The sequence below is a fragment of the uncultured Marinococcus sp. genome, from assembly GCF_947493875.1.
Taxonomy (GTDB): Bacteria; Bacillota; Bacilli; order Bacillales; family Marinococcaceae; genus Marinococcus.
On sequence record NZ_CANLSU010000004.1, the window covers coordinates 344,801 to 427,459 of the forward strand.

80 protein-coding genes and 1 tRNA gene (1 of these 81 running past the window's edge) are annotated in these 82,659 nt (G+C 47.9%); 70 read left to right on the forward strand and 11 right to left on the reverse strand.

The window, feature by feature from the left end:
- The 10 genes from recR to Q0757_RS10070 all read left to right on the forward strand — a co-directional run.
- Positions 1-562, forward strand: the 3' portion of a protein-coding gene (gene recR / locus Q0757_RS10025; RefSeq protein WP_091615138.1) for a recombination mediator RecR. 35 nt of this gene lie to the left of the window's left edge; only the last 562 of its 597 coding nucleotides appear in the window; the start codon falls outside the window, past its left edge; its stop codon occupies positions 560-562.
- A gap of 10 nt (positions 563-572) precedes the next feature.
- Positions 573-803, forward strand: coding sequence for a YaaL family protein (locus Q0757_RS10030; protein WP_298786850.1), 231 nt, complete (start codon positions 573-575; stop codon positions 801-803).
- 177 nt (positions 804-980) lie between these two features.
- Positions 981-2,261 (forward strand): ABC transporter substrate-binding protein, encoded by a 1,281-nt coding sequence (locus Q0757_RS10035; RefSeq protein WP_298786852.1) that lies wholly within the window; start codon positions 981-983, stop codon positions 2,259-2,261.
- Positions 2,262-2,370: 109 nt separating this feature from the next.
- Complete coding sequence (locus Q0757_RS10040) at positions 2,371-4,194, forward strand: sensor histidine kinase (protein ID WP_298786854.1); 1,824 nt, start codon at positions 2,371-2,373, stop codon at positions 4,192-4,194.
- Entirely contained in the window at positions 4,163-5,710 is a 1,548-nt protein-coding gene (locus Q0757_RS10045; RefSeq protein WP_298786856.1) for a response regulator, read from the forward strand. Before Q0757_RS10040 ends, Q0757_RS10045 begins: the two co-directional genes overlap by 32 nt.
- A 93-nt stretch (positions 5,711-5,803) precedes the next feature.
- Positions 5,804-6,676: a carbohydrate ABC transporter permease gene (locus tag Q0757_RS10050; RefSeq protein ID WP_298786858.1), complete on the forward strand. Its 873-nt coding sequence runs from the start codon at positions 5,804-5,806 to the stop codon at positions 6,674-6,676.
- Between the two features lie 18 nt (positions 6,677-6,694).
- Positions 6,695-7,582, forward strand: coding sequence for a carbohydrate ABC transporter permease (locus tag Q0757_RS10055; protein ID WP_022792916.1), 888 nt, complete (start codon positions 6,695-6,697; stop codon positions 7,580-7,582).
- Between the two features lie 26 nt (positions 7,583-7,608).
- Positions 7,609-9,045: a glycoside hydrolase family 1 protein gene (locus tag Q0757_RS10060; protein WP_298786859.1), complete on the forward strand. Its 1,437-nt coding sequence runs from the start codon at positions 7,609-7,611 to the stop codon at positions 9,043-9,045.
- A 16-nt stretch (positions 9,046-9,061) separates the two neighbouring features.
- Positions 9,062-9,952 carry an ROK family protein gene (locus Q0757_RS10065; protein WP_298786860.1) on the forward strand — a complete coding sequence of 297 codons (891 nt, stop codon included), beginning with the start codon at positions 9,062-9,064 and terminating at the stop codon, positions 9,950-9,952.
- Between the two features lie 191 nt (positions 9,953-10,143).
- Positions 10,144-10,986, forward strand: coding sequence for an aldo/keto reductase (locus tag Q0757_RS10070; RefSeq protein WP_298786861.1), 843 nt, complete (start codon positions 10,144-10,146; stop codon positions 10,984-10,986).
- A gap of 71 nt (positions 10,987-11,057) precedes the next feature.
- Here the strand turns inward: Q0757_RS10070 and Q0757_RS10075 are convergent, their stop codons facing one another.
- The 3 genes from Q0757_RS10075 to betB all read right to left on the reverse strand — a co-directional run bounded on the left by Q0757_RS10075 (position 11,058) and on the right by betB (position 15,689).
- Positions 11,058-12,266, reverse strand: a complete 1,209-nt coding sequence (locus tag Q0757_RS10075; protein ID WP_298786863.1) for an iron-containing alcohol dehydrogenase — start codon at positions 12,264-12,266, stop codon at positions 11,058-11,060.
- 102 nt (positions 12,267-12,368) lie between these two features.
- Positions 12,369-14,054: a choline dehydrogenase gene (betA, locus tag Q0757_RS10080; protein ID WP_298786865.1), complete on the reverse strand. Its 1,686-nt coding sequence runs from the start codon at positions 14,052-14,054 to the stop codon at positions 12,369-12,371.
- 168 nt (positions 14,055-14,222) lie between these two features.
- Positions 14,223-15,689, reverse strand: a complete 1,467-nt coding sequence (betB, locus tag Q0757_RS10085; RefSeq protein WP_298786867.1) for a betaine-aldehyde dehydrogenase — start codon at positions 15,687-15,689, stop codon at positions 14,223-14,225.
- Positions 15,690-16,035: 346 nt separating this feature from the next.
- Here betB and Q0757_RS10090 point away from each other — a divergent pair, with 346 nt between their 5' ends.
- The 4 genes from Q0757_RS10090 to Q0757_RS10105 all read left to right on the forward strand — a co-directional run bounded on the left by Q0757_RS10090 (position 16,036) and on the right by Q0757_RS10105 (position 21,441).
- Entirely contained in the window at positions 16,036-16,605 is a 570-nt protein-coding gene (locus Q0757_RS10090; protein ID WP_022792908.1) for a choline uptake/conversion transcriptional regulator CudC, read from the forward strand.
- Between the two features lie 168 nt (positions 16,606-16,773).
- Positions 16,774-18,315, forward strand: a complete 1,542-nt coding sequence (locus Q0757_RS10095) for a sodium:solute symporter family protein (protein ID WP_084687282.1) — start codon at positions 16,774-16,776, stop codon at positions 18,313-18,315.
- Between the two features lie 384 nt (positions 18,316-18,699).
- A complete protein-coding gene (locus tag Q0757_RS10100; RefSeq protein WP_298786871.1) occupies positions 18,700-20,418 on the forward strand; it encodes an ABC transporter ATP-binding protein in 1,719 nt (572 codons plus the stop codon).
- A 222-nt stretch (positions 20,419-20,640) separates the two neighbouring features.
- On the forward strand, positions 20,641-21,441 hold the full coding sequence (locus tag Q0757_RS10105) for a carotenoid biosynthesis protein (protein WP_298786873.1): 801 nt from the start codon (positions 20,641-20,643) through the stop codon (positions 21,439-21,441).
- A gap of 133 nt (positions 21,442-21,574) precedes the next feature.
- On the opposite strand, the gene Q0757_RS10110 is transcribed toward Q0757_RS10105, so the two are convergent.
- Both Q0757_RS10110 and Q0757_RS10115 read right to left on the reverse strand, forming a co-directional pair.
- On the reverse strand, positions 21,575-21,844 hold the full coding sequence (locus Q0757_RS10110) for a hypothetical protein (RefSeq protein WP_298786875.1): 270 nt from the start codon (positions 21,842-21,844) through the stop codon (positions 21,575-21,577).
- 121 nt (positions 21,845-21,965) lie between these two features.
- Positions 21,966-22,610: a DsbA family protein gene (locus tag Q0757_RS10115; RefSeq protein ID WP_298786877.1), complete on the reverse strand. Its 645-nt coding sequence runs from the start codon at positions 22,608-22,610 to the stop codon at positions 21,966-21,968.
- Between the two features lie 186 nt (positions 22,611-22,796).
- On the opposite strand from Q0757_RS10115, the gene Q0757_RS10120 reads away from it, so the two are divergent.
- The 3 genes from Q0757_RS10120 to Q0757_RS10130 all read left to right on the forward strand — a co-directional run bounded on the left by Q0757_RS10120 (position 22,797) and on the right by Q0757_RS10130 (position 24,285).
- The gene (locus tag Q0757_RS10120) at positions 22,797-23,081 is read left to right on the forward strand and encodes a YolD-like family protein (protein ID WP_298786879.1); all 285 of its coding nucleotides are present in this window, start codon (positions 22,797-22,799) and stop codon (positions 23,079-23,081) included.
- Positions 23,078-23,260, forward strand: coding sequence for a hypothetical protein (locus Q0757_RS10125; RefSeq protein ID WP_298786881.1), 183 nt, complete (start codon positions 23,078-23,080; stop codon positions 23,258-23,260). Before Q0757_RS10120 ends, Q0757_RS10125 begins: the two co-directional genes overlap by 4 nt.
- 119 nt (positions 23,261-23,379) lie before the next feature.
- Positions 23,380-24,285: a Gfo/Idh/MocA family protein gene (locus Q0757_RS10130; protein WP_298786883.1), complete on the forward strand. Its 906-nt coding sequence runs from the start codon at positions 23,380-23,382 to the stop codon at positions 24,283-24,285.
- Between the two features lie 45 nt (positions 24,286-24,330).
- On the opposite strand, the gene Q0757_RS10135 is transcribed toward Q0757_RS10130, so the two are convergent.
- On the reverse strand, positions 24,331-25,095 hold the full coding sequence (locus Q0757_RS10135; protein WP_298786885.1) for a DeoR/GlpR family DNA-binding transcription regulator: 765 nt from the start codon (positions 25,093-25,095) through the stop codon (positions 24,331-24,333).
- A gap of 334 nt (positions 25,096-25,429) precedes the next feature.
- Between Q0757_RS10135 and Q0757_RS10140 the strand changes: the two genes are divergently transcribed.
- Positions 25,430-26,488: an endo-1,4-beta-xylanase gene (locus Q0757_RS10140; protein ID WP_298786887.1), complete on the forward strand. Its 1,059-nt coding sequence runs from the start codon at positions 25,430-25,432 to the stop codon at positions 26,486-26,488.
- Positions 26,489-26,502: 14 nt separating this feature from the next.
- Positions 26,503-28,770, forward strand: a complete 2,268-nt coding sequence (locus Q0757_RS10145) for a glycosyltransferase (RefSeq protein ID WP_298786888.1) — start codon at positions 26,503-26,505, stop codon at positions 28,768-28,770.
- Between the two features lie 118 nt (positions 28,771-28,888).
- Here the strand turns inward: Q0757_RS10145 and Q0757_RS10150 are convergent, their stop codons facing one another.
- The gene (locus Q0757_RS10150) at positions 28,889-29,740 is read right to left on the reverse strand and encodes a YihY/virulence factor BrkB family protein (RefSeq protein WP_298786890.1); all 852 of its coding nucleotides are present in this window, start codon (positions 29,738-29,740) and stop codon (positions 28,889-28,891) included.
- Between the two features lie 171 nt (positions 29,741-29,911).
- Here Q0757_RS10150 and Q0757_RS10155 point away from each other — a divergent pair, with 171 nt between their 5' ends.
- Positions 29,912-30,184, forward strand: coding sequence for a DUF3219 family protein (locus Q0757_RS10155; RefSeq protein ID WP_298786892.1), 273 nt, complete (start codon positions 29,912-29,914; stop codon positions 30,182-30,184).
- A gap of 22 nt (positions 30,185-30,206) precedes the next feature.
- Here the strand turns inward: Q0757_RS10155 and Q0757_RS10160 are convergent, their stop codons facing one another.
- Together Q0757_RS10160 and Q0757_RS10165 are read right to left on the reverse strand one after the other, a co-directional pair.
- Complete coding sequence (locus tag Q0757_RS10160) at positions 30,207-31,115, reverse strand: sulfotransferase (RefSeq protein WP_298786894.1); 909 nt, start codon at positions 31,113-31,115, stop codon at positions 30,207-30,209.
- Positions 31,116-31,241: 126 nt separating this feature from the next.
- Positions 31,242-31,808 carry a TIGR00730 family Rossman fold protein gene (locus Q0757_RS10165; RefSeq protein ID WP_298786896.1) on the reverse strand — a complete coding sequence of 189 codons (567 nt, stop codon included), beginning with the start codon at positions 31,806-31,808 and terminating at the stop codon, positions 31,242-31,244.
- Between the two features lie 122 nt (positions 31,809-31,930).
- Here Q0757_RS10165 and Q0757_RS10170 point away from each other — a divergent pair, with 122 nt between their 5' ends.
- From Q0757_RS10170 to Q0757_RS10180, 3 genes are all read left to right on the forward strand, one after another.
- Positions 31,931-33,364 carry an aminotransferase class I/II-fold pyridoxal phosphate-dependent enzyme gene (locus Q0757_RS10170; RefSeq protein ID WP_298786898.1) on the forward strand — a complete coding sequence of 478 codons (1,434 nt, stop codon included), beginning with the start codon at positions 31,931-31,933 and terminating at the stop codon, positions 33,362-33,364.
- Positions 33,365-33,370: 6 nt separating this feature from the next.
- On the forward strand, positions 33,371-34,018 hold the full coding sequence (gene tmk / locus Q0757_RS10175; RefSeq protein ID WP_298786900.1) for a dTMP kinase: 648 nt from the start codon (positions 33,371-33,373) through the stop codon (positions 34,016-34,018).
- An 88-nt stretch (positions 34,019-34,106) separates the two neighbouring features.
- Positions 34,107-34,532: a DUF948 domain-containing protein gene (locus tag Q0757_RS10180; protein WP_091615078.1), complete on the forward strand. Its 426-nt coding sequence runs from the start codon at positions 34,107-34,109 to the stop codon at positions 34,530-34,532.
- Positions 34,533-34,570: 38 nt separating this feature from the next.
- Here the strand turns inward: Q0757_RS10180 and Q0757_RS10185 are convergent, their stop codons facing one another.
- Positions 34,571-35,905: a hypothetical protein gene (locus Q0757_RS10185; RefSeq protein WP_298786903.1), complete on the reverse strand. Its 1,335-nt coding sequence runs from the start codon at positions 35,903-35,905 to the stop codon at positions 34,571-34,573.
- Between the two features lie 265 nt (positions 35,906-36,170).
- On the opposite strand from Q0757_RS10185, the gene Q0757_RS10190 reads away from it, so the two are divergent.
- The 11 genes from Q0757_RS10190 to rsmI all read left to right on the forward strand — a co-directional run bounded on the left by Q0757_RS10190 (position 36,171) and on the right by rsmI (position 45,818).
- On the forward strand, positions 36,171-36,500 hold the full coding sequence (locus Q0757_RS10190; protein WP_091615072.1) for a cyclic-di-AMP receptor: 330 nt from the start codon (positions 36,171-36,173) through the stop codon (positions 36,498-36,500).
- 16 nt (positions 36,501-36,516) lie between these two features.
- Entirely contained in the window at positions 36,517-37,506 is a 990-nt protein-coding gene (gene holB / locus Q0757_RS10195; protein WP_298786908.1) for a DNA polymerase III subunit delta', read from the forward strand.
- Positions 37,507-37,508: 2 nt separating this feature from the next.
- The gene (locus Q0757_RS10200) at positions 37,509-38,324 is read left to right on the forward strand and encodes a stage 0 sporulation family protein (RefSeq protein WP_298786910.1); all 816 of its coding nucleotides are present in this window, start codon (positions 37,509-37,511) and stop codon (positions 38,322-38,324) included.
- A gap of 32 nt (positions 38,325-38,356) precedes the next feature.
- Positions 38,357-38,725 (forward strand): DNA replication initiation control protein YabA, encoded by a 369-nt coding sequence (yabA, locus tag Q0757_RS10205; RefSeq protein ID WP_298786911.1) that lies wholly within the window; start codon positions 38,357-38,359, stop codon positions 38,723-38,725.
- A gap of 96 nt (positions 38,726-38,821) precedes the next feature.
- On the forward strand, positions 38,822-39,298 hold the full coding sequence (locus Q0757_RS10210) for an N-acetyltransferase (RefSeq protein WP_298786913.1): 477 nt from the start codon (positions 38,822-38,824) through the stop codon (positions 39,296-39,298).
- A gap of 74 nt (positions 39,299-39,372) precedes the next feature.
- Entirely contained in the window at positions 39,373-40,254 is an 882-nt protein-coding gene (locus Q0757_RS10215; protein WP_298786914.1) for an aldo/keto reductase, read from the forward strand.
- 126 nt (positions 40,255-40,380) lie between these two features.
- A complete protein-coding gene (locus tag Q0757_RS10220) occupies positions 40,381-42,099 on the forward strand; it encodes an ABC transporter ATP-binding protein (RefSeq protein ID WP_298786916.1) in 1,719 nt (572 codons plus the stop codon).
- Positions 42,096-43,928, forward strand: coding sequence for an ABC transporter ATP-binding protein (locus tag Q0757_RS10225; RefSeq protein ID WP_298786918.1), 1,833 nt, complete (start codon positions 42,096-42,098; stop codon positions 43,926-43,928). The genes Q0757_RS10220 and Q0757_RS10225 overlap by 4 nt, the downstream gene beginning before the upstream one ends.
- A gap of 40 nt (positions 43,929-43,968) precedes the next feature.
- Entirely contained in the window at positions 43,969-44,709 is a 741-nt protein-coding gene (locus Q0757_RS10230) for a tRNA1(Val) (adenine(37)-N6)-methyltransferase (RefSeq protein ID WP_298786920.1), read from the forward strand.
- A complete protein-coding gene (locus tag Q0757_RS10235) occupies positions 44,696-44,983 on the forward strand; it encodes a GIY-YIG nuclease family protein (RefSeq protein ID WP_298786922.1) in 288 nt (95 codons plus the stop codon). The genes Q0757_RS10230 and Q0757_RS10235 overlap by 14 nt, the downstream gene beginning before the upstream one ends.
- Positions 44,952-45,818, forward strand: a complete 867-nt coding sequence (gene rsmI / locus Q0757_RS10240) for a 16S rRNA (cytidine(1402)-2'-O)-methyltransferase (protein WP_298786924.1) — start codon at positions 44,952-44,954, stop codon at positions 45,816-45,818. The genes Q0757_RS10235 and rsmI overlap by 32 nt, the downstream gene beginning before the upstream one ends.
- A 40-nt stretch (positions 45,819-45,858) precedes the next feature.
- Here rsmI and Q0757_RS10245 read toward each other — a convergent pair whose 3' ends face one another.
- Positions 45,859-46,152 carry an AbrB/MazE/SpoVT family DNA-binding domain-containing protein gene (locus Q0757_RS10245; RefSeq protein ID WP_022792877.1) on the reverse strand — a complete coding sequence of 98 codons (294 nt, stop codon included), beginning with the start codon at positions 46,150-46,152 and terminating at the stop codon, positions 45,859-45,861.
- Positions 46,153-46,807: 655 nt separating this feature from the next.
- Between Q0757_RS10245 and metG the strand changes: the two genes are divergently transcribed.
- The 36 genes from metG (at position 46,808) to lysS (ending at position 82,302) form a co-directional block, all read left to right on the forward strand.
- Positions 46,808-48,793: a methionine--tRNA ligase gene (gene metG / locus Q0757_RS10250; protein WP_298786926.1), complete on the forward strand. Its 1,986-nt coding sequence runs from the start codon at positions 46,808-46,810 to the stop codon at positions 48,791-48,793.
- An 18-nt stretch (positions 48,794-48,811) separates the two neighbouring features.
- Entirely contained in the window at positions 48,812-49,576 is a 765-nt protein-coding gene (locus Q0757_RS10255; RefSeq protein WP_298786928.1) for a TatD family hydrolase, read from the forward strand.
- Between the two features lie 89 nt (positions 49,577-49,665).
- Entirely contained in the window at positions 49,666-50,232 is a 567-nt protein-coding gene (gene rnmV / locus Q0757_RS10260) for a ribonuclease M5 (protein WP_298786930.1), read from the forward strand.
- Positions 50,229-51,107, forward strand: a complete 879-nt coding sequence (rsmA, locus tag Q0757_RS10265; protein WP_298786931.1) for a 16S rRNA (adenine(1518)-N(6)/adenine(1519)-N(6))-dimethyltransferase RsmA — start codon at positions 50,229-50,231, stop codon at positions 51,105-51,107. The genes rnmV and rsmA overlap by 4 nt, the downstream gene beginning before the upstream one ends.
- Before the next feature lie 120 nt (positions 51,108-51,227).
- Positions 51,228-51,482, forward strand: a complete 255-nt coding sequence (locus Q0757_RS10270) for a Veg family protein (protein ID WP_022792872.1) — start codon at positions 51,228-51,230, stop codon at positions 51,480-51,482.
- Between the two features lie 13 nt (positions 51,483-51,495).
- On the forward strand, positions 51,496-51,675 hold the full coding sequence (locus tag Q0757_RS10275) for a hypothetical protein (protein ID WP_298786935.1): 180 nt from the start codon (positions 51,496-51,498) through the stop codon (positions 51,673-51,675).
- Between the two features lie 59 nt (positions 51,676-51,734).
- Positions 51,735-52,598, forward strand: a complete 864-nt coding sequence (gene ispE / locus Q0757_RS10280) for a 4-(cytidine 5'-diphospho)-2-C-methyl-D-erythritol kinase (protein WP_298786937.1) — start codon at positions 51,735-51,737, stop codon at positions 52,596-52,598.
- A gap of 59 nt (positions 52,599-52,657) precedes the next feature.
- Entirely contained in the window at positions 52,658-53,500 is an 843-nt protein-coding gene (purR, locus tag Q0757_RS10285; protein ID WP_298786939.1) for a pur operon repressor, read from the forward strand.
- Entirely contained in the window at positions 53,497-53,874 is a 378-nt protein-coding gene (locus Q0757_RS10290) for a RidA family protein (protein WP_298786941.1), read from the forward strand. Before purR ends, Q0757_RS10290 begins: the two co-directional genes overlap by 4 nt.
- A gap of 342 nt (positions 53,875-54,216) precedes the next feature.
- On the forward strand, positions 54,217-54,513 hold the full coding sequence (gene spoVG / locus Q0757_RS10295) for a septation regulator SpoVG (RefSeq protein WP_298786943.1): 297 nt from the start codon (positions 54,217-54,219) through the stop codon (positions 54,511-54,513).
- 185 nt (positions 54,514-54,698) lie between these two features.
- A complete protein-coding gene (glmU, locus tag Q0757_RS10300) occupies positions 54,699-56,087 on the forward strand; it encodes a bifunctional UDP-N-acetylglucosamine diphosphorylase/glucosamine-1-phosphate N-acetyltransferase GlmU (RefSeq protein WP_298786944.1) in 1,389 nt (462 codons plus the stop codon).
- Positions 56,088-56,103: 16 nt separating this feature from the next.
- Entirely contained in the window at positions 56,104-57,054 is a 951-nt protein-coding gene (locus tag Q0757_RS10305; protein ID WP_298786946.1) for a ribose-phosphate diphosphokinase, read from the forward strand.
- A gap of 126 nt (positions 57,055-57,180) precedes the next feature.
- Positions 57,181-57,846 carry a 50S ribosomal protein L25/general stress protein Ctc gene (locus Q0757_RS10310; protein WP_298786948.1) on the forward strand — a complete coding sequence of 222 codons (666 nt, stop codon included), beginning with the start codon at positions 57,181-57,183 and terminating at the stop codon, positions 57,844-57,846.
- A 230-nt stretch (positions 57,847-58,076) separates the two neighbouring features.
- A complete protein-coding gene (pth, locus tag Q0757_RS10315; RefSeq protein WP_298786950.1) occupies positions 58,077-58,631 on the forward strand; it encodes an aminoacyl-tRNA hydrolase in 555 nt (184 codons plus the stop codon).
- 84 nt (positions 58,632-58,715) lie between these two features.
- Positions 58,716-62,255: a transcription-repair coupling factor gene (mfd, locus tag Q0757_RS10320; protein ID WP_298786952.1), complete on the forward strand. Its 3,540-nt coding sequence runs from the start codon at positions 58,716-58,718 to the stop codon at positions 62,253-62,255.
- A gap of 25 nt (positions 62,256-62,280) precedes the next feature.
- Positions 62,281-63,843 carry a polysaccharide biosynthesis protein gene (locus Q0757_RS10325; protein ID WP_298786954.1) on the forward strand — a complete coding sequence of 521 codons (1,563 nt, stop codon included), beginning with the start codon at positions 62,281-62,283 and terminating at the stop codon, positions 63,841-63,843.
- Positions 63,843-65,327: a nucleoside triphosphate pyrophosphohydrolase gene (mazG, locus tag Q0757_RS10330; RefSeq protein ID WP_298786956.1), complete on the forward strand. Its 1,485-nt coding sequence runs from the start codon at positions 63,843-63,845 to the stop codon at positions 65,325-65,327. The genes Q0757_RS10325 and mazG overlap by 1 nt, the downstream gene beginning before the upstream one ends.
- A gap of 2 nt (positions 65,328-65,329) precedes the next feature.
- A complete protein-coding gene (locus Q0757_RS10335) occupies positions 65,330-65,584 on the forward strand; it encodes an RNA-binding S4 domain-containing protein (RefSeq protein ID WP_091615012.1) in 255 nt (84 codons plus the stop codon).
- 221 nt (positions 65,585-65,805) lie between these two features.
- A complete protein-coding gene (locus Q0757_RS10340) occupies positions 65,806-66,198 on the forward strand; it encodes a septum formation initiator family protein (protein ID WP_298786959.1) in 393 nt (130 codons plus the stop codon).
- Positions 66,199-66,327: 129 nt separating this feature from the next.
- Positions 66,328-66,765, forward strand: a complete 438-nt coding sequence (locus tag Q0757_RS10345; RefSeq protein WP_298786961.1) for a S1 domain-containing RNA-binding protein — start codon at positions 66,328-66,330, stop codon at positions 66,763-66,765.
- A gap of 147 nt (positions 66,766-66,912) precedes the next feature.
- Positions 66,913-66,989 (forward strand) — tRNA-Met (locus Q0757_RS10350).
- A gap of 167 nt (positions 66,990-67,156) precedes the next feature.
- Complete coding sequence (locus tag Q0757_RS10355; protein ID WP_298786963.1) at positions 67,157-67,918, forward strand: threonine/serine exporter family protein; 762 nt, start codon at positions 67,157-67,159, stop codon at positions 67,916-67,918.
- Positions 67,919-67,942: 24 nt separating this feature from the next.
- A complete protein-coding gene (locus Q0757_RS10360; protein ID WP_298786964.1) occupies positions 67,943-68,395 on the forward strand; it encodes a threonine/serine exporter family protein in 453 nt (150 codons plus the stop codon).
- Positions 68,379-69,737 (forward strand): tRNA lysidine(34) synthetase TilS, encoded by a 1,359-nt coding sequence (gene tilS / locus Q0757_RS10365; protein WP_298786966.1) that lies wholly within the window; start codon positions 68,379-68,381, stop codon positions 69,735-69,737. The genes Q0757_RS10360 and tilS overlap by 17 nt, the downstream gene beginning before the upstream one ends.
- 229 nt (positions 69,738-69,966) lie before the next feature.
- Positions 69,967-70,509 (forward strand): hypoxanthine phosphoribosyltransferase, encoded by a 543-nt coding sequence (gene hpt / locus Q0757_RS10370; protein WP_298787035.1) that lies wholly within the window; start codon positions 69,967-69,969, stop codon positions 70,507-70,509.
- Between the two features lie 67 nt (positions 70,510-70,576).
- Positions 70,577-72,613 (forward strand): ATP-dependent zinc metalloprotease FtsH, encoded by a 2,037-nt coding sequence (ftsH, locus tag Q0757_RS10375; protein ID WP_298786968.1) that lies wholly within the window; start codon positions 70,577-70,579, stop codon positions 72,611-72,613.
- Between the two features lie 214 nt (positions 72,614-72,827).
- Complete coding sequence (gene hslO / locus Q0757_RS10380) at positions 72,828-73,721, forward strand: Hsp33 family molecular chaperone HslO (protein WP_298786971.1); 894 nt, start codon at positions 72,828-72,830, stop codon at positions 73,719-73,721.
- Positions 73,722-73,830: 109 nt separating this feature from the next.
- Positions 73,831-74,763: a cysteine synthase A gene (gene cysK / locus Q0757_RS10385; RefSeq protein ID WP_298786973.1), complete on the forward strand. Its 933-nt coding sequence runs from the start codon at positions 73,831-73,833 to the stop codon at positions 74,761-74,763.
- Positions 74,764-74,994: 231 nt separating this feature from the next.
- Complete coding sequence (locus Q0757_RS10390; protein WP_298786975.1) at positions 74,995-76,458, forward strand: anthranilate synthase component I family protein; 1,464 nt, start codon at positions 74,995-74,997, stop codon at positions 76,456-76,458.
- Positions 76,459-76,485: 27 nt separating this feature from the next.
- The gene (pabA, locus tag Q0757_RS10395; RefSeq protein WP_298786977.1) at positions 76,486-77,073 is read left to right on the forward strand and encodes an aminodeoxychorismate/anthranilate synthase component II; all 588 of its coding nucleotides are present in this window, start codon (positions 76,486-76,488) and stop codon (positions 77,071-77,073) included.
- Between the two features lie 8 nt (positions 77,074-77,081).
- Positions 77,082-77,912, forward strand: coding sequence for an aminodeoxychorismate lyase (gene pabC, locus Q0757_RS10400; protein ID WP_298786979.1), 831 nt, complete (start codon positions 77,082-77,084; stop codon positions 77,910-77,912).
- Between the two features lie 27 nt (positions 77,913-77,939).
- The gene (folP, locus tag Q0757_RS10405) at positions 77,940-78,782 is read left to right on the forward strand and encodes a dihydropteroate synthase (protein WP_298786981.1); all 843 of its coding nucleotides are present in this window, start codon (positions 77,940-77,942) and stop codon (positions 78,780-78,782) included.
- On the forward strand, positions 78,775-79,137 hold the full coding sequence (gene folB / locus Q0757_RS10410) for a dihydroneopterin aldolase (RefSeq protein WP_298786983.1): 363 nt from the start codon (positions 78,775-78,777) through the stop codon (positions 79,135-79,137). The genes folP and folB overlap by 8 nt, the downstream gene beginning before the upstream one ends.
- A complete protein-coding gene (gene folK, locus Q0757_RS10415) occupies positions 79,137-79,652 on the forward strand; it encodes a 2-amino-4-hydroxy-6-hydroxymethyldihydropteridine diphosphokinase (protein WP_298786985.1) in 516 nt (171 codons plus the stop codon). The genes folB and folK overlap by 1 nt, the downstream gene beginning before the upstream one ends.
- Before the next feature lie 33 nt (positions 79,653-79,685).
- Positions 79,686-80,675, forward strand: coding sequence for a tRNA dihydrouridine synthase DusB (gene dusB / locus Q0757_RS10420; RefSeq protein ID WP_298786987.1), 990 nt, complete (start codon positions 79,686-79,688; stop codon positions 80,673-80,675).
- Positions 80,676-80,799: 124 nt separating this feature from the next.
- Positions 80,800-82,302 carry a lysine--tRNA ligase gene (gene lysS / locus Q0757_RS10425; RefSeq protein ID WP_298786990.1) on the forward strand — a complete coding sequence of 501 codons (1,503 nt, stop codon included), beginning with the start codon at positions 80,800-80,802 and terminating at the stop codon, positions 82,300-82,302.
- Positions 82,303-82,659 lie beyond the last annotated feature (357 nt).

The window sequence follows — 82,659 nt, forward strand, 5'->3', positions numbered from 1 at the left end:
CAGCTTTATGAAGCTGCCCGGCATCGGCCCGAAAACGGCCGGCCGGCTCGCTTTTTATGTATTAGATATGAAAGAAGACGATGTGCTCGAGTTTGCTAAAGCGCTTGTTAACGCAAAGCGGGAGCTTACGTATTGTTCGGTCTGCCACCATATTACTGATACGGATCCGTGTTATATCTGTCAGGATAAGCAGCGCGACCGCTCTATTGTGTGCGTCGTGCAGGACGTGAAGGACGTTATAGCGATGGAAAAAATGCGGGAGTTTTCAGGGCTGTACCACGTGCTGCACGGGGCGATTTCCCCGATGGACGGCGTCGGGCCTGAGGACATTAACGTGCCAGATCTGTTAACCCGGCTGCAGGATGAGCAGATTCAGGAAGTGATCATCGCGACGAACCCTACGATCGAGGGAGAAGCTACAGCCATGTATATTTCGAAGCTGCTGAAGCCGACCGGCATGAAGGTGACAAGAATTGCTCATGGCCTGCCGATCGGCGGAGACCTGGAATACGCTGATGAAGTAACATTATCAAAAGCGATTGAAGGACGTCGCGAGCTGTAGGGGGATCTGTATGCCACTGAAAAAAAAGCTGAAAAAACAGGAGCTCGAACGGCTGAAGGACCATATTTACGCTGCGAAGGAAAAAATGGAGCAGTACCAGCAGCTGTTGAACAAAAGCGTGGAGCCATCGGAAGAGCTTACGATTCAGTTCAAAATTCATCAGGCCAAATACGTTTTTTTGCTCAAAGAAGCAAGACATCAGAGATATGAAGTAAAAACGAGTCCGTTTACCGGACATTAATACAAACAAGCCGTTTTAGGCTTCTGGTATGCCCAGAACCTGGAGCGGCTTTTTACATAATAGTAAACACTCAGATTAAGAAAGTAGATATTATTCAAATTTTGTTGTATTACTTCATGGAAAGGCAGATGATACGATTGTTTTTGAAAGCGATTACATTAATGAGGGGGATAAATCATGGGGAGTACATGGAAAAAGCCGGTGGCGGCTTCATTGGCTGGCGTACTGGCACTTGGGGGGCTGGCTGCCTGCGGAAATGACAGCGGCAGTGGCGGAGATGACGATGTGGTCACGCTCAGCTACTGGAAATCGGCTGATACAGGCCGCCCTGACTTTGAAGCATTCATGGAAGTAGTAAATAAATTCAATGATGAGCATGAGGATATTCAACTGGATGTAAATACAACACCGAACGACGATTATCGTACAAGGTTAAACACACGGGCCGCTGGCGGGGATCTGCCGGATGTGTTCCAGGTGTGGCCGGGAGCAGAGCTGCGACCGCTTGTAGAAGCCGGAGCGGTGGAGCCAATCGATGATATTGAAGATTACTGGCTTGACAGCGGTTTGCTGGAGGAAGGCTCCTTTGATGAATTTACTATAGAAGACAACACATACGCAGTACCGGTGAATAGTAACCCGACCCATTTTATATACTATAACAAGGATATGCTGAGTAAAGCAGGGTATGACAGCTTTCCTGAAGATTACGACGGATTTCTGCAGCTTATTGAAGATTTAAAGGATGAAGAGGTAACTCCAATCTCCCTTGGGAATTCAGGAGGATGGGTGTTGCAGTCAGTCTACATTTCAACTATAGCGGATCGATTTACAGGTCCTGACTTCCTGGAGGACGTGGAAAATGGGGATAGAAAATTTACTGATCCCGAGTTTATTCAGGGTCTTGAAGTCATCGAAGAATTAAATAACATGGAAGCGTTTAATAATGATTTGAATACGATTGACAGCATGCAGATGATAGACCAGTTTCTGCAGGAGGAGTCCGCCATGGTAATGGACGGCAACTGGGCGGCTACTGAAATTATCGAAAATAAACAGGAAGATCAGGATATCGGTATTACTACTATTCCTTTAGGGGATCGTAACAGTATCTCAAATACTATGGGAAGTGCGAGCGCGATTAACAGTGATATCTCTGACGAGAAAAAAGAAGCAGCCAAGGAATTCTTAAAATGGCTCTACAACGAAGAGTTGTTTAAAGAGCTTCAATCTGTAGGCCGGATTGTGCCAACGAATGTAGAAAACCCAAATGATGAACTGGATCCGCTAATAAATGAAATGATGGAAATTACGCAGGAAGCCGAAAATGCGCCGGTGTATGACGCCACTCTTACACCGAGTTTAAATGATGAATTGGAAAATCAACTCCAGGCTTTAACACTTGGGGAAGCAACGCCGGAAGAAATCGGTGAAGCTCTGCAAAAAGAAGTAGAGTAGTTCAGCCTATCTGCCCGTTAAAGATAATTTCATATATACTAGGTAAAAGGAGGATGACCGAATTTCAGGTTTATCCTTCTTTTTGTTCAGAGAAAGGAGGGCGGATGCAGTGCGTAAAAAGCTTCAAGTAAAGGACTGGAGTCTCAAAACAAAATCAACCATCATATTTCTCTGTCTGGCTACACTTCCTATTTTAGCAGTAAGCGTTATCTTTTTTTATCAGTCCAATAACATTCTGCGCCAGCAGGCACTGGAAACCTCCAATCAAAATCTTTCCTCCATTGAAGCTGATTTAAATAATACAATGAGAGAGATTGAAGATATCTCGGAATACATTATATATAATAATGAATTTTATCAATATTTGACCCTGGAAGACGGGGAGGCCACAGTGGAAGAATTCAGCAACATGAATGAAAATCTGCGTGCATTCTTCACCTTCCATTTAACAAATAAAAGCTACTTCCAGTCTGTTTTTATTGAAGGGGAAAATGGTCGCTCCATTATGATGGGGGACTATGTTGAAAATGAAAATAAAAAGTGGATCAAGGCTTCGAGAGAACTGGAGGGCCGCGTGCTGTGGACAGATCCATATGAAGTGCAGACAGGTTTTCCGGCAGAAGAGAAAAAAGTGATCAGCCTGTTTCGCCAGATTAACAGCCGGTATGATTTCACGAATTCAATAGGGGAGGTGCGAATCCACCTAAATGAGCAGCAATTGTATGATTATTTAATGAGTGATATGGAAAATGACTCCAGCGACTTATTTGTACTGAGAGAAGATGGTACATTGATGCTTCATGCAGACAAAGAAACCGCCGGACGCTCTTTTTCCGACCAAACCCTTATGCGGCGGATAAAAAACGAACAGGAGGAGCCCTTTAAATATAGCTACAACGGTGAAGATTATTACGTTTCTTCCAAGCAGCTCGAAGATTTATATCTTGTCTCCATGGTGAAGGAATCGTATATAGCAACGGAGCTTTCTAACGTTCGCCACATTACTGCCGGTATTATTATTGGCACCATTCTTTTGAGTATCCTTGTCATCATAGGCTTTTTCATGTTTGTTTTGAAGCCTATCGGAGCCTTAACACGAGAAATTAAAAGGGTGGAAAAGGGTGATTTTACTGCCCGTGTGGAAGTGGCTTCCAAAGATGAAATCGGTACATTAAGCAGACGCTTCAACCGAATGGTGCAGGAAATTCAATCACTGATTAATACAAAATATAAATTGGAGCTTAAGACAAAGGAATCAGAGCTGAAGGCGATGCAGAGTCAGATCAATCCGCATTTTCTATACAACACCCTGGACATGATCCGATGGTCAGCGAGGCTGGAAAAAGCCCCTGACACTGGTAAAAGCATTGAAGATCTTTCCCGGATTTTCCGGCATACGTTAAGCAAGGGCAACACCTGGGTGGACCTTGAGGATGAATTAATGAGTACGAAGAGTTATTTGGAGCTTCAAAAACGAAGAATGGGGGCAAAACTTCATTATTCCTTATTTGTAGAAACGGGACTGGAGAAGGTGCCGGTAATGAAAATGATTGTGCAGCCCTTAATTGAAAACAGCATTGAGCATGGGATGGGGGCAAATAAGCAGACCATCCATATCGATGTCCGGGCTTACCGGATGAAGGAGAAGCTTATTATAGACGTTATAGACAACGGTCTTGGCATTGAAGCCTTAAATATTAAAGAGTTAAAAAGCAGCTCTCCTAAATCGCGTCAGGGATTTGCGCTGCAAAATATTGAGAAGCGTATTACCAACACGTACGGAGAGGCATTTGGTTTGAACATAGTGCCGGTAAAGACAGGCACGCATATTCAAATACGTTTTCCTGTTTTAAAAGAAAAAAATAATGAATTGCACCTCAACCAGGAGGAGGGGGAGGAAAATGACAACGAAAATACTGATCGTGGACGATGAACCTATGATCTGTGAAGGACTTTCTCAAACGATTGATTGGGAAAGCATCGGTGTGAAGGTGGAAGGTGTAGCTTATGATGGTATGGAGGCGCTGGATATATTAAATGAACAAACAATAGACATCGTTCTTACGGATATTACGATGCCTAATATGGATGGGCTTGCTTTAACAGAAGAATTGACAGCTCTTCATCCGGGAGTAGAAGTGATTATGTTCAGTGGATATGACGAATTTGAATACGCCAGGCAGGCTCTCCGCCTGGGGGTGAATGATTTTTTACTGAAGCCGATTAACATTGAAGAGCTGTTAACAATCGTAAAACGACTTCAGCACAAAAAACATTATGCTGGTAACGACCATAATGACCCGGGGGAGAAGCTGAAGATCGCAGTGCAAAAACAGCTTTTCCGCCACCATGTTACAGCTGAAGAAATGATTCAGTGGGAAGAACAGTACAAAAGCTGTTACGTAGTGGTTGCAGAAATAAAAGGGTATGCCCAGGGGAAAGAAAAGATGGAAAAAGAAGGGCAGAAAGAGCAGTTAATGCAGATGATTGAAGAAAATCTGGCACGGTGGACCAAGCAATTCGCCCGTGTATGGAGGCATGAAAATGAATGGATATATATATGCTGCGGGGATGACTCAGACTCTTCAATAAAGAAGGAACGGATAACGAAATTGCAAAAGCAAATCGAAGAGAAAGGGATAAACGTTCATGCAGCGGTCTCTGCTTCGGGCCCTTTTCAGGATATACGAGTGCTCTATAAACAAGCCGATACATTTATAACCAGCATCAGAGGTACCTCTAAAAGCGCTATATCCGGACCGGATGAAAAAATACAGGAGCCATCCCTGCCTGCTGCAAAAGCATTTCAGGATCAGCTGGCTGTTTTTATTATGGAAGGGCGGACTGGAGAGGCAAAAGAACTGGTACAGGAAGTATTTGACGAATTAATTGAAAAAGATACAGGTGTTGAACCAGCATTCCGTATGATGAGGGAGCTTGAAGTAATAATAAAAAACAAGGTGTTTTCCCACATTCGGGAGCGGACGTTTGATATAAACGAGTTTAAGCTTCAGCAGGACGTCGATACGCGTATTTATAATACAGCCGAGGATATTCAAAGCTTCTTCATGGAGGATATGCTTCGCATGGCCGGAGCTTTATCAAACAGAAAAGAAACCAATTGGATCATTGATCAGGTGCTCAGCTACATGAAGCATAATTATCAGCACGATCTGCAGGCAAAAACGATCGCTGAAGATCACTTTATTACTCCAAATTATTTCAGTATATTATTCAAGCAGGAAACAGGATTGAGCTTTTCAGATTATTTAAATACGCTCCGCATCGAAAAAGCCTCAGAGCTGCTGGTCACTACTTCTAACCGGGTATTTGAGATTGCCGAATATGTCGGCTACAGCGAGTATAAATATTTTGTGAAGGTGTTCAAGAAATATAAGGGAACGACCCCTACGCAGTACCGGGCTATGCATACAACAAATATTCAATAAATGTGGATATTATGTTAAAAAAGTCGATTTTTTGTATCCACCACTCCTTTTATAATCATAATGTAAGCGTTTTCTAAAAAGGAGTGGGACAAAATGCACTTACTCAGAAGTCCATGGAAAATTGGTTTAGGTTTGGTGCTGCCATTAATCATTTATATGGTATTTGGCATTATTCCGATTTTTATTTCTTTCTACTATTCTTTTATGGCCTGGGACGGGTTTTCTGCCATGAGCTTTGTCGGAATAGAAAATTACATTACTGCTTTTCAGGATTCTACGTTCTGGCTGTCACTGCGCAATAATATTTTAGTCGTGCTTGCCTCTGTACTCGGACAAATTCCGATTGGACTGGGTCTGGCTCTTTTATTAAACCGGAAAATTAAAGGAGCGAAGTTCTTTCGTACGATCGGTTTTCTGCCAGTAGTTATTTCGACTGTTGTCATCTCCATTACGTGGAGAATGATCTACAACTCAGAGCAGGGTCTTCTTAATAATTTACTGGAGACTACAGGACTTGGCTTTCTCCAGCAGAACTGGCTTGGCAACCCTGATTCCGCTATATTTGCTATTTTAATTACGATAGTCTGGCAGTTTGTTGGTTTGTATTTCATTATATTTCTTTCCGCTCTCCAGACTATTCCCAAGGAGCTGCTTGAAGCGGCAGAGCTTGACGGGGCAGGGGAATGGCATAAGATCATTCACATTACGCTCCCTTCCATCCGAAATGTTATTTTAGTCGCGATTGTCCTGTGTATAAGCGGCAGCTTAAAAACGTTTGATTTGATTTATGTTATGACGCAGGGAGGGCCCGCGCATTCCACAGAGGTAATGGCCACCTATATGTACAGTGAAACATTTGAAGGCCTTAGCTACGGGTATGGAAGCGCGCTTTCGATTTTAATTCTCGTATTCAGCTTGATCCTGATTTTGATCACGACGAAGGTAATGGGTGTTAAAAGAACATAGAGAAGGGAGAAAAGAAATATGATGGGAAATAAAGCAGAACCAAGAGAAGCGGCTACCGTAGACCGGGATGCTGTAGCGAAAACAAAAAGAAAACTCCGGCGGACGCTTGTATACATTATTTTAATTTTATTCACCATCGTGAATGCATACCCTATCTTCTGGATGATCATGAACGCATTTAAAACGAGCCAGGATTTTTCATTAAACCCGTTCGGCCTTCCGGCTAATTGGGTGTTTGAAAACTTTCAGGATGCCTGGGTGACGGCAAATATTGGTACATTCTTCTTTAACAGCGTATTAGTGGGAGCCGTGGCTGTGCTGATTTCTATTTTTTCCGGTGCGCTGGCAGCTTACTTTTTATCCAGGTTTGAATTTCGGGGTAAAAAATTCATTTATGGCTTTCTCGTGATCGGCCTTTTGATCCCTATTCATGCCACACTTGTGCCGATGTATATACTTATGCAGAATTTAGGGATTTTAAATACATACTGGGCATTAATTTTCCCGTATGTAGCATTCAATTTACCTATCACAGTATTTTTGCTTACCAGCTTTATGAGTTCTTTTCCAAAGGAAATGGAAGAATCAGCGATTATGGATGGGTGCGGGGTCTTCCGTATCTTTTGGTCCATTATTCTGCCAATGACAAGGCCGGCTATTGCTACGGCAGTCATTATCAACTTCATCAATAACTGGAACGAATTTGCGTTCGCACTGGTGCTCATCAGCGACGAAGCGCTTCAAACACTGCCGCTCGGCCTGGCAAACTTTGCTGGAGCCTATACAACAAATTATCCGGCTCAGATGGCGGGGTTAACCCTTGTGCTGGTTCCTACAATCATTTTTTATCTGCTGATGGAAAAGCAAATCGTTGAAGGCATGACCCAGGGAGCTGTAAAAGGCTGATATTTTTACTACGAAGGAGTCGAAATATGTCTATTAAAACATTAACTATCCCAGAAAATTTTATGCTCGGAGCCGCACTTTCAGCCTGGCAGTCGGAGGGCTGGTCCGGAAAGAAGGAGAGCCAGGATTCATATATGGATCTTTGGTATAAAAACAATCGGCATGTCTGGCATGACGGCTACGGGCCGGCCGTAGCCACCGATTTCAGAAATCGGTACAAAGAGGATATCAGCTACATGAAAACGATCGGCCTGACGCATTTTCGCACCTCCGTGAACTGGTCCCGTTTTTTAACCGACTATGAAAATGCGATTGTCGACGAAGAATATGCTTCCTACGTGGAAAGCATGGTGGATGAATTAATCGCACAGGGCGTGGAGCCGATGATCTGCCTCGAGCATTACGAAATTCCTGCCGAGCTGTTTGAACGGTACGGCGGATGGGAGTCGAAGCATGTTGTTCACCTGTTTGAAAAATACGCGGAAAAAGTGATGGACCGGCTCGGGGACCGGGTCAGGCACTGGCTGACATTTAACGAGCCTATCGTGCCACAGACCCGCATATATTTGGATGCCATTCGCTACCCTTTTGAACAAAACACTCAAAAATGGATGCAGTGGAACTTTCATAAAACGCTTGCGACCGCCCGTGTCGTGAAGCTGTTCCGGGAAAAGCAGCTCGCGGAGCGGACCGGAGCGAAGATCGGTGTCATCCTCAATCCGGAAGTCACATATGCCCGTTCGACAGCGCCCCATGATCAGGAGGCGGCGAACAAGCATGACCTGTTTTTCAACCGGATGTTTCTGGACCCAACGATTAAGGGGGAGTATCCAAAAGAGCTGTATGAGCTGATGGATAAGCACGATATTGCCTTTACAGCGACCGATGAAGACCTGGATATCATCCGCAGCTATACGGTGGATTACGTCGGGCTGAATCTGTATTTCCCGCATCGTGTACAGGCACGAACGGCTGGCTGGAACGAGCAGGTTCCGTTTCACCCAAGATACTATTACGACCCCTTCGACCTTCCGGGGAAAAAAATGAATCCCTACCGCGGATGGGAAATTTTCCCCCGTATTATGTATGACATGGCGATTCGCATGAAGGAAGAGTATGGAAACATTGAATGGTTCATTGCAGAAAATGGGATGGGAGTGGAAAATGAACAGCGGTTTAAGAATGCGGAAGGAATCATTCAGGATGATTACCGGATTGCGTTTATTACGGAGCATTTATCGTGGCTGCTTGAAGCCGTCCGTGAAGGTGTGAACTGCCGGGGGTATATGCTGTGGGCCTTTTCGGACAACGTATCTCCGATGAATGCGTTTAAGAACCGGTATGGGCTTGTCTCCATCGACCTGGAAAACAATCGGGACCGGACCATGAAAAAGTCTGCCTATTGGTTCCAGGATGTGATTAAAACCCGTAAACTTAAGGTGGAAGAAGAGCCTTATAAATAAAAGAGCGGGGGATGAAATGAAGACGTATTTAGCGATAGACTTGGGCGGATCCTTTATGAAGTATGCGTTGGTCACCGAAGAGGGAACGATGCCATTAAAAGAAAAAATCAAAAGCCCTGCCAGCGTCGATGACTTAGTGGAGACAGTAGGGCAGCTTTGTGAAAAACTTTCTCCCGTGCATGCACTCGCAGTGAGTTCACCGGGTGCAGTAACTGAAGAAGGTATTATCAAAGGCTCGAGCGCTCTTCCCTATTTGCATGGTCCGAACATAAAAAACCTGCTGCAGAAACGAGCGCAGCTGCCGGTTTATATAGAAAATGATGCGAATTGTGCAGCATATGCGGAGGTGTGGAAAGGGGCAGGAACCCAGGTCCGGAACATGCTGTCGATCGTTATTGGAACAGGCATCGGGGGAGCGATTATTAAGGATGGAGTGCTGCACCGGGGAAATAATCTGCACGGCGGTGAATTTGGCTACATGCTTTTAAATACAGACCATCCGGGATTTAACCAGACGTGGAGCGGGCTGGCATCGACGCAGGCATTAGTGCGCCGGTTTGCCAATGCGAAGCATAGAGACCCCGCAGACTATACGGGAGAAGACGTGTTCCGGTTTGCCGATGAGCACGATCAGGAAGCTGCCGCTGCTGTAGAGCAATTTTATTACTATGTAGCGGCAGGCATTTACAACCTGCAATATATGTATGACCCGGAGCTAATCACCATTGGCGGCGGAGTGAGCGCGCGTGAGGATCTTATTGCAAAGGTGAATGAACAATTGGACAGGATCATGGAAGCTCTGCCATTGGGGAAAATCAAGCCATCGATCGCAGCTTTTAAATTCCGCCAGCATTCCAATCTGCTCGGAGCAGTATATCATGCTATACGTGAGCAGGGAGAGCATTGAAACAGGTATAAGACTTTAGATATTCCACCACAGTATGTACACGCTGTGGTGGAATTTTTGTTTTTTAAAATCTTTAAACAATACTATATTTCTGTCTTTACCCAGGTTAATAAACATCCCAAAAAGGGAAGACAATTACCGAATAAAAGCATGACCATATTTTGAGCTTTCAGGGAAAGGATGAGTCATTGATGAATAATTCCATTCCGGAAATCCGCCTGAATGACGGCCTGACGCTTCCGGTTATCGGTTTTGGGACAGCGGCGGTGATTGGAAACGAAGGGGCCAATGCTGTGGACCAGGCAATTCATGCAGGCTACCGTCTGATCGATACGGCTTACAACTATGAAAACGAGGGCACAGTAGGAGAGGCCGTGCGGCGCAGCTCTGTTCCGAGGCAGGAGCTGCGGATTACGTCCAAGCTGCCGGGACGCTATCATGAATATGAAAAGGCCGTGCCGGCAATACAGGAGTCGCTGTACCGCGCAGGGCTGGATTACTATGACCTGTATTTGATTCATTGGCCGAACCCGAAGCAGGGCCATTACGTTGAAGCATGGCAGGCATTGATTGAGGCCAAAAAATGGGGGCTGGTCCGCTCCATCGGGGTATGCAACTTTTTGCCGGAACATCTGGAGCATCTTGAAAAGGAGACAGGCGTGAAGCCGAGCATTAATCAAATTGAACTGCATCCGTATTTTAACCAGGAAGAATCGAGAAAATGGCATGAAAAGCATGATATTCAGACCGAATCCTGGAGTCCGCTTGCAAAGGCGAGCGACGTGCTGCAGGATGAGACGCTCCGTAAAATAGCAAATAATCACAATAAAACAGTATCCCAGATTATTCTTCGCTGGCATTATCAGCTGGGCACGATACCGATACCAAAATCGATGTCGCCCCGCCGGCAGATTGAAAACCTTTCGATCTTTTCCTTTGCGCTCGACGAAGGGGAGATGGAAATGCTTGCCTCACTGACCCAGCCGGACGGACGCATAAATGATCAGGATCCGGCGGTGTATGAAGAGTTTTAAATCTGCGCTGGATAATATAAAAAAGCCGGAAAGAGGAGCGCTCTCTTTCCGGCTTTTACGTAAGGATAATATTAAACGGTTTTTGGCACCTGATGGAAGCAGCGCTTGTAGATCCACTCGTAGTCGGACACTTTCAAGTCGCGAGGGTTGCCCTCTGTCTGCGGGTCGTTCATTGCTTCTTTGGCAAGACGCTCGGTCATGTCAGGATTTACGCCCTGCTCCTCGAGGGAAGGAATGTCGAGCTCTTCTGCAAGATCATACATATACTGCACAGAAGCTTTAGCTGCCTCCCCGGTGCTCATACGTGCGGTGTCGATGCCAAATGCCTGGGCGACACGTGCAAAGCGTTCCGGGGCACCTTTCCAGTTGTATTCCATTACCGGTCCCATCATAGCTGCGACGCATTGGCCGTGTGCTACTGGAATGATACCGCCCAGCGTCTGGCTCATGGCGTGCGCAGCACCGGCAGATTCACTGCCGTAGGAAAGGCCTGCAAGCATCGCAGCCTGGGACATGCCGTAACGGGCTTCAAGATCTTCACCATCGGCATAGGCGCGTCGGATGTATTTTGCAGCGTACTCAATCGCAAGCAGAGCCACTGCGTCTGTGACAGGCTGGGCGAATTTCATTGTATAGCATTCAACCGCGTGAGCGATCGCATCAATACCGGTCATTGCAGTTACGTGCGGAGGCATGGAAACGTGCAGCTCCGGATCGATAATGGTTACGTATGCCGGAATGAGCGGGCCGCCGGTGTTAAATTTAAATTCACGGTCTTCGTCTGTGATTACTGCCCACTGGGTTACTTCAGAGCCGGTGCCTGCTGTTGTTGGTACAGTTATGAATGGCGGGATGCGGCGCTCCAGCGGCTTTTTGCCCTCAGCAGCTTCATAATCGAGAATCGAGCCTTCGTGGGTAGCTTCAACGCCGATGGCCTTTGCAGTGTCCATTGAGCTTCCGCCGCCGACAGCGATCAGGCCGTTGCAGTTTTCTGCTGTGTAAAATTTGGATCCCTCTTCAATCAGGCGCACGGGAGGGTTTGGCTCTACTTTATTGAAGAGAACAACCTCTACACCGGAAGCTTCAAGATTGTCGATAACGGGCTTTGTTACGCCTGCATTATGGATGCCCGGGTCTGTGACGAGCAGCACTTTGTCAGAGCCGAAGGCTTTGATTTCTTCACCAATATGTTTAATGGCACCGATGCCGTGCTTGATTGCTGTAGGTACTTCAAATGTGTGATAGCTTAACATGCTTTCGACTTTCATATTCATGCTCATGGGAAAATCCTCCTTAATGAATGAAAAAAGATCCTTTTTTCCAAAGCGAGGGCTCCTACAAAAAGCTGCGCTGGATAAAAAGAATCCTTTTTATATTTTATTTTAGGACTTAATTGTCCCTGCATCCGACGGATCAACGCCGTGACGATAAAATTTTGTATGCATCGGTTCGAGCGGCTGTTGCTCAAGGATCAGATCCGCTGCTTTTTCAGCGATCATGAGTACGGGTGCATGAATGTTTCCGTTCGTCACATAGGGCATGACGGAGGCATCCACTACGCGAAGATTGTCGACTCCATGCACTTTCATCGTCTTCGGATCAACAACGGCCATTGGGTCTGAAGCAGGTCCCATTTTCGCAGTACCGCTCGGGTGCAACGCCGTTTCGGCATCATTCGCAACCCATTCCAGAATTTCTTCGTCTGTCTGTACAGCGTCCCCTGGAGCGATCTCTCCAGAATTGAATGGTTTCATGGCTGGTTGCGCCATGATTTCACGGGAAATGCGGATCGCTTCAACCCACTCGCGTCTATCCTGCTCCGTGGAAAGATAGTTGTACACCATGCTTGGATGCTCCCTTGGATCCCTGGAGCGGATCTTCAGGCTTCCTCTTGCATCAGAATACATTGGCCCAACGTGCACTTGGAATCCGTGCTTCGTATCTGCTTTCTTGCCGTCATAGCGTACTGCTACCGGGAGAAAGTGGAACATTAAATTCGGATAAGGAACAGTCTCGTTAGAACGGACAAAGCCGCCTCCTTCAAAATGATTCGACGCTGCGGGACCTTTACGGCCAAACAGCCACTGCAGACCAATCCAAGGCATTTTTAACTTATTCAAGCTTGGCTGCATGGAAACCGGCTGTGGGCAGGAATACTGAATATATGCTTCCAAATGGTCCTGCAGATTTTCACCGACACCCGGCAGATCAGCTACCGGCTCAATTCCAAGCGAACGCAGGTGTTCAGCGTCCCCGACTCCGGAAAGCTGAAGCAGCTGCGGAGAATTGATGGCGCCACCGGAAAGAATGATCTCTCCGGCGTTCACCTTCAGCGTTTTGCCATTGTGTTGATATGTTACACTTTCTGCCTTTGTCCCGTTAAAATCTATGCTTTCAACAAACGCACGGGTTCTTACTGTAAGGTTTTTTCGATTCATAACCGGGTGCAAAAATGCACGGGAAGCAGACATTCGTCTGCCTTTATGGATATGCTTATCAAACGGCCCGAATCCTTCCTGGCGGTAACCGTTCACGTCCGGTGTGCGCGTATAGCCTGCTTCTACGGCTGATTCAAAAAACGCCTGGAACAACGGACTCGTTGCTGGCCCCCGTTCCAGCTTCAGCGGACCGTCCTGCCCGCGGAATTCGTCACCTTCTTCAGCTGCCATCGCGTTTTCCAACCGCTTGAAGTATGGAAGACAGTGCGCGTAGTTCCACTCCTCCATACCTTCGTCTGCCCCCCATCGTTCATAATCGAGAGGATTTCCGCGCTGATAAATCATTCCGTTAATAGAGCTGGATCCGCCAAGTACTTTTCCTCGCGCATGCTTAATGCGGCGACCGTTCATGTATGGTTCCGGATCAGACAGATACTTCCAGTCATAGAGGCTCTTTCCTGCTGGAAACGGCAGTGCCGCAGGCATCTGAATCAGTAAGTCCCACGCATAGTCACTTCGCCCTGCTTCTAGTACAAGCACGTTATTATTTTTATCGGCGCTTAACCGGTTCGCAAGTATAGATCCTGCACTGCCTCCACCAATAATTACATAGTCAAATGTTTCACTCATATTGTGCACCCCCAAAGATTTTCTTTGTTTAACGATGTGTGTAAAGCTATATAATAACTTTTGATCCAACTATGTTATTTCGTAGAGAGTTATTAATAAAATGACACTTACTCAACATAAAGAACGAGAGATTATTTATAGAGTTTGTATTTATCTGTTGCTGTCGATCTAGAAAAAATTCAGAGCTTCCGGGTTCGTGTTACGGAAGATGTGTTTGGTTTCGGTGTACTCCTCCATGCCGACCTTGCCAAGCTCACGGCCGATGCCGGACTGCTTGTAGCCGCCCCAAGGCGCCTGGGCAAAATAAGGATGGAAGTCATTGATCCAGACGGTGCCAAGACGGAGGCCGGAGGCCACCCGCTCGGCTTTGCTGATGTCTGTGGTAAACGTAGCGCCGGCAAGGCCGTAAACCGTGTCGTTCGCTTTTTCCACGGCTTCTTCTTCAGAGGTGAAGGTTTCCACGGTAAGTACCGGGCCGAAGATTTCTTCCTGCACGATTCTCATGTCGGAGCGGCAGTCGGTAAAGATCGTCGGCAGAAGAAAGAATCCTTTTTGGAGCGTTTCGTCGTCCGGGCGTTTGCCGCCAACAGCAACTGTTGCTCCTTCCTGTTTACCGATTTCGATATAATTTTCGACCTTGCTCATGTGCTCCGCAGAAATAAGCGGTCCCATCTGTGTTTCTTCATCCTGGCCACTGCCGAGACGAATGTTTTTCACCCGATCAACGATCGCGTTGACGAAATCGTCATGGATAGATTCCTCCACCAAAAGCCGTGCTCCGGCAGAACAAACCTGTCCGGCATGGAAGAAAGCGGCGTTTAGCGCCTGGTCTACGGCTAGCTCGAAATCCGCATCGGCGAAAACAATGTTAGGGTTTTTGCCACCAAGCTCAAGGGCGATTTTTTTCATATTGGAGGTGGCGGACTGCATGATTTTACGGCCGGTTTCAATACCGCCTGTAAAGGAAATCAGGTCCACGTCCACGCTTTCAGAAAGCTCCGCACCTACGTCGGTGCCTTTTCCGAGCACAAGGTTGGCAACCCCTGCCGGAATACCGGCTTCTTCCATCAGCTGAAATACCTTGACGGTCGTAAGCGGCGTAATTTCACTTGGTTTGACGATAATGGTGTTTCCCGTTGCAATAGCCGGTGCGATCTTCCAGGATGCCTGCAGCAGCGGGTAGTTCCAAGGGGTGATCTGGCCGCATACGCCCACAGGCTCACGGACGACTTTGCTGTCTGAGTCCGGAAGCGGGGAAGCGATGTATTCGCCGCCGTCTTTATCCGCAAGTCCGGCAAAATAGTGGAACACTCCGGCGATATCGTCCATATCGGCACGGCTTTCTCCCATTGTTTTACCTGTATCGAGCGTCTCGAGCTCTGCGAGTTCTTCCTTATCCCGCTCAATGAGCTGGGCTACCTTTAATACGTAAGCTCCGCGCTCCGAAGCGGTTGTAGAGGCCCATGGCCCTTTGTCAAATGCCCGGCGGGCAGCCTGTACGGCTTTTACAGCGTCCTCACGGGAGCCTTCCGCTGCCTGCGTGATAACGCTTTGGTCAAGCGGATTAATAATGTCCCGGGTTTTGCCGTTAGCAGCGTCGACCCATTCGCCGTCAATGTACATGCGAATATCCATATGTGTATGCCTCCTAATTGTTAACTTTGTTAAAAAAATATTTAACGTTTTGAATAACTTAAATTTATCAGCTTTCGAACATCTTGTCAAAGACCTGCCGGAAAATTTTTAGTGGCGCTCGAGGTTATCAGCCCGATATAAATAAATTTTAAAAAAGATTTATAAGACTTTTTCACGCGCGTGCGAATATATCCGAAGGCTTTTTATTTCCCGGGGAATAAACATAAGAACTGCCGGCTGATATTTTTAGTCAGGCATTTGACAAGAGATTTTTATACGTTAAGATTAGAAACTGTGAAGAAAATATTTAACAAATTGAATTTTTTTAATAGAAAAGGAGGAGCCCATGACGGATTCTCATCACCAGGATGAATGGAGGGAGTCACTCGAAGGCGCCAAAGACATTATCATTGATTCCCTGGCTGAAACCATGGATTTGTACGGTGTCACAAGAAGCGTTGGCACTTTGTATGGGACAATGTATGTGGAAGGCGATATGACGCTGGATGAAATGAGAGAAAAACTCGGAATGAGTAAACCGAGTATGAGCACCGGAGTACGAAAGCTTCAGGAGTTCAATGTTGTAAAGAAAACGCACCGGCGCGGAAAGCGAAAGCAGACCTACGTAGCCGAAAAGGATTTTTTCCGTTTTTTCACCAACTTCTTTACTCAGCAGTGGGAGAGAGAAGTGCGGACGAATTTGAGCGCCATTGAAAGCGCCTGGGAACAATTGGACATGCTGATTCAGTCGGAAGAAGCAGAAGAGTCCATAAAAGAAGAAGCACGGGAGATCCAGCGGATCCTCAGCCAGTCGATCAAGTACTACAAATGGCTGAGTCGTCTCGTGGAGTCTATGGAAACAGGAGAATTATTTAAATATATTCCGATAGAAGAAGACGATGAAAAAGAGAGATAACAGTTTTACTTTATCTCTCCGGAAAACGTTTTCGCAATATTTAGAATTTTATAAAAAATAGAGGTGTTGCTCGTGATCGAGAAAAATTTAAACTTATTAAAGAGTCTGGGATTTGTCCTTCTAGTAGCAGCAGTACTGATTTACATAATTGCTACTGGTGACGACGTGATGTGGAGCGGCTTTATTGCCATGCTTGTTTTCTATGCTTTGATGTACTATGTCGGCGCCTATTTTGCCGCTAAAAAGTCTGATTCCCTCGACGACATGATGGTGGCCAAACGGAGTCTGCCGCTTGTTATCATGATTTTTACTATGGCTGCCACCTGGGTAGGCGGCGGTTATATTAACGGCACCGCCGAATCAACCTACGTTGACGGCCTCGTGTGGGCCCAGGCGCCCTGGGGTTATGCCCTCAGTCTTATTATTGGCGGTATTTTTTATGCGAGAAAAATGCGGCGCTATGAATTCAAAACCATTATTGATCCGCTCGAACAGCGGTTTGGGAAGAAAATGGGCGGTCTGCTGTATCTTCCGGCGCTCCTGGGGGAAATGTTCTGGAGCGGCGCTATTCTGACAGCGCTAGGCACGACATTCGGTACGATTTTAGGGATCGATTTTACGACGTCGATTGTTATTTCAGCCGTTATTGCGATCGCCTACACCGTATTTGGCGGCATGTGGGCGGTGGCCTACACAGACCTTTTACAGATGATTCTGCTGTTAGGCGGTTTGTTTCTGGTGCTGCCGTTTGCCTTTGGCAGTACCGGCAGCCTGAGCGTCAACTGGAACGATTATCAGGCGGATCTTGGCACCTATGCGAACCTTTTTCCGCCGCTTGACGGGTGGAATCATCCGGAATGGGGGAACTATTTCTGGAACTGGTGGGATTATGCCTTTCTGTTGATTTTCGGCGGCATTGCCTGGCAGGTCTATTTCCAGCGCGTGCTCTCCGCTAAAGATGAACAAACGGCGATGTGGTTTTCGATCATTGCCGGTGTCGTATGCATTATTGCGGCTGTCCCGGCTGTGCTTATTGGTATCATCGGCTATAACGTTGACTGGGCGTCCTTTGGGACGTCAGCACCGGAAACAGCGGCCATGGTACTGCCGGAGGTGCTCCAGCATCTGACGCCGGGGTGGGTAGCGGCGATTGGCCTCGGGGCTCTTGCAGCAGCCGTTATGTCTTCCATGGACTCCTCGATTCTGTCCGCATCCTCGATGGCTTCATGGAACATATACCGTCCGCTGGTTCGTCCGAAAGCCTCCAACGATGAACTGAAAAAAGTGATCAAGACCTCGATTGTGATTATCGGAGCGGCTTCTACCCTGATTGCTTTAAATGTTGGAAGTGTATATACCCTGTGGTACCTGGCGTCGGATTTGATTTTTTGTATTTTATTCCCGCAGCTGACCATGGCTCTGTTTTATAAAAATGCGAACGTGTACGGTTCCCTTACAGCATTTATTGTATCGGTCTTTTTGCGCCTTGGCGGCGGGGAGCCGGCAATCGGCCTGCCGGTCTTTCTTCCGTACCCCATGATTGAAGACGGGATTGTGCTTTTCCCATTCCGTACGGTCATCGTTATTATCGCGTTTATACTCATATTTATTGTTTCGGAAGCTACAAAGAAAAAGGCTGTTCCAAAGCCGCTTCTCATGCCACATGAACGGGATGACAACGAAGCTTTGGAAAAACAGCCGTCTAAATAAAATCAAAAAAAGAGCCTGGAAGCAGCAATGCTTTCAGGCTTTTTGGCGTACTGCGCCGCATATACAGAGAAAAACAGCTTCTACAGCTGTATACTGAAGCTTAGGAAGTTTTTGGGAAGGTCAACATACCTAACGGCGTTCAGTGCATCTATGTTAACATATTTCCTTTGTTTGTCCATTAAACATAAAAAAGAATAGCTATAATTAATGCTGTTTTTTAGCAAATATTTGTTGTCCATGCCGATAAGCGCCTGTTTTCATATTATTTCATGGTTATTTGCATTATATGGAAATAAGCAGGCAGAAAATAATTGAATTTCATCAGCATTCCTATACAATAAAGAAGGTATTTATACGTGAATTTAATTAGAAGAGGAGAACCTGATGCTTAAACGTTTTTATTCCTATTACCTTCCTCATAAACAGCTGTTTTTCATTGATTTTTTCAGCGCAATCGCTGTTGCAGCCCTGGATCTGGTCTTTCCGCTTGTGGTCCAGTGGTTTATTGATTCCCTGCTGCCTCAGGAGGACTGGAACCTGGTCGTGTGGGTCTCAGCCGGCCTGCTCATTATCTATCTATTCAGTGCCTACCTGCAGTATATCGTGAATTATCTGGGGCATAAGCTTGGCATTAACATTGAAACAGACATGCGGCGGGAGCTGTTTAAGAGCGTGCAGGGCCAGTCGTACCGCTTTTTTGATAATACGAAAACCGGTCACATTATCAGCCGTATCACGAATGATCTGTTTGATATAGGGGAGCTTGCCCACCACGGGCCGGAGGATTTATTTATTGCCATTATGACGTTTGCGGGTGCTTTTACGATCATGTTTTCAATTAACCCGCAGCTTGCCCTCGTTGCGCTTGTTTTTGTGCCGTTTTTGATCGTGCTTATTACCTACACGAACATTCAGATGAACAAAGCATGGACAAAAATGTACGCAGAAATTGGAGACGTGAACGCCCGGGTGGAGGACAGCGTCTCCGGGGCCCGGGTAGTGCAGTCCTTTACAAATGAAGCCTTTGAAATCGACCGGTTTGCCAAAAACAACAACCGCTACCGCCACGCTAAGCTGTCGGGCTACCGCACGATGGGCCACACTACGGCGACTATTTTCTTAACAACCCGTCTCATGATTCTGGCAGTGCTCGTTTACGGGGCATGGCTCGTTTACACGGGCGCGATTACAAACGGGGAGTTCGTCGGCTTTATTTTGTACGTGAACGTGCTGTTCAAGCCGATTGAAAAAATCAGCGCCATTTTAGAGCTGTACCCGAAGGGCATGGCCGGCTTTAAACGGTTCGTGCAGATGACCGATGCAGAAAAGGATATTGTCGACCGTCCTGATGCAGTGGAAGCGCCAGTGCTTACAGGCGATATTAAGCTAGAGGATGTCACCTTTGGGTACCATGAAAGCCAGCCGGTGCTCCGGGATATGAACGTGACGGTAGAAGCGGGGAAAACAGTTGCCTTTGTCGGCTCCTCCGGGGCCGGCAAGACAACAATCAGCTCGCTGATTCCGCGGTTTTACGATGTGGATGCCGGCGCTGTGACCATTAATGGGATAGACATACGAAATATGACAAAGGAATCCCTCCGTTCCCAGATCGGCATGGTGCAGCAGGATGTATTCCTGTTTAATGGCACGCTGAAGGAAAACATTGCGTACGGACGCTTGACAGCCGAAGAAGAAGAGATTGAAGAAGCCGCCCGGCTGGCGAATCTGGACGGCTTCGTGGAGGAGCTTCCGGATGGGTATGAAACAGAAATCGGCCAGCGCGGGCTAAAGCTGTCCGGAGGCCAGAAGCAGCGGATTGCAATTGCCCGGGCTTTCCTGAAAAATCCGCCGATTTTAATTTTGGATGAAGCAACTTCAGCGCTCGACACGGAGACCGAGGCTTTGATTCAGCAGTCGCTGACCCAGCTGGCGGAGAACCGGACGACGATTGTCATTGCCCACCGGCTTGCGACCATCCGGCACGCCGATAATATTGTGGTGGTGACCGGCGGCCGTATTGCTGAGCAGGGAACGTACGAAGAGTTAATTCATAAAAACGGCGTTTTTGCTTCGCTGAACAGTGTACAGCTTGAATATCAATAAAATGTTTTCCTCTCCTAATCTCCTCTGCGGCCGAAACGCTCGCTTCCATGGCAGAGGAGCTTCAGCAGGAAGTCAGCTACTTTAAAATATAGAGGAAAGATTGTCTGCAGGCAGAAAATCCTTCGGGATTTTCTGTTTTTTTTACAAAACACAATTAAAACAAGTATTACCCGGGAAATAGAAAGGGGCATCCATTAATAGTCTGTCACTTCAGGAGGGCCCATGAGAAATTTATCGTTCGACATAGGATTATTTCGTTTTTTTATTTTTTGGTACATATGCGGTCTCGTGCTGCTGACGTTCGATCTGCTCCCGGTATGGCTGGAATGGGCAAACGCTGTTTTCCTGTATTTAACCGGAGTAATTGGAGCTTTTTTTCTGGTCCGGTCGTACGGGGGGAAAACCGGAGGCGGGCTGACTGCTGTTATTTTTCTGCTTTCGATGTTTCTTGAAGGGATCGGTGTGCAGCTGAATCTCTTTTTCGGGAGCTATGAATACGCCTCTGATTTTGGGGCGATGATTCTCGGGGTACCGCTGACGATTGGAGCAGCATGGGTGGCTATCGTTTCGGGCTCACACGCGTTAATGCTGTATATTCTGGGCATGCTTCCACGTCTGCGTGGGTGGGGAGCGTTCGTTTTTTATGTGCTTTTGGGGGCGCTTTTAGTCACTGGAATTGATTTTGTGCTCGACCCTGTAAATTATCTGGTGCAGGAGTACTGGATATGGAATGAAGGCGGCTGGTATTATGGTATTCCGTTTTCAAATTTCCAGGGCTGGTTTATTATTGGCTTTCTTCTGCACGCGATTATGTATTTGGTTCTCCGTTTCCAGGGAAGGCTGTTTGAGGTGTCAGCTTATTGGCAGCCGCGCACCGCTGCTTTATATATGCTGCTCACCTTTATGTTTACCCTGCTTGCGCTGTTAAATGCCCTTTGGCTTGCCGGGGCGATTGGAATTGGTATTATGATTTTTTGTGCTGCGGTGCTTATGGGAAGAAGGCAGCCTGCCGAAAGAAAATAACAAAACATTAACAGGTTCTTCACACAAGCATTACATTAAGGGCTTAACATAGGAGGTGTTGATCCCCCAGGTTCATCTCACTGGACAGGGAACCCCTCTATGCGCCTCCCCGTACCCCCGGGGAGGCTTTTTTTTATGCATTTAAAACGCTGAACAGCCTTGGAAGGGGGATGAGCTCGAGCGTGGTGTTTGTTCTGGGGTCTGTGTTGGTTTTTTCTTCTAATTCGGTACAGTAAATCAATTCTTCCTCTTCAAGAAAATACAGAGAGTCCTGTAGTTTCCGCTCCTGGGTGCTGGTTAAATGCACCACAATTGATTCGTTTCTTTTCAGCGCAGCTTCGGCAGCGGGGGCGGCATGTTTATTTAATTTATGGAACGCACGATTCACTTTAATAGCAAGCATGGTGCAGGCCTCCTGTTTTTCATGGATGGGTATAGTTTTCCCTGCGAAAAAGTGTATGAAGCTTTACTTTCTTCCCATTTTTATATGAAAAGCCCTTCCCGTAAAGGAAGAGCTCCTCCTGTTATGCCTTCTGCTTTTCATCCCACACTTGCTGGAGCGCCTGTTCAAATGTTTCTGCCGGCTGAGCGCCGGAGAGGGTGTACGTTTCATCGAACACATAAAAAGGCACGCCATCAATTCCTATATAGGAAGCTTCCTGTAAATCCTTTTGCACACTCGGGGTGTAGGCATCCAGCTCAAGCAGCTCCTTCGTTTCTTCCTCCACGAGGCCGACATCTCCCGCGAGTGCGGCGAGGGTGTCGATATCTGCAATGTTTTTGGATTCGGTAAAATATGCGCGCAAGAGGCGCTCAGTCATGCGGTTGTTTTTGCCGCGTTCTGTGGCGAACTGCAGAAGCCGGTGGGCGTCAAAGGAATTAGCCGGCACTGCTTCGTCCATGTTGTATTCCAAACCGATATCCCGTGCCTGCTCGGTGAGCTGCCGGTGAAACGTTAGCACCTGCTCCCGGTCCATACCTTTTTGTTCAGAGAGAAAGGTATGAATGTCCGATGCCGGATTTTTTGGCATTTCCGGATTCAGCTGAAAGCTGTGATAAATCACCTGCACCTGGTGCTTGAACGTCATGTTTTCCAAAGCGGTCTCAAAGCGACGTTTTCCTAAATAGCAAAACGGGCACATTACATCAAACCAAATATCTACCTGCATGTTTGTCCTCCTTTAAAATACGCTATGTACAGTATGAAGAAAAAATTTTTTTCTGCCTACAGAAATGCTTACAGAGAGCGTTTTTTTCTGTGAAGACAAAAAATCAGTAAAAAATATCCTTTTCTCGAACGTACGTTCTTGTATAATGGAAGTAATATACTTCTCTTTGAAGGGGACGTGATGCTGATGAATGAAGAACAAAAAACAATGGCCCGCATGATAGCGGCGGAATGGGAAAAAGAAACGGAGGACTGGAAACAGAAGGAACGGCTTCTGCGTAAAGCCTGGGCAGAAAAGCATGAATTGAAGCTGCGCTGGAAAAACGAAGAACATGATGTAGATACAACAGGGACATGTACGTATATTGATCACATGAATCGGCTTATTCACTGGAGGGACGAGCAGGGCAATTATTATAATATTTCCTTTGACCGGATCCTTTCCGTACAAAAAGGGAGTGAAGAGTGGTGAAAAAGGAAGAACTCGCTGTGCTCTCCGCTTATCTGGATGAACAGATTAATCATTTGACCAGACGCACGCCCTACAGTAAAGAAGACGATCTGCTCTGTCTTGGCGGCCGCCTTGCGTATCAGCAAATTCGTGATGAAGTACAGAAAATAGCAGAACAGAAAGAAAATTACTATAAATAACCTGGTGAAAAAACGGTGAAGAAACAATTTATGGTATTCTGAGGGAAGAAGGTATTCAAAACCACTGTGTGGGTTTTGTAACCGTTATCTTGATGAACTCAGGCCCGGGAGGGGACACCATGAAAATAGGAATGATTGGCATCGGGGACATTGCTAAAAAAGCGTATCTCCCCATTTTAAGTAATTTAAAGGATGTAGAACTGCACGTGTACACAAGAAATCCGGATACGTTAAAAGAAATTGCTGATACGTATACGATACCCCATACGTATCAGCAGATGGATGAGTGGCTGAGCTGTGGTATGAAAGCAGCATTTGTTCATACCGCCACCGTAGCGCATGAGCCTATTATAGATGCGCTGCTCGACATGGGCATTCACGTGTATGTGGACAAGCCGATTACGTACCACGCCGAATCTGCCCAGCGGCTGCTTACTAAAGCCAAGGAGAAGCGGCTGCTGCTGATGACCGGCTTTAACCGCCGGCATGCCCCTTCCTATCAAAAGCTGATGGAAGCAGAGGATACGAATATGATTATTGTTCAAAAGCACCGGGGCCACCAGGCAGCGGACGCCCGCACGTTTGTGTTTGATGACTTTATCCATGTGATTGACACAATTTTGTATTTGTTCCCGGAAACAATTGAAAACATGACGGTGAGTGGTAAAGGGGAATATGATCTTTTGCACCATGTGACGCTGCAGCTTGAGTCACCCAATGTGACAGCGCTTGGTATTATGAACCGCGAAGCCGGAACCTCCCTGGAACGTGTAGACGTGATGAACCAGGAGCAGACCTTAACGGTAAGCAATGTCCGGGATGTAAGCGTGCATAAAGATAAAGACGTGTGGCACCAGGGGGAAAACGACTGGGAATCCACGCTGAAAAAACGCGGGTTTGAAACTATTATTACAACCTTTCTGGCCTTTGTGGAACAGGACATTATTCCGGAATACATGTATGAACAGGCCTGGGAAACCCATCAAATGGCCGAAGACGTTGTCCGGCACCTTACGAGCCCGTGAATAAAAGCTCTGTCTTCCCTGCAGCCGCAGAGAGACAGAGCTTTATTATGAAGGAAAAATAACATCGATCCCGTGCTGTTCGAAAAAATCGAGCCACTCCTCTGCTGGTTTTTTGTTGGTCAGCAGGCAGTCCACCTGTTCAAAAGGAAATGTTTTGACCAGGGAAACAGCCCCGAACTTTGTATGGTCGACAAGCAGAATAACCCGGCGGGCCTGATGCTGCATGTACTGCTTTAAATCAGCTTCCGGCTCATTTGTATCCATAATGCCCTGCGTCATGGAAATGCCCTTACAGCTGACGACAGCTGCATCTACGTTGTACTGCTGTACTGAACGGATGGCTGAGGGTCCCACGAGAGATCGCGAGTTTTTCCGAAGGCTTCCCCCGGTAGAAAACACGTCAAAGGATGAAAATGCAAAGTCCTGAAGAATAGAGACGCTGTTTGTAATAATGGTGAGATGATCCTTGGACTGCTGAAGCACCTGCAATGCTTCATACACCGTGGAGCTCGTGTCAGCCATAATGGAAGAGCCGTCCTTGATGAGCGGTGGCAAAAGCTGGGCAATGATTCTTTTTTCTTCTAAATTGATCGTATTTCTCGTCTGGTAGGGAAGGTCTTCGCTCGTTCGTTCATTGAGCATGGCTCCGCCGTAATTACGGGTAACAACCCCTTCACGTTCAAGCTTTTCAAGGTCACGGCGAATCGTTTCCTCAGTGACGTTAAACGTTGAAGCCAGGGGAGCGACGAATACTTTTTTATCACTGTAGAGAGTGGATAGAATTTTTTCTCTTCGTTCAAAAGCGAGCATACATGGTCCTCCTTATCACAGCTGCGGTTTTGAGTCTTGATTTTACTAGTTACACTATAAGCATAAATCAGGCAGGAATACAGGTTTTTTACGCAAAAATCTTTAAAAACAAAGAGTTTTTATACATAAAAGCTTCCTGGTTAAGCATAATTTGTTTCCTTTTTCATTTACAGCCATAGAAACCGGCTGGAATGACAAATGGAAAAGTGTGGGTTAAAGCTTCTTAGCGCACCAAAATAATGGTATCATTAAGTATAAATACATAGTTAATTGGAAAAAAAAGTTAAAAAATCAGTCTTTATAATGGCGATGCACAAAAGGAGAAAATGCTGTTTTGAAGAAGATCATTTTTGTAACAGCCGGGCTTCTGATCTTACTTATGGCAGGGGCAGGAGGATGGTTTGTAATGAAAGCAAACGCTTCACTTGGTACAAACGCGGAGGCTTCCGGGCATTATATAGGTACTTCGGTGCGCTGGGATCCGCTTTTGGACAATGAACAATATAAAGATCTGCTTGTTGAGGAATTCAGCAGCCTTACTGTAGAAAATGAAATGAAGATGGAGGCTGTGCAGCCTGAACCGGGAAATTACAGCTTTCAAAAAGCAGATGAAATTGTACAGACTGCGGAACAAAATAATATGAAGGTCCGCGGTCACCCGCTTGTATGGGGAGAAGCACTGCCCGGGTGGGTGCATGAAGAGGTAGTAGATGAGCAAAGCGCTAAAGCAGTACTGAAGGATCATGTGCAGACAATGGCAGAGCACTACAGCGGGCGTGTACAGGAATGGGACGTCGTTAATGAAGCTTGGAACGATGACGGAAGCTACAGAGAAACAATATGGTTTGAGTATATTGGGCCGGAGTATATTCCTCTGGCCTTCGAATGGGCACGGGAAGCGGCTCCGGAAGCAAAGCTTTACTACAATGACTACGGCAACGAAATGAAAAATGAAAAAACAGATGCTATGTTTGCAGCCTTAAGCAGCTGGAAAAACGAGGGCGTCCCGATTGACGGTATTGGCATGCAGACTCACATTGATGCTGCCGATCCAAGGTTTTCCAGAGAAAAAATGCAGGAAAATCTTAAGCGCTGGGGGGAGGCTGGTTTTGAGACAGCTGTAACTGAAATGGATGTAAAGCTGCAGAATCTGGATGCTTCCCGACAGGAACGTCTAAAGACCCAGGCAGATATTTATGCAGATGTGACGAGTGTCTGTATGGAGGAGTCCTCCTGCAGCGGCCTTACCGTTTGGGGCGTCGGTGATGCAGAAAGCTGGGTCACCGAGCAGGAATCAGAAAACGGAGAGCCGCTGCTGTTTGACAGCAGCTGGGAGGAGAAGCCTGCATATAGCTATATGAAACGAACATTTATTTTTAATCCTATACTGTAACAGGGGGGCAGGACATGAACGACACATTCTGGTACATCCTGGCAGCAGAGATAATTGTACTAATGCTGCTTTATTTTTCAGCAAAAAAATGGACCTGGTCCCGGCATATAATGCTCTCTCTTTTTCTTATCGTCAATGCCGTTTATCTTTTTTGGAGAGCGGCCGAAACGATTCCTACCATTGGCATTATAAGCTTTATCGCCGGAATTCTCTTACTGGCTACAGAAGTAATGGGCTATTTTCAGGCAATCATGTTTACGATTTTATCCTGGAGACCGTTTAAACGAAAACATATTCCGCTCTCAGAGCTGGAGAGCCTGCCCACAGTCGATGTGTTTATCGCCACATATAATGAACCCGAAGACCTTCTAAAGCGGACCATGATTGCATGCACGATGATGAGCTATCCTGAAGACTTGTTGAAAGTATACGTCTGCGATGATGGCAAAAGAGAGTCTGTGCGCCGCCTTGCAGAAAGCTTAGGTGTAGGCTACATTTCCCGTCCCGGCAACGAGCACGCCAAAGCGGGTAATTTGAATGACGCGTTAACGAAAACCGACGGGGAAGTCGTCGTTACGATGGATGCTGATATGGTGCCAAAAGCTGAGCTCCTCGAGCGCACCCTCGGGCAGTTCACGGACGAAAAAGTGTCGTTTGTCCAGGCGCCGCAAGTGTTTTATAATGCGGATCCTTTTCAGTACAATCTGTTTTTTGAAGACAATATTACCAACGAGCAGGATTTTTTCATGCGCCGGCTGGAAGAAGGAAAAGACCGCTTTAACGCTACCATGTACGTAGGCAGCAATGCCCTGTTCCGCAGAAAGTCGCTCGAGGATATCGGTGGGTTTGCCACTGGGGTGATTACTGAAGATATGGCGACTGGAATGCTGCTTCAAACCGGGGATCAAAAGACAGTATTTGTGAACGAAACGTTAGCTGTCGGACTTTCGCCGGAAACATATGCCGATCTTTTAAAGCAGAGAGATCGCTGGTGCCGCGGCAATATTCAAGTTATGCGAAAATGGAATCCGATGAAAATCAAAGGCCTCTCCTTAATGCAGCGGCTGCTGTATATGGACGGTATCAACTACTGGTTCTTCGGTGTGTATAAAATGATTTTCCTGCTGGCGCCGCTGTTGTTTTTAATTTTTTCCATTTACAGCCTGAACGCAGACTTTGAAACGCTTGTGCTTTACTGGCTGCCGGCCTTTGTTTCGTCGCAGCTGGCCTTCCGGTTAATGTCTGACCAAAAAAGAACGGTGCTCTGGAGCCATGTTTATGAAGTAGCAATGGCTCCGTACATGGCAGTGTCGGTAATTACGGAAGCGTTTTTGCGGAAAAACATCAAGTTTAATGTTACAGCCAAGGGCATCCAAAACGCTCGCCGCCAGTTTCTGTGGAGAGTCAGTATTCCGTATCTGGCACTGCTTGCACTCACCTTTATTGCGCTGGCTAGAGTAGTGCTTCATTTCACTACCTCTCTGACGATTTTTCAAAACGAAGACGTACTGTACATTAATATTTTCTGGATCCTCTACAATGCTGTAGCTCTTGTACTGGCATTGATGGTTTCAGTGGAGCGCCCGCGTTTTCGCGGAGCCGAACGGCACAAGGTGGATCTCGAGGGCACTGTGTCAGCCGGGGGGAGAACGCTTCCGTGCAAGGTGCTGGACCTGAGTGAAACCGGGGTACGTTTTGAAGTAGCACACCCGGAAGCAAAGTCCTGGCTTTCACAGGAAGAAAACTTCACCCTCAGCGCCGGTCCGATTAACGGGATTCGCGTGCATAAGCTGTGGGTCGGCGGTCAGGCAGAGGCAGTGGCTGCTGTCGGAGGTAAATTTCAAAATGTGACTCTCGAACAGTACCGCAGTTTAATTCAGATTATGTTTTTGGAAATGACAGATATTTATACGAAACGTATTTACGAACGTTCTTCACTCGGAAGGGCCTTTCTGAATTTTTTCAGGGGGACGGAAAAACAGCCGGCTCAGGCAAAACGAATGGCTGTCCGGGAACAGGTGAATATGTCTGCAACTGTAAAAGTGAATAACGTTATTTATGAAGCGGTAGTCAAGGATTACAGCATGAGCGGCTGCCGGGTACAGGTAAAAAACGTTAAAAGTATTCAACCGGGAGATATTGTCTATATTTCCGGGAGAGAGGAACACTTTCCGGATAACTACGCCCGCACCCAGTGGATCCAGCAGCGTGGACGTAAAACGTGGGTTGGGATGCAGTTTTTACAGGAAAGTATCAGCAGCCGGTCCTCAGGTATCAGCTGATCCATGCAAAACAAGGAAGGTTCCTGCGATAGGGAACCTTCCTTTTATTGTTATTTTGACCCGAATATGAAGTGATGAGCTTTTGCAGAAAAAACGGATGGCCCTGAGGCAGACCGGCTTACGTTTCTTCCGTGGAGGCGGGGGTAGTGGAGGACTTTCCGCGTCGGCGGTGATAAATAACGTTCAGTTCAGCACCGATCATTAAAATCATGCCGGTCAGGAAAAACCAAAGCATCAGAATAATAATACCGCCAAGGCTTCCGTAGGTGGCAGAATAGTTGCCGAAGTTGCTGACATAAAAGGAAAAAGCGAGAGATATCAGCTGCCAAAGCACCGCGGCTGTGACAGCGCCGGGCAGAATTTCCTTCCACTTTAGTGTTTTATTCGGTGCAAAACGATAAAGCACGAGAAGAACAGCAGACATTATGGTGAGGGCGACGACCCACCGGAGAATTTGAAACAGCAGCTCGGTCTGCGGCGGGAGGCTGACGACAGAGTTGATAAAATCAATGATAAGGTTTCCGAATATGGGAAGAATAAGAGCGGCAGCAAGTGCAATAATCATGCCGAGCGTCAGCGCAATGGAAATGCCCCGGACTTTAATAAAGGAGCGCGTTTCTTCGATGTCGTATGCAGTGTTGGAGGCGTTAATGAAGGCGTTGATCCCATTGGAAGCCGACCATAACGCACCGATCAGGCCGATAGTGAATAGCCCGCCCCGCGGTGTTTCAACGATGCTTAGAATATTTTCCTCGAGCACTGAAGTCATGCCGCTAGGGGCGGTGTTCTGCACAAGCGTGACAACAGCCTGGGAATCAATATTCAGAAAGGGAAGAATGGTAAGTATTAAAATCATCATTGGAAAAATGGAAAGCAGGTAATAGTAGGATTGGGCGGCAGCAAGTAACGGGACATCGTCCTTTTTAAATTCGCCCATGAGTTCTTTGGCATAGGATTTGATGGTATTCATATGTTATACCCCTCTCTTTACAGCTTGGCGATACGTACTTATACAAAGCCTTTCCTTACCGTACCACCAGGAGGACAAGCTTAAACTGCCGGGGGAGGGGGCTGATCATAATTATTGTAACAAAAGGTTTTATAGGGCAGAATAAAGCGGAGAGCAAAAGGGGGAAAAAGAATGATTTATATTAACAGCCGGGCGTTTCAGGAAGAGACAATACTAAGAAACGAGCAGACGGAAGAAGGAAAGTGGATCGTCGAATTTACGTTTCAGGTTACGCATGAGGAGTATCATGATGTGACGGTATTATTGTACGAAAATGACTTTAATGTGCAGGTGGGAGAATCGGACCCCTTTCAGGCTGAGATTCTGCAGTATTCCACAGATACGGTGAATCTTTATGAACCGGGGAGCACGAGCCGCTATACGCTGGCGTTGATTGAAAAATAACCGAAGAGCCGCGGCTCTTCGGTTAGCTTTTGGAATAATCTTTAATATGGTAGGCTTCGGCAAGCTTTTCATTATCCTTCTGATATTTCAGCTGCAGTACCTTTTGAAGATTCACAGGAAGCGAATACCTTTTATAATGAAGGGCAAAGCTTTTGTTATTCTGAAGCAGGCGCCGCGGAGATACAGTGCCGATCTTTGGGATATCGACGACGGGCAGTTTACCGTTTGGATTCAGCGGGGTTTTAACAAAATAGTTCAACTTACGGGCGATTACCGCCTGCATGACTCCGTAGCTGCGGTTCAGCTTTGAGCGGTTGTATTTTGGCACACGGTCGATGCCCATATACTGAAGCAGCTGCAGAATCTGGCCGTATTCATCATTGCGAAAGTTTTCGTACTGCAGCAGGTAATAGTTATCCGGCCCGAAAAGCTCTTCTATTTTTTGAAGGTAGCGGTAATAGTGGTAATGGTCCAGAATACCGTGGTCCTCCCAGTCCTTAAACAAAGCTTTGGCGCTCTTGTATCCGCCCTGATGGAGATATTGAACGTAGAGGGAGGTCAGCAGGTCAATCTGATCCCGCACCCCGACAATAATATGGGTGTCATATGTATCTGCTGGAAATGTGCGGCGGAGGTCCTCAAGTACCCTTAGATTGTTTTTGGATTTCTTTTGGGAAAACGGGCTGCCGGAAAGGCCTTCATAAGAGATAAGCACCGGCTTATCCGTCTCCATGAAAGCTTCGATATTCGTACGGATGGTATGAATGTTTTCATCGCTCAGCCGTTTCAGCCGTAAGTCGTACAGCTCCTGATTAATTCGTTTTTTCCGTATGTATTTGATTTCCTGTTTTAGCTTGGGATATACATTCTGCTGTAAAAACGTAGTCGCTGTCTTATGAAAACCAATATGTATAAACACTTTTTTTCGCATAGGTTCCTCCGCATAGTTTGTTTAATTATTATTATCATCATAACGAAAAATAAGAAGCTCCGCAAAGCGTTTATCCGGCTGAAGTAATAATGAATAAAAAAGAGCACAGGCACAACTTTATGCCTGTTACTCGTATGACTTCTTTTCGAGCTCCGGATGTTCGCTGAGCTGCTGAAGAAGCTCTTTCGGAGAGTCGGAAACAATAATTTTATCGCGGTGGTCGGCAGGGAGAAACTGCTCCTGCTCCATATGATTGAAAAATTGAAGCAGGTGGTCATAATAATGGTGAACGTTTAAAAGTGCGCACGGTTTTTGGTGCACACTGATCTGGGCCCATGTAAACATTTCAAAAAACTCTTCAAGGGTCCCGGGGCCGCCTGGCAGCGCTATGAATCCATCGGCCAGTTCGGCCATTTTGGCTTTTCGTTCATGCATCGTAGATACTTTATAAAGCTTACTCAGGGAAGGATGGGCAATCTCCCGTTCCACGAGTTTATCCGGTATAACGCCTATAACTTCGCCGCCGGCTTCTAGCGCAGCATCTGCGAGGCGGCCCATCGTTCCTACATTGGATCCGCCGTAGACCAGTGTGCGACCAGAGGAGGCTATCTCTTTGCCAAGAGCTGCTGCTGAATCTTTATATATGGGATCGCTTCCAAGGCGGGAGCCGCAAAATACAGCAATGCTTTTCATCAGGCATCTCTCCTTTAATATCTCAATCATTCAATAGTATAGCACGAGTGAAAAAAGAGAAAGAACAGCCAAATTTTTCATGTTAAGATAAATAAGACAGTTGAAAAGGGGGCGTGAATGACATGGGTTCCCAGCAGGATCAGCCTATTGTCCGCATGGTGCAGCAGCATATAACCGGCCGGCCGGTATCCCTTCACGTGCCCGGTCATAAAAACGGCACCGTTTTTCCGGCGTCGCTAACGGAATGGGAAAAAATACTTCCTTACGACCTGACAGAAATCGCCGGCCTCGACGATCTTCATGAGCCTGAAGAAGGGATTGCGGAAGCCGAACATTTAGCGGCAGAGGTGTTTGGGGCCGCGAAAACGTGGTTCTTAATTAACGGCTCTACAGCGGGAAACCTTGCGATGGTGATGGCCGCCTTTTCTCCGGGAGATCAGGTGCTTGTGCAGCGTGACGCTCACAAGTCAGTGATGAATGCGGTAAAGCTCGCCGGAGCCCGAGCCGTGTTTGCACGGCCTGAAATAGACGAAACGACGCAGCTTTCAATCGGCATTTCCCGGGAAATACTGGCAGATGCGTGGGCCCGTTATCCGTCATTAAAAGGGGTAATCATCACCTCTCCGTCGTATGAAGGGTGGAGCAGCGATATTTCCTCCCTTGCAGAGTTCGTGCACGGACATAATGGGGTACTGCTTGTGGATGAAGCCCATGGAGCCCACTTTGCCGCAAGTCCACAGCTTCCAAAAGAGGCTCTCGCCCAGGGGGCAGACGTGGTCGTCCAGTCCGCGCATAAAATGCTGCCGGCTCTCACGATGAGTGCATATCTGCATGCGTCCGGCTCCCGGGTTTCCCGTGAACGCCTCTCCTATTATTTGCGGATGCTGCAGTCGAGCAGCCCTTCATATCTGCTGCTCGCTTCGCTCGATGCGGCCCGTCATTATGTACATACAATACAGCATAAGGGATGGTGCGCCGAACAGCTTTCTGTTCAAAAGCAGGAGCTTGAAGCAGTCATCGGCAGCAGACTGATACAGCCGCCGGAGCATGTAGCCGCCGATCCGTTAAAATGGTTGGTACCGGTGCCAGAAGGATATACAGGATGGGAGGTGCAGGAGGCCCTCGAACAGGAAGACATCTATTCAGAGCTTGCCGGCAGCAGCTATGTACTCTGGGCGCTGCCCCTGACCAACGGACGTATCGACATCCCCTTAAAGGCAGTCAGGAGAGTATGGGCAGGGCTTGAGCTCCGGGACGTTAAAAGGGCCCCTTCCTTCTCCATGTCTGAATTATTTCCCCGGCTCTCCGAAGGGGCCTGGGAGGAAGAGCCTGGCGGCGAAGAATGGATCCTGCTTGAAAGTGCAGAAGGAAGAAATGCAGCAGCGCCGCTGGTGCCCTATCCCCCGGGGATTCCTCTCTGGCTTGAAGGAGAATATGTGGATGTCGAAAGAATTCGCTATGCCCGTGACCTTCTGCAGAATGGGGGACGCCTGCAGGGCGGAAGGAAAGAAGATGACCGCTTTTTCGTAAAAGTGAAACACAGGAAGAAAGGATAGAGCCATATGCATGACACCAGTAAAGGAAGGTTCATTACGTTAGAAGGAGGAGAAGGGTCCGGAAAGTCCACAGTGATTACAGCTCTCGAAAAGTGGCTGCAGGAAGAGGGCTTCAAGGTGTTAAAAACGAGGGAGCCGGGGGGCATCCCGATTGCAGAAAAAATCCGGAGCCTGGTGCTCGAGCCGGAATATGCAGAGATGGATGCACGCACAGAAGCCCTTTTATACGCTGCTGCAAGACGCCAGCATTTGGTGGAACGGGTTTTCCCGGCTCTTGCCGAAGGAGCTGTTGTGCTCTGCGACCGTTTTGTGGACAGCAGCCTAGCCTATCAGGGGGCAGCCAGGGGTCTTGGTATAGATGAAGTGGCAGCCGTAAATGAATTTGCGATTGAAGGCCGCATGCCCGATCTCACGCTGCTGCTTGATGTAGATCCGGAGGAAGGGATAGCAAGAATCCAGCGTGCCGAAGAAAGAGAATGGAACCGCCTGGATAATGAAGCTGCCCGTTTTCATACGAGGGTACATGAAGCGTATATGACACTTGCGGAGAAATATCCGGTACGTATTAAAAAAATCGATGCCAAAAAGCCGCTTGAAGAAGTGATTAAGGACTGCAGGGAAAAGGTACAGGCCTACCTGGATGTAAAAAGTTGAGGAAAAATACAAATTCAGTACATACAATAAAATAAAAAAGGGAAAAGGCAATTAGGAAAATATCGCAAAGAAGGAAGGAGCCGGACAGATGATTGCTATTTTATACGTAAGTATCGCTATCATTGTGTTGGCGCTTATCTGGTTAGTTATCGGTGTTGTTCAGGCTGTTAAAGCAGCATCCTCCCAGATGAAAACCATCAATGAAACAATGGAGCGGATTCAAAAGAAAACAGACGGCTTGATTAATGAGTCGGAAACATTGACCCAGCGCCTGGAGGTTATTAACGATTCCGTCAACCGGGACATGGAGGCGATCCAGGAGCTTACAAATACGCTGAAGGGTTCCAAAGAAGCCGTAGGAAAATATCATATAGCGACACGTGCAGTGGCTACAGAAACGCTTCATGAGAATCAAAAGCGTACGAAGGAAAATGAACAGGTGGCCCAAATACGTGACATCGGTGACACGGTGGTCGACCTGTACGCTAAATGGAAAAACCGTAAACAAGCATAGAAAAAAGCAGTCAGGGGAGCGGATCCCTGCTGCTTTTTTTACTGGGAGGAAGCTTTATATTCGCGAATATAAAGCCGGTAGGATTGGATGCCAGCGAATAGAAATAAAATCCCCGTACATATAAAGAGCGGCGCGACAAGTCCGGAGCAGATGGCAGCGATCCATGGGTAGGACGCCTCTCCAAAATGGCAGAAGCCCCATAGCCCCAGGGCAACAGTAGTGCTTACCGCCCCGACCAGAAACGGGCGGTATTTTTTATACGCAGCAATAATAAACCAGCCGCCAAACAAAGTGTAGAAAAAACCAATCACATATACGTTGACTGCTTTTTGGGCTGCCCCGAGCCCGGCAGAGAGTAGCGAATCTCCGGCTTGATCCATATTAACGGGAACCACTTCATCGGCCCCGGATGCGCTGTTCACAATACGCAGTTCATACTCCGCAGGCTCCTCCGGCCAGTTTTTCTGGTGCATGTAGGCAATATCATCTGACTGATGAAAAAAAGAAGGAGAAGCAACATTGTTTTCATGGCTGGTTAATCTTTTGGCCTGCATTTCTTTTAGGTCATATAAAAATAAATCGTACTGGTAGTTTTGCTCCTGGCTCGAAGCAACGTTAGTTGTATAGGCATAGCGGCTTTCTGACGGTGAGGCTGTCGGATTGTAAAGCCCCCCGGGGAGGTTGTTCGCGAATTCGATATGCTCCTCATATACTTTGCTATTCAGCGTCTTCATTCCCACGTGCATTTCATCATCGGGGCCTTCCGTGTAAGTATACAGAAGTATATTGCCCGTAGCGTCCGGAGAGATGTTTCCCATTAAATACTTGCTTTCACGAGTGATTTTTTTGTAAGCGCCTCCGCCGGCAGGCATGGAGTAGATGCTAAATCCTGCCTCTGTACTCCGGTCGGCAGATTTCCAGGCGTCCGCAGGCATGCCTAAAAAGTAAATGAGCTGGCCATCCGGGGAGTAGGCAGCATCGCGCACGTGGAGTTCACTGCCAGTTAAACGTTCATGCTGGCTGCTTTTTGTCTCTGCTGTATAAAGAGAGCGAACCGAATCATTTTGCTCCGATAAAAATAGAATGCTCTCCGGCGACTGCGGATGGAAGGAAGGAGAGAATTGCGGCTGATTCAGATCAGTAAGCGGCTCAGGATTTTTGCCATCAGCAGTTGAGGTATATATTTTTTCCTGGCCGTTCGTGATATATGTGAACGCTAATTTATCATCAGAAGGAGCGACAGACACGCTGCTTCCCATTCCGTCAAAGGACCGGTAAGGGTCTTCTGCCTTGGAATAACCGATAGCTGTAGAACTTATTAATAAAACGGCAGTAATAAGAACGGCCCGGAGCAGCCAGCGGGGAAAGCGCATGAGTCCAACTTCCTTTCTTCTTTAATCTGATGGTTCGGTAATGCCATAAATAGGAAACTGTTACTTGAAGTATTCCATATTTTGCTGTTGGCATCAATTCCAGTGTGTTTATTCCTAAATATTGATCAAAAAGTCTTAGGCTTAAGGATTGGAATCATTATTCAAAAAATGGCTGTTTCGTTGGCGTGCTTCACTTTTTGCTGCATATACAGTAAAATAAAAGTAATAAATAATGTGGATTTGGATGAAATAGGAGGTACGGAGCATGAAGCTGCTAGTGGCTGTGGTGCAGGATAAAGATAGTAACCGATTGTCTAATGCGCTGGTGGAAGCAAATTTTCAGGCAACCAGGCTCGCGAGTACGGGAGGATTTTTGAAAGCCGGAAGCACTACGTTTTTAATCGGTGTCGAAGACGAGCAGGTGGATGAAGTCAAAAAAGTCATCCAGGAAAACTGCAAAACCCGGGAACAGCTCGTCGCTCCTGTTTCGCCTATGGGCGGAAATGCAGATTCCTACGTTCCCTACCCTGTGGAAGTGCAGGTCGGCGGGGCGACCGTTTTTCAATTAAACGTGGAAGAGTTTGAAAAATATTAAAGACGGAGAGATTAACATGAGTTGGGAAGCCATGCAGGAAGAACAGCCTACAGTCATGTCGCTGTTGGAAAGAAGCATGAATAAAGACCGCGTGGCCCATGCTTATATATTTGAGGGAAAAGCGGGTGCCGGCAAGCGTGAAACAGCGCTTCTAATGGCACAGCGCTTTTTTTGCATAGAAAAAATCGGTCCGGCGCCGTGCGGGGACTGCCGGGAATGCCGCAGAATTACGCACGGCAACCATTCGGAAGTAATGTTTTTACAGCCGGAAGGCGCTTCAATCAAAAAAGCACAGGTGGAAATGCTTCAAAAAGAATTTACCTACAAAGGAATGGAAGCCCGTTTAAAAATTTATATTATTGAAGACGCTGACCGTATGACGGCCAGTGCGGCCAACAGTCTGCTGAAGTTTCTCGAAGAACCGGAAAGCCCGACACTGGCCATTTTATTAACAGAGAATGCGCATTTCCTCCTGGACACTATTCAGTCCCGTGCCCAAAAGATTTCGTTCTCTCCCCCTTCCATTGAACGGCGCCGCCGTCTGTTCCAGGAAAGGGAGGGCACAGGGGAAATTGCAGCCGGCCTGCTTGCAAAGCTTCCTCATGTGCCGGAGCGTGAAAGCGAGGCAGCACTGGCTGAGTGGATTGTACAGGGTCGAAATCTAGTGATACAATTAACAGAAGAGGTGCATCAGCGCCTTCACAGTGCATTATTGACACTACAGGATAAATGGCTTGGACATTTTTCAGATAGAGAAGAACTGGACATCGGCTTAGATATGCTGCTTTTTTGGTATCGCGACCTTCTGTCGATCACATACGGTTCGGATGACATCACATACTTCGATCAAAAAGCGACGTTGGAACGAGTAGCCCTTCGTTTTTCAGAAATGGAGGTCGTTGCCCGACTGCAGGCAATTTTAGAAGCAAAGCGCCGGCTCCGGGCCAACGCGAATGCGCAGCTTCTGATGGAACAGCTGCTGATCCAGTTACAGGAGGGATCATGACATTGCATGATGTAGTAGGCGTCCGGTTTAAAAAGGCGGGAAAGATTTATTACTTTTCCCCAAACGGCCATGACGCGCAGGTAGAAAACTGGGTCATAGTAGAAACGGCCAGAGGAATTGAGTACGGAAAAGTAGTGCTTGAAAATAAGCAGGTCAGCGGCGATGATGTCGTATTGCCGCTTAAAAAGGTGATGAGGCTTGCCGATGAGGATGATCATGCCGCTGTAAAAGAAAACAAACAGCTTGAGCAGGAAGCCTACGATCTCGGCTGTGAAAAAATTTCGACACATCAGTTGGATATGAATCTGGTGAACGTGGAATATACCTTTGACCGGAATAAGATTTTGTTTTATTTCACGGCAGAAGGCCGGGTGGATTTCCGCCAATTGGTGAAGGATTTAGCTTCCCAGTTTCGTACGAGGATTGAACTCCGGCAGATTGGTGTCCGGGATGAAGCCAAAATGCTCGGCGGGATTGGTCCGTGTGGAAGAATGCTTTGCTGTTCGACGTTTCTCGGGGATTTTGAGCCGGTTTCCATTAAAATGGCAAAGGATCAGAATCTTTCCTTAAATCCGGCAAAGATTTCCGGCCTGTGCGGCAGGCTTATGTGCTGTTTGAAATATGAAAATGATCATTATGAAACAGCCAAGCGTGAAATGCCGGACGTTGGCGAGCATATTAATACCCCGGAAGGCAAAGGAAAAGTGGCCGGTATCAATATTTTAGAACGTCTCGTACAGGTGAACTACGCAGAAGAAGAGAGAGTATTGGAATTTTCGCTGGACGAGCTGCTTGATGAAGGCTTCATCGCAGGATAACAGTTAAACGGACGGAGAAGGTGGGAGTGCGAGTGGATAAAAAAGAAATCTTCTCCCAGGTGATTCATATGGAAGAGCGGATCGGAAGGCTCCATGATGAACTGGGAGAGCTCAAAGAACAGCTGGCGATGCTGATTGAAGAGAACCAGGCACTCGTACTTGAAAATCAGCATCTGCGTCAGCGGGTGGAAGACAGCGGTGAGGGAATACAGGAAAAGGAATTAGCCGGAGGCGCTTCTCAGCCTGGGCCGAGCCGCATTCAGACGAGCAGCATGGGGGAGGGCTATGACAATCTTGCCCGCCTGTACCATGAAGGCTTCCACATTTGTAATATGCATTACGGCAGCCTGCGGACGGATGGGGACTGCTTATTCTGCCTCTCCTTTTTAAATCAAAAATAAAAAAATCCATCTGGAACCGCCTGTCTGTAAAGACAAGCGGTTTCGTTTATATCTTCAGGACACACAGCGAGCTTTTTCAGCGAGGAGGGCATGCAGATGATCAGGCTGGTACAAGAGGAGGACTACGAAGCGGTGCGACGGGTGGCTGAGCTCACCTGGGAGCATACGTATAAGAATTTAATACCGGCCCGGACGAGAGAGGCGTTCATTGACGCTGCGTATTCTAAAAAAATGTTTGATGTTAAGCGTGGAGAATCCATATTTTTAGCTGCAGTTACCGAAAGCGTTCTGATAGGCTATATTAACGTACTCCAGCAGGAGGAGGCAGAGCTGGCAGCTCTTTACGTACTCCCTGGGTATCAGCGGTCCGGCTGGGGACAAAAACTGTTCGACGCCGGAATGGGACGCATTTCTGCCGAAAAGAAGACGATGACAGTGTATGTGGAAGAGGGGAATACCCGGGCTGAAGCTTTTTACAGGAAGCAGGGCTTCCGGGAAACGGAGCGCTTCACAGAAATGTTTATGGAAACGCCGTTAAAAACGATAAAAATGAAAAGAAGGCTTTCCGTGTGAAGAAAGGCTTGAACGGTCTTTTACCGAAATGGCCGGTATTACAATAAAAGCAACGCGAAAGGACTGGATCATCAATGGGCGATACTTCAAAAAGCATCAAGGAAAACGTTCAGGCTCGCACAATAACCCTTCGGGACGGCACGGAGCTTCCGTCGCTTGGCCAGGGTACATGGCATATGGGAGACAATGCCGGGCTGAGGGAGCAGGAAATAGAAGCATTACGTACGGGACTTGATTATGGAATGACAGTTATTGATACAGCTGAAATGTACGGCGGTGGTAAGGCAGAGGAACTCGCCGGAGAGGCATTGAAAGGAAGAAGAGAGGAAGCCTTTCTTGTTTCTAAGGTTCTTCCCAATAACGCAGGCGGCGAAAAACTTGAAAAAGCATGTGAAGGGTCGCTCAGCCGTCTCGGCGTAGAACAGCTGGATTTGTATTTACTCCATTGGCGCGGAAGTATTCCTTTCGAAGAAACGGTGAAGGGGATGGAAAAATTAAAAGCAGATGGAAAAATCAAGCGATGGGGCGTTTCCAACCTGGATACCCGGGAGATGAAAGAGCTGCTCTCGCTTGAGCACGGAGATAATGCCGTCTGCAATCAGGTGCTATATCATCTGGCTTCACGGGGAATTGAGTTTGATCTGATGCCGTGGATGAAGGAGCAGCGGATGCCGGTAATGGCATACTGCCCACTGGACCAGGGAGGAGGGCGTACGCTTATAGAAAGCCGTACCCTGCAGAGAATCGCTGAACGACGGAGTATGACTCCGCTGCAGATTGCGCTCGCCTGGACCATTCATTCAGGAATGGTGTTAAGCATTCCGAAAACGTCCAATCCGGAGCATGTGCGGGAGAATGCCGAAGCGGCGAGTGTGACACTGACAAATGAAGAAATCGAAATGCTTGATCAGGCTTTTCCGAAGCCGCAGACAAAACAACCGCTCGACATCGTGTAGCTGCCAGCCGGCCTTTTCGTATGAGAAGGCCGGTTTTTATGCCGGATCGAGAAGAAATAGGCTGCAGGCATGTGCTAAAATATAAATAATTCTTTACGCGGGCAGAAATGTGCAAGGAGTCTTTTGATGAAAACTATTTTACGCTACGCGCGTCCGTATAAAGCAGCAGCAGTGTTGTCTTTTTTTCTGATTTTAATTGAATTATCAGTGGAACTATTCCAGCCGCTTCTTCTTGCAAGGCTGATCGATGACGGCCTGGCAAACAATGATATCGGTCTGGTGGTGGGCCTTGGGCTTGCGATGGCGGGCCTGGCCCTGCTCAGCTTCGGTGTCGGGATTTTGAACTGTTTTTTCGCTGATCATGTCGGGCACAGCACCGGCTTTGATCTGCGCAATGAAATGTATAAGCGTATTCAGGAGTCGAGTCTGGAGAATCTGCAGGATTTCCCGCAGTCCTCGCTGCTCACCAGGCTCACTAACGATATTACCCAGGTACAAAACATGATTGTGATGCTGCTTCGGTTTATGCTGCGTTCGCCGCTTTTACTAATTGGCGCGATTGTCATGGCTTTTGTGGTAAATGTCCGAATGGCGCTCATACTTGTAATCTTCATTCCTTTTTTATTGCTTATACTTGCATGGCTGATGACAAAAGGAATGACTTATTTCGGCAGCCTGCAAAAACGTATTGATGCGGTAAACAGAGTAATGAAGGAAAACCTTGGCGGGCTAAGGCTTGTACGGGTTTTTGGCCGTGAGCAGCATGAAATTAAACGTTTTTTTGTACAGAATGAAGCTTTACAGGCTAGCGCTCTTAAAGCTTTTCGTTATACAGCTCTTACTTCGCCCATCCTGCTGTTTTTAATGAATGCAGCGATTGTGCTCATGCTTTGGATTGGGGGATCTGCCGTGCAGAACAACGAGGCCCAGGTAGGTGAGGTGGTAGCGGTAGTTAACTATGCTACAAGAATGACTGGCGCGCTTGGGGTTGTCGGTATGCTGATTACGCTGCTTGCACGGGCCAGAACTTCCGCCTCGCGGATTGAAGAGGTGCTCGAAGGCACCGAAAAAGAAAATTCCGGGCAGGAGGAAGTAAAAGAAGAAGGAAGTATAAATGTTGAATTTGAGAATGTGACTTTTGCTTATAGTGACAGCCGGGTTCCGGCTCTGAATAATGTGACGTTCCACGTGAAACACGGCGAGCAGATGGCGGTTCTCGGGGCGACCGGGGCCGGTAAATCCTCTTTGTTCCAGTTAATGCTTCGTTTATACGAACCGGTCAGTGGCCGTCTTTTTATTGATAATTCGGACATCAGGGACCTCGACATTGCTTCGTTAAGAACGCAGATTGGCTATGTACCCCAGGAGGCGAAATTATTTTCAGGGACGATCCGGGAAAATATTCAGTGGGGGCTTGAGGAAGCCGGAGCTGAGGAAATAAGCAAGGCGGTGAAAGCGTCTCAGCTTGAGGAAACGATCCGGGCTCTCCCCGAGCAGGAGCAGACGATGATCGGCCAGAATGGTGTAAACCTCTCGGGTGGCCAGAAGCAGCGGGTGACTATTGCCCGGGCGCTGCTGCGGAACCCGGGGCTGCTGCTCCTGGATGACAGCACCAGTGCGCTGGATGCGGAAACGGAGGCTGAATTCCTGGAGGCCCTTGAAGCGTACCCATGCACCTCTATTTTAGTGACTCAAAAGCTTTCCACGGCGCTAAAGGCGGATAAAATGCTGCTTCTCGAGCACGGGGAAGTCATCGGGTTCGGCACTCATGAAGAGCTGTATAATGAGTCTGCATTCTACAGGCAGCTGTATCAATCACAGTACGGGAAGGAGGCGGCGACATGAAAAAGCGTTGGATTACCTCGCCGTTTCAATATAAACACCCGGACATTGACCCCTCACAGGCAGACGGCCGCCCGGACGCCGAGCGGATACAGAACTGGAAACGCACCACAGCCCGGCTCTGGTCTTACCTGGCCGTTCAGAAATGGCGGCTGACAGCTGTTTTTGTCTGCGTTCTTTTTACTGCTGCCTTTATGCTCTCGGGACCGCTGCTTCTCGGCCATATTGTGGACCAGTATTTAGTGCCGCAGCAGCTCGAAGGGCTTGGAACGATACTTTTGCTGTTGTTTGCTGTATACGTTGGGTGGGGTGTCATGAGCACCATCCAGACGTACATGATGATTTCTCTTGCCCAGCAGGCCGTTTTTAAGCTTCGTTACCACCTTTTTTCCCATCTGCAGACACTGCCGCTTTCGTTTTTTGACAAACGGCAGCATGGATCCATTATGAGCAGAATGACGAACGATATGGATAACATATCAACTACTTTAAACACGTCAGTCGTACAGATCATGACCAGCCTGTTAACGTTTACCGGAATTCTCGTTATCATGCTGGTGATCAGCCCGCTTCTCACCTTTTTTACGCTTTTGTTTCTGCCGGTCATGTTTTTTGGTCTGCGCTGGATTACGAGGCGCACAAGACTGTTGTTTCAAAAGCAGCAGCAGGCGGTTGGGGCAGTGAACGGGTATGCCGAAGAAACGATTTCCGGACAGTCGATCGTGAAGGTGTTTTCTAAAGAGCCGCGTGTCATGAAAAACTTTGAACAGGAAAGCGACACCCTCCGTCATGCCGGATTTTGGGCTCAGACATATTCTGGCTTTATCCCGAAATGGATGAATTTTTTAAACAACATTAATTTCGCGGTCACTGCAGGAGCCGGAGGCATTTTGGCATATTATGGTGTCGGTGCGGTTACCATTGGGACAATCGTGATTTTTGTGGAATATTCCCGTCAGTTTACCCGGCCGCTGAGTGACCTGGCGAACCAGTTTAATGCTCTTTTCGCGGCGCTTGCCGGGGCAGAGAGAATTTTTTCCTTTCTGGACGAAAAAGCAGAGGACCACCGGGAGAAAGAAGGAACAGCACACACTGTTTCGGGGGAAGTGGAGTTTCAGGATGTATCGTTTGGCTATGAAAATGAAAAGGTGCTTCGCGGCATTGATTTTCATGTAAATGCCGGCGAAACAGCTGCTTTTATAGGACCCACCGGTTCGGGAAAAACCACCGTTATGAATTTAATCATCGGCTTTTATACGGCGGAAGCCGGCGAGGTCTACGTGGATCACACCCCTCTTTCCGAATGGAATATTAAGCACCTTCGGCAGCAGATGAGCGTAGTTCTGCAGGATGATTTTCTGTTTGAAAAAACTGTAATGGAAAACATACGCTATGGTAATCTGGATGCTTCGGATGAAGAAGTGATAGAAGCGGCGAAGGCAGCCAATGCCCATGCATTTATCGAACGGCTGCCGGAAGGGTACCAGACGATGCTTGGAAAGGAAGGAAGCGGCTTCAGTCATGGGCAGCGGCAGCTGCTTTCTATCGCTAAGGCAGTTTTGTCCGACCCAAAAATTCTGATTCTTGATGAAGCAACTTCAAGCGTGGATACAGTAACAGAAATGAGAATACAGGAGGCGCTGGGGCGTTTAATGAAAGGGCGTACTTCCTTTGTAGTAGCTCACCGTTTAAATACTATTGAAAAAGCAGATATCATCTATGTAATGGACAATGGAGAAATTGCAGAACAGGGAACGCACAGTGAGCTTCTTCGACAGCAGGGACGGTATGCAGCTTTTCAGCAGGCCAATCAGCAGAAGGTGGATATATGAAAAAAACTGTGAATCAATATAAAATCAGGGGGCGTAGGCAGTGAAAGAGGTATTACAAGAAGGAGAGAGAGTCGACCATACCCCTTCTAAAAAGCCTATTATTCAACATGAAAATGCTTTTGCGTTTTCCATTGACTCGGTGCTGCTTGCGTATTTTTGCTCTGTGCCGAAAACTGTTGGGAAGATTATCGACCTTGGCACCGGCAACGGGATCATCCCTCTGTTATTAACAGAGCGGAGCCGTGTTCCTGTGACAGGTATAGAAAGACAGCCGGAGCTGTGTGATATGGCGGTACGGACGATGGCCATGAATGAAGTGGACGGGCAGGTTACCGTTCAGCAGGCAGACGTACGGACGGTTCGTTCGAGGTATCACGGTGATCAGTGGTCGCTGGTGACGTGCAACCCTCCTTATTTTGATACCAGCCGGCTGGCAATGAAAAATAAGCATGAAAAGCTGGCAAACGCGCGCCACGAGGAGCACGGAAGCCTGGAGGAATTTGTCCGGGGCGCCGCATTTTTAGCCAAGCAGAAGGGAAAGGTGGCTATGGTTCTTCGTCCGGAAAGGCTTGCAGAGCTGCTTAGTTATTACCAGAAATACGGGATCGAGCCGAAGCGGATACAGTTTGTTCATCCAAAGGCAGAACGGGCGGCAAATATCGTGATGGTGGAGGGAATAAAGGCCGGCAGGCCCGGTTTGGAATGTCTTCCCGCGATTATTGTATATAACGCGGACGGTCAGTATACAGAGGAGTTTCAGGCGCACTATGGAACAAGGTAAGCATGCTGTCTATATACTGCAATGCCGGGACGGGAGCCTGTACACCGGCTATACAAACAATCTGCGAAAGCGGCTCGAAGCCCACAATGCAGGCCGGGGGGCGAAGTATACGAAGGGGAGGGGGCCTGTGAGGCTCGTTTATTTTCAGGACTTCCCTACAAAAGCAGAGGCGATGCGGGAGGAATACCGCATTAAGCAGCTGCCCCGCAGTCACAAACAACGGTTAATGAAGGAGGCACACGATGACCCAGCAGTTCAGCTTTCAAGCTACTGAAAATACCGGCATGCTCTATTTAGTGCCAACACCGATTGGGAATTTAGAGGATATTACCTTTCGGTCGGTCCGTATACTTCAGGAAGCGGAATATATTTTGGCCGAGGATACGAGACAGACAAAAAAGCTTACTCAGCACTATCAGATAGATACGCCTTTGGAGAGCTACCATGAGCATAACAAGCGCCAAAAGCAGGAGAAAATTCTGCAGTGGCTCACAGAGGGAAGACAGGTGGCGATGGTAAGTGATGCCGGCACGCCGCTGGTATCGGATCCGGGGGATGAACTTGTGCAGAAATGCATTGCGCACGGAATACCGGTAGTGCCGCTTCCGGGTGCAAGTGCTCTTCTGCCAGCTCTGACGGCATCCGGGCTCGGGGGCGGCGGCTTTTATTTTCATGGGTTTCTCCCGCGAAAGAAAAAAGACATACGCACGGTTTTGCACCAGCTTCCGTCAGGCGTACCAATCGTTTTGTATGAATCGCCGTACCGTCTGCTTGGGACCATCCACTTTCTATATGAAGAATGGGGGGACGTGCCGGCTGTCGTAGCTAGAGAATTAACGAAGAAATATGAAGAGTTTGTCCGTGGCACCCTGCTTGAAGCAGCTGCTGCTTTTGAAGACAGAGACATTAAAGGGGAGTGCGTATTAATTGTAGAGAAGCCTGTGTCGGATGAATCCGAAGAAGAGGACCATGGGCCGATGGAGGAGGAGGTCCGGAAATACGTGGAAGCGGGTGCTTCAAGCAAGGAAGCGATTAAAAAAACTGCCCAGCGCCGAAATGTTAAAAAGCAGGAAGTATACGCAGCTTACCACGGGTTAAATAAATCATAAAAAAAAGCCTTCCCCCAAAAGGAAAGGCTTTTTCGTGAACTTAAGCGTTCGATTTATGGTTTTGCACATAATCCTGAAGGTCTTTAATAATTGCTTCAGCACCTTCAGGGGAAAGAATAATTTTACCGTCAGCAAGGGATAAGTTATCATCCGACACTTCTCCGGTTACCTGGCAGGTCATGTTTGGTTTGTATTTTTTCAATACAATGCGGTCATGATCCACATAAATTTCAAGAGCGTCTTTCTCCTGGATTTCAAGTGTGCGGCGGAGTTCAATTGGAATAACTACGCGCCCTAATTCGTCAACCTTACGTACGATACCTGTTGATTTCATTGGTAGGTCCTCCTTAGATTTAGCTTTATTCGTCAAAATTCGACATTTTCTATCTGTAAGCTAACAATACCAATGTTTTCTAATACCGTCAACGAATTTGAATCATGGTTTCTGTGAAATTTAACAAAAATTTCAATCACACATACGCAAATAAATCATTTTATATGTCTATTTTTATATTAATTTTTAAAAAATAAAGTCTTAACCAATCCAATTATGTACAAAAACCATAAAAATTTATAATAGGAAAATATTTACTTAGGTAAAAACTGATTTTGTCGAATTGTCGAATGAAGATATTTTTGACGAAAAGGAAAAAAACACATAGTATATTAGTGTAGAAAATATTGGCCCGACGAATGGATGAGTATCTACAGAAGCCGGCACAGAGAACCGGGAATGCTGAAAACCGGTGCGGCGGAACTAGAGAATATGGTCCGGGAGGGCGTCCGTGTGAGCTGTAAGAGTAAAGACGGGCCGTCGGCGGCGTTAACGCTGAACTTCCGGGGGCCGGATGCGCCTGGAAATAAGCCGTTGTTTGTAAAAATAACGGAAATTTGGGTGGTACCACGTGAGCGTAGCTTTCGTCCCTTGGCGGACGGAGGCTTTTTTTATATTGGAAGAGACCTTACACACTTTGAAGGAGGACATAAACATGCCAGAAGAAAAGAACACGTTTTATTTAACGACACCAATTTATTATCCGAGTGGAAAGCTTCATATAGGACATGCGTATACGACAGTGGCCGGAGACGCTCTTGCCCGTTACAAGCGCCTGAGAGGCTACGATGTAAAGTACTTGACCGGAACAGATGAACACGGGCAGAAAATTGAAAGAAAGGCGGAGGAGAACGGGGTAAGCCCGCAGCAGTTCGTCGATGACGCCGCGCAGAACATCAAGCATCTGTGGGACAAATTAAATATTACCTACGATGATTTCATCCGTACAACCGAAGACCGCCACCGCGATGCTGTACAGATTATTTTTGAAAAGCTGAAAGAAAACGGGGACATCTATCTGAGTGAATACGAAGGCTGGTATTCGGTGCCGGACGAGACCTTTTATACAGAAACCCAGCTCGAGGATAAACAATACGACGGAGCAGGCAATGTCACCGCCGGCATCAGTCCGGAAAGCGGTCACCCGGTGGAGAAGGTACGGGAAAAATCGTATTTTTTCAAAATGAGCAAGTATGCGGACCGCCTGCTCCAGTTTTATAAAGATAACCCGGAATTTATCCAGCCGGAATCCCGTAAAAACGAAATGATTAATAACTTTATCAAACCGGGTCTCGGGGACTTGTCTATTTCAAGAACTACCTTTGAATGGGGCATCCCTGTCAAAAGCGACCCGGAGCACGTGGTATATGTATGGATTGACGCACTTAGCAACTACATTACTTCGCTCGGCTATACGACAGAGCACGACGAAGAATACCAAAAATACTGGCCGGCAGATGTGCATATTGTTGGCAAGGAAATCGTGCGTTTCCATACTATTTACTGGCCGATTATGCTGATGGCCCTCGATCTGCCGCTTCCAAAGAAGGTGTTCGGCCACGGATGGCTGTTAATGAAGGACGGAAAAATGTCGAAGTCCAAAGGCAACGTTGTTGATCCGATTCCGCTTGTCGACCGGTACGGTTTGGATGCTGTCCGCTACTATCTGCTCCGGGAAGTTCCGTTTGGCTCTGACGGGGTATTCACGCCGGAAGGATTTGTGGACCGGCTGAACTATGATCTCGCAAATGATCTGGGCAATCTTTTGAATCGTACTGTGGCGATGATTAACAAATATTTTGACGGCTCCGTCCCGGCCTATGTAAAGAATGCGACCCAGTATGATGCTTCGCTGCTTGAACTAATGGAGGCGACCGTCACAAAGGTAGAAAATGCGGTTGAAGAAATGGAGTTTTCGGTGGCTCTGACAGCCATCTGGCAGCTCATCAGCCGGACAAACAAATATATTGATGAAACGCAGCCGTGGATTCTGGCAAGAGATGAAAGCGAGCGGGAAGTGCTCGGCTCCGTGCTCTACCACCTGGCAGAATCTCTGCGGGTGATCAGCATACTGATTCAGCCGTTTATGACAGAAACGCCGAAGAGCATCTGGTCGCAGCTTGGGATAGATAAAGAAATTACAGGCTGGGAGACGACAAAATCCTTCGCCCATATAAAAGCAGGTACCCAAGTAGCCGGAAAGGCTGTACCCGTCTTTCCTCGTCTTCAGCAGGAGGAGGAAGTGAAGTATATTATTGAATCAATGGGCGGTACGGTAAAAGCGGAAGCAGAAGAGGAAGAGGAAACGGAAGAAAACGGTGAAATCACGATTGATGATTTTGGGAAGGTGGAACTGAAGGTAGCGGAAATCATTGACGCAGAACCAGTCAAAAAGGCTAATAAACTTCTTAAAATCCAGTTGGACGTGGGGGATGAGAAGCGTCAGGTCGTTTCAGGCATCGCAGAGCATTATACACCGGAGGATCTAAAAGGCCGGAAGGTGATCTGTGTGACCAATCTGAAAGCGGTGAAGCTGCGGGGAGAATGGTCGGAAGGAATGATTCTGGCAGCTTCTAAAGGAAAGGAACTTACGCTTGCTACTATTGATCAGGCTCTTCCGAACGGATCGGTCGTGAATTAAAGAAGGGACGAGAATGTAATGCTTTTTGATACACATGTTCATTTGAACGTAGAACAATTTGAAGGAGAAGTTGCAGAAACGATCGGACGGGCCAAAGAAGCCGGAGTCGAATACATGACGGTCGTCGGCTTTGACCGGGAGACGATTCCTAAAGCGATAGAATTGGCGGAAACGTATGATTTTATTTATGCAGCAGTTGGCTGGCATCCGGTTGACGCTGTCGACATGACTGATGAGGACCTGGACTGGCTTCAGGAACTCGCCGGCCATCCCCGCGTGGTTGCCCTCGGAGAAATGGGACTTGATTATCACTGGGACAAGTCTCCAAAGGATGTACAAAAAGATGTCTTCCGCCGGCAGATACACCTGGCAAAGAAAGTAAATATGCCAATCATTATTCATGACCGCGAGGCCCATGATGATATTGTCGACCTGCTCGAGGAAGAAAATGCGGGAGAAGTCGGTGGTATTATGCACTGCTTTGGCGGAACTGCCGAGACGGCGAAGCGCTGCATGGATATGAATTTTTATATTTCCTTTGGCGGCCCGGTAACGTTCAAAAACGCAAAGCTTCCTAAGGAAGTAAGCAGGGAAATCCCGATGGACCGGCTGCTGGTGGAAACCGACTGTCCATTTTTGGCGCCGCACCCTTACCGGGGCAAGCGAAACGAGCCGGCGTACGTAAAGCTGGTGGCTGAAAAAATCGCAGAACTGAAAGAAATTCCGTATGAGGAATTGGCTGAACAGACGACAAAAAATGCTAAACAGCTTTTTCGTCTGTAGACGATGAACAGGCCCGCTCTTTCCATGAAGAATGGAAAAGCGGGCTGTATCATAGCAAAAGACTAAATTGGCTTAGAAGGAAGGTAACCGTGCGTATTTATGAATGTATCGTAGTGGAGGGCAAGTCTGATACTGCAGCCGTCCGCAACGCGGTGGAGGCAGACACTATTGAAACAAACGGGTCGGCAGTAAGTGAGGAAGCGCTCCGCCGGATTGAACTGGCCAGGGAGCGAAGAGGAGTTATCATTCTGACTGACCCGGACGTGCCGGGCGAGAGAATCCGCCGGATTGTCAGCCGGCGTGTGCCTGGGTGCAAGCACGCTTTTTTAACAAAGGGAAAAGCTTACGGAAGCCCGGGCCAGAGTCTGGGCGTAGAGCATGCTTCTGCAGAAACGATCCGGGAAGCTTTAAGGCACGTGCGCAGCGAAAAAGAGCATCCGGAAGTGACAGCAGCAGTAACAAGGCAGGACCTTTTGGAGCTCGGCCTGTTCGCCGGAAGCGGCTCAAGAGATAAACGTGCCCGTCTTGGGGAAATACTGAACATTGGCTATGCTAATGGAAAGCAGTTTTTGAAAAGACTGGAAATGTTTCAGATCAGTCAGGCTGAATTCGCTGCGGCATATGAACAATTATTGGAAGAGGAGGAGAAGGCGTGAAGGATATAGCAACCCCGGGGCGGACAAAGGATATATTGGAAAGACACGGATTTGCGTTTAAAAAAAGCCTGGGACAAAATTTCTTAATCGATGCAAACATTTTAACGCGCATTGCAGAAGCAGCGGGCATAGGGCCGGAGGACGGTGTCATAGAGGTAGGACCCGGCATCGGAGCGCTCACAGAGCATCTCGCAAAACAGGCGGGGCAGGTGGAAGCATTCGAAATCGACCAGCGCCTGCTTCCGATTCTTGAAGAAACGATGGCCCCTTATCCGCATGTCCGGGTACACCACCGCGACATTCTGCAGGTGGAGCTTGGGGCTTTTATTCGTGAACAGATGAGTGAATGCCGAAGCATATCCGTCGTAGGAAATCTTCCGTATTACGTTACAACTCCCATCCTGATGGCAGTGCTTGAACAGAGGCTGCCGATTAAAAACATTGTGATTATGCTGCAAAAAGAAGTGGCAGAGCGAATGGCGGCCGTGCCTGGCACAAAAGCCTACGGGTCCTTATCCATAGCGGTGCAATACTTTGCGGAAACAGAGAAGGTGATGACCGTTCCTAAAACCGTTTTTATTCCGCAGCCGCGAGTCGATTCGCTGATTCTACGTTTGAGAAAACGTTCCGCTCCGCCGGTGCACACAGTGAACGAGGAATTCTTCTTCCGTCTGGTGCGGGCGTCGTTTGTCCAACGCAGAAAAACCCTGTGGAACAATTTGCTTCACCAGCTCGCTGGGCCGGAGGGTAAAGAAAGACTGCTGCATGCGTTTTGGCAGACCGGCATCGATCCTGCGAGACGCGGGGAAACGCTTTCTATGGAGGAATTCGCTCTATTAGCCAACGAACTTGCTCCTTTTTATCAAGAATTTTAAGACATTCCGAAAAAGAAGATTTAGTAATTGACATTCAAATTAAAGAATTGTTATAATAAAAAATTTTTGACAACTAACCCGGGTTATGTTAACATGGTTTTTAGTGAGGTGGGTTAGACAATGGGAAAAACATTGGTGGAGATTAAAGAAGCGTTGGATCTAAAAGTAGGTAAACGAGTTACGGTAATTGCTAATGGCGGACGCAAGAAAACCGTCGAACGTTCCGGGTATTTAGAAGAAACATATCCTTCCGTCTTTATTGTCAAACTGGACAGAGCCCAGCATCCTGTCGAACGTCTTTCTTACAGCTATACAGATGTACTCACCCAGACAGTCAAACTGTATCTAACGGAAGAAGAAGAGCTTCAGGCTTAACTAACACATACGAATGCAGTCCCCGGACAGCATACAGGCTTTCTGCGCTAAGCAGGAAGCTTTTTTCGTGTTTAAAATCATGTTGAAAAAAGGACGACGAAACGCGCGCGAAAGCCTGGTTTCCGAATCTGCGCGCACCTGCGGCAGGAGAGGGAAGCTTTTCCTGCTGTACATGCTGCTGTTTTTCAACTAAAATGTTAGAAGGTTGAAAGTGCGGTAAACGTGGAGGAAGATGAGAGAAGGAGAATGATGGTGAAGTTATCAAAAAAGGCTCCGGCGAAAATAAATCTGACGCTCGACGTTTTAGGTAAACGGGCAGATGGCTATCATGAAGTGAAAATGGTGATGGCCCAGGTGGATTTGGCTGATCGTCTGGAGTTTGAGCGAAGAAAAGATGGAAAAATTGTCGTGCAAATGTCAGAAGGCTTTCTTCCGGAAGACCATAGAAACCTGGCTTACCAGGCTGCAAAGCTGTTAAAGGATAAATACCGGATTGCATACGGCGTATCGATCTTCATACATAAAAATATCCCTGTCGCTGCCGGGCTTGCCGGTGGCAGCAGTGATGCCGCAGCTACGCTGCGGGGAGTGAATGAGCTGTGGGAAATCGGTGAGGACATGGATGAACTGGCGGAAATCGGGGCGCTGATAGGCTCAGATGTCTCTTTTTGTGTCCACGGCGGAACGGCGATCGCCACTGGCCGGGGGGAGCAAATTGAACACATTGACCCGCCTCCGTCCTGCTGGGTAATTTTAGCTAAACCTCCTACAGGCGTTTCCACCGGGGAGATTTACCGCAGAATTGATGCGTCGAAAAAACGCCGGGAGATGACACCTGCGATGGTCGAGGCGATTCGGAGTAACAATTATGAACAATTGTGCCGCTCTTTATCCAATACCCTTGAAGAAGTAACTCTGCCTCTGTACCCCGAGGTGGGCCAGATTAAAGCCCGCATGCTCGATTCCGGTGTGGATGCTGCGCTGATGAGCGGCAGCGGTCCTACCGTTTTCGGGCTGGTGGATAAGGAAAGTAAAGTAAGCCGTGTGTATAATGCGTTGCGTGGTTTCTGCTCCCAAGTGTACGCGGTTCGTCTGTTGAACAACCGAAACGCTTGATAAAATCCGTATGAAAATGGTATATTCTTGCTAAATATTCGGATTTTACGGAGGTAAGCATGAAAAAATTGAAAAGAAGCGGCCGATTGGTTGATATGACCAATTTTTTGCTGCAGCATCCACATGAACTTATCTCTCTTGGTTATTTTACGGAGAGGTATGATTCCGCCAAATCCTCGGTAAGTGAAGATTTGACTATCATTAAAGAAATTTTTGAAACACAGGGCGTTGGTGCACTGCGTACGGTGGCAGGCGCTAGCGGCGGCGTGCGATATGTACCGAAAGTGGAAAAAAGCACTGCAGAATTGTTTGTCGAAGAGCTGTGTGAAAAGCTCGAAAACAAAGAACGGCTGCTGCCTGGAGGATATTTATATATGATGGATATCCTTGGGCGTCCGCGCACGATGAACGAAGTGGGAAAAATGTTTGCTTCTGTTTTTGCGGACCGGCAGATTGATGCGATTGTCACCGTGGCTATGAAGGGCATTCCGCTTGGACACGCAATTGGTACATACCTTGACGTACCTGTAAGCATTGTGCGGAGAGACCACCGGGTTACAGAAGGATCGACGGTGAGCATCAATTACGTATCGGGTTCATCGAGACGTATTCAGACGATGTCCTTGGCGCGGAGGAGCCTGCCGGAAGGATCCAACGTCCTTGTAGTGGACGATTTCATGAAAGCAGGCGGTACGGTGAGCGGTATGATAGAGCTGCTGCAGGAGTTCCGGGCAAACGTAGCGGGTATTGGAGTGCTCGTAGAAGCTGAAGGCGCCGGAGAGCGGCTGGTGGATGATTATGTAAGCATTGCAAGAGTGGAAGAGGTAAACGAAAAGACGAAAAATATCCGTGTAGTTCCCGGCAATTTTCTAACAAAGCTGGAAAAGGAGAGATCAAGATGAAGGAAGTATATACTAATCAGGCTCCAGAGGCCATTGGCCCATATTCACAGGGTATAAAGGTAAATAATGTATTTTATAGCTCCGGCCAGATCCCTTTGACCACGGCGGGCGAAATTGTCAGCGGCGGCGTTGAAGAGCAGACCCATCAGGTTTTTCAAAACCTGCAGGCAGTGCTCGCTGAAGCCGGTTCCTCGCTGAATCACGTTATTAAGGCAACAGTATTCATTAAAGATATGGATGAGTTTCCGGTTATTAATGAAGTGTATGGGTCTTACTTTCAGGAGCATCAGCCGGCCCGTTCATGTGTCGAAGTGGCCCGTCTTCCTAAGGATGTAAAAGTGGAAATTGAAGTCATTGCTTTATTGGCTCCATAAAAACAGTACTCTGTGCTGCCTGTGCAAATGGCAGCCGGGGTGCTGTTTTTTTACGATATGGGTAGAAAAAAGCAGGTGACAGGCCGATAAGAAGAATAGAGGAAGGATTTTTTAAAGACAGGACTTTTAGCTCGAGTAAAAAGATGTGGTAACATACATAAAACATCGTTATACTGAATACATGTTTATATACTTCAAAACCAAATATATCTACAGGCGATTTTTTGCCTGGGGAGGACTTTACCAAATAATATAGAAACTAATAATCAGCCTCTTTACGTTTTGTGCGGCAGAGGAGATACATATAGAGGAGAGAGTTAATAAATCAAAGGTGGTGAAAATATGCAGGTAACAGATGTCAGGCTGCGCCGGGTAAATACTGATGGACGAATGAGAGCAATTGCGTCGATTACATTCGATGAAGAATTTGTGGTCCATGATATTCGGGTCATTGATGGAAATAACGGTCTCTTTGTTGCTATGCCGAGTAAACGCACCCCTGATGGGGAATTCCGTGATATTGCCCATCCTATTTCGTCAGCAGCGAGAGAGAAGATCCAGGCTGCTGTATTGGCAGAATATGACGAACAGGAAGAACAGCCCGCAGAAAAAAATTATAACGAAGCCGGCGCTTCGTAATATCATATGTATCAGGGCAGCGATAACGGTCTCAAGGAGGCCGTTATTTATTTTTGGCTGTAAACGAAATCAGGTGGATAGGAAAACGTTCATTATGTAGAATAGGTAATAGTGTATTCTTGAAAACCGAAAGCTTTTAAGATATTATTCTTAATGGACAAAAATGCGCATATGGAGGAACCTACATGAACAATCGCTATGCCGTTATTTTAGCTGCCGGAAAAGGCACCCGCATGAAATCCAGCCTCTATAAAGTACTTCACCCTGTCTGCGGAAAACCGATGGTGGAGCACGTAGTGGACGAACTCGAAGACGCCGGTGTCGATCAATTAGTGACGGTGACCGGCCACGGGGCAGAAGCTGTCGAAGAGCATTTAAAGGAGCGTACTTCTTATGTGCTTCAGGAGGAGCAGCTTGGCACGGCTCATGCTGTAATGCAGACGAGGCAGATGCTAGAGGGCAAAAAGGGGACGACCATCGTTGCGTGTGGAGATACTCCATTGATCCAGGGGAGCACGATGCAGGCGCTGATGGATCACCACGAACAAATGGAAGCAAAAGCAAGCATTCTGACAGCCGTAGCAGACGACCCTGCCGGTTACGGCCGGGTCGTCCGGGGCAGCAGTGGAGAAGTGGTCAGGATCGTTGAACATAAGGATGCAGACGAAGCAGAAAAAAGCATCCGGGAAATTAATACGGGGACCTACTGCTTTGATAATGAAGCATTGTTTCATGCCCTCAGCCAGGTGGATAACAATAATGTTCAAGGTGAATATTACCTTCCTGATGTCATTGGTATCCTTCAGGAGGAGGGGGAAACCGTATCTGCCTGGACCACTCCGGACTTTTCTGAGACAATCGGGGTGAACGATCGCGTGGCCTTATCCCAGGCTGAAAAAGCCATGAAGCGCCGCATCAATGAGCATTGGATGCGGCAGGGAGTAACCATTATCGATCCGGAGAATACTTACATCTCCAAAGAATCTGTGATCGGCGCTGATACAGTCATTGAGCCGGGCACTATTCTCCGCGGCAGTGTGCATGTAGGAACCTCCTGCCAGCTCGGCCCGCATTCAGAAATCAGCAATGCTGTCATCGGCAGCGAAACAGTGGTTCGTCAGTCGACAGTGACAGACAGCGAGGTAGGAAACTCCGTACAAATCGGCCCCTATGCCCATATCCGGCCGGCGTCATCGATCGGTGATGAAGCCAAAATCGGAAATTTTGTTGAAATTAAAAAAGCATCCATCGGACAGGGAAGCAAAACATCCCACCTAAGCTACATCGGAGACGCAGAGGTAGGAAAAAATGTGAATATCGGCTGTGGCTCCATTACTGTTAATTACGACGGTATGGATAAGCATTTAACGAAAATTGAAGATAACGTGTTCATCGGATGCAACTCCAATCTTGTAGCGCCGGTAAACGTTGGGAAAGGCGCTTACGTAGCAGCAGGTTCCACTATTACTTCGGATGTTCCGGAGGATGCGCTCTCTATTGCGAGATCAAGACAGACGAATAAAGAAAACTATGTAAGCGAAAAATTAAATGCAGGTAAAAAGCAAAACAAGTGACGGAGGGAATTAAAAAATGTCCACGATGGATCGCTCCAATTTGAAAGTATTCACCCTGAACTCGAATCCAAGGCTGGCAGAGGAAATTGTTGAACAGATCGGTACAACAATGGGACTCAGCTCTGTAAAACGATTCAGTGACGGAGAAGTGCAGATAAACATTGAAGAAAGTATCCGCGGCTGCGATGTCTTTTTGGTGCAGTCGACTTCAGACCCGGCCAATGAGCATCTCATGGAGCTTTTGATTATGATCGATGCGATGAAGCGGGCTTCGGCAAAAACAATCAGCGTTGTCCTCCCTTATTACGGGTACGCACGCCAGGACCGTAAGGCACGGGCAAGAGAACCAATTACAGCCAAGCTGATTGCCAATCTGCTGGAAACAGCTGGAGCGACCAGGATTTTGAGCCTGGATCTGCACGCGACGCAAATTCAGGGATTCTTCGATATTCCGGTGGATCAGCTGCAGGGAGAACCTATTTTGTCCCGTCACTTCAACGAAAAGGGCCTGGAGGATCTCGTTATTGTATCGCCTGACCACGGAGGCGTGGTGCGCGCACGCAGAATGGCAGACCGCTTAAAGGCTCCTATTGCGATCATTGATAAGCGTCGGCCGCGTCCAAACGTTTCAGAGGTCATGAATATCGTCGGTGACGTAGAGGGCAAAACGGCCATCATTATTGATGATATTATTGATACCGCCGGTACGATCACTCTCGCAGCGGATGCGTTAATCGATTCGGGGGCAAACCATGTGTACGCATGCTGCACCCACCCGGTACTCTCCGGCCCGGCGATAGAAAGAATCGAAAATTCAAAGATTGAAGAGCTTGTAGTAACAAATTCCATCGTGCTTCCGGAAGAGAAAAATATTGATAAAATAACGCAGCTTTCCGTCGGCCCGCTTATGGCTAAAGCAATTATTAATGTCTTTGAGCAGACGTCGGTCAGCCGTTTGTTTAATTAATCTACAAGAAAATCAATGGTTTGAATAAGCCATTGATTTTTGATGTGGATTCTGGTATAATTCTGTCTCAAGTGGGCAAAATTACGCGAACACGTGAAAATAAAATTTAATTATGAGGTGAATACCATGGCTACGCAGTTAACTGCAGCACGTCGTCCTGAAACAAAACAGTCAGTGACGAAAAAACTCCGCAGAGAGGGCACAATTCCAGCCGTTATTTATGGCAAGAAAACGGAAAGCCAGCCTATCTCTGTCGACAATGTTACATTCCTGAAAACGATTCGTGAGGCCGGAAAGAACGGCATCATTGATCTGAGTATTGAAGGCGAAAACAAAAAGCACCAGGTCATCGTGCATGATATGCAGGTTGACTCCATCAAGGATTACTTCATTCATGTTGACTTCTTTGAAGTAGACATGACCTCCGAAATGGAAGCAGACGTTGCTGTAAGCCTCGAAGGCGAAGCGCCGGGGGAAAAAGACGGCGGCGTTGTCTCCCACATGATGTTCAATATTACTGTCAGCGCACTGCCTGCTGAAATTCCTGAGAGTATCAGCGTGGACATTTCGACATTGAACGTCGGCGACTCCATTCAGGTGGCAGACCTTCCAGAAGGTTTAAACTACACGATTACGAGTGAACCGGAAGAAACGATTGTTACTGTTCTTGTACCGGAAGAAGAGCCGGAAGAGCCAGGTGAAGAAGAAGCAGAAGAGCCTGAGCTTGTAGATGCGGACGAAGAATCCGAAGAAGGTTCTGAAGAAGGCAGCAACGACAACAACAATTCATAATTTCTGCACCAAAGCTGACGGAGGGCGTACCCTCCGTCATAAATAAAGATCGCAGGCGACGCTGCTTGACAGGCGCCCTGCGATCTTTATTTATGCTATGCTGTTAAGCTGAAATATCTTAAAATAAAACAAGCGCCGTAATCGTTTCAAACGTCAAAAAGCATTTTTTTTAGTACAATAAAAAGAAGCAGCCTGAACATTATACGTACGAGGCAGAGCGGGGGACCAGCATGAAATTTATTGTCGGGTTAGGCAACCCGGGGAAAAAATATAACAAGACACGCCATAACGTTGGATTTGAAGCTGTGGAAGAGCTCGCTTCCATGTGGCAGCTGTCATGGAAAAAGAGCAAGTGGAGGAGCGAAACTGCCGAAATAATGGCAGGGGGCGAAAAAGTGATACTGGTAAAGCCTTTGACTTATATGAATCTTTCAGGAGAAGCAGTAGGCCCGATGCTTGATTTCTATAAAGCGTCCCCGGAAGACGTTTTAGCGGTGTATGATGATCTGGATCTGGCTCCCGGCACGGTACGTCTGCGTAAAAAAGGCGGCCACGGCGGCCATAACGGCATACGCTCGTTGATTGAACATTTGGGTACAAAGGAGTTCAAACGGCTGCGCATTGGGATTGGAAAGCCGGAGAAGGCGTCTGTGATTGACTACGTCCTTGGCACCTTTCCACCGGAAGAGAGAAAGCAGATGAATGAGGCCGTTAAAAAGGCAGCAGCCTCGGCGGAAGCATGGAGCAGTAAATCATTTGATGAAGTGATGAATGAGTTTAATTAATAGAAGGACGGGGTGGGACTGGAGGGTTCCGCTCCCCTTTTGCGTGATAAAAATAGAGATCGCCATAAATAGGGAGGAACGAGCATGAAGGGTTTACCATCGATATTGGCCTCCAACCCGGAGATCAGTGAAGTTATCAGCGATCTCCAAAACGGGGTTCCAGAGCAGTTGATTTCAGGACTCAGCGGATCGGCAAGAACGTTATTTATGACGCTTGCCCAGGAGAAGACGCAACAGCCTCAGCTGGTAGTGACGCACACGCTGTATCAGGCGCAGAAGCTGTACGATGATCTGTTGGAATGGTCGGAGAAGGACGTATTAATATATCCGGTCAATGAGCTTATTTCTGCTGAAATTGCGGTAGCGAGCCCGGAAATGAGGTCACAGCGAATTGAAGTGCTGGATCGTCTGGTCAGAGGCTTTGACGGAATTATTGTAAGCCCGGTGGCCGGCCTGCGACGCCTGCTGCCTCCACCTGCTATTTGGGAAGCGGCCCAGTGGCCGCTGCATACCGGTGACGATCTTGACCTGGATGCGTTCCAGCAGTTTCTCTATGCTTCCGGCTATCAGAGGGCTGATATGGTGGCTGCTCCCGGGGAATTCAGCATCCGCGGCGGCATTATCGACATATACTCGCTGACGGCGGACAACCCGGTGCGGCTGGAGCTGTTTGATACTGAAGTTGATTCTCTGCGTTTATTTAATCCGGAGGACCAGCGGACAATTGAGCAGATTACTAAGGTCAATATCAGCCCTGCCCAGGAAACGATTCTTTACCCGGAGCAGTTTCAGCGCGCTGCCTCTCACCTTGAGGATGGACTGAGCAAAACGCTGAAAACGGTCAAGGACGAGACCGTAAAACAGAAGGTGCAGGAGCGCCTGTCGGAAGAACGGGAGCAGCTGCTGCAGCACGTGCGTTTTCAAAGTCTGTACAAATATATGCAGTTTTTCTATGAAAAGCCGGCTACCCTGAGCAATTATTTTTCCCGGGAAACGATCTTTTTTATCGATGAAGTAAGCCGGGTACAGGAAACAGCAGAACGGCTGGATGAAGAAGAGGCAGAGTGGCGGACAAACATGGTGGAGCAGGGAGAGCTGCCGGTAGAAATGCAGCTTTCGGTCCCTTTCCACACGCTGATGAAAAACATCGATTTTCCGAAGGTGCTTTTTTCATTATTTACCCGTAGTTTATCCGAGTTTCATCCGCGCCGGGTGGCGAACGTCACGAGCAAGGCAATGCAGCAGTTTCACGGTCAGCTGCCGGTACTGAAAAATGAAATTGAACGCTGGCAGAATGGCGGATTTCGTATCGTTTTTGCCGCTGAAACAAAGGACCGGCTCGAGCGGCTGCAGAGAATTCTTGATGATTACGGAGTAGAGGCAGAACGGGCAGACAAGGGCGGGCCGTTTACGCCGGGACGTCCTGCTATCGTGCAGGGTCGTCTCGACAGCGGATTTGAACTGCCGCTGGAGAAGCTTGCCGTTATTACAGAGCAGGAGACGTTTACAAAGCAGGTACGCCGCTCAAGACGCCGCGAAAAGCTGAACAATGCTGAGCGCATCAAAAGCTATTCGGAGCTGCAGGTGGGAGACCTGGTCGTTCATGTAAACCACGGCATCGGAAAATACCTGGGAATGGAAACCCTGGACGTTGGAGGAGTGCACCAGGACTTCCTAAACGTTTCCTATGCGGGCAACGACAAACTGTATGTGCCGGTCGAGCAGATTGATCAGGTTCAAAAGTACGTGGGGTCAGAAGAAAAGGATCCTAAAATTTATAAACTCGGCGGCAATGACTGGAAGCGTGTAAAACGCAAAGTACAGTCCTCGGTGGAAGATATTGCCGACGACCTGATCAAGCTGTATGCGGAACGGGAGGCTGCGAAAGGGCACGCCTTTAACCGGTATGCGATGGAAGAGCAGGCGTTTGCTGCCAGCTTCCCTTATCAGGAAACGGAGGATCAGATAAAAGCAATTGAAGAAATCCGTGAAGACATGGAACGCGAACGTCCGATGGACCGGCTGTTGTGTGGGGATGTTGGCTACGGAAAAACCGAGGTGGCAATACGGGCGGCGTTCAAGGCAGTGATGGACGGCAAGCAGGTGGCCATTTTGGTGCCGACAACGATTCTGGCCCAGCAGCATTTCGACACGCTCACAGAGCGTTTTGCCGACCAGCCGATCAACATTGGTTTAATGAGCCGGTTCCGGACGAAAAAGCAGCAGAATGAAACGACCCGTGGACTGAAGGCAGGAAGCGTCGATATTGTGATCGGCACGCACCGTGTGCTTTCCAAGGACGTACAGTTTCATGATCTGGGGCTGCTGATTGTCGACGAAGAGCAGCGGTTTGGAGTTACTCATAAAGAGAAAATCAAACGACTCAAGGCAAATATTGATGTATTAACACTGACGGCAACGCCGATTCCAAGAACGCTGCACATGTCGATGCTTGGCGTTCGCGATCTTTCTGTCATCGAAACTCCGCCGGAAAACCGCTTTCCGGTCCAGACATATGTGATGGAATATAATCCGACGCTGGTCAAAGAAGCCATAGAACGTGAAATCAGCCGCGGCGGCCAGGTGTATTTTATGCATAACCGGGTGGATAATATCAGCCGGATGGCTGACCAGATTTCAATGCTTGTGCCGGAGGCAGAGGTCGCTTACGCTCACGGGCAGATGAATGAGCAGGAGCTCGAATCGGTTATGGTAGAGTTTCTGGAGGGCAACAAAGACGTACTGGTTACGACGACGATTATAGAAACAGGGGTCGATATCCCGAACGTGAATACGCTTATTATTAACAACGCTGACCGGATGGGACTGTCCCAGCTGTATCAGATACGCGGCCGGGTCGGCAGGTCCAACCGCGTAGCGTATTCGTATTTTACGTACCAGCGCGACAAGGTGCTTTCTGAGGTGGCGGAAAAGCGGCTGCAGGCGATCAAGGAATTTACGGAGCTTGGCTCGGGCTTTAAGATCGCCATGAGAGATCTTTCCATCCGTGGAACAGGTAATCTGCTCGGCGCAGAGCAGCACGGCTACATTGAATCCGTGGGATTTGATTTATACTCGCAGATGCTTAAAGAAGCTATTGAAGAACGTAAGGGAGACCAGCCGAAGCAGCAGGAGCCGGAAATGGAAATGAACATGAAAGCAGACGCCTACATCCCTGATTTTTATATTGATGACTCTAAACAGAAAATAGAGATGTATAAACGCTTCCGGGGGCTTGAAACGCTTGAGGATATGCAAGATCTGCAGAGTGAAATGATGGATCGCTTCGGGGCGTACCCGGTGGAAGTGGAAAAGCTGTTTATTCTCAGCAATATTCGTCTGCGTGCGGAAGCTTCCGGAGTGGAGTCCATTTCCCAGGAAGCGAACAAAACCGTTATTCTGGTAGGCGAAAAAGCAAGCAGTGAGGCAGATGGCGCTTCGCTGTTCGGACTAGTCAATGAACTGGGTCGTCATATCGGTATCGGGACCAGCGGGAAAAAGATTCAGATATCAGTGCAGCACCAGCGGCTCGAGGAAATGAAAATTCTCACTTCTGTGCAGGCGGTTGTCAAAGGCGTGCAGGAAGCAAAAAAAGAGCCGGAGGAAACAACGTCCCCGAAATAAAGCGGGCGGATAGAAGGGATCGAAGATGACAAATGACACAAGCTCTTTCGCCCGTTTGCTAAAAAGCGTTTCCCTGCTGACAGCGGCTGCCCTTATAGGGAAAGTATTCAGCGCTGTTTACCGGATTCCGTATCAGAATATGACCGGAGATATTGGGTATTATGTTTATCAGCAGGTGTACCCGTTTTACGGTATAGCGATGATTCTTGCTCTTTACGGTTTTCCGGCTGTGCTGGCTGGGGAAATGGTACAGCAGAAAAAAGCATCCGAACGGCTGGAAACGATGAAAGCGGCTGGAGTGGTGCTGGCAGCTGCAGGAGCTTTGGCTTTTGTGTTTCTGTTTCTTTTTGCTCCAGTGGCAGCCGGTGCCATGGGGGACGGGAAGCTTACGCCGGTGCTGCGTGTGGCTTCATTCGTATTTCTTCTCGTGCCTGTGCTTTCGCTTGGACGCGGATATTACCAGGGGAGGGGAAGAATGGAGCCGACCGCTTTATCGCATGTAGTGGAGCAGGTCTGCCGGGTAAGCTTTATTCTCTTATTTGCCTGGGCGGCAGTGTCGGCTGGACAGGGAGTGTATGACATAGGAGCCGGGGCTATGGGAGCGTCCATAGCAGGTGCCGGTGCCGGGGCGTTGATTCTGCTGCTTCTCTGGTGGTCTCAGCACCGTAGTAAATCGCTGTCTTTTCGTTTTCGGGGAGCCGGGCAAGAGTATAAAATAATGATGAAAAAACTGCTGGTACCAGGAGTGGTTGCCTGTCTCGGTGCCATGGTGTTTTTATTTTATCAATGGATTGATGCGTTTACTGTAGTTCCCGGCCTTGAGGCGTATGGTATTTCCGGGCGGGATGCAAAAGAAACGAAGGGGGTTCTGGACAGGGCTCAGCCGCTTCTCCAGTTTGGTACAGTAGTATCTACCGCGCTTGCAGCGGCTGTACTTCCTTCTCTGCAGGGAAAGGAAGGAGTTGTCCTTGGCGGGCTTGCTCTTCGGATCAGTCTGGTTATCGGCGGAGCGGCGGCTGTAGGGCTGTATACAGTAGCTGGCTTTGTGAATGTGATGCTGTTTGAAAACAGCAGAGGGACAGATCTTATGGCTGTGCTCGCTATTTCACTTCTGTTCAGCGGCTGGATTGTAACTGCAAACGCGATCCTCCAGGGGGGAGGGCGTGTCCGGATGGCTGCCGGATCGATAGTGGCCGGAGGCCTCATAAAGCTTGTCGGGAACGTAGTGCTTATCCCGGCCTTTGGAGCAATTGGTGCAGCAGCGGCGACGATCATAGGTCTTGCTGTTACAAGCCTTCTTCAGGGGGCACTCCTGCAGAAGCACCGGCTGGTTTCCTGGCCTTCCATCAGGTGGTGCGCATGCCTGGGGGCTCTGCTAGTCCTGCTTGGAGCTGGACTATGGGTGCTGCAGCTGCCTGCCGGCAGCGTGGATGCACGGACGGTCGCTGGCATGTGGGCCCTTGGCCTCTCCGGTGCCGGCTTGGTACTTTGTCTTGCCCTTGTCAAAGGCTTAAGACTTTTCGAACGCCGGGAGTGGAACATATTTTCCGCAGGCGGAAACAAGAATGAAAAGAGAGGGACTTCCTAATGAATAGTGCAGATATGCGACCAATTATTACCGTTTTAGGGCTCGGGGCAGGGGACGCCGGACAGCTTCCCCTGAACGTTTACCGTCGTCTCCGCTCAGCCTCCTCTCTGTATTTGCGTACCGGGGAGCATCCGGTAGTCAGAGAGCTGCTGGATGAGCTGCCGGAGTATAAAACATTTGACCGGATTTACGAACAGACAAATTCGTTTGAAGAGGCATATGGATTAATGACAAAAGAGCTGTTGGAAGCTTCCAAAGCCCACGGAGAAATTTGTTATGCCGTTCCGGGTCATCCACTAGTGGCAGAAATGGTGGTGCAGCAGCTGCTTGAAGCGGAAAATGCCGGAAAATGCCGGGTGGATATCATAGGGGGGCAAAGCTTTTTAGACCCTGTGTTTGCAGCCCTGCGCCTGGATCCAAGTGAAGGCTTTCAGCTATTGGATGCGACGGCACTGAAAAGAGAAGAGGTTCAGGTCTCCACTCACCTGCTGCTTACCCAGGTGTATGACCGTATGACAGCTTCGGAGGTGAAGCTGACGCTGATGGAGCTGTACCCGGAAGAGCACACGGTGCACATGATTTCCGGAGCGGGGACTGGGGCAGAACGGCTGCAGGAGCTTCCGCTGTACGAGCTTGACCGCGAAGAATTTGTCGATAATCTAATGTCAGTCTATGTACCGCCGCTTCCATTTTCGGCCCGTTTCGGTGATTGGGACAAATTGCGAAGCATTATCGCCGCCCTCCGTGCGCCGGATGGATGCCCGTGGGACAGAAAACAGACGCACGAGTCGCTGAAAAGATATCTGCTTGAAGAAACCTACGAAGTATTAAGTGCCATCGATGCGCAGGACGACGACAACCTTCAGGAAGAGCTGGGAGATATTTTACTTCAGGTGATGCTTCATGCTCAAATCGGGGAAGAAGAAGGCTTTTTCACCATTGATGATGTGGTAGAATCAGTAACAGAAAAAATGATCCGTCGCCACCCGCACGTATTCGCGGATTCAGCAGCGGCTACACCGGAAGAAGTAAACACGCAGTGGGAACAGATTAAACAAGCTGAAAAAGGCAAAGATGGCGAAGAAGATTCTCTACTGGCGGATATTCCCCAGGCAATGCCGGCACTCATGAGAGCCTATGAGATCCAGAAAAAGGCAGCGAAGGCCGGGTTCGACTGGGGTGATGATGCCCCGATGTGGGAGAAGCTCCATGAAGAAATAGAAGAATGGAAAGCAGAGCTTCAGGCAGGAAACGAACAAAAATGCTCAAAAGAATTTGGGGATATTTTATTTGTGCTCGTTAATCTCGCCCGCTTCTTTCGGGTGCATCCGGAGGAAGCGCTGGAACAGACGAACCAGAAATTTTTCCATCGTTTTGCCTACATTGAACGGAGAATGAAGGAAGAAAACCGGCACTGGAAGGAAGAGAACTTTCTGCAGACAGCGGAATCGTGGTGGCAGGAAGCGAAGAAGGAGGAACTGTAACGTTGAGAATAGATAAGTTTTTAAAGGTGTCCCGGCTGATTAAGCGGAGAACCCTGGCAAAGGAAGTAGCTGCTCAGGGACGCATTACGGTAAACGGCAATCAGGCGAAGGCTGGAACGGAAGTAAAGCCTGGAGACGAAATCATCGTACGCTTTGCTTCGAAGACATTAAAGCTAAGAGTGGAAGCCATTAAGGATACAACGAAAAAAGACGAAGCAGAGTCGATGTATACACTGATGGAAGAAGAAAGCAAATAACACGAACGGCCGTTCCTTTTTGGGGCGGCTTTATTATTTAGGATGGAAGAAAATCTGCGAAAATAGAAAAAATAAAGCGAAAAACTGTAATAAAGAGGAAAAACCGTGTTGAAACTCTTTCGCTGCTCCGTTATGATTAACATAACTAAAATCGTAAACGCTTTATAAAGCGCGTGTTTTACAACAAAGCTTGCAGAGACGAGCGAAGGAGGAGCTCTTGATTGATTGAGGAAAAGAAAAAAGTAACAAACATTCATCGACCGCACTCCCACCAGCCGACACAGACAGATGCCCGTAAAGAAGCCACAGAGAAAAAGCAGCGCCGTGGGTTGAAAAAAAGAATGACGGCTTTAACTGTTGTTACTGCCTTTATTGTCATATTGATGGGAATCACTTTATTTTCCCAGTGGCAGACAATTGCAGCCAACAATGAAGAGCAGCAGCAGCTGGAAGAGCAGATGGTGAACCTTGAGGATAAAGAAGCAGACTTAAATCAGCAGGTGGAGGATTACAACGACCTTGATTACATAGCGGAAGTTGCCCGGGAAGAATATTATTTAACCAAAGAAGGGGAAACGCTTTATAAACTTCCGGAAAGCGATTCATCTAATTGACATTGTTTTTTGGCTTCGAGTATAATTACTTGGACACAGAGAAATTGAAAACGTGAGGCGTTTCTATTTCTTTTGCACTAATCTCTTTTTATATTTCATATAGGATCCATAAGGAGGAGCATTTTTTAGATGGCAATTGAAGTGGGCAGCAAGATACAGGGCAAGGTTACCGGCATTACGAAGTTTGGTGCTTTTGTAGAAGTGGAGCCGGGAAAAACAGGTCTCGTTCACATTAGTGAAGTTGCGGATAAATACGTCGAAAACATCAGTGATTTTCTGTCCGTCGGGGATGAAGTGACAGTAAAAGTGATGAAGGTAGAGGATGATGGAAAAATCGGACTCTCTATCCGTAAGGCGCAGGACCGTCCTCAGGAAGAACGCCCGAAAAGCAGCGGCAGCGGCCGTCCAAAAAGCGGGGGAGACCGGCCCCGCGGAGGATCGAAACCTCCGCAGCAGCGTCCGGCAAGCTTTGAAGACAAAATGAGCAGCTTCATGAAAGACAGTGAAGAACGCCTGGCCACTATCCGTAAGCATACAGAGAAACGGGGAAAAAAATCCCGCAAGTAATGCCGAAAGCTTCCAACCCTGGAGAGAGCCTGCCAGCGCACGGCAGGCTCTCTTTGTTTGGGGAAATGCTTCAGCTGAAATTAATTTCATGTCCCATATTGACTTTTAATATAAAAACAATTTATAATCGTGAATGTCGCAATAAATGGCGGTGTAGCTCAGCTGGCTAGAGCGTACGGTTCATACCCGTAAGGTCGGGGGTTCGATCCCCTCCGCCGCTACCAAATTATAACTTGAATGCTTCCACTGCTGATTCGGGCAGTGGTTTTATTTTGTGCCAATTAATTAAAGCGGTTTCACTGCTGAAAACTACTTTTGTTCCGCTGGCGAGTATTCTATACTTTAACGGAAAGCACGTTTACATATTAATTGAGGAAGGGCGGGGAGGCACGTGGAAAAAGCAGATGACATTATGGCCATGTGTCTGCATGCAGGACAGCTTATGCTTCGTTACGGTTCAGAAACATTCCGGATAGAGGACACAATGAGAAGAATGGGGCAGGCTGCCGGAATGGAGCAGGTGAACACCTTTGTGACGACAACAGCTATCTTTTTGTCGTTTAAATCGCCTGTAGACCAGCGTGATCATATACAAATGCTCCGAATCGAGGAACGCTATCAGGATTTAAGTAAAGTAACTTCAGTCAATCAGCTGTCGAGAGAGTATGTGAGCGGTCTTCTTACTTCAAGGGAAGTAAAGAAGCAGTTAAAAGAAATAGAAGAAGCACCAATGAATTATCCGGTATGGTTCATTTACCTGGCTTCTGGTATCGGCGGGGGTGCTTTTTCATATTTGATTGGATCGAGCTTCATGGATATGCTGCCGGCAGCGCTTGGCGGACTTGTGACAGCGGTGGCGCTTGTACGCTACCAAATGAGACTGAAAGTAAAGTTTTTCTCGGAATTTCTGGCATCATTTACAGGTGCTCTGGTGGCTATGCTGATGGTGCAGATGGGACTTGTGATGAATACCAACCAGGTCATTATCGGCACGATTATTCCTCTTGTGCCAGGCGTGCCGCTGACGAATGCGGTGCGTGATTTAATGTCGGGAGATTTAGTGGCAGGAGTGGCCAGGGGAGCCGAAGCTGCCGTCTCAAGCATGTCTATAGCAGGCGGTGTGGCAGTGGCGCTCACAATTTTTTTCGTATAGATTGAGGAAAAGAGGGAAATAACGATGGCGATGTTTGCATTAGAGCTGGGCCTTTGTTTTGTCGCAACGATCGCTTTTGCGATTATTTTTAATATTCCGCTCCGGCTCGTCTGGTGGGGCGGCGTTATCGGTGTATGCACGTGGGCCATTTATTCCCTGATGCCGGTTTTAGGATTGTCGCTCGTTTTTGCGGCAGCGGTGGCTGCTTTTTTTGCTTCGTTTGTCAGCCAGTGGTTTGCCCGGTTTATGAAAGTGCCGGTGACCACCTTCAGTCTGCCGGGCATTATTCCATTGATTCCGGGCAGCCGGGCTTATGAAACGATGCTTGCATTTGTGCAGGAACGGTATTTATACGGACTGGAGCAGGGCGTGGAAACAGTGCTGCAGGCCATTGCCATTGCGGCGGGCCTCGTGTTCGCGTTTTCGGTATTTTCTGTTGGCAAAGGGGTGGGCCAGCGCTATGAAACACATCGTTGAAGAATGGATTACCAGATGGGACATGATACCACGGGGGGCGAAAGTGCTCGCAGCGGTGTCCGGCGGTCCAGATTCCATGGCAGCTGCGTCCATCCTGAAAAGCTTACAGAGTAAATATGAATTCACCTTAGGAATCGCGCATGTAAACCATGGGTTCCGTCCGGAAGCATCGAAAGAAGAGGCGCGGATGGTGCGGATGTGGTCGGAGGACCAGCAGCTGCCTTTTTATTCTTCGGCAATGTTTATGAAAGAGTCTCCTGAAGAAAAGACGACACAGGCAGCGGCACGGGAAAAAAGATATGATTTCTTTTTCCGGACCATGGAACATTTTGGCTACAGCGTGCTGATAACCGGCCACCATGCAGATGATCAGCTTGAAACAATAATCATGCAGGCTGCGTCGGGCCGGTCGCTTCTCGGAGAAGAAGGAATCGCCCCGAAGCGTACGATGAACGGTTTTGAGGTGACGCGTCCCCTGCTTGGGGTGAAAAAAAAAGAGATTCTGTTTTATTGCAGAGAGCATGGCATACCTTACGTGGAGGATGAAAGCAATTCTACGGACGATTACAGGCGTAACCGGGTGCGCCGCCATGTTCTGCCGGCGCTCACAGAGGAATTCCCTTTAGTGCATCAGCACATGCAGAAAAAGTATGAATGGCAGAAAGAACAGCAGAATTATATGCGCAGGCAGGCCCGCACTTCTCTCGATTTTTACGGAGAAAGGCTTGAGCGGAATTACGTTTCTGTAAAAATGGATTGTTTTCGCGAAGCCCCTCTTGCTTTACAAAGGGAAACGGTTTCGCTACTATTAAATTATTATTTTTCTGCAGAAGAAACAGGCATTTCTGCTTCGCTGGTGGATTCCTGTATAGATCTGGCTTCTGCCGCCGGCTCGTCGGGAGAGCTCCATTTACCCGGGGGAATACTGGTACGCAAATCCTACGGCAGGATGGAATTTTTAAGCCGGGAGGAATCAGGCCCTTCTTTTCCTGAACCGATACGTATTTCTGATTACGGTAACTATAAATACGGCGCCGGGATTGTGGGAGTAAGTCATGCACGGCCGGAAGATACGGATGTGTGGATTGCGGTGCCGGAAAGAATTCTTTCGTTCCCGATATACGTAAGACCCCCGCGGGCAGGGGACCGAATACATATACCAGGCATGAAGGAAGCGAAAAGGGTTCATCGTCTGTTTATAGACGAAAAAGTCCCAAAGCATGAACGTTCGTTCTGGCCCGTATTTACAGATGAAAAGGGAACCGTTTTATGGATTCCCCGCCTCCGCGCCTCCTTTCGTTATGAAAAAGAGGCAGCATACTTCGTATGGAAAAAGGACTAAAGGGTCCGTGAAATAAGAAGTGACAATTTCGGAAAATTTTTTGTGCAGGGAAGCAAATTCCCTTTATACGTGCTATGATTGAAAATGGACCATTTTTAACAATGGCGGCTTATAACACGGTTGTACTGCTTCTGTTTTGTGACTATAGTTTTATAAAATAAAACAGCGGCTGTTTAATAACAGCCCGGATGAAAGAATGAAATTCGCTTGGGAGGGTAAAGACATTCAGATGCACGACGAAATACAGGATATATTAATCTCGGAAGAAGAGCTGCAGGCAAAAATTAAAGATCTGGGCACGACGCTTACGGAAGAATACGATGGGCGTTTTCCTTTAGTGATCGGAGTTTTAAAGGGAGCACTTCCTTTTATGGCGGACATTGTCAAACGCATGAACATTCATCTTGAAATGGATTTTATGGACGTTTCAAGCTACGCCGGAGGGACAGTTTCCACTGGGGAAGTTAAAATTATCAAAGACCTGGACACCACGGTTTACGACAGGGACATCGTGATACTTGAAGATATTATCGACAGCGGGCGGACGCTTAAATACTTAATCAGTCTCCTGCAGACGCGGGGAGCAAAGTCGTTGAAGGTGGTAACGCTTCTGGATAAGCCGGAAGGACGGGTGGTTGACCTTACCGCAGACCTGGTTGGTTTTACTGTGCCGGATGAATTTGTCGTGGGCTACGGTCTGGATTATGCAGAAAGATACCGTAATCTGCCATACATCGGTGTGTTAAAGCCGGAGATTTATCAAGGCGGATGATTAGGAACAGACAAGTGAATATGATACTATTATTGCAGCTTTCGATGTATGCAGGAGGAGGTCAGGAATGAACCGAATTTTTCGTAACACTGTGTTTTGGCTTTTTTTATTCCTGGTTATTATAGGGATTATCAGCTTTGCCCAAAACGATGGTGGAGATACAAATACAATCAGCAGTACAGAGTTCAACGAACGTCTCAGTGAGAACGAATTTGCTACTATTACGCTTCAGCCCGAGGGCGGAGTTTACAATGTAACAGCTGCTACCAGTGAAAATGCCGAAAATGCGGAAACATACGAATCGTATCTTCCGATGACGAATGAATCCACACAGCAGCTGCAGACAGCGCAGGGGCCAAACGGCAATGCTGTCGAATTTGATACACAGCCGGAAGAAGAAACGAGCGGCTGGGTTACTTTCCTTACGACGATGATCCCATTCATCATTATCTTCCTTCTATTCTTCTTCCTGCTCAGCCAGTCCCAGGGCGGCGGCAGCAAGATGATGAACTTTGGTAAAAGTAAGGCGAAGATGTACCAGGAAGACAAAAAGAAGGTGCGTTTTAAAGACGTAGCCGGTGCGGAGGAAGAAAAGCAGGAGCTTGTAGAAGTCGTTGACTTCTTAAAAGATGCCCGTAAATTCTCCAACATCGGTGCCCGTATTCCAAAGGGCGTACTTCTTGTCGGTCCTCCGGGTACAGGTAAGACGCTGATCGCCCAGGCGGTTGCCGGAGAAGCAGACGTACCGTTCTTTTCCATCAGTGGTTCAGACTTCGTGGAAATGTTTGTCGGTGTCGGTGCTTCCCGTGTACGTGACCTTTTTGAAAACGCGAAGAAAAATTCGCCGTGTATTATTTTCATCGACGAGATTGACGCAGTAGGACGCCAGCGTGGTGCCGGCGTCGGCGGCGGCCATGACGAACGTGAGCAGACGCTGAACCAGCTTCTGGTTGAAATGGACGGCTTTGCCGGCAATGAAGGTATTATTATCATTGCGGCTACTAACCGTGCTGACGTACTGGACCCTGCACTTCTGCGTCCGGGACGTTTTGACCGTCAGATTCTTATCGGCCGTCCGGATGTAAACGGCCGTGAGGAAATTCTTCAGGTGCATGCGCGTAACAAGCCGCTTGCAGAGGATGTTAACTTCCGGGCCATTGCCCAGCGTACGCCTGGCTTTACCGGTGCGGACCTCGAAAACCTTCTGAATGAAGCGGCGCTTGTAGCAGCCCGTGCTGATATGCAGAAGATCAGAATGACGCATGTGGAAGAAGCGATCGACCGCGTTATTGCCGGTCCTTCGAAAAAATCACGCGTTATTTCAGAAAAAGAACGTAACATCGTGGCTCACCACGAAGCAGGCCACACAGTTGTTGGTATGAAGCTTGAAAACGCGGATATGGTGCACAAGGTGACCATTGTGCCTCGTGGCCAGGCCGGCGGTTATGCAATGATGCTTCCGAAGGAAGATCGTTACTTTATGACCAAGCCGGAGCTTCTCGATAAAATTGTCGGCCTGTTAGGCGGCCGTGTGGCCGAGGAAGTCATGTTTAACGAAGTGAGTACAGGTGCTCATAATGACTTCCAGCGTGCGACAGATATCGCCCGCCGCATGGTTACCGAGTACGGTATGAGTGAAAAGCTCGGTCCGCTGCAGTTTGGTTCAAGCGGAGGCGGTCAGGTATTTCTTGGCCGTGACATGCAGAACGAACAAAATTACAGTGACGCTATCGCTCACGAAATTGATAATGAGATGCAAAGAATCATTATGGAATCTTACGAACGCTGTAAGCAAATTCTTACGCAGTATAAAGACCGGCTTGAGCTTGTAGCCCAAAGTCTTCTGGAGCTGGAAACGCTGGATGCAGAGCAGATCCGTTCCCTTGTTGAAGACGGCAAGCTTCCGGAGGATCACTATTCGAATAAATCGGATGAAGAGATGGGTGCTACGAAAAGCGAAGAACAAAAGCGTGAAGAGGAAGAGGCTGACCATGTCCTAAAAGAGGACAGCGGCGACTCTTCTTCGGAGGAGACCTCCTCGGAAGAAACGACAGCTTCTTCAGATTCGAGCTCCGACAGTGACGATACAAACCGTCGCGACTAGTATAAAAGAAAGGGTGCCTTTAAACGGGCATCCTTTTTTGTATGCTGAAAGAAAGCGGACGTTTTTCTCTGCGCGTTCTGCGGTATAGCATAAACAGAGAGAATGCGAGCGGATTAGTTGTTTTTCGATGGGTTTTGTACAATACTATGTATCAGGTTTTCAAAGATAATATAATGATATAGAGAGCAAGAGTGGAAAGGAAGGAATTAAATCAATGAAGGATTATTTAGTAAAAGCAACAGCGTTTAATCATCAGGTTCGTGCTTATGCTGTGCACACGACAGAAATGGTGGATGAGGCGGTCAGACGCCACCAGGCATGGCCGACTGCTTCGGCGGCTTTAGGCCGGGCGATGACAGCGGGTTCCATGATGGGGGCAATGCTTAAGGGTGACGACAAACTGACCATTAAAATTGAAGGGCACGGGCCGATGGGTCCGATTATTGTCGACAGCAACTCTTCGGGCGACACCCGGGGATACGCCCACAATCTGCAGGTTCACTTCGATTTGAACGATAGCGGTAAACTGGACGTAGCCCGTGCCGTCGGTACGGAAGGAACTTTATCAGTCGTTAAAGATCTCGGCATGCGGGATATGTTTACCGGCAACGTTCCGATTGTTTCTGGTGAACTCGGAGACGATTTCACGTATTACTTTGCAAATTCCGAGCAGCTGCCTTCGTCTGTTGGTCTTGGAGTGCTTGTCAATCCGGATAACTCTGTGAAAGCAGCAGGCGGGTTTATTATTCAGGTGCTTCCCGACGCAGAGGAAGAATATGTAGCGCGCCTTGAGCAGCAGATACAACAGATGCCGCCGGTGTCCAAGCTGATTGAACACGGCAAAACCCCGGAGGAAATTCTTCATATTATCCTCGGTGAAGAAGTGAACGTGCTCGATACGCAGCCGGTTCAGTTTTCCTGCCAGTGCTCCAAGGAACGGGTGGAAAATGCAATTATTTCTCTTGGCACCGATGAGCTCCAGGATATGATTGAAAAAGACGGGGGAGCCGAAACGACGTGTCACTTTTGTAATGAGGTCTATCACCTGGATGTCGACGACCTGGAACGTTTGAAAGAGCGCACCTCCGAAATTGAAAACCGCTCCTAGGTTATTTGTGCGCCTTTTGATCTACAGATTGACAGAAGTTGACCAAATTGGTACGATTAAATTATTATAAAACCAATGAATTTACTTGGTGTTTGAAGGAGGAGCATGAATGAAGGCTGCAAATAACGTTACAGAACTCATTGGAAATACTCCCGTAGTAAAACTAAACCGTTTAACCGGGGAAAATGATGCAGATGTTTATTTAAAACTCGAGTATATGAATCCAGGAAGCAGCGTAAAAGACCGTATTGGTCTTGCGATGATCGAAGCTGCCGAGCGGGATGGCCGTTTAAAAGAAGGGGATACAATTGTTGAACCGACAAGCGGTAACACAGGCATCGGCCTGGCGATGGTAGCAGCTGCCAAAGGCTACCCGGCGGTATTGGTAATGCCGGAGACAATGAGCATGGAGCGTCGCAATCTTCTTCGTGCATACGGTGCGGAACTGGTGCTCACACCGGGACCTGACGGCATGGGTGGTGCGATTTCTAAAGCGAACGAGCTTGCTGAAGAAAAAGGCTACTTTATGCCGCAGCAGTTTGAAAATGAAGCGAATCCGAAAATCCACCGTGAAACGACTGGCCGTGAACTGCTGGATCAGATTGATGGGCCGATTGATTCCTTCGTTTCCGGCATCGGCACCGGCGGTACGATTTCCGGTGCAGGCGGCCTGTTGAAGGAGCACTATCCGGAGATGCGTATTGTAGGTATTGAACCAGCGGATTCCCCGATTCTAAACGGCGGAAATAAAGGCCCTCATAAAATCCAGGGAATTGGTGCCGGATTTGTACCGGGCACGCTGAATACAGAGATTTATGATGAAGTAGCGGTAGCAACGACGGAGCAGTCGTTTGAATATGCACGCCGTGCTGCCCGTGAGGAAGGCGTTTTAGGCGGTATTTCTTCCGGATCGGCTATTTACGTTGCTCTTCAGGAAGCGAAAAAGCTCGGCAAGGGCAAAAAAGTTGTGGCTGTCATTCCTAGTAACGGGGAGCGTTATCTTAGTACGCCTCTCTATCAGTTTGAAGAGACTACAGACTAGCATAAATTCTTTAAAGAGTCCGTACCCTGAAAAGGGGCGGGCTTTTTTTATGGAATTATCTTTAATGATGCACTTTGGTTTATTTGGAGTGAATGATAACGAAAAAGGGTAATGAAGCAAACGCAGCGTTCTGATTGTTTTTTTATAAAATATTTCGTAGACTTGTAGGAAATATAAAGAGAATTTTCTGTAAAAAAGAGAGAATTGGATGAAACCGGGGGCATACACATAATGGATGAGCGACTGGCCCGAGGGCCTCAAGCAGGAGAATCATATACACAGAGTACGACGTCGTTTTTTCAGACAAATGACCAGTTTTTTCAGGCGTTTGAGTTTCTTGCCAGGGAGGAGCCTTATCACGTGCTGCTTGAAAGCGGGCGCCAGGGCGAACTTGATATTGCTGCCCTTCGTCCCTTTGGGGTAGTGGAAGGGAAAAACAAAGAGACGACCCTTCATAGGCAGGGAAGCACTGAAATGCATGCGGGAGACCCGCTTGAAGCATTGGCAAAATGGATGGAGCCGTACAATCTGCCAACGGACTCTGCTCTTCCTTCGTTCCAGGGAGGCGCAGTAGGCCAGATAAGCTATGACTATGTACGATATATTGAGCATCTGCCGGAGCTTGCGGTGGATGATCTGAAAATGCCGGATGCGTATTTTCTCCTGTACGATCTGTTTTTTATTCACGATAAAAAAGCGGGTAAAACGTGGATTTGGCATTTGCATGCCGAAGAGGAAGACGCCGGTGAATTTCTCGGGAAATGGAAAAAAGCATGGTCGGAAGTGGCTGAAGAGTTTTCCGGGCAGGAGCGTTCAGAAGCGAAGGGGGCTGTCTCTGCCGAAAAGTCGGTGCCGTCCTTTTCCGGGGAATTATTCGGCGGAGCGGTAGAGCAGATTAAAGAATACATTGCCGCCGGAGACGTGTTTCAGGTGAATTTATCCACCCGCCAGACACAGCTCCTGCATACCTCAGCCTTTCACATTTATCAGAAGCTGAGAGAGCTGAATCCTTCCCCGTATATGGGCTATATGCATACACCGGACTGGCAGACGGTTAGCGCCTCTCCGGAGCTGCTGGTTAAAAAACGGGGTGCAGAGGTGTCCACGCGCCCGATCGCCGGGACCCGTTCGAGAGGAAAGGACGAAGAGGAGGATATGGCGCTTGAACAGGAATTGATGGGCACAGAAAAAGAGCGGGCCGAGCATGTTATGCTCGTCGATCTTGAAAGAAACGATCTTGGCCGTGTCTGCCACTACGGTTCGGTGAAGGTGGATGAATTAATGGCGGTGGAGCGGTATTCCCACGTGATGCATATCGTTTCCAATGTAAGGGGGATACTTGCTGAAACAGAGCAGGTATATGATATGATAAGGGCAGTGTTTCCTGGAGGGACGATCACCGGTGCTCCGAAAATACGGACGATGGAAATTATTGAAGAGCTTGAGCCGGTACGCCGGGGCTTCTATACAGGATCGTTCGGCTGGATCGGCTACAACAAGGATGCGGAGCTGAACATTTCCATCCGCACGATGCTTGCCAAGGACGGGTACGCCCATGTGCAGGCAGGGGCCGGGATTGTCATCGACTCTGATCCAAGAGCAGAGTACAAAGAATCAATCAAAAAAGCCAAAGCATTATGGGAAGCGAAAAGACAGAGTGAAGCAGAGGCCGGTATTATCCATGAGCAGAGCTGAGACTAGAATAGAAAGGAAGATTTTCGCATGATTTTAATGATTGATAACTATGATTCGTTTACGTACAATCTCGTGCAATACCTCGGAGAAATGGGAGAAGAACTCGAAGTACGGCGTAACGACCAAATTACAGTGGAGGAGATCGCCCAGTTGAATCCGGATATTCTGATGATTTCCCCGGGGCCCTGCAGTCCGGATGAGGCAGGAATCAGCGTCGAAGCGATACGCCGCTTTGCCGGAGAAATTCCGATTTTCGGTGTCTGTCTCGGCCACCAGGCGATTGCGCAGGCCTTCGACGGCGATGTTGTACGGGCGGAGCGGCTGATGCACGGGAAAACGTCGGAGATCCACCATGACGGTGTAAGTATTTACGCTGATCTTCCAAATCCGTTAACGGCGACAAGGTACCACTCGTTAATTGTGAAAAGAGACACCCTGCCGGACTGCTTTGATATCACCTCGGAAACGGAAGCCGGGGAGATTATGGGGATCCGCCACCGCACCCTCCCTGTTGAGGGTGTACAGTTTCACCCTGAATCGATTATGACCGGTGAAGGAAAACAGATGCTCAAGCGCTTTGTGGACCGGCACCGGAAGTCTGAAGAGGTGCTGTAGCATTGTATGTGCATATAGACGGGGAGATAAAGAAGGCGGGCGAAGCTCGTCTTTCTGTATTTGACCACGGTTTTATGTATGGGCTTGGCTTATTTGAGACGTTTCGGGTGTATAATGGTCATCCGTTTTTATTGGATGCTCATATGGAAAGGCTCGAAGCCGGTGCAGAAGAGCTCGGCATTGTCTTTCACTATGAGCGGAAAACAGTCGAAGCAGAAATCAGGCAGCTGCTCGATGCCAATGGACTGAAGGATGCCTACGTGCGGTATAACGTATCCGCAGGGCCGGGGGGCCTGGGAATTCAGACGACCCCCTACCTTGAGCCGGTTATTGTTATTTACATGAAGCCGCTTCCGGCAGCGGGAGCGGAGCCTGTGCAAAAGGATGCCCTGTGGCTCCGGCTGAGACGGAACAGCCCGGAAGGCCGGGAGCGCCTGAAGTCGCATCATTACATGAACAACTGGCTTGCCAAACAGGAAATAAAAGACCGGCCGGACGCGGAAGGGATTTTCGTTAACGAAGAGGGATATGTTGCAGAAGGCATCGTCTCCAATATTTTCTGGCGGAAAAAAGATATCTTGTATACGCCGGCAGTGGAAACAGGTATTTTAAACGGCATTACCCGTCAATTTGTGATACAGTTAGCACATGAAAATGACTACGTTGTGGAGGAAGGATACTTTCTTCCGCAGGATATAGAAGAAGCAGAGGAAATGTTTGTTACGAATTCTATTCAGGAAATTGCAGCAGTGCGTGCCCTCGGGGATTATTATTTTCCAAGTTATTCAGCGGCCCGGCTGCTGCACAGCCGCTACCAGAACGAAAGAGATAAAAAATAACAGCTGGCACGGCAGGGAGGAGAGAAAATGCGCAATCAGGTAATGCGATGGAAGAATTGGGAGCTTGATTTTTCCTTAAAGACGTTTGTCATGGGGATTTTAAATGTGACGCCGGATTCCTTTTCTGACGGAGGCCGGTACAGCGGGGTGGAGCAGGCTGTCGCGCAGGCAGAAAAGCTGGTGGAGGACGGAGCGGATATTATAGATATCGGCGGTGAATCCACACGCCCGGGAGCGGCATTTGTAGAGGCAGAAGAAGAGCAGCGGCGGATCCTTCCGGTACTCGAAGCCCTGAGGGACCGGATAGGCGTGCCTATCAGCGTGGATACCTATAAAGCTTCCACGGCCGAGGCAGCTCTCGGAGCCGGAGCGGATATCATTAACGATGTATGGGGAGCAAAAGCAGATCCCGATATAGCCCGGGTGGCAGCTGAATACGATGTGCCGATAATTTTAATGCACAACCGTGATAATACGGAGTACCAGGATTTGATGCCTGACATGATTCAGGACGTTTATGAAAGCATAGCTATTTGCGAGCAGGCCGGAGTCAAGGAAGACCGCATTATTCTGGATCCCGGCATCGGCTTTGCAAAAACCTATGAGCAGAATCTCGAAGCGATGCGGAAGATGGATCAGTTTACGTCGCTTTCGTATCCAGTACTCCTTGGCAGCTCCCGTAAATCGCTCATATCAAAAACACTTGAGCTTCCTGCCCATGATCGTGTGGAAGGTACAGGTGCGACGGTGAGCCTGGGTATTGAACGAGGGTGCGATATCGTCCGTGTGCATGACGTCAAAGAAATGACGCGCGTAGCCCGGATGATGGACGCTATGCTCGGAGTAAGAAAGGAGCATTCGGTTGGATAAAATTCATTTGCAGGGAATGGAGTTTTACGCTTATCACGGGGTGTTTGAAGAGGAAAACAGGCTAGGTCAGCGCTTTCGCGTCAATTTAGTACTCGAAGCGGACTTAAAGCCGGCAGCGGCAGAGGATGACGTAGAAAAAAGCGTTAACTACGCCGAAGCATTTGAAGCAGTGAAAGAGGCCGTGGAAAACCAAACGTACCGGCTGGTGGAAACGATTGCTGAAAAAATTGCCAAAACAATATTTGAGCGTTTTAATATTGTGGAGCAGCTTCACGTGAAAGTGATCAAACCGGATCCGCCAATCCCAGGACACTACGATCATGTTGCCATTGAAATGACCAGGACTCGTCCATAATGACCCAGGTTTTTATTGCACTGGGGTCAAACCTCGGGAAACGGGCGGAGTATTTAAAGCGGGCGGTCCTGGCTATGCAGCAGGAGAAACAGATGCAGCTGACAAAGCTGTCGCCGGTGTATGAAACCGCGCCGGTGGGAGTGACCGGTCAGCCGCATTTTCTGAACATGGTTTCCGAATGGAGCACTGATTACGGACCGGAGAAACTGCTTGAGGTGCTTCACCGTATCGAGCATGAGCTTGAGCGCATACGTGAAGAACGGTGGGGGCCGAGGACAGTGGACCTTGACATTCTTATCTATGATGAAGAAAATATGAACAAGGAGCATTTAATTATTCCGCATCCCCGGTTAACTGAGCGGGCCTTTGTTCTTGTGCCGTTTTTTGATATTGCCCCGGACCGTTTTGTTCACGAGGACAAGACGGTTCGTTGGTATGTAAAAAAACTGCCGGAGAAGGAACGGGCCGATGTAGTATACTGGGGCGAGCTGTTAATAGACAACGACGACACGTAAAATAATAAAGCCAACACATAGGAGGTTGCTGTGGTGTTAAAAATTCGTGATATAGAAATGAATAACCCGGTGGTGCTTGCTCCGATGGCGGGAGTCAGCAACCCTGCATTCCGGCTGATAGCGAAGGAATTTGGAGCAGGACTGGTCTGTGCAGAAATGGTAAGCGACAAAGCAATACTGCACGAAAATGAAAAATCGATGCGGATGCTCTACGTGGATGAAAGGGAAAAGCCGCTCAGTCTTCAGATTTTCGGCGGGGACCAGGAAACGATGGCTGGGGCTGCTGAAGTAGTGGATCAGCATACGAATGCAGATATTATTGATATCAATATGGGCTGCCCTGTACCGAAAATCACTAAGTGTGATGCAGGGGCCAAGTGGCTGCTAGACCCGGATAAAATTTATCAAATGGTAAAAGCAGCAGTGAACGCAGTAGATAAGCCCGTAACGGTGAAAATGCGGATGGGCTGGGACGATGAGCATATACTGGCTGTGGAGAACGCGCAGGCTATTGAGGCCGCCGGCGGTGAAGGCGTTGCGGTACACGGGCGCACCCGGGTGCAGATGTATGAAGGCGTGGCGAACTGGGAAATACTTAAGGAAGTAAAAGACTCGGTGAATATTCCGGTAATTGGCAATGGAGACGTATCTACCCCTCAGGACGCCCAGGCAATGCTTGATACGACCGGAGTGGACGGCGTGATGATCGGCCGTGCCGCCCTTGGGGACCCATGGATGTTTTACCGGACAGTGCAGTATTTGGAAACAGGAAAGCTTGTAGAGGAAGAACCAACTCCGAAGGAAAAAATGGATGTATGTATTGTGCATATGGACCGTTTGATAGAATTGAAAGGCGAAGATGTGGCCGTTCGGGAGATGCGCAAGCATGTGGCCTGGTATCTGAAGGGCATGCACGGCGGCTCCAAGGTACGGGGCAGAGTAAATGAACTGAATACACGCGACGAAGTGGCGGAAACACTATATAATTTTGTCGGTTCTACGGAAGCTCCCAGCATGGCATAAGTATTTGCACTAAGAGCGGCTTCTTTCAGGGAAGCCGCTCTGCTTATGAATGCATCACTGAAACTGGAAACAAACGATGTTTATATAGAAGAAAAATTAAAAACGATCTAAAGGGGAGACTACTATGAGCCAGGATCAAGAGCTGAACGACCAGTTCCGTGTACGCAGGGAAAAAAGAGAGGCATTGATTAATGAAGGAAAAAACCCGTTTGGAGAACGCTTCGCGCGTACGTATGATTCAAAAACCATGCACCGGGAGTTCGACGCTTTCTCTAAAGAGGAGTTAAGCGAAAAAAATACGGATATTACGATAGCAGGTCGCATGGTCACTAAGCGTGGAAAAGGAAAAGCGGGATTTGCACATCTGCAGGATCTTGAAGGGCAGGTCCAGATTTACGTACGGAAAGACGAAGTCGGCGATGAAGCGTACGAAGGCTTTAAGGATATGGATATTGGAGATATTGTCGGGGTGCGCGGCCGTGCATTCAAAACGAACGTAGGGGAACTGTCTGTGCGTGCAACAGAAGTAACCCTTTTAACAAAGGCTCTTCGCCCGCTGCCTGATAAATACCATGGTCTTCAGGATATTGAACAGCGCTACCGCCAGCGCTATTTAGATCTTATTGCGAACCCGGAAGTAAAGGATACGTTTATCATGCGGAGTAAGATTATCCAATCCATGAGAAATCATTTGAACCGCCAGGGCTTTTTGGAAGTAGAAACACCGATGCTTCATACGATACCGGGCGGAGCATCGGCACGTCCGTTTGTTACTCATCATAATGCCCTGGACATGGAGCTTTACATTCGTATTGCGATTGAACTGCATCTAAAACGGCTGATTGTCGGCGGTATGGAAAAAGTCTATGAAATTGGCCGCGTCTTCCGTAATGAAGGTATTTCCACCCGTCATAATCCCGAATTTACCATGATGGAATTGTATGAAGCTTTTGGAGACTATGAAGATATTATGGATCTGACCGAAAGCCTGATCGTACAGATTGCTGAAGATGTGCTTGGGGGCACCACCCTGCAATACGGAGAAGAGCAGATTGAACTTGGCAACCAGTGGAAAAGAATGCATATTGTAGATGCTGTCAAAGAAGAAACCGGTGTAGATTTCTGGCAGGAAATGAGTGACGAAGAAGCGAGAGCACTGGCTAAAGAATATAATGTGCCAATTCGGGAAACGATGTCCTTTGGCCATGTGGTTAACGAATTCTTTGAGCACTTTGTTGAAGAAAAACTAATTCAGCCTACATTTGTGTACGGTCATCCACTCGCCATTTCTCCGCTTGCAAAGAAAAATGAAAAAGATCCCAGATTTACAGACCGCTTTGAGTTATTTATTGTAGGGCGTGAGCATGCGAACGCCTTTAGTGAGTTAAACGATCCTGTGGATCAGCGGGAGCGGTTTGAAAAACAAGTGGAAGAAAGAGAAGCTGGAGACGAAGAAGCCCACATGATGGACTATGATTACCTTGAAGCAATGGAATACGGACTTCCCCCAACGGGAGGACTCGGAATAGGTATTGACCGCCTGGTGATGCTGCTCACAAACTCTGCTTCTATCAGAGACGTACTTTTGTTTCCACAAATGCGGAGCCAGGCTTCACGCGAAGAGTAGAAAGCTTTCTGCCGGCTTTCTGATTTGAAAGCCGGCAATTATATAAAAAAATTAAAAGAAAATATAAAAATGGGTTGCGTACAAATAAGAAACGATGATATATTATTTTTTGTCGCCGTAAAGAGAGCGGCGGGCTGTTCAGACAGCTGAAAAAAAGTTATTGACTTAATAACACTTCGGTGTTAACATATAAAAGTCGCAAAAATAACGACAGATTGTTCTTTGAAAAGGAAAGACAAGCCAGAGCCCCAAAGAAAAGAATCAAATTTAGGGCATCACTGATGCCACAGCATCAAACTTTTTACGGAGAGTTTGATCCTGGCTCAGGACGAACGCTGGCGGCGTGCCTAATACATG

What these genes read in the sequence shown, in the direction of transcription:
- Q0757_RS10065 (WP_298786860.1), top strand. Translation starts at nt 9,062, where the DNA reads ATGAAGACGTATTTAGCGATAGACTTGGGCGGATCCTTTATGAAGTAT.
- Q0757_RS10255 (WP_298786928.1), top strand. Translation starts at nt 48,812, where the DNA reads ATGCTTTTTGATACACATGTTCATTTGAACGTAGAACAATTTGAAGGA.
- Q0757_RS10075 (WP_298786863.1), bottom strand. Translation starts at nt 12,266, where the DNA reads ATGAGCATGAATATGAAAGTCGAAAGCATGTTAAGCTATCACACATTT.
- spoVG (WP_298786943.1), top strand. Translation starts at nt 54,217, where the DNA reads ATGCAGGTAACAGATGTCAGGCTGCGCCGGGTAAATACTGATGGACGA.
- Q0757_RS10325 (WP_298786954.1), top strand. Translation starts at nt 62,281, where the DNA reads ATGACAAATGACACAAGCTCTTTCGCCCGTTTGCTAAAAAGCGTTTCC.
- Q0757_RS10110 (WP_298786875.1), bottom strand. Translation starts at nt 21,844, where the DNA reads ATGCTTGCTATTAAAGTGAATCGTGCGTTCCATAAATTAAATAAACAT.
- Q0757_RS10190 (WP_091615072.1), top strand. Translation starts at nt 36,171, where the DNA reads ATGAAGCTGCTAGTGGCTGTGGTGCAGGATAAAGATAGTAACCGATTG.
- Q0757_RS10275 (WP_298786935.1), top strand. Translation starts at nt 51,496, where the DNA reads ATGCAGTCCCCGGACAGCATACAGGCTTTCTGCGCTAAGCAGGAAGCT.
- Q0757_RS10150 (WP_298786890.1), bottom strand. Translation starts at nt 29,740, where the DNA reads ATGAATACCATCAAATCCTATGCCAAAGAACTCATGGGCGAATTTAAA.
- Q0757_RS10390 (WP_298786975.1), top strand. Translation starts at nt 74,995, where the DNA reads ATGGATGAGCGACTGGCCCGAGGGCCTCAAGCAGGAGAATCATATACA.
- Q0757_RS10105 (WP_298786873.1), top strand. Translation starts at nt 20,641, where the DNA reads ATGAGAAATTTATCGTTCGACATAGGATTATTTCGTTTTTTTATTTTT.
- Q0757_RS10050 (WP_298786858.1), top strand. Translation starts at nt 5,804, where the DNA reads ATGCACTTACTCAGAAGTCCATGGAAAATTGGTTTAGGTTTGGTGCTG.
- Q0757_RS10170 (WP_298786898.1), top strand. Translation starts at nt 31,931, where the DNA reads ATGGGTTCCCAGCAGGATCAGCCTATTGTCCGCATGGTGCAGCAGCAT.
- hslO (WP_298786971.1), top strand. Translation starts at nt 72,828, where the DNA reads ATGAAGGATTATTTAGTAAAAGCAACAGCGTTTAATCATCAGGTTCGT.
- Q0757_RS10060 (WP_298786859.1), top strand. Translation starts at nt 7,609, where the DNA reads ATGTCTATTAAAACATTAACTATCCCAGAAAATTTTATGCTCGGAGCC.
- Q0757_RS10165 (WP_298786896.1), bottom strand. Translation starts at nt 31,808, where the DNA reads ATGAAAAGCATTGCTGTATTTTGCGGCTCCCGCCTTGGAAGCGATCCC.
- Q0757_RS10100 (WP_298786871.1), top strand. Translation starts at nt 18,700, where the DNA reads ATGCTTAAACGTTTTTATTCCTATTACCTTCCTCATAAACAGCTGTTT.
- betA (WP_298786865.1), bottom strand. Translation starts at nt 14,054, where the DNA reads ATGAGTGAAACATTTGACTATGTAATTATTGGTGGAGGCAGTGCAGGA.
- folK (WP_298786985.1), top strand. Translation starts at nt 79,137, where the DNA reads ATGACCCAGGTTTTTATTGCACTGGGGTCAAACCTCGGGAAACGGGCG.
- Q0757_RS10215 (WP_298786914.1), top strand. Translation starts at nt 39,373, where the DNA reads ATGGGCGATACTTCAAAAAGCATCAAGGAAAACGTTCAGGCTCGCACA.
- Q0757_RS10155 (WP_298786892.1), top strand. Translation starts at nt 29,912, where the DNA reads ATGATTTATATTAACAGCCGGGCGTTTCAGGAAGAGACAATACTAAGA.
- metG (WP_298786926.1), top strand. Translation starts at nt 46,808, where the DNA reads ATGCCAGAAGAAAAGAACACGTTTTATTTAACGACACCAATTTATTAT.
- Q0757_RS10055 (WP_022792916.1), top strand. Translation starts at nt 6,695, where the DNA reads ATGATGGGAAATAAAGCAGAACCAAGAGAAGCGGCTACCGTAGACCGG.
- Q0757_RS10290 (WP_298786941.1), top strand. Translation starts at nt 53,497, where the DNA reads ATGAAGGAAGTATATACTAATCAGGCTCCAGAGGCCATTGGCCCATAT.
- pth (WP_298786950.1), top strand. Translation starts at nt 58,077, where the DNA reads ATGAAATTTATTGTCGGGTTAGGCAACCCGGGGAAAAAATATAACAAG.
- Q0757_RS10270 (WP_022792872.1), top strand. Translation starts at nt 51,228, where the DNA reads ATGGGAAAAACATTGGTGGAGATTAAAGAAGCGTTGGATCTAAAAGTA.
- Q0757_RS10185 (WP_298786903.1), bottom strand. Translation starts at nt 35,905, where the DNA reads ATGCGCTTTCCCCGCTGGCTGCTCCGGGCCGTTCTTATTACTGCCGTT.
- Q0757_RS10245 (WP_022792877.1), bottom strand. Translation starts at nt 46,152, where the DNA reads ATGAAATCAACAGGTATCGTACGTAAGGTTGACGAATTAGGGCGCGTA.
- ftsH (WP_298786968.1), top strand. Translation starts at nt 70,577, where the DNA reads ATGAACCGAATTTTTCGTAACACTGTGTTTTGGCTTTTTTTATTCCTG.
- Q0757_RS10360 (WP_298786964.1), top strand. Translation starts at nt 67,943, where the DNA reads ATGGCGATGTTTGCATTAGAGCTGGGCCTTTGTTTTGTCGCAACGATC.
- tmk (WP_298786900.1), top strand. Translation starts at nt 33,371, where the DNA reads ATGCATGACACCAGTAAAGGAAGGTTCATTACGTTAGAAGGAGGAGAA.
- glmU (WP_298786944.1), top strand. Translation starts at nt 54,699, where the DNA reads ATGAACAATCGCTATGCCGTTATTTTAGCTGCCGGAAAAGGCACCCGC.
- pabA (WP_298786977.1), top strand. Translation starts at nt 76,486, where the DNA reads ATGATTTTAATGATTGATAACTATGATTCGTTTACGTACAATCTCGTG.
- rsmI (WP_298786924.1), top strand. Translation starts at nt 44,952, where the DNA reads ATGACCCAGCAGTTCAGCTTTCAAGCTACTGAAAATACCGGCATGCTC.
- hpt (WP_298787035.1), top strand. Translation starts at nt 69,967, where the DNA reads ATGCACGACGAAATACAGGATATATTAATCTCGGAAGAAGAGCTGCAG.
- Q0757_RS10135 (WP_298786885.1), bottom strand. Translation starts at nt 25,095, where the DNA reads ATGCTCGCTTTTGAACGAAGAGAAAAAATTCTATCCACTCTCTACAGT.
- mazG (WP_298786956.1), top strand. Translation starts at nt 63,843, where the DNA reads ATGAATAGTGCAGATATGCGACCAATTATTACCGTTTTAGGGCTCGGG.
- Q0757_RS10305 (WP_298786946.1), top strand. Translation starts at nt 56,104, where the DNA reads ATGTCCACGATGGATCGCTCCAATTTGAAAGTATTCACCCTGAACTCG.
- Q0757_RS10030 (WP_298786850.1), top strand. Translation starts at nt 573, where the DNA reads ATGCCACTGAAAAAAAAGCTGAAAAAACAGGAGCTCGAACGGCTGAAG.
- Q0757_RS10210 (WP_298786913.1), top strand. Translation starts at nt 38,822, where the DNA reads ATGATCAGGCTGGTACAAGAGGAGGACTACGAAGCGGTGCGACGGGTG.
- Q0757_RS10115 (WP_298786877.1), bottom strand. Translation starts at nt 22,610, where the DNA reads ATGCAGGTAGATATTTGGTTTGATGTAATGTGCCCGTTTTGCTATTTA.
- Q0757_RS10220 (WP_298786916.1), top strand. Translation starts at nt 40,381, where the DNA reads ATGAAAACTATTTTACGCTACGCGCGTCCGTATAAAGCAGCAGCAGTG.
- Q0757_RS10035 (WP_298786852.1), top strand. Translation starts at nt 981, where the DNA reads ATGGGGAGTACATGGAAAAAGCCGGTGGCGGCTTCATTGGCTGGCGTA.
- holB (WP_298786908.1), top strand. Translation starts at nt 36,517, where the DNA reads ATGAGTTGGGAAGCCATGCAGGAAGAACAGCCTACAGTCATGTCGCTG.
- Q0757_RS10310 (WP_298786948.1), top strand. Translation starts at nt 57,181, where the DNA reads ATGGCTACGCAGTTAACTGCAGCACGTCGTCCTGAAACAAAACAGTCA.
- Q0757_RS10120 (WP_298786879.1), top strand. Translation starts at nt 22,797, where the DNA reads ATGAATGAAGAACAAAAAACAATGGCCCGCATGATAGCGGCGGAATGG.
- Q0757_RS10045 (WP_298786856.1), top strand. Translation starts at nt 4,163, where the DNA reads ATGACAACGAAAATACTGATCGTGGACGATGAACCTATGATCTGTGAA.
- Q0757_RS10145 (WP_298786888.1), top strand. Translation starts at nt 26,503, where the DNA reads ATGAACGACACATTCTGGTACATCCTGGCAGCAGAGATAATTGTACTA.
- mfd (WP_298786952.1), top strand. Translation starts at nt 58,716, where the DNA reads ATGAAGGGTTTACCATCGATATTGGCCTCCAACCCGGAGATCAGTGAA.
- Q0757_RS10235 (WP_298786922.1), top strand. Translation starts at nt 44,696, where the DNA reads ATGGAACAAGGTAAGCATGCTGTCTATATACTGCAATGCCGGGACGGG.
- folP (WP_298786981.1), top strand. Translation starts at nt 77,940, where the DNA reads ATGCGCAATCAGGTAATGCGATGGAAGAATTGGGAGCTTGATTTTTCC.
- Q0757_RS10095 (WP_084687282.1), top strand. Translation starts at nt 16,774, where the DNA reads ATGTGGAGCGGCTTTATTGCCATGCTTGTTTTCTATGCTTTGATGTAC.
- Q0757_RS10130 (WP_298786883.1), top strand. Translation starts at nt 23,380, where the DNA reads ATGAAAATAGGAATGATTGGCATCGGGGACATTGCTAAAAAAGCGTAT.
- tilS (WP_298786966.1), top strand. Translation starts at nt 68,379, where the DNA reads ATGAAACACATCGTTGAAGAATGGATTACCAGATGGGACATGATACCA.
- Q0757_RS10090 (WP_022792908.1), top strand. Translation starts at nt 16,036, where the DNA reads ATGACGGATTCTCATCACCAGGATGAATGGAGGGAGTCACTCGAAGGC.
- cysK (WP_298786973.1), top strand. Translation starts at nt 73,831, where the DNA reads ATGAAGGCTGCAAATAACGTTACAGAACTCATTGGAAATACTCCCGTA.
- Q0757_RS10345 (WP_298786961.1), top strand. Translation starts at nt 66,328, where the DNA reads ATGGCAATTGAAGTGGGCAGCAAGATACAGGGCAAGGTTACCGGCATT.
- Q0757_RS10225 (WP_298786918.1), top strand. Translation starts at nt 42,096, where the DNA reads ATGAAAAAGCGTTGGATTACCTCGCCGTTTCAATATAAACACCCGGAC.
- Q0757_RS10070 (WP_298786861.1), top strand. Translation starts at nt 10,144, where the DNA reads ATGAATAATTCCATTCCGGAAATCCGCCTGAATGACGGCCTGACGCTT.
- Q0757_RS10160 (WP_298786894.1), bottom strand. Translation starts at nt 31,115, where the DNA reads ATGCGAAAAAAAGTGTTTATACATATTGGTTTTCATAAGACAGCGACT.
- lysS (WP_298786990.1), top strand. Translation starts at nt 80,800, where the DNA reads ATGAGCCAGGATCAAGAGCTGAACGACCAGTTCCGTGTACGCAGGGAA.
- betB (WP_298786867.1), bottom strand. Translation starts at nt 15,689, where the DNA reads ATGGATATTCGCATGTACATTGACGGCGAATGGGTCGACGCTGCTAAC.
- Q0757_RS10180 (WP_091615078.1), top strand. Translation starts at nt 34,107, where the DNA reads ATGATTGCTATTTTATACGTAAGTATCGCTATCATTGTGTTGGCGCTT.
- purR (WP_298786939.1), top strand. Translation starts at nt 52,658, where the DNA reads ATGAAAAAATTGAAAAGAAGCGGCCGATTGGTTGATATGACCAATTTT.